We start from the raw sequence: 104,486 nt of genomic DNA on the forward strand, positions 1-104,486 counted from the left end.
AGATTCGCCAAGTCTCATTTCGGCATAAAGGCCGAGTAGCTTGATCAACTTGCATATTTCTAGTTGTTTATTATTCAAAAATCTATCCTTGTAAAGCTAACGCCTCGTTAAGAGGCAATAAAATAGTTGACTAAAATTAGCGACGAAGGAGCAAAAGCCAACTGTTTTTGTCCTGCTTTAACGACTTGTTATATTGCTTACTATTTTTTAAATTCAATACTAAATAACTAGAAACTATCTCCAAGATTAGGGTAATTAGTAGTTAGATAAGTATCATCTAAATACTGCCACCGCCAAAATGCACTAAAGGGATGACTAGCGTCTAACATTGCTTCAATCGTTTCTAGAGCTCCCTGCTTATTTGTTCTACCAGTAGATGGATTTTTTAGTAACCTACGTGCATTGATAAATGTGCACATGCAATCAAATATTTGTTCCATTAATGCTTCACGACTAACCCCACGTAATGCTGTTGAAGAATTGTTATAGCATAACTTTAATAGTTCAATTGTATTTAGTGTTTCAATGCTTGGAGCATCTGACGATGCTTCAACCAATATGTCGCTATTAGGGGTCGGAAAAGCTTTCAAGCGTATTTCCCTACAAACATTTATAGAAGAGTCTGTACAATCGAGAAGATTTAAATGGCCATTACTTTTTATCCCATTACATCGACTACATGAATAAAACAAATTATTCCAATCCATTCTGCCGCCACCAGACGCTTGAGGGATAAAGTGTTCAATTTCAACATCATGAATATCACTGCGTTCACATAAGTAACACTTTTCATGAAACACAAATTTCAATGCATTTACAACGGCAGGTTGATTATAGGTAGAGCCACTTGATAAACATGCTGGAGCATTGGCAGGACGAGTTACATTAAACAATTTTTTTATCCTTCTAAATCTTCAATAGCTTGTTTCGCCATAACTAAAGCCAACTTTGATTTAGAATCCAAACTCCCTTCTACAGCAGATAATTTTTCAATTAATGCGCTTACCTTATCTTGGTTATTTTTAATATCAGATGTTAATGATGTCAGTTCATCTGTCACTTGATTTAAATCATCAGATCTTGTGCTTACACCTAGCAGTCCCTTCGTTATAGCTTCATAGGAATATAAAGAAAGATCTTCTAGTTGTTCTAGTTTACTCAGATCAAATATAACGGCGTTATCAACGGACTGAAGAACAAATGGTGAATGTGTGGATACAATGAACTGGATATTAGGGTAGGCGTTATCTAAAAAGGACAAAATTTTCTTTTGAAGAGATACATGCAAATGTGCATCGATTTCATCAATAATTACAATGCCAGTTAGCTCCTTCGAATCAATACCTCTTAATTCAGTTTTCATCAATAAATCTACATAAACATTTAATATAGATGAATAACCCGAAGACAATTGAGAGAATTTATAAGGTTGCTTACCATCTTGTTTAATATAAAATATTTTTTCTTTTTCTCGGTACTCTAACTCTAGGCTCAAATCTTCAAATAGATGTCTAAGATCGGAAGTGATATTTGCTAACCAGCTATCAACTAATTTCTTTTCTTCTTCATCTTGCCTTAAAGCAAATGCCATATATCCAGCATTCAAAAATGTTACTAAGTAAGTCTCGAAGTTGCTAGACATGTCTACTTTCAAGTCCTGCTGTTTAGCAGTATTCTGCATTGACTGAACGGTAGAATTCCCACTTTGCCCATTACTTGCCGATTTATACTGACGAGTAGCTTCAAACATTCTTAACAGTAAGTTTTTTTCCGTATTAATTTTTACTGAGTGCTCAAAATTATCAAAGGTTAAAGCACAGTCGTTTTGCCCACGAAATTTTAATAACTGTATTTTTTGTTGTTCCAAAGCCTCTAAATAGTTATTTCTAGTATGTTCGTCTAAATTAGGCTGTTTAAGAGCGTTTTCAAAGTTAGTAATATTGCGTTCAACATTAATTAGTTGCCTAGATCTATTTGCATCTAAAGAAGAATTTATTGCGGCAAATAACTGTTTTAAAAATTGCGTTTTGCCACAGCCATTACCACCTGTAATAATTAAATTTTTTCCGTCTAGTACAATTTGAACCTTCTTGTTTGTGAACTGAAGGGTTGCATCTATGTTAGTAATGAATTTATGCACTATTAGATCCTATAATTTTAACTTCATGTAAATATTAACACTTAGCTCTCAGTTAACGCCTAGCAATATAACGTCGCAATATGGGGCGTATTAAGCTTAGCTAAAATTAGCGAAGAATGAGCGCTAGCCAAGCTTTAGACGTCCCACGCATAATTGCCTTGTTAGGTGTTACGATGCATGATAGCTGGTTTTTCTCTAGAAAGTACATGAACCCAATCATCGGCAGTTTGAACACAATAATGAACGATTTGATCATCTTGTGGTGTAACGTTAAACAAAAGTGTACTTTCTTTTAGGTAATTAAGTAAAGAAGAGTTTTTAAAAGTAATAATATTACCGTTTTCAGCGATTTCATCTTTGCTAAAATCATTAGCGCTCTCGCCTATGACTTGATAATAAAGTGCATCGTCAAATTGGATAAAATAGCCGAGAGATTTATCTTGAACTTCGATAGCTCGTAAATTTGAGATTTTACTTCCTTCAACGATCTCTAAATCTTCTTTTTGAGTCGAAAGCGCAGCTTGACTTAAAGTTATAGTCAATTGTCCATCATGTGATTCAACAGAATCTAAGAATAAATAATAAAACGGGATTTCGTCTAACTCGGACTTCACCTTGTAACACCTAACGCCGCAAATAAACGGCAAAAATTAGTTGGCTAAAATTTGTGAGGCACGAACAAAGCCAACTGGTTTTTGTCCGCCCTTTTTGATTTTCCTTGTTAGGTATACAAATGCCTTACTAAGGCAAATAAAGCTAATAAAATAAGTACTATAAACAGTAATTGGTGGACTAAATAAAAGCTCTTTACGGCTTTTAAACGAACACTTGAAAAATACGCCTGTTTATAAACAAACCCGAAGACAAGCACCACTGAAAACATAGCCAAGATAAGAGCCAAAGCAATCAGCTTGGTAACAAATGGGTTTAGCAAATTTAAAAGGCTAGAGCCTGCTAATGCAATAAACATAGTGAGAATTGCTGCCTCAAAAAAGGCTTTAAATTTTACTTTTGAGTTTTCCAATTGCACAAATGCTCGATGTATACCTAACAATTTAGTATTTATGCGACACGCAGTTTGTGTTGCATAATCACTTGTTGGACTGAGCTGCTACCCGCTCGATGTCTCAGAGTTGGTGTTATTTATGCTAAGGGAATTTGCTTTTTGGAGGCTCTCACTTTCCTAGCTAGTGTATTCAGTTTAGCTAGTGTTATGTAAGCTTTCCCTGCATTGCTCAGCGCTCATTATGTATTCATTACACCTAAATTTACTTTAATAAGCAATTATATTTTTTTAGCGTACAGAGGTCGCTGGCCTGAGCAATTAAGCAGGTTAACTAATTGATTTTGAGCAGCTATCAAGCTGCTAACTCGTTCGGTCTACTTTGGTCGGTGTTGCATCTAACTTGAATACGCCAATTAGCCGCAAGATACCTACCTTACAATGCTGACAAGGCCAATGCGGTATCAATGTCACGTTTTCTCCTGTCTTTGGCCTCTTTACTCTGCATGTGCATGACGCCTGCGACCTTATCAGCGCTAACTTTCGCTTGCGACATGCATTGGCTAAAAAACCGTAATGCCGAATACGCATAAATCCTTTCGGTAGTACATGCTGCAAATAACGCCGTAAGAATTCGTCATTACTCAGTGTCATCACTTTATCACGATTATCATCCGCGTAATCTCGGTATTTGAAGCTCACCGACTGTGCATTCGCTGATACTAAACGTGATTCAGACATCACGCCTTTTCGGGTATACCGTGCTAGGTAACTTACTAGCTTTTCACTGTAAGCTAAACAGGCTTTGCTATACACGCACCACTTTGTTGGCGTGTTTACCTTCATGAGTGAAGTATTACATTCACTAAGCGCCGCTAGCATTTTTCCTCTAAAGACCGTTGATAACGCTTTAACGGGATATAAATAGCCTTTTTCTATCTCATTCCATTGAGTCTTATCGAGCGTACCTGCTGGGATTAAACAGTGTAAATGAATATGCTGACTTAAATTTTGCCCCCAAGTATGCAAGACGCTAGTCATTCCTAATTGGCCATACCCTTTTCGGTTAGCAAATTTACTCAAGGTTTGCCATGCTGCTTTGAATAAACACTGGTATAAGGCACTTGGGTTATAGTGGGCAATGGCATTAAGTTCATGAGGAAGCGTAAAGACAAGGTGGAAATAGCGGCATGGTAATAAGTTCTCTTGCTGCTTTTGTATCCACCTTGCCGTTGCCATTCCTTGACACCGTGGACAATGGCGGTCTCGGCAGCTGCACCCAATCTGCTGTGACTCACCGCAGTTATCGCACTGCCATGTTTGATAACCGAGCTGACCCGTTCTGCATGATTGAAGATGCTGACAGACGCGTTGCTGCTGATAGCTCATTATATGATGTTGCCGATAATGCCCAAGGCTCGAATTTAAAATATCAGCGAGATGTAAAGTGCTCATGGTTTAACCCAACTTGCGAGTAAATCAACACCACCATGCCCCAATTCGGGTAACCAATGTAAGTAGCTTTGCGTGGTTTTAATATCACTGTGTCCAAGCTGATGTTGAAGTTGGTGCAACGGCATGCCTGATTCAAGTTGATGTGTTGCATAAGCATGGCGTAGTGCATGTGGATTACAGTGAGTTAAGCCGCAATGTCGTGCATGTTCACGTAATGGTCTCCTGAAGCTTGATGCTGACATGGGTTTATCCATTAACCATCGTGAGTAAAACATCCAACCCGTTGGGTGATACATTTTCCAGTAACTACGTAATTGGTTAAGTACGCTATCGGAGGCCACCACATAGCGTGACTTATCTCCTTTACCTTGTTCAATTAAAATGGTTTTTCGCTTTCCATCAATGTCTTGCACTTTAATATGCAAAAGCTCACCAATGCGTAAGCCACAACCATAGCAAACCACAATTAACGTTTTTAATCGCATATCCGTACAGTTTTCTATCAACCGCCGAATATCGTCTCGAGATAAATAGGTTGGTGCGCGAGTCTTCGCTTTTGGTAATGCGATATCTAGGTTCAGCGGTCGGTGTAAAATATGTTTAAACAAAAACCAAATACTATTTATTTGTACTTTTTGGCTTGCTCTAGAGAGTTTACGAATAGCCGGATCATTAAAAAAGGTATTCAGTTCATCATCGGTAATTGAATCGAGTGGTTTATTGAAATAGTGACTCAGTTTAAGTAGATGCTCACAGTAACTTTTGCATGTACGTTGCGAATACCCTAGGTAGGCTATTTCTGTTTTGACTTGTTCTATGAGTGGGTTCATGACTTACCTCCAAGTTATGGGATAACCTCAAGGTAAGTGTGGCTCAGTTGGTGAGAGTAGGATCTCCGCGTAGCGGCTTAGTTCAACAATTTAATATCGAGCGATTGGGTCGTTTTTCTACAGCAATCTGTCTCGTTTTTGTCCCATGACTATTGATAGCAAATTTAGGAAGTACTTACCAGCATTGAAGTTACGTTACATTGATCTAAATGTGAACACGACAAAAACGACCCACAGGGTCGTTTTCCTGACTATGGAAGAAACTCAATTACAATGGATGTATATACAGTTATTTAGGTGAAAGGATGAACGTCAGCTTTTCGCTCAAAGCCACCCTTAGAGCATTTACGTTAACTCATTTCGGGGCAGAAACATGTTAGTGCCGCAGTCCGCACCAGACCAATAACTGAAATGTCAGTATTCATAGCGTTCTATATTTGTACTCTGTCAGGTTAAAAATTAGCACTTATTCACTTAATTGAATAAGTCACTTTATTCACTTGGATGATAATGGCGAATACCATTGTCATCCACCATAACGTAACAGCTATCGTGGTTTTGAAACGCTTTGTAAAACACCTCGTCATAAAGCAGCTTTTCGCTTTTCGTTTCGCCGCCAACTCCTTGATAACTAACCAACATGTGACATTCGTGACAAATAAGCGGATTCACCAAGCGCTTATCAGCAGCTTTGACTACTGCGGTTACTTCATACACTTTACCGTGCTCTTTATTTTTGAACCAAGTCATACACTAATTTCGCTCCAATTAAATCACTCAGCGCTGTTCCTACAGACTTAAACAAAGTAATTTCATTCTCGTTACTTCGACCTAGGTTATTTTTAGTCATTTCGCTAAGCTCTGCAACCACCTTATCGGGGCTAAACTTACCTTCACTGATCGGTAACAACAATTCGCCTGCCTCGTTCAATACATTGGCGCGACTATCTACAAAAACGCGGCTCTTAGTTACCGTTGTGGTATCAATTTCTCGACAATCTTTATGGTGATTGCCAATGCAGTCTATATGCGTGCCATCGCTCAACCACTCTCCATTGAACAAAGGCGTATGACTGCCTGTTGCACAGCTGATCACATCTGCCGAAGCAATAACAGATGCGGTTGCCTGCTGATACAATGAAAATTCCACTCCCTGATGCTGCGAGGACAATAGCTCCAGCAACAGGCGTCCTTTTTCAGAATTACGTGCAATTATTGAAATTTTAATATAATTTCTAACACTTAAATGCGCATTAATCATGTAACTAGCTAAATTGCCTGAGCCAAAGAAAACCAAATGTTTGGCATGTTTAGGTGCTAAATACTCCGCGGCTAATGCTGACACAGCAGAGGTTCTCCACAACGTTACTTCGGTGCCGTCCACAAGCGCGAGCGGCTCACCGAACTGCCTAGAAAACAGCATGATTTTCGAGTAAAGGGAGGCTTTATCGTGCTGATTGTTATCTGGGAAATAGGTAAAGGCTTTTACGCCAATCACATCAGCATTCCAAGCAGGTAAAACAGCAAAAGCGTCATGATTGTTGTGACTATTATCTAGCTCAAAAACTTGCCGTGTTGGTGTACCTGCTGGTTGCGCAAAACCCTGTTTAAGCGCCTGAATTAAGCTTGGGTAGTTGAGGCTATCCGCGACCTCTTGGCGAGCAATAATTTGCATCCTAACTCCTTAGTTCGTTAGCTGAAATACTTGTGGCGCGTGGGTTAAGCATTCAAAACCATTTTCAGTCACCAGTACATCTTCTTCCAAGCGCACACCACCATAATTTGGAATGTAAATACCCGGCTCTATGGTAATGATATTGCCAGCTTCTAATTGGTGATCGACCCCAGGTTTAATAAACGGCTGCTCGTGTAGAAATAGCCCCACACCGTGACCAAGTCCCTCACCTGCGTATTGTGAAAAGTCACTATGACTTAACACATCGTGTGATGCGTTATTTAAATCTATGCAGTTAACGCCCGCTTTTATTAGCGCCAACGCAGCTCGCTGCGCATGTTGGACCGTGTCATAAATGGATTGTTGTTGCTTCGTCGGCTCCCCTAACACGTAACTTCGTGTCATATCAGAGCGGTAGCCACTTATCACCGCACCAAAGTCGATAAGTACTAAATCGCCTAGGTTAAGTTTTGTCTGTCCTGGGTTTCCGTGCGGTAAGGAAGAACGCGCACCAAATAATAGGATTGTGTCAAAAGAGAGACCTTCGGAGCCTAGCTTTTGCATCTGATACTCAAGCTCAATTGCCGCGTCTCGCTCAGTGACCCCTACTTTTAACAAAGGCAGTGTATGGGCAAGCGCCGAGTCAGCTATCTCGGCGGCGCGTTTAATACAGTTAATTTCATCACTATCTTTAACTTGTCTTAGTGATTCCACCCAAAGCGGCGCGGCAATAAGTGTGGTATTTTTTGCACTGATGTTTAATGAGACATAATCTGCGTGACTAATTTGATGCGCTTCAAATGCAAGCTGTCGCGGCCCATCCAATAATCTAAAAATACAATCAGGTAGCGTTTCTTTATCACGATTTCTTAAAATGACTTCGACTCCCACCGCTTCATCGCTAGCACGCTCAAAGTAACGATAATCAGTAATGAGTCGGTGTCGCCCATTTGAAGACATCAACAATGTTGCTGCATGACCGGTAAAGCCGGTTAAATATACAATATTCTCGTAGCCATAAATAATGATAGCGTCACTTTGGTGTTGTTGTAATTTATTGACTAAGCGTTGCTGTCTGGCTGCGTAATCTACATTCATCGTAGTAAAAATCCTCTTACTAATGGATCGTGGTCGTCTAAAATAAATTGGTGTCTGCCTGTTATATAGGCCATGCCCGAAACTATTGGGATTAATGATTTACTATCATCACTAAGTTGATAACAAACATCTAAGCCCAAGCCTAATATACCTTCAATAAAGATATGCTGATTTGCGGCGAGCTCATTTCTGGCGGCAAGAATTGCAGCTCTACCACTGACCCCTGTCCCTGTTGGACTGCGATCTAATTCGCCATCGGCAAAAATGCACACATGCTTACTGTGAGCAGAGTCCGATTTTTGAGAATTGGAATAAAAAATCACACCATATAAAAATGCGAGGCGCGCATCGTCATGCACTAAGCTAATCTGTGTTGCAATTTCTTGTTTAAGCGTTAAACCTAACTGCTGAATGTAAGCTGCATTTGCTGACGTAAGAGCTAAATCGATTGTATCAGCGTCAATATAGGCATAAAACGCACCACCAAATGCGATATCCACTGAGATTAAACCAAATTCAGATGTCTTGACTTGCTTATCAAGTGTCACTACCTCTGCTGGTACATTAGCAAATTCAGCTTGGCCGTCTCTTAGCCATGCGGTAATTAGCCCTGCAGGCGTATCTATCAACAACTGTTTCTTTGCAGGATTGTGCTGTAAAAATAGTGTAGCTAAAGCAATAATCGCATGACCACACATTGTTGAGTATCCTTCATTATGAAGAAATAACACGCCAAAATCGCTTTCTGGTAACTGCTTTTCAACGATAAGCGCACCATACATATCAGCATGACCCCTAGGCTCATACATCAGCGCGGTGCGATAGTGATCAAGATTTTCTACGCAGTATTGCCGTCTATCTAAAATAGTGTTGCCTTGAGGTTCAGGGAAGCCATCGACAATCACCCGTAACGGTTCGCCGGCGGTATGCATGTCAACCGTCTCTATTACTTCCGCGTGGCTCAGTATTTGCTCAAAATCTATTGTTAACGTCATCATACTCTCCGTGACATGAAATAAGCCAAACGTTTTGTTTGGCTTAAACCAAGAACTAGGTACATGGCACCTACCCTTGGCTATCACCAGGGAAATTAAAACGTAAACCTTGCAACTAACGACGCGTAACGCTCAGTTTGTCGTAACGTTGTAATGCCGTAGTCAGGGTTAACGATTAAGCCATTTGCACCATCTAAAGATCGCTGTTCATTGATCCCAAGCGCTTTATCACTGTTTAGTAGGTTATAAACGGTGCCCTTGAGTAACAAGTCATGTCCCATAATATCTGTAGAGTAACTGAGTGATAAGTCTATCGTGGTTGCCCAAGGAAGATTACCTACACTACCGCGAGGGGCTGGGTTACCATTTTCGTCGTAATGCGAAACATGGCCATAATCTTTACTTACGCATGCATCCCAAGGGCTTCCTGCGGTACAGCTATCTATACCAACTGGGTGCTTAGAGAAATAGTTAGTCGGGCGACCTGACGACGTTCTTGCAACCAGACCCAAAGTTAACTCATCTGTGATATCGTAAGAACCTGATACTTTTATTGAATGGCGATGGTCATTCGGTAAATTACCATAGCCGTGATCCATCAGATCCGCGTAATCATAAGAAGTTGTCCAACCTGGATCTGCCTGATCGTTATCGGTTTTCACTAAACCTTCTGTATTACCATAGCTGTGTGACCAAGTATAAGAAGAATTAATCCGTAACTTGTCGGTAATATTTCCTTCTAAGGTAAATTCAAGTGCAAGATATTTACGTACTGCTTGTTGCAGGGCAAGCTCTTGTGCACTGAGTGTCACTTCATCGACTTGGCCATCGCCATCGAAGTCATAACTCATGGTGATCGCTTCACCCGGGTTATTTAGCACATAGTAAGAACCCTGACCGACATTGTCTTGGATACCGAGTTCGGCCAATTTCTTCGCAAGCACAGGACCAACATCCGTATCTTCAACACTGCGTCCAAGGTCTCGATAAATCGCTCTAACCCCAAATGCCATATCGTCAAAAACGGTGGTCTGATATCCTAAAGTCAATTCATCAGAATACATCGGCTTAAGGGTGGACGAAGCAATCAAACCGGGCTCTGTAATTCCGCGTTGACGCCAGCGTCTATCTCGAAGCATTTCCCCTCGACTTGGCGAGCCATCACTTAATAAAACAGGATAGCCATCACTGTCTACTTGATCGAGGTCGAAATACTCAAACCACTCTACTGAAGCCGAGCCTTGAGTGATGTTCATGTTGGCAGAAACAGGTTGAAAGTACCGCCCGTAAGTAAAGAAAACTTTGGATTCGCCATCACCGTTTAGGTCATAAATCGCTTGAAATCTAGGCGCAAGTTGGTTATCCATGTCTACAAACGCTCTACCGTCAGTAACGGTATTTTCAAACTGACTATAACGCAGGCCCAGATTTAACACGAGTTGGTCGGTGACTTGCCAAGAATCATTGACGTAGAAAGCAAGCGAGTTAACCTCAGAATCAACCGTCCTTGTTCTTATTCGACGTTCGATATAATCCTGACCGAGCGCAGCACCAGAAATGCTCCCTTCACCAGCGGTTTTGATTGTCCACCAGCCTTCTGCGTCTCCAAGGCCATTTTGACCTTCAAAGTGATCTACCGTAACTTTAGTATAATCAACACCGAACAAAATGGAGTGGTAATCCAAATCGATATTAAAGTCGACTCTCGCTTGATCACGGATAAACTCTTGCTCAGAAACACTGCTGGCTGTATGACTTGATAAAGTAACGAATCCCTCTCTTTCATCCCAAACACCCGGCACTGTTGATGCGACAATATTTTCAACGTTTTCGGTCACTCGGCCCACCACAGCCGACACCGAGAAAAAGTCAGAAAAGTAACCACTATAATTGACACTGTAAACCTTGCCGCCATCTTCACCAGGAGCCGCAACCCCTTGTTTATCACCAATCGCATCGCTTTCCCAGTCATAGGCATAGGTTTGCCGTGTCCATTCTCTTTTGTTATTCATGGCGGAAAAACCGATGGAATGGTCTTCATTGATGAACCAATCAACTTTTGCAAACCAGCGATCTTCATCTCGTTTTCTGTCATTGAAGGTCGTTTGCCCAGCCCAACGATTAACCTCCCGTCGAGGTGCATACAAACCATAGTAAAATAAGCTGTCCTCTATTAGTGCACCACTTGCCCAAACTTGTAGCTCTTTAAAAGAGTCGTATTCTTGCTCAGTATTAAGATTCACTGTGCCATTATCTAGGTAGTTTGAGTCGTGATAACTATGGGTTGAAGCAGGGTCTATTCTCACTTCTGCCCCTAAGTTAAATTCGTTATCCCCAGATTTAGAAATTGCGTTAACGATGCCACCTAGTGCGCCACCAAATTCAGGACTAATTCCCCCCGTTTTGATTTGAGTTTGTGAGATAGCTTCCCAAGGCAAACGAATTGAGCCTAAACCAGTTTGAATACTCGTGACATTTAGACCATTAAAATAGTAGCCATTCTCAGCCGATGAGGACCCACCGAAACTTGAGGCTCTATTAAATGAATCACCACCAGGCTCAGCTGTACCGGGTGCCAATAACGCTATACTTTCAAAGCCGGTATTTACTGGCATGACTTTAAGCTCGGCGTCTGTAAACGTTACTCCAGCAGTTGAAGAGGCCATATCCACACGTCGAATCGCCGTGCCAGTCACCGCTATCCGTTCTATGTCCTGCCCTTGTTGTAATAATTGAGCGTCTAAGATTAGCGCCTGTCCAATATTAAGCTCAACATCCTCTTCAATAACGGACTCGAATCCAGCTTTATTAATTGACACGCTGTAACGGCCAACAGGCAGATTACGCAAAATGTATTCGCCCTTGCCATTAGTTTGTACAGCAAACTTCAGTCCCTTGGATTTGTGTGTAAAGGTCAATTGAGCCTGAGATAACTCAGTACCTTGACCATTTACGATGCTCCCTTTCACAGTACTATTGCCATCTGCAGCAAATGCAGTAGAAGTCCCCAATGCTAGAGCAAGTGCTGATGCAGTGAGTGATTTACACAGTGTTTGCGCTGTTTTTTTGTTATTACGCATATTGTTGTCCTTTTGTTCCCATTGATTTGAGTGTTTTTTGGTAACGAACAAACAATACACAATTGATATATTGTATACAATATTAATTATACAATTTATATTAATAAAAGTGATAACACTATGATTTAGATAAAGATTATTTATATAACTTTTATTTCAGTCTGTTTCCTATACCACTTGTACTCAGCGTAATTATCTGAAAAAGTAGATAGAAAAAAACTTAACCAACTGAAATATAACACATTTAAAACTCAACCTAATTTTATTAGTGCCCATTCCAGTAAAATTGAATCTACTTCAATTCAGCCTTTAACTTACTCGCTTTACGCTTCATATAAATTCGCCATAACCCAATCAAATTACTCACCAAAAAAGTACTTTCTAACACAATCGCCATGGGAGAGCCGATATAACAATTATGTATCAGCCAACACACCGTACCTAACATCATCACACACCGAAATACCACTTGCTTGCGAATAAATGCACCAAATGTCAATAAAATACTACCAATAACAGCATAAAGTTCGTAATTTGCATTTAATTGTACTAAAGGTGGCACTGTATTGAGTAGTAGAAACCCGATAAGCAAGCGCTTTGACTGCAACTTGATAAACACCAGATACCTGAGGCTAGCAACCGCCATAAGCAAAGCACCAGCCATAGCATCAAGTAGATAGAAGTGAATTGCAGTGAGTGCAGTCGACAAGCTTAGTGCCAATAACACCTGCTGGCGTTTCATAAATTGAAATGAGGCGAGATCGAGTAAAACAGCAAGGGTAACCAAAACTTGAGATAATAAGAACATGACAAACTCCTAAAAGAAGCATTGTCACGGGCTGTTAGCTAACTGTAATTCACCTAAGTTAATTTTCGACCGCTATTTTCCTAAACGGTACTTTTATCGTAATTTCGACACCTTGTAATTTCGCCGTTTTACAGCGGATCTCGCCTTTTAAAAGTTGCGTAACCAAATTATAAACAATATGCATGCCTAATCCGCATCCGCCTTGATTACGTTTTGTGGTTACAAATGGCTCAAACAAGGTCTTTTGCATTGCTTCGTCCATGCCGACACCATTATCGCGGTATACAATAGTCCAGTGGCTATCTGTCGCCTCGACTAACACGCTGACTGTGCCAGAGGCACTCCCCTCAAAACCATGGATAACGGAATTGTTAAATAGGTTTGCCATTATTTGATAAACCGCGCCTGGATAGGTGGAGAGATTTACATCAGCATTCCCATCTATAGACAAATATACTTCTTTATTTTTAGCCAATGGTTTGAGTGAATCGAATACATCATTGATATATTCAAGCAGGTTAATATCACGCTCCGTCTCACTGGATTGATCTACTGCAACTTGCTTAAAGTTACTAATAAGGCTTTCTGCTCTTTGCAGATTGCGACTGATCAGCAGATAGCCTTCTTGCTGTGCATCGATGGAGGAAACCAAATCTTTTTGCTTAAGGGTTTTATTCTCAAGCTTTTCTACCAGCTCAGATAAACAATCTTCATTATGCGAAAGTGCGGTGATAGCTATACCTAACGGGGTGTTGATCTCATGCGCAACCCCCGCAACCACAACACCTAAAGAGGCCATTTTCTCGCTTTCAATTAAGTCTTCTTGCGTTTGCTTTAATTCAAACATCGCTTGCTCAAGTTTCTGATTCTTTTTATATAGCTCATCGGTGCGCATCGCAACTTTTATCTCAAGTTGCTCGTTTAACGACTGCAAGGCTTGTTGATGTGCTTTCAAATCAGCAATATCTTTCAGTGCCCCCGCTATCCGCGTTGCTCTACCATTATCATCTCGTGCAACTACCTTTCCTCTATCTAATACCCAGATCCACTCTCCCTGTTGATCTTTAACTCGAATAGACAATTCATATACGTCTTCACGGCCGTCCACACAAGATTGCAGGCGCTCCTCAAGTAACACACAATCTTTAGGGTGTACAAACTGGTCAAGTTCATCGAGGATGAGTTTATCTTGGAGATCACTAAAATCGATCCTTGGATTTACGCTGTAACGATAAATTTTACCCGACTCAACATGCCAATCCCAAAGTTCATCACCACTTGCCCACAATGACAACTCTAACCGCTCTTGTAACGCTGACATTTTCTGATTATCCCGCAGCACTTGCTGATAACGCCGTTGTCTCGCTCGAACAAATGCTGCAATGATAAGCACAATGACTAGGGTATAAAAGGTCTTCGAGTAAGCGTTCCACCAAATTGGTGCAGCGATATAAATGCTAAACTCGTGAACTGGCGACTGCATATTAAAGCGATTAACGGTATAGGTTTCTACTCGATAGGTGCCAGGCTCAAGCTGGAGTAAATTTATTTGCCTTGCTCCATTTGCAAGTTTCAGCCACTTGTCGCTTAGTCCTTTAATACGGTAATAAAAGCTCAGCTTCTCAGAGCCAAAGTCTAGACTTGAATATTGCAACGATATGATATTTTGGTCATAGCGTAATCGTAATGAGCCCGCAAGCTCTGGCGCAACAGAGAGGATCCCATCGAGACTTGGCTGTAAAGGCTCGCCCAGTAATTCGATTGTGGAAACTAAAATAGGCCGCGCGGTATTTGAAATTGATACATTCTGGGGGAAGAACTGATTAAATCCTTTGGCTCCACCCATAAAAATTCGGCCGTCAGGGGCTTTCCATGCGGCATTGTAGTTGAATTCGTGCGCTTGTACGCCGTCAATTGGAAGAAAATTATCAATGGCAAAATCCATTACATTAATGCGCGACAGCCCACCACTGGTGCCAAGCCACATATATTCATAGTCATCATAAACCAGCCCCCACACGGCTTGGTTTCCTAGTCCTTCTTGCTCTCCTATGGTTCGGACAACTTTCATTTGCTTATCAACTAAACTAATGCCCGCTTCACTTGCAACCCAGATACGTTGCCACGGGTCTTCATCTATCATAAAAACTAAATTCGACTTTAAGCCATCCTGCGTAGTCAGATTATGGAGCTGGCCTTTACTAAACTTGAACAACCCCTCACCTATAGTGCCAAACCATAAATCTTGCCCAACAACTTTAAATGAAGATACATGTGAAGGTGCATCTGAACGATTTTCGAAAAACTGCACTAGGGTTTTAGACTCCACGTCGTATCTCATTAGGCCTAGCGTCCTGGAACTTACCAAAATCTGTGATTGGTATTCGATAACATCATTAAAGCTAAGCTCAGGACCATTATTCGAGTTAGGCATCAAATGACTGTATTCCCCTTGGGTTAAAGCATACCTAACAACGCCATCACCTCTTGTTGTTACCCACAAGGTATCATCATAGATCTTTACTTGCGTGATAAAGCTTCCTTTGATTGCAGATAAACTCGGGAAAATTCGATGCGCTTCGATAAAGCTCGATTTTTGATAAATATATAAACCCGATGACGTACCTATCCAAAAGCGCTCGCTACTGTCTAGTGCGAAATTCCTAACATCAGGATGCCCCAAAGGAGCATGCGGAAAGTTTTGTTCACCAACGTGACCAAACGATTCGCTCAGTTGACTAAAAAAGTGCAGCCCCTGTGACTCAGTCCCTATCCATAAATCGCCGTTTCTATCTCGTTGAACACTAAGTACATTGTTATCTTGTAGACCATCATATTGTTCTGCACGGCGATACCAATGCCGCTTGATACTACCTTGCAGATCTAAAATAAACACTCCGGTATTGGAAGCAACGAGTATCTCATTCGCCCTTACTTTAATTTGGTGAATGCTGAGGTTTACTTTCGCACTGACCGACTTTTGCCATTGCACTTTATTGAACTGAGTGTCGAAACTAATGATTTTATCATCCGAATCAACCACGAATATCCTTCCGTGGGAAAGCGACAGTGTTTTAAACTCACCTTCCAACAGAACGTTCGCACCTACTTTGTCTTTTGGCTGACTGACTAGGCCATCTGCATTGAGGTAAACAAATGCATCCCTTGTTTCTTGGACTTCACGAACAAATTTACCAGTTAAATAAAGTTTTTCAGGCATTAAGGTTTGGTAGTTAACTCGGTAAGCATCGCCCTCTTCTGTCGATACTGTCACTGATTCACCATAACAGGCCACTTTTTTAACTCTATCGGAGCTAACCGCCTCATTCTGCGCCGCTAAGATAGAGCGAAAGGTCCCCGCTTCAGTATCGTAAATGCTAAGCCCAGTACTTGTTCCAACCCAGATATATTTGCCACTGTGGCATAGTGAGGTAATAAAGCCGCCAGAGAGATGATGTTTGGAGTTCTGCTTTACTTCAAATTGAACAAAATCATGACCATCAAAACGATTTAGGCCAGACTGTGTGCCAACCCAAATGTACCCGAGTTGATCTTGCGCAATGGCAGTGATAGTGACCTGACTGAGGCCAGAATTATAGTCATAGCGTCGCATAACCTGCGCCGTATCGCTAAATTCGGGAAAACTGGCGGCACAAGGAAAACTCGGTAATAACAACAGCAGCAACACACAAAACCATTTCAGTGTGCTGTATGGTACAACGAACAGAGACATGCGCTTGAGTAGAGTCATATAGTCGAGATGTTAGCCCGCATTATATTAACTATAGCAAAAGCGAAAAAGAGCATGTGTTTTTTGACAAGTTTAGCGCATACATGCGCTACAGAGCTAAGCTACAAATAGCTAAAATCGGTTTATTCAATTCTAAAATCTATTACCAAGGCTTATAACTCAAAATGACTGTGGATCCCCGTACCGTGCAGTAGCTCATACTTCTCTAGCAAGCCGTTTTCAAGCGTTACTAAACTAATCGCAGAGTCTGACACCAAATAGCCATGTTTTTTTAGCGATGAAGGATGCTTACTTACCGATAGCTGCCAGCGTTTCGTAAAGAGATTCAGAGGACTATATTTGGCATACAAAATCGTGTCCATCTTATCTAAAATATTGATAAGCGGCTTTGGAAATTCGTTTTTTATCCCTGATGCGGTTAGCTGCCAAATGCGGTTATCATGACGACCAAAACGAGCCTGAACCGAAAAGCAAAACGAATAATGTACATCGCCGGAGAGTATAATGGTTTCTTTAGGTGTATCTGGACGCTTAAAAATTTCAATTAGCTTTTTCGCGGCCCCTTCATGTGCCATCCAATTTTCCACATCTACCACCAACGGTTCACCACAGGTGTTAAATATGGCTTGTATGGTTTCGATTGCCTTTACCCCAAATACTGGCGCAGGACTGACCATCAATACTGCACTGTGGTCAATAAGCGTGTCTTGCAGCTCCATCAACATTTCCCAGTCGAGTAAACCACTTGGTTCATTGAAATCCTGTTCATTACGCCACCGATGTGTACGAGTATCTAGCACCACCACTTTTGGAAACGTATCTAAACAATAATGCCAGTGTGTGAATCGACGAACTTGTTTGTCAAACGCCGAAAAGTGCCATTCGTTGTCAATCAGGCTTGAATTAAAAGCTGATGTCAGCGCCCCGCTATACTCAAACGCATCATTACCAATGCCTTGAAACAGCCAATAGCTAATGATGCCATTACTGATAATGCGTCGACTCACTTTATGGTTCGCAATTGCCTGTTCCCATTTAGCCGTCAAGTTCCAATCATCGGTCACATCATGGTCGTCAAACATCATTAGTACAGGCACGTTCGCACACAACCGCTCAGCGCTAGGCAACGTTTCAACAAAGCCTTTTAAGGCGTCAAGTTCGGACTCAAATATTCGCCTAACTTTGTCGTTACCACCATCATAATGAAGCGCATCAAAGTTAACCAACTGCCAAGCAAGATGAGAGAAGTTTAACAGGTAACAGGCGACAAACTCTTCGAAGAAAATTAGGTGATTAAAGGCCTTAACACTAGAAAAGTGCGGTTCATCCTTTCGAAACCAGTAACCCGGTGAAAACTTTGAGCGCTCCTGCCATGGCGTCTTTGGTAAATATAAGTGACGATGGTAAAGCTGAGCTTGTTGATCAGCTGGTAGGTGCATTGGCAATTTCGTTTCTTTAAACAAACCCAATCGCGCTATAAGTTGGTGAATAGCCAACAACATGGCGCCGGCAACATCATCTGCATAGATCTGATCGCCAGAAAAAATACACAAGTCAGCGCCTAGCTCACCGAGTTCGCGTTGCTGCTCTTGCCACTGATCTGCAGTATGTAGACTGTCTTTTGCGTGGTGATGCGGGTTACGGCATGAGCCATGTAATATTTGCTTGAGCAAAGCAGGTATCGCAAAGCTAAGCTCTTCTCCATAACGCAGATAATCTGGCTTATACGCGGCACCGTTAATAAGCACTTGATACTCGAGCAGCTGCGCTGTTGGCAGAGCCTTCTCGCTGCATATCATCAAAAAATGCAAAAAGCAGGCTGCACCGAGCTGAAATGTCTCAACCTCACACCGACTTTGATGGGCCAATAGCGAAGCCGAAATGTCCACGGCTTCACAAGTAACAACCTGAATACAAATTTTATTCTGCTCAGCTCGGCGAACCAGCGGGCCCATCAACACCTGAGGTAGCTGATTAAGTTGTGCTACCATCTTGGCGTTTCACCAAATTAAATAAAGAGTAAAAGTTATTCGTGGTTTGCTCTGCAAGCGTTTTGTAGCTCACTCCTTTTAAGTCAGCAATATAATATGCAACGTCTTGTACATAAGCAGGCTGGTTAGTTTTACCACGATGCGGTACCGGTGCAAGATAAGGTGAGTCGGTTTCAATCAGCAATCGGTCCATAGGGATTTGCTTAACGACTTCCTGAAGCGCCGTCGCATTTTTAAACGTCACAATACCTGAGATTGAAATGTAAAAACCAAGGTCTAGTGCCTGCTTTGCCATCGGCCAATCTTCGGTGAAACAGTGCAACACGCCACCGCAATTTTGCGCATTGTGGGCTCGCATGATGTCTATTGTATCCGCTTTTGCATCACGAGTATGGATGATCAGTGGTTTTTGCAGCTGATTAGCCACATCGATGTGTCCGGCAAAGCTTTCTTGCTGTACCTGATGCGTATCTTTTGAATAATAATAATCTAATCCAGTTTCACCAATAGCAACGACTTTATCATTACTCGCCAGTTGCACTAGCCTTTCAACATCCAATTTATCTTTTTGATCCAGTGGATGTACCCCACAAGATGCAGAAACATCATCAAAATGGGCTATTTTTTCTAACATGGATGGAAATTGGTCTAGCGTCACGCTAACGCATAAAAAGTGTTCTACTTGTTTTTGTCTCGCGTTGCTGAGTACTTCTTCAAGGCTTAGGCCTAACTTTTCAAAATCGAGTCTATCTAAATGACAGTGAGAGTCTACAATCATACTGGCTCTACATGGTGTAAGTTGGTTTATCTGAATGCAAAGTCGCACCCAAAAGCTTATTTATTTTATCGTTCAGAGCTGGTGCGTCTACAAACGCAACACCAACACCCGAAGGATTAGAATTTTGTGCACCTTGCGGTGTTAACCAAGCAACCACAGCGTTGACTTCGTCCGCCTCTAGAGCGTCAGGCAAGGTAACTCTGAGCTTTAATTCTTGCCCCATATCAAAATGGGCATTGGACTTGATAAATATGCCACCGGATTTCAGAAATGGCATATAACAACGATATAGCTCATCTAAATCTTCAAAATCCGCAAGTAACTCTTGCATGCGCCACCTCTTTATAGCTGTTTTTGTAAGGCAAAAAGTAAATTAGAAATGCTCAGGTTTTGATTTAACCCTAACACATTTTTCTGTTCGTACATAAACCGATGTACTAAGCTCACTAAGTCTTGATACTGGGTAAAACTCAAACCATTCCCTTGTGTCATCGCCCCTTTTAAACGGTTGAGCAAAAAACGGGCGAATACATCACTCATTGCGCTGTGCTTTAACAAAATTTTTTCAACCGTTTGCGCACTCTCTACTGTTAATTGATTCGCCGCGTGATAAAGCGCAGTCACATCATCAAGCGCACCTTCTTGTTGCCACGCTTCGATAATAAATGGCTGTAGAGAAAATTCACCAAACCAAGGGAAATCACAAGCGACATTTTTAGCTGCCAGCCACTGCGCGGCCTCTGCTTGATTGGGCGAGTGGATAGCCACTTTATTACAACGGCTCAAAATGGTGGCAGGTAACTTACTGTCATCATCGCTGGTAACGACCAAATAACGATTAGCATTTGGCTCTTCAAGTGTTTTTAACAGCGCATTAGCGGCTGAATGGGTCATCAAATGCGCGTGTTCAATCAACGCGACTTTATTGCCACCTTGCTGCGCTGAATGGTTCAAGAAATGCGTAATCTCTCGAATTTCGTCCACCCCGATTGATTTTCCTTCAGGCACTACACTCAGTCTATCAGGATGATTACCAGCTAAGTTCAAGTTACACGGCTTACATTGCCCACAGGCAGTAAGATTTTGTGGATGTAAGCATAACAGTGCTTCTGCCAAGTGCGCCGCAAGCAGAGATTTCCCCACGCCTTTTTTACCCGATAACAGCTGAGCATGGTGCAAACGACCGTTTTGCTGTGCTCGAGCAAGATAACTTAGAGCGCCACTGTGCCAACTTGGAAGCAAATTATTCATTGCCTTCCACTGTAAGGTGTGTGGCTATCAAGCTATCAAGCAGTTCAATACTTTGCTCAAGTACCTGTGCTTTACTTTGACTGGCATCAATCACAGTAAATCGTTCAGGGTCATTTTTCGCTTGAACGAGATAACCCTCACGTGCGCGCTGCAAAAATTGTTGCTTTTCATCCTCGAGTCTATCTAGCCCCTCACCTCGCGATTTGACTCGCTTTAAGCCCTCTTCAGGGTCCAAGTCCAAAATCAAATTCATGTCTGGACGAAAACCGCCAAGCGCAAGCTGATTAATGGTTGTGATGGTGACAAGATCTAGTCCTCTTGCATAATGTTGAAAACTAAATGTTGCAGCGTCAAATCGATCAGAAATAACGACTTTGCCTTGCTCAAGTGCTGGAATAATTTTTTCACGAACGTGCTGAGCACGCGCAGCCCCAAACAACATAAGCTCCGTCATGTCTGCCATTTCGGGAGTTGAGGGATCTAGAATGATTTCTCTTATCTTCTCTGAGATCTCTGTTCCACCAGGTTCACGAGTCATCACAACTTCAATACCGCGTTGTTTTAAATGCGCTTCCAATCCGGTAATAACCGTTGTTTTTCCAGCGCCATTGCTGCCATCGCAGACCAGCATAAACCCTTTTTTCATAGCAAGGACGTACTCATCATTCTTATTTGGCTGTTATTTTATCGTGTTTTAGTGAATTATTCACGACTGAAATAGAATTGAATTGTCTAATAAATTGAATTTGTCATTCTGAAAAGAATTTAAAACAGAAAAATTTGGTCTACAATAACAAGCACATCCGATTAATTTTATATAAGAAACGCCCAATGCTGAGCAACATTAACATGCCTTTTAGGCCCGTAAAGGAAGCGTATTAATATGCCGCGTAAAATGCTCTATTTGGTGTTCATGTTACTTCTTTTGGTTTATAACCCAGTAAATGCCCGTGCAAGTGAACCGCCAGAGATAGATGTCGCGGTAGGACTTGAAAACTTTGATTTTCAGCCATTATTTGAAGAGTTTAGTGCAAAAACGGGTATTAAAGTTAATATTCTTGCTTTTAACAACAATCAGTTGAAAAGCGAGTTATTGTTGTATGCAGATGCCCTACAGTTACCGGATGCCGTGATTATTCCCAGCGATTATATGGGGTTGTCAGAACTGCAATTTTCTCAGGTGCCAGAGTCTTGGTTAAGCAAAAAGCTCACACAAAAAGTCATTGAGAATAGTAAGGTCAATGGTGAGCTTAAGGGCGTACCAATTATGTATGGCAACCATCTTGTACTCTATTACAACCGTGCACTTGTGCCACACCCTATTACCGACTTACAAACCTACGCACAGCAAACTGTTGCAGACAAACCTACGCTCGGCTGGAATTTTTATGAAATGTATTGGTTTGTGACGTTTGCGAACGCCCTTCAGCCTAATCTCATTCAGGCAGGCGTGCCACAGCTTGACACCAAAGCGATGCGCCTCGCAATTTCCAATTATCAATCACTTCTCAACAGCGGCATCATAGACGCTGATTGTGTTTACCAATGCTTAATGAATCGTTTTAAGACCGGCAAGCTCGATTATTTTGTGAATGGAATTTGGGCATATCGTCAACTTAAAGACAAGCTTAAAGACGACCTAGCCATCGCGCCTTTACCGAGATGGGGTAATTATCAGCTGATGTCTCTCGCATCGTCTCATGTACTGGCTTTTCCTGCCAATGGCATAGAATCTAAAAAAAGTCCGCATCTAAAGCAGCTTGTTGACTTTATGCAAAGCCAGAAGGTACAAGATAAACTATGGGATGAGCTCAACGCGCTGCCTGCAAACGGTGACAGCTTAGCTGAACTTATAAAACGCGACGACAAAGCACTGTCTCAACTGATCGCATCTCTGCATGAAACCTATCCACAACCGAATGAACCTATTATGGCCTATATTTGGGAAGCCATGTTAAAGGGGCTAACACGCTATTTAGGTGGTGTGTATAGTGTCGAAGAAACGACGCAATATATGCAATTTATCGTCACAAAGTCGGGACAGAATGAAAGCAAATCGCAGCATCGTTGATGAAATAAAAAGAAAAATTACGGCATTATTCTCTCTCTTCCTGGTTGTACTGGTTGCGATGGTTGGCTTTTCCTTAATGCAACAAAAAGCAACCCTAGAGCAAGAAGACGTTAAACGCACTGGCGCAAGTCTTATCAGCGATTTTAAAGCGCAAATCAATGAGCTTATCTATCAAGTTGCACCATTAAGTGAAGACCATATTTTATCTACCTTACCGAGCGATCTACTGTTTACTCAATACGCGGTTAAGGCGCTAACCAACTTAGTCGACAATACCGACATGGTAAAATCTGCGTTTATCAACGATGGCTCCGTGTTTACCGTAGAAGGATATCCTTTTAATACCCTACGTTGGAACAATTCTGTATTTAGCGAGCATGCTCACAAGGTCCTCGCGCAACAGCGACGCACATTAAAAATCGATAAACTAGTTGTCCCAGTTGAAAGCATTGAAAAAAAACCGTCTGATCAGGCCAAATTGTTTCTCGCCATTCCCCTTAGACAAAAATTATCGTCGTTAATGCGTCCTTATAAATATACGGGTGTACTATTCCTCGAAGTCGATCTTGAACCATTTTTAGGTTCCAATCAGGAAAAAGGCTCTATCTGGATCACCAGTCAAGACCTTGTGCTTGCGGGAACACATCCCTCAGATGCCACTGAAGGTGTATATCACAGTCCTATTTATTCACAAAAAGACGATTTTGTTGAACTTGATTTACAGCTACAACGAGAAGCGGAAGTATACAGTAACGATATTTTAAGCGCGGTGTTATACATTGTACTTATCGGCTTGATGCTAGTGGTATTACTTACCTGGTATTTACGCCGATTAGCAAAACGCTTGACCAATCCGATGCGCGCACTTGAGCGTCATTGCGAACGACTTAAACAGGGACATTATGTTTCTGCAACAAGCGATTTTGAATTTAGAGAGCTAAGAACGCTCCAAGTGACTCTCAACCAACTTGCGAAACAAATTAAGGAGCAGATAGGTTCTCTTGAAAATGAAAAAATAAAGGCGCAAAGCTCAGAGCGGGCAAAAAGTCACTTTTTGGCAAATATGAGCCATGAATTAAGGACGCCACTTATCGGTATTTATGGTGTATTCCAATTAATGAAGCACCATAGAAATGCAGCAGATTCCAAAGAGCTCATTGCACAGGGCATGACGTCCACAGAAACATTACTTAGCTTACTCAATGATTTACTTGATTTCTCTAAAATTGAAGCTGGTGAACTAAAAATGGAATCAGCGACGGTGGATGTCAGAAGTATTGTCAGTGAAGTTAAACAAGAGTTTGTCCATACTGCCAATGCTAAACAAATTGACCTTATTATTCATACTGAGGAGCTTGCAAATCCTTATCGACTCGGTGATTCGCTGCGTTTAAAGCAGATACTAAGAAATTTAATATCCAATGCCGTTAAATTTACCAGTGACGGCTCGGTAACCGTTATACTCCAAGATGGCGGTAAACATCTCTCCATCCGTGTAATAGATACTGGCGCTGGTATTTCCGAAGTCGCGCTAAAGAAGCTATTTAATCGATTTCAACAGGCAGACTCGTCGACTACCAGAAAGTATGGAGGAACCGGTCTTGGACTTGCAATTGTAAAACAACTTGCCGAGTTAATGGACGGCCGTGTTACGGTGACAAGTAAAGAAGGTATTGGCAGTGAGTTTACAGTTAAACTCGTACTCGATATCTGCGACGCACCAGAACAATCTGTCATGCAAGATTTGCAAGCTATACCCGCCTTGAAAGATAAAAACCTGCTACTTGCTGAAGATAATCCACTTAATCAAAAAATATTTAGCGCCATGATAAAACCAACTGAAGCGAATCTTGTCATAGCTCAGGATGGTGAAGAGGCGATTGAGCTTTATCACGAATTGAAACCTGATATCTTTTTTGTAGATATTCAGATGCCAAAAAAAGATGGCCTAAAAGTATGTTCAGAAGTCAGAGAACAGGATAAAACAACCCCACTTATTGCCGTTACAGCCAACGTGATGTCGGGAGATTTAGAAAACTATCAGCAACTTGGATTTGATAATTGCGTCGCAAAACCGATAGATATGAAAAAGCTTTATGAAGTGATAAATACTATTGTGAGTTAACGGTCAATTTCGCCCCATTTTATATGGCTAGATAATTGAATAAAGTTCATTTAAGTTACAATTGAATAACATCGTAGAATTCTTATAATCTTAGCCTGAAAGCAGACATTCACCTCCGGTAAACTTCTTCTCGTGCAACATTCAATTAGCATTCAAGTCTTTATACCATCAGCATTTTTACCTGCACTAGTTGCATGGTTTCATCGAATGTAATTTCATAGGAGTCAAAAGGAATGACAACCATCGTCTATAACGCTAAAACATCAGAAATAGCCTGTGATAGTAGAACCACTACCGATAAGATCATCGTTACCGATAACGCCCAAAAGTGGTTTGATTATCATGGTTGGAGAGTGTTTTGCACCGGCCAGACATGCGATATACACAATTTGCAGCACAATTTTTCAAATAATCAATTTGATACGATTGAGAGTTTGGAATTCATTAAATACCACCCCAAAAAAGGCGTATGGTATGGTTGTGTAAAAAGGGGCACCTGTAAATCTGAACCCTTAGCGCAATCTTATGCCATCGGCTCAGGCCAACAAGCGGCAATGTTTGGTTTACTCAATGGCTATAATACGGTGGAAATCGTTGAGCAAGTTAAACGAATTGATTTTAGAACAGGTGGCGATATTCATTGCTTTAAAATTACCGACTCCTTAGAAAACATATAAGCCAGCGTCAAAATACGCTGGCTCTAACTCACTTGAGTGAGTTAACCTGAGCTTCGGATAATTAATGCCTTTCTAGCAGCCAGTTTTAACGCTAACTGCGTTGAATTCACTTCCAATAGCTAGCTATTGGTACGTAAATTCGCCTTGTTATCCTCAAAACTTTCTGGCTAGGTAAGAAGATAGTTTAAGGTGATTAAAAAACAGTTAGTTCATTCCTTACCCAAACCTCAGGTTAGTTAAATAACTGAAAGCTCAACCGCAATGTTGCCACGAGTAGCATTTGAATATGGGCAAACTTCGTGAGCTTTTTCAACGAGTGACTGCGCCGTGTCTTTGTCTAAGTCACCAACTGATACCGCCAATTTCACCGCTATCCCGAAGCCACCCTCAATTGGCCCTATAGACACTTCAGAGTTAATATGTGTGTCTTCTGGCAACTTGACTTTTGCTTTGCCTGCCACCAATTTTAATGCGCCAATAAAACACGCCGCATAACCTGCTGCAAACAATTGCTCCGGATTAGTCCCTTGCCCATCATCCCCACCTAAGCCTTTTGGTGTCGAAAGCGCAACATCAAGACGACCATCGTCAGACTTTGCCACACCTTCTCGGCCACCTGTGGCAGTGGCTTTCGCCGTATATGCAATACTTTGTAGTTCTTTCATTTCGTTCTCCTAAGTTTGTGCTTGTAGAGTACTCACCTACACCCTAACGCAGCGAGGCTTTACTCTAGATGAAGTAAAATCAATTAAACATTTATTTTGCATGCAAAATAATAGATTCAATTTTTTAGAATTGCAAATACTTTGTGTGCAAATTAAAATATAGCTTAGCTACTTTGTAGGAATATGTGATGAACTACCCACAATTAAAACTAGACGCTCAAATCTGCCACCGCCTCTACATGGCTTCCAATGGTATTGCCCGTGCTTACCGAGCATCTTTACAAAAACTCGACTTAACCTACCCTCAATATGTGGTGATGATGGCACTTTGGGAGAAAGATGAAATCAGCATTGCTGAGTTACTAGAGAAAACCGCCATCGATGGCGGTGCTATGACACAAATATTAAAGAAAATGACTGACAAAGCCCTGCTTTCAATCGTTAAAGACGAAAAAGATAAGCGCAAACGAGTGGTAAAACTACAAAGTAGGGGTCAAGATCTGCAACATCAAGCTGCCACAATTCCTGAGCAGATCCGCTGTAAATTTCCAAGTATCGACGAGCAAAAAGCACAAGCACTTATTGAGTTACTAGATTCGATCAATGGTGATTTGGCCTAAAGTAGAAATCAAAAGATAGTCATTGTAGCGCGCGTTCTAAATGTGCCAAAAACGCTGATATTTTTTTGGCCAGATGTTTACGGCCAGCATAGAACGCATAAAGTACAAGGTCTTCCGGTTGCTGCTCTAATTTAAGTGGTACCAGCGCGCCTGACTCAATTTCTGCTTTACAGGAGTTCAGTGGCAAGATAGCAAATCCAACCCCTGAAAGCGCGGCAGACTTAGCTATAAACCCACTGTTTACCCTAAAGTTTGATTTAACATTCACCGTCGTTAATCTTCTTTCATTGTTAGTAAATATCCAAGGTGTACCGTTTACTGCGGTAAGGGTTGAAATACAAGGTAGAGATTGTAAATCTGCTAATCTATACGGCGAAGTATGCTTTTCTAGCAAGCTGGGTGCTGCCACTACGACGCTTGGTAATCGAGCCAGCTCTTTAACCACCCAGTTGCTATCCTCAAGCTTGCCACGATGAAAGTAAAGCACGACATCAAAGCCATCTAAGAGATTTTCTCTTGGACTCAGGCTGGTATCACAACTTATTGAAATTAATGGATGTGCAGCACAAAAGGTTACCACTGCTTGACCAAGAATGGGGATGTCGGGCATCACTATACGCAAATGCCCCATTGGCGTAGAGGCATGTTTATTTACTTCTTGCAACGCATCCGACAGCGAATCGATTAACGGCTTTGTACTCACATAAAGCTGCTCACCCGCTTCTGTCACTGAGATCCGCCTTGTCGTTCGTTCCAACAATCTTGCATCAAGCTTTTCTTCAAGTAGTGCAATATGACGACTTACGTTGGAGGTTGGTATATCCAGAAACTCTGCCGCTTGTTTGAAGCTTAAGCATTCATAAACACAGTGGAAACTGTTAAGCCACTGAGGGTCAATCTGATCAATCATTTTATTAGCCCAACATATGGGTTTATCAATTCAATAATAGACACTTTATTACCTAATTAAGGCTAATACAATCAAGGCTTCTTTGTTTATATCAATTAAGGATGTCTATGTTTTCAGCTTCAATGACCACCTTAGCAAGCCCAAAAGCAAAATTTGGGTTATGTTTTGTCATCCACTTTTTAGTCGCGTTAGATGCATTAATCATTGTACCCTTTAGCGCGGATATGGCGCTAAGCTCAGGTACCAACCCATCAAATTCGGGACTACTCGTTTCAGCTTATGCAATTGCCGCTGCTTTCACTTGTTTATGTGTGCGCGGTACAGGCAACCTTTCAAAGGAGAAATACAAAGTCTTTATTTTTCTGTCAGCAACCACATTGTTAACCTTGCTTACTTCAGCACTCGAGAGTTTTTATACCCTGCTTTTCGTACGTGCATTGACTGGTATTGGTGGCGGCGCACTGGTAGTACTCAATCTCAACTTGGTGATTCAGCTAAGCCATGAAAACGACAAGAAAAAAGACACCGCGATACTGTTGAGTGCTTTTCCACTCGCCTTGGCAATTGGGATCCCTGCGCTATTATTTATCACAGCAAATCAAGGCTGGCAGTTGGGGTTCATGATACTGGGAAGTGGCTTAGCCATTACAGTGCTATTATTTACATTTATATTTCTCTCAAACATAAAGCAAGCTTCGCAAAGCAGCGATAGCAACCCAATGCCAAGCAACACATTTAACCCGACCAAAACCCTTAAATACGCTCTGTTCATCGCATTTTTTGTGGTGCTAAGTACATTTGCAATTTCAACTCAATTTCCGGTGATGCTAATTACAAACTTAAGCATCTCAAGCCCAATGCTAAGCGCATGCTATTTGTTAAGTGGTGTGTGTTCGTTTATTGCAGTTCAGCTATACGCTCGAAGTAAGCTAAACAATCACACAACCTCATACTTAATTTACTTTCTTAGTGGCTTGATGATATTGGCAGCCTTGTTTGGTTTTACGATAAGTTCAGTTATTTTTGCAGCCGGACTTTTTACCCTGTTTGTGATTGCAAGCGCTACCCGCTCTATGATCTTAGTGACAGAACTTATAACCTCACTTCACGCAGAAGAGCGCAGTACCTTTATCAGTCTGCAAAATGCGATACAGCACTTTGCGATAGCCTCTGGTGGCACTATTGCAAGTTTGCTAGTCACGCCCCGCGAAAACCACACACTTAATTTTAATGTCTTGATTGTAGTTTCAGCTCTATTAATAGTTATAACAGTTGCTATGTGGAGAAACTTTCAAAGAAAGCGCTTTTAATCGCGATTTAGTGATTGAACAATAGGTAATTGGGCAGTTTGATTGTCAATAAGTGACGTAGCTTCCCCAATTGCCGCTCTGATTTGTTTTAATAAGACAATCCGCCATGGTTATGCCTTACTCTAAGCGCGCCTCTATGCGATAATGCGTGCCTATCGTTAATCATATTTGTCGTGATGATATACACAGTTGTCATACCATCACGACAAATATAATTAACCAAAACAAACAAAAACAGTAGAATAACTTTTTGACTTTATGACAAATACAAACCAATCAGATACACCGAATAATGCCCAGAACATCCCAACTATTTTCTGGCACGACTACGAGAGTTGGGGTGCGACGCCGCAAAAAGACAGGCCAAGCCAATTTGCTGGGATCAGAACGGATCTGGACCTCAATATTATTGGTGAGCCACTGATTGAGTATTGTCAACCAGCACCTGACTATCTCCCGCATCCTCAAGCCTGTTTGGTCACTGGGATCACACCACAGTTAGCACTAAAAAAAGGCCTGACCGAGGCTGAGTTTATGGCAAGGATCCACACTGAATTTGCAAAGCCACAAACCTGCGTTGCTGGATATAACAGTATTCGGTTTGACGATGAGCTAACCCGTTATAGCCTTTATCGTAACTTTTATGACCCCTATGAGCGTGAATGGCAAAATGGCAATAGCCGTTGGGACATCATAGATCTGGTAAGAGCCTGTTATGCGCTTCGCCCAGAAGGAATAGAATGGCCAACCAGAGAAGATGGCAATCCGAGTTTTAAACTGGAACACTTAACCGTCGCCAATGGCATTGAGCACGGCGCCGCGCACGATGCATTGAGTGATGTTACCGCAACGATCGCGCTGGCTAAACTGATTAAAACCAAACAGCCAAAACTGTATGAGTTCTACTTTAATCACAGACATAAAAAAGCGGTATCGAGCCTAATCGACGTTTTCAATATGCAGCCTTTGGTGCACGTTTCTTCTATGTTTCCGGCACAACAAGGTTGCACCACTTGGATTGCGCCGATGAGTTTTCACCCGGTCAATAGCAATGCCGTGATCTGCTTTGACTTAACACAGTCGCCAGAGGTATTGAATGACCTTGACGTTGAGGCGCTCAAACAACGGCTTTATACAAAACGCAGCGAATTGGGTGATGATGAGTTACCAGTTGGATTAAAACTAGTACATATCAATAAATGCCCGTTGGTTGCGCCCGCTAAAACCCTCTTGCCCGAAAACGCAGCGAGGCTTGGAATTGACCGCGAGCAATGCCTTGAAAACTTAAAGTACCTTAAAGCACGTCCAGAGCTAAGGGATAAGGTTGCAGAAGTCTTTAGCGATGAAAAGGGATTCGATAAACCAAGCAATCCGGATTATCAACTCTACAACGGTTTCACCAGTAAGGCCGATAAAGCCAAATTTGCAATCATTCGCAATGCATCGCCTGAAGAGTTGGCAACCATTGAACTGGATTTTGAAGACAGTAAATTTAACACGTTGCTGTTTCGCTATCGAGCAAGAAACTGGCCGCAGTCGCTCTCACCTGTAGAGCTTGATAAATGGCGTAAATACTGCCAAAACAAGTTGATGCATAATGAAGATAACCCTTCAATTTCAGCCGAAGATTTTATGCTAGAGCTTGAAAATTTAGTCGCAGAGAATGAAGGTAATGAGCACAATATGCAGATCTTAAAAGCGCTTTATCATTACGCTCAAAGTTTGTAGTTAATGCCGTAATAGCCCGCACCGCTTGGCGCTAATATGAAATGCTGACTTCGTCGATAAACAGCAGTGCGGCTTACTAATATAATTTGCATTGGCAAAATATTCGTTCTGCTTGTGTTGAAATAACCCCTCTAAGAAATGAAGAGTTTATATTGCATTAATACCAATTCGCTTAATTAAGCTACCTATTTTGAGGCGAAAAAATCTTGTCGATAATCAGGAAAAAATCCTATTTAACCTGAGGTTTGGATAAGGAATGAACTGACTCACTGTTTTTTAATCACCTTAAACTATCTTCTTACCTAGCCAGAGAGTTTTGGGGATAACTCCGATCTCGCGTTCTGCTACCGCACTGGTACCTACATCCTTGTAGGCAAGGCAAATTTACGGCCCAATAGCTGGGCTATTGGAAGTGTATTCAACGCAGTTAGCGCTAAAACAGGCTGCTAGAAAGGCATTAATTATCCGAAGCTCAGGTTATTTAGTGTTCTAAATAAGAAAGCTTTAACACCGTTAGCGTCAGGTTTGCTTCTTCAAATTGAGCAAGTATTAAGACCAATTGGTATAATTCTCTCATCTCTTATTGTGTTGGCATGTATTCCACATTAGCTGTAACTCTTCAATAATGGCGGGGTCGTCAATGGTAGATGGCACGATGATGTCTTCACCGTCCACCAGCTGGCGTAGGTTCTTTCTGAGTATTTTACCTGAACGGGTTTCGGGTAAACGCTCAACCACTTTAATGGTTTTAAGACAGGCAATCGCACCGATTTTTTCGCGGTTCAGGCTTCTGATTTCCTCTGCAATGGCTGTTTCTGTGTTGTTTACGCCATCTTTCAGTACCACCATGGCAATAGGCACTTGGCCTTTTAGCTCGTCTTTACCGGCAAACACGGCGCATTCTGCAATTGCATTGTGGCCTGCGACGATCTCTTCCATTTCACCGGTTGACAGTCTATGCCCGGCTACGTTTATTACGTCATCGGTGCGGCCCATAATAAACAAGTAGCCGTCTTCATCAAAATACCCGCCATCGCCAGAGAGGTAATAGCCGGGGTATTGTGATAAGTAACTGCCTTTAAAGCGCGCCGTGTTATTCCAAATAGTGGTTAAACAACCGGGAGGGAGTGGTAATTTCACCGCAACGACACCTTGTTGATTGGCCTCGCAAGGACTGCCGTCCACATCAAGGATCTCAACTTGATAGCCCGGTGTGGGAACAGTGGCACTGCCCGCCTTTGTTGGCATCAATTCAATTCCAACTTGGTTAGATGCAATTGCCCAACCCGTTTCGGTTTGCCACCAGTGGTCAATTACCGGCAGCTTTGTGGTGGACTGTAGCCAATCGTAGGTAGCAGGGTCAAGTCGTTCACCAGCTAAAAATAGCGCTTTTAGACTGCTTGTGTTGTAGTTAGCCAAGAGCGCAGCGCTCGGATCTTCTTTTTTAATGGCACGAAATGCCGTAGGTGCACTAAAAAGTGCAGCCACTTGGTATTCTTCTACCACTCGCCAAAACGCACCTGGATCTGGGGTTTTAATCGGTTTACCTTCGTATAATACGCTAGTGCAACCATAAATCAGTGGGCCATAAACAATATAAGAATGGCCCACAACCCAACCAATGTCAGATGCTGCCCAAAATACTTCGCCGGGCGCCATGCCGTAAACGGTTTTCATACTGTAGTTTAATGCCACAGCATGACCGCCCTGCTCTCGCACTACTCCTTTGGGTGTACCTGTGGTGCCAGAGGTATACAAAATATAAAGCGGATGCGTACTTGGTAACGGCACGGCATCAAAGGATTCTGGCGTGTTTGCCACCACCGCCCAGTCTAAGTCTCTTGGCGATGACATCTGCGCTTGGTATGCTTCACGCTGTAACACAACGCAATGTTCAACTTGATGCTTTGCCAGCGACAAAGCCTCATCCAGCATAGGCTTGTATTCAATAGTGCGGCCTATTTCAATTCCGCAAGAAGCACTGATCACTAGCTTTGGTTGAGCATCATCTATTCTCACCGCAAGCTCATGAGGTGCAAAACCGCCAAACACCACTGAATGAATAGCACCCACGCGCGCGCAAGCAAGCATAGCAACGACCGCCTCAGGCACCATGGGCATATAAATTACGACTCTATCCCCTACGCTTACACCAAGCTGATTTAAGCCTGCCGCAAAATGGCTCACTTGAGAGAGCAACTCGCGATAGCTAATTTTGCGTTTGGTATTCGTCACCGGCGAGTCATAAATTAGTGCTGTTTGCTCCCCTCTCCCTTGGTGTACATGATGGTCGAGTGCCACATAACTGGTATTCATCAAGCCATCGCTAAACCAATGACTCAACCCCTCTTGGTCTTGGCTATGTCCGATTTTTGGTGGCGTGTGCCAATCAAGCCGTGTCGCTTCTTTAAGCCAAAACGCCTCTGGGTCTTGGGTAAATGTGTGGTACGCCTGTTGATAGGTTGTTGTTGTCATATTAAGTTACTCAGTTTCGCTGGAACTTAGTAAAGATAGATAAAAAACTGCCAAGTTTTGATGAGACTTTAGTCTTGCGAGGATGATATAGATCAAGGTTGGGGGCGTTAGATACGATTATGGTTTGTATGGGGGATACAATAGCTTAGCTAATGTACATTTCCAAAGTTAAGCTTACTTTCTTTTAGAGTTAAGAAAGTGCCTTTGGGAGTCATCTACTCGCTACGAATAAATTGCCCTACTTTTTAACAAAGAAAGTTGGTGGATGTTTGATTAATCTGGTACTAATATAAAGCAGAATGAGGCGATTGCAGGTGTTACTGTTTACTGTTAGTTTGCTCTGCACGCTCAAAGTTATTTAAAAAATAAAGGATTATTTCTATGTCTCCCCCTAAAAAGCTAAACAATCAGTTTCTTGGAAAAAGTATTGCAGTTGGCGCAGTTATTGGAACTACAATAGGTGTTATGGTTGGCGTAGCGTTTAACATACTAGCCTTTAGTGTGGCAATAGGTGCGGCTTTTGGGTGTAGCCTTGGAGTTGCAGTATGTGCCGCCTTTACTCAAAAGAGTTAGCATAAGTTAAAAGATAACCTTAAATGAGCACTTGCTCTTGCAAGCAAATATAATCACAGCCCCCTGAACAATCGAGCCGCCATTGGAATATACGTGACGATTGTTCAGATATCCGCCGAAGCCTACCCCACCAAGTTTACCTACTGCTCGCTTTCAAGCTTAAGCAGCAATGCTTTGATATCATCTTTTGCGCCAGTAATATGTTTTTTCAAAAAGTCACATGCCCCTTTGGTATTTTTATCGCGGCACAATTCCAATAGCTGGCGGTGTTCATCTGGTGCGGTTTTAATGCCACCTGCAAGTAGGATATGCATGCGCACATAACGCTCGGAATTTTTACTGTACACATCCACCAGCTCACGAGTCTGTGGGCGCTGTGCTTTGCTGTAGAGTTTGCTGTGAAATTCGGCGTTAAGCTTGCCAGTTGCCAGTTGTGTATCGCCAGCAGCCATTGCTTCTTCAAGCTCGGCTAAGATGGCTTCAGCTTCTAGCAAGTCGCGCGCCGTTAACTTATCGATTGAATGGCATAAAAGCTCGGCTTCCAACAATGCGCGTAGGTCAAAAATTTCGTCGATTTGCTCAGCGCTTAAACGTGTGACCGTCGCGCCTTTGTGCGCTTCAAAGTTAACTAAGCCTTCGGCTTCTAGTTGCAGCAGTGCTTCTCTAACGGGAATACGACTTACATTTAACTCATCTGCCAGCGCGGCTTGCCTCAGCGGCTCGCCCGCTTTGATTTCGCCTGTGAGGATTTTTTCACGAATTGCTTCAGCAACTAATTGAGTTCGAGTTTTATGTACAATCGCCATAGTATTTAGTAATTATTGTTTTATGAACTCATTATAAACGCATCTGAGTTCAAATTGCATGTTTGTCGAGTATATAAGTTTGATGTGCGAATTATGTCTGAATAAAAAAGCCCATAGCAATACTATGGGCTTGGTTTGCTTAACTTTGTATACAAATTGGTCTTACGAATCGTTTTAGCGCTTCTAACCCTACCGACGTTGAACGTACATCAGTTGATGACGGGAACGGCCCGCCATGGTTCATGGTGGCACACACTTCAACGCCCGTTGGCATTTGCCCATAAATCAATCGACCTACGCGGTATTGTAACGCCTCTATGATGTCTTCGGCTTGATGTAAGTCAGAATCAGTGCCATGAATACTGGCGGTGAGCTGCCCATCTAAGTCTGCGATTAAGTCCTCAAGCTGCGCTAAGTCGTCATAGCTCACCACTAAAGCACTTGGCCCAAAGACTTCTTCTTTAAGCCTCTCGTCAGATACAAAACTTTTGCTATCCGTTGAAAACAAGTGCGCGTTGGCGTGAAACGGCTGTGCTTGCTCACCAGCGCTCAACAACGTTACTTGAGGGTGTGCTTTTAGCGCCGCAGTGCTGTTTTGATAAGCTTTTAAAATGCCAGGGGTTAATAGGGTATCGGAAGGTGCTGCGCTAATGTTTTGCTTAGCTGTCTCGATAAATGTTTGTGAATGATTGCTTGGCACCAACCAAATACCGGGGCTAGTACAAAATTGACCATTGCCCATAAGTAAAGACTGGACAAATTGTGCACCAAGCTCTGCGCCTTGCGACTGTATTTTTTCAGGTAAGACAATTTGCGGGTTTACGCTGCCAAGCTCACCGTAAAGCGGGATAGGTTCATGGCGCTTCGCTATAGTGCCCTGCAATGCTTTTGCGACGCCAAAGGAGCCCGTAAATCCAACCGCTTTGATAGGCTCAGCTTTAACCAGCCAATGCGCGACATCGTACGCTTTCGCTTGCAGCATTGAAAACACCCCGCTTGGCATATCACATTTGCTTATTGCTGCAGCAATGGCCTTGGTCATTAGCTCACACGTTGCCGGATGTGCTGGGTGACCTTTATACACCACGGGGCAACCAGCGGCTAACGCAGCTGCGGTATCGCCTCCAAGCGTTGAGAAAGCGTAAGGGAAGTTTGATGCACCAAACACCGCAACAACGCCAATAGGAATATGCTTAAGCTGTGTTTTTGGCTTAGGCAGCGGCGTGCGATTTGGGTCCGCTTGCTCTTCCTTAGCATGGCAAAGCTCAGCTAGGTTACCTCTCAGCGCTGCAGCAAATGCGTTTAATTGGTTTACCGTGCGGCCACGCTCGCCCTCGAGTCTTGCCCTTGGCAGGTTAGTTTCTGCCATTGTTGTGGTTATTAGCCCATCACCTAAGGCAAGAATTTCTTGGGCTATGGTTTCTAAAAACTCTGCTCGAGCAGTCATCGACGTTTTACGATAAGCCTTAAAAGCCTGCTCTGCCGCATTAACAGCTTCCTCTACTTGTGCTTCACTAGCGTTAAAAAATGCTTGCGTCAGCGGCTCATTGGTTGCTGGGCAAAACGCGTAAAACGTTGTTGCCGTTTGTGCGGCTTGCCACGCACCGTTAATGTAGCTCTTTCCTGATAAATTCATTGTTAGCTCCTGTTTTCTTTCAATCTTAATGGCTAGGGCCTGTTGATCTTTCAAGTTTGTTTTTGCAGCAAAGGTCAACAGGCCCTAGAGCACCTGAAAACCAAATGCATACGGATCTTCGTCATCTACAGTGATACAATTACTCCCCGTTTGACGTGCCCAACCTTGAATACTTGGCAGAATTGCGGCTTTTCCCGCGACTTCAGTTGTGCCTTCGACCTTACCGATAAATTGGCTGCCTATGATGCTCTCGTGAACAAAAGTGTCGCCATCTTTTAGCAGTCCTTTTGCAAACAGCTGTGCCATGCGTGCACTTGTGCCGGTGCCACAAGGCGATCTATCAATCGCTTTATCGCCATAAAATACCGCGTTTGCAGCATGACTATCTGGATGTTGTGGCTTGCCTGTCCATAACACATGGGAGGTGCCACATACAGAAGAATCTTCGGGATGAATTGGATTTATTTGCGCGTTAACTGCCGCGCGCACTTTGGGGCTCCATGCCAATAATTTAGCAGCGCAGCTTTGATCCACACCAGCAAATAGACTTTGAGGCTCAACAATAATGTAAAAGTTACCGCCGTAGGCAATATCAACGATGAGCTCCCCTAGCCCATCAACATGGACAGGCACCGCTTGGTACGCCAAAAATGCCGGCACATTGTAGAGCTTTACCCAAGTCACTTTATCTGCCTTCATCTCATAATAGGCATTCACGCGCCCCGCAGGGGTGTCAAGCTTGAGTACACCATGTTCCTTTGGAGTTATAAGACCGCTTTCAAGGCCAAAAGTGACTGTCCCGATAGTGCCGTGCCCACACATCGGCAAGCACCCAGAAGTTTCGATAAATAGGATTGCCACATCCCCATCAGCAGTGGTCGGTGGATATAAAAAGGCACCCGACATCATGTCATGGCCCCTGGGCTCAAACATCAGTGCGCGCCTTATCCAATCGTAGTCGCGTAAAAAATGTTGGCGCTTTTCACTCATGCTCTCGCCCAAAAGCGGTGGATGACCACTCGTGACCAAGCGCACGGGATTGCCACAGGTGTGGCCATCTATACAATAGTAGGTGCCTAAAATCATACGCTTAGTCCAAGTTATATTGGCTTAAGTCAATTCGATTTGCCATCGCTTCATCGTACAAACGACTCACGTAAGCCTTTTGCTCTTGGGTGAGTGGCAATCTTGGAGAACGAGTCACTTCACTACCGCGTCCAGCCAAATGTTCTGCATATTTGATGCACTGCACCAGTGTCGGAATAGTATCTAAGCGTAGCAAAGGTAAAAACCAACGCCACAGCGCGCGCGCTTCTTCATAGCGACCTTGTTCAGCAAGTTTATAAATAGCCACTGACTCGCGTGGGAATACATTGGTCAATCCCGAGATCCAACCCGTCGCGCCAAGCATCAGGCTTTCCAGTGCGATATCATCAACACCACCAAATACAACGTAACGATCGCCAAATGCGCTAAACAGTTCGCTAATACGACGGGTATCTTCCGTTGCTTCTTTTACTGAAACAATATTGGACTCTTCAGCTAAGGTTTTCATGCCTTCAATAGACACATCGACACCGTAGGTCACCGGATTATTATAAATCATAATAGGTAATGCCGTGCTTCGCGCTACCTGTTGGTAATGATGAATAGCTTCACGCTCGGTTGAGCGGTAGACCATCCCCGGCAACACCATCAGTCCATCTATGCCGAGCGCTTCTGCATCTTTGGCAAACTCGACAGCCAGTGCAGTTGTGGTCTCAGCCACACCACTAAGTAGTGGCACTCTATCACCTACCACTTCTGTTGCCGCTTTTAAAACTTGGCGTTTCTCGTCAGCCGTGAGTGAGCAGTTTTCACCGACGGTGCCTAATACTATGATGCCATGAACCCCTTCGTTAATCAGGTTATCTATCATCTCTTTGGTGGTATCAAAGTTGATGCTTTCGTCATCATGGAATTGAGTGGTTACTGCTGGATATACACCCTGCCAATTTACGTTCATGGTTCTCGCCTTTCATTAGGTTGTTTAGTTATTGTGCTTGCCATAATAGGTATATTGTATACAATAATCAATATTCAAAAGGGAGATTTTTTAACCATTAGCTCAAATGACTGACTTAAACGTCTGTAATCTTATGATTTGTAAGTGGTAAATTTTTTCTTTTTGGTATTTAAACGAGACCTGATTGATGTCTATGTGGAAATACAATTTAGGATGGAGAGGTAAATTGTGGAAAGTAATAATAAAATTGCAGTGATCGGTGCAGGGATCATTGGGATAACCACCGCGCTGCAATTAGCTAGACGAGGCCACGCTGTTACCTTGCTCGATAAAAATCAGCCCGCAGAGGGATGCTCCAAGGGTAATGCTGGGCATTTTGCCACGGAACAGGTATTTCCAATGGCAGACGCAGCTTTACTAACAAAGGTGCCTGGCATGTTAGTCAATCCGGTGGGGCCTTTGCGAATTGAGACCACCTCTTTGCTCAAAAATATTCCTTGGTTTGTACGATTCTTAAAGCAAATGAAAAGTAGCTGTTTCCACGAAGGTACAATCGCACTTAGAAATTTAAATGAGCGCGCACTACCCGCATATCAGCGTTTACTTGGTGATAAGTATCATACACTTATATCTAGCAACGGCAGTTTACTGGTATTTGAAGGTGACGAAAGCTCTGCCCGTAAAAGCTATAACAAATACACCGAACAAGACATCTCAGTGAGCTTAATTACAGGTGATCAAGCCCAAGAAATGGAGTCGAGCCTATCAAGTACCATTACCTCAGCACTGTATTTTGATAAAGTCGCGCATAGCACAGATCCCTACGCCCTTTGTTTGACTTTATATGAGCAGTTTATGCAGCTAGGGGGAGCATTCAAACAAGCCTCAATCGACAATATTATCCACACAGAGCATGGCTATACACTTCACTCCAAAAGCCACAAGATGACCTTTAACAAAGTAGTTGTAGCAACAGGAGCGGCAAGTAAAACACTCTGTGCGTCTTTAGGTTACTCACTGCCCATGATTGCCGAGCGTGGTTATCACAACATGTTGGCAGTGAAGAATACGCTTACACGACCTGTTGCATCAAGTGAGCGAGGGTTTATCATGACGCCCATGTCACAAGGTTTACGACTGGCCGGCACGGTAGAATTTGCCACACTGGATAGTAAACCCAACTACAGCCGTGCTCGTGCATTATTACATCACGCAAGCATTCTATTAAGGCAAACTCTGCCACAACACAGTGAGGCGCTTTGGGTTGGCTGCCGCCCCTCACTCCCAGATTATTTACCTGTCATCGGACAAGCGCCAAATCATCACAACCTATATTTTGCACTGGGTCATCAGCACTTAGGACTGACCCAAGCCGCAATTTCAAGTGAATGTATCGCAGATCTTATTGACAACAAGCCCAACGACATCGATCTTACTCCCTTTAGTATTGCTCGATTTAATTAGCTAAGGATCACAATAAATGAAAGGTATTGCATACCAGAGCGCGCAGCAAGCGCTAGATAACTTAGAAAATATGACCAAAGGTGTAGCGCCAATTGCCGAAAGCGAGTATTTAGCAAGAATAGAAAAAGCTCAACAATATATGCAGCAAAACAACATTGATGCACTCTATTTAAATGCTGGTACAAATTTAAAATACTTTACTGGTTTGCAATGGTACGCCAGTGAGCGTTTGGTCGGTGCTATTTTACCCGCCAATGGACAAGTTCAGTTTATCGTCCCGTTTTTTGAAATTGGCTCTATTAAGGATTATTGGCTGATTGAAGGCCCTATTCATGCTTGGCAAGAAGAAGAATCTCCTTACGAGGTCGTTGCAAACGTACTTAACACACTCAATATTGATAGCACAGGCACACTCGCCATTGACGAAAGCACTGCGTTTTTTGTTGCTGATGGGATCAGACTCGCGGCACCTGAGCTTTCGCTTATCAATGCAAAGGCAGTAACCGCGCATTGTAGAATGCATAAATCGGCCAATGAAATTGCCCTTATTCAACGTGCAATGGACATGACACTTGCCGTACATAAAGCAACGGCATCTATGCTGTATGAAGGGATCACCACAACCGAAGTTGAAGCCTTTATTAATGAAGCGCACAAAAAAGTGGGGGCACCGGGCAATTATTTTTGTATTGTGCTATTTGGTGTGGCGTCGTCATTCCCACATGGTGTAAAAAATCCACAAACGCTGAAAAAAGGCGATGTGGTTCTCGTCGACACTGGTTGTAAGTTACACGGCTATCTTAGCGATATCACCCGTACTTATGTTTTTGGCGACCCCAGTGAAAAGCAAAAGTCCGTTTGGCAAATTGAGAAGCAAGCGCAAATTGCAGCATTTAATGTAGCCAAAATTGGTGCGCCCTGTGGCGCTGTTGATAAAGCCGCGAGAGAGTATATTGCCAGCAATGGGCTCGGTCCTGATTATCAACTACCAGGTTGCCCACATCGCACTGGGCACGGTATCGGCTTAGATATCCACGAATGGCCTTATTTAGTCAAAGACAACCTAGAACCGCTTGCAGCTGGAATGTGTTTTTCAAATGAACCGATGCTGGTTATTCCTGATGAATTTGGCATTCGCTTGGAAGACCATTTCTATATGACCGACGATGGTCCACATTGGTTTACTGAGCCTGCGCACAGCATAGACAATCCTTTTGGGGTTAAGTGATATTAGAAATAAATGATGAGTTGCTCTGATGAGGAACTCATCATTTATCGTGATTGATTAGGGCACAGGTTAATTGGTATAAACATAGCATCTACAATTTACTGCGCTACAACTTATGATTGCAACTACTCCACCACCACCCTATTACGCCGTAATTTTTACCAATATAAAAAATGAAGACGACGAGGGCTACGCCCAAACCGCGTCGAGAATGGTCGAGCTTGCACAGCTTCAACCCGGTTTTTTAGGATTAGAATCTGCGCGTGAGGAGGTTGGGATCACCGTTTCTTATTGGCGAGACCTTGAGTCAATCAAAGCATGGAAAGCCAATACTGAGCATATAGAGGCGCAAAAAAACGGCAATAAAAAATGGTATCAAAGCTATACAACTCGTATCGCCAAGGTAGAGCGTGAATATAGTCTTTGAGCTAACGCTTAGTTGTTGTCGCTTGCGCTTTGTTTACTCGCGACTTTAACCGTGATAGCCCTTGAGGTGTAACGCCCAAATAATTAGCCAGATCATAATTTGCTAAACGATTAACCCAATGCGGACGTTTGTCACGCAAAAAACAATATCTTTGCTCCAGCGTATTTAGTAGTAGAAAAGCTTCTTTTGCTTCTTTAAATAGCAACTGCTGTTCTAATAATTTTAATTTAAGTGCGCGAAGAGTATCTTGTTCTAATTCGGCTAGCGGAACGAGTACCAACTCCACATCATCCAGCGCAGAGATTTGATAGAAGCTAGGAGATTTTTGGATCCATTCAGCAAATAGAATACAAAGTTCACCAGCAAAATAGAACTCCTTATGTCTTAGCTCCCCTGTTTCATTTACAACCGATGATACAAGCTTACCTGAGCGGATAAAAAAGCCATGACGCTGCACTTGCCCTTGTTGCAATAATATTTCATTGCGGCTGCAGCACTTAGTGTCGAACGTTGGGTTTTGCTGAGTAAGTGTTAATAATTCATTTTTTGTGACTTCACAGAGCTCACCGAGTTTATGAAAAGGCATAATCCCCTCATGCAATTGGTATAGCGAGATCAAAAAAGGCTCCTTGAGGAGCCTTTTTAACGTGTGGTATTAACTTACCAACCCGCTTTCTCTTTTAGTGCAGAACCGATTTCTGCAAGAGAGCGAACTGTTTTAACACCCGCAGCTTCAAGCGCTGCGAATTTCTCGTCAGCTGTACCTTTACCACCTGCGATAATTGCACCAGCGTGACCCATACGCTTACCTGGAGGAGCTGTAACACCTGCGATGTAAGAAACAACAGGCTTAGTTACGTTATGCTTGATGTACTCAGCCGCTTCTTCTTCAGCTGTACCGCCGATCTCACCGATCATTACGATAGCTTCAGTTTGCGGATCGTTTTGGAACATCTCTAGTACGTCGATGAAGTTAGTGCCTGGGATTGGGTCACCACCGATACCAACACAAGTAGATTGACCGAAGCCAGCGTCAGTTGTTTGCTTAACTGCTTCATAAGTCAAAGTACCAGAACGTGACACGATACCTACTTTACCAGGCAAGTGGATGTGACCTGGCATGATACCGATCTTAGTTTCACCTGGAGTGATAACACCTGGACAGTTAGGACCAATCATGCGAACGCCAGTTTCTTCTAGCTTCACTTTAACATCAACCATATCTAGTGTAGGGATGCCTTCAGTGATACATACGATTAGTTCGATACCTGCGCTGATCGCTTCAAGGATAGCGTCTTTACAGAATGCAGCTGGTACGTAGATAACAGATGCAGTTGCACCAGTTGACTCTACCGCTTCACGTACTGTGTTAAATACAGGTAGACCTAGGTGAGTTGTGCCGCCTTTACCAGGAGAAACACCACCAACCATTTGCGTACCGTACTGGATAGCTTGCTCAGAGTGGAAAGTACCCTGACCACCAGTGAAACCTTGACAGATTACTTTAGTATCTTTGTTAATTAGTACAGACATTATTTGCCCTCCGCAGCAGCAACTACTTTCTCAGCAGCGTCAGTTAGTGACTCAGCTGCAATGATGTCAAGGCCTGAGTTAGCTAGTACTTCACGACCAGCTTCAGCGTTAGTACCTTCAAGACGTACAACTACTGGTACGTTTACGCCAACTTCTTTAACCGCACCGATAATACCTTCAGCGATCATGTCACAACGTACGATACCACCGAAGATGTTAACTAGTACTGCTTTAACATTGTCGTCAGAAAGGATGATCTTGAATGCTTCAGATACACGCTCTTTAGTCGCGCCGCCACCAACGTCTAGGAAGTTAGCTGGCTTGCCGCCGTGTAGGTTTACGATGTCCATAGTACCCATCGCAAGGCCTGCACCGTTAACCATACAACCAACGTTACCGTCTAGTGCTACGTAGTTAAGCTCAAAGCTTGCTGCGTGTGCTTCACGTGCGTCTTCTTGTGAAGGATCGTGGAATTCGCGGATCTTAGGCTGGCGGAACAATGCGTTGCCGTCTACACCGATTTTGCCGTCTAGGCAGTGTAGGTTACCAGCGTCTGTGATCACTAGAGGGTTGATTTCTAGTAGAGCAAAGTCGTGGTTGATAAACATTTGCGCTAGACCCATGAAGATCTTAGTGAATTGCTTAACTTGAGTTGGGTTCAAACCTAGTTTGAACGCTAGCTCACGACCTTGGTAAGCTTGAGGACCTACTAGTGGGTCGATCTCAGCTTTATGAATTAGTTCAGGCGTTTCTTCTGCAACTTGTTCAATTTCTACACCACCTTCAGTTGATGCCATGAACACGATTTTACGTGAACCACGGTCAACAACAGCACCTAGGTATAGTTCATTTGCAATATCAGTGCAGCTTTCTACTAAGATTTTAGCAACAGGCTGACCTTTCTCGTCTGTTTGGTAAGTAACTAGGTTTTTACCTAACCAGTTTTCAGCGAATGCGCGGATTTCGTCTTTGCTGTCTGCAAGTTTAACACCGCCAGCTTTACCACGGCCGCCAGCGTGTACTTGACACTTAACAACCCACTTGTCTCCACCGATTTTACCAGCAGCTTCAACTGCTTCTTGAGGTGTATCACAAGCAAAGCCTTCTGATACAGGTAAACCATATTCGGCAAAAAGTTGTTTTGCCTGATACTCATGCAAATTCATGATGCTTTATCCAATTTTTTATACTAAAAAAGCTGAATATTTATGCAAATAGTCAGCTATCCCAAATTGCGCACATAGTATAGATCCCAAGGCTTCTGATGAAAACCCCACTTAGACCAAAGGCGCAAAAAAAAAGCTGTATGCGAGCATACAGCTTATTCTTTAAACAAATATTATACGTCTAGTAGTAGACGTGTTGGATCTTCGAGTAACTCTTTAATTGTTACTAGGAAACCAACTGACTCTTTACCATCGATTTGACGGTGGTCATAAGATAGTGCTAGGTACATCATAGGTAAAATTTCAACTTTACCGTTTACTGCCATAGGGCGCTCTTGGATTTTGTGCATGCCCAAGATTGAAGACTGTGGCAAGTTGATGATAGGCGTAGATAGTAGTGAACCGAATACACCACCATTGGTAATAGTGAAGTTACCGCCAGTCATATCGTCAACAGTTAGTTTGCCATCACGACCTTTAATAGCCAGTTCACGAATATTCTTCTCGATTTCAGCAACAGAAAGCTTATCACAATCACGTAGTACTGGAGTCACTAGACCACGAGGTGTTGATACCGCGATGCTGATGTCAAAGTAGTTGTGGTAAACGATATCGTCACCGTCAATTGACGCGTTAACTTCAGGGAAACGCTTAAGTGCTTCAGTTACCGCTTTCACGTAGAAAGACATGAAACCTAAACGAATACCGTGGCGCTTCTCAAATACCTCTTGGTACTGCTTACGAAGATCCATGATTGGCTTCATGTTTACTTCGTTGAACGTTGTCAGCATTGCTGTTGAGTTCTTCGCTTCCAATAAGCGGTTAGCGATTGTCTTACGTAGACGAGTCATTGGTACACGTTTTTGAGTGCGCTCACCTACCGGGGCAGCTGGTGCAGAAGCTGCAGGCTTAGACTCTGATTTTGCTGGTGCTTTAAGGAAAGCATCCACGTCTTCTTTAGTAATGCGACCGCCTTTACCAGACCCTTTGATCTTAGCAGCATCAAGGCCTTTCTCTGCGATAAGACGACGAACAGATGGTGTTAGTACATCTGAGTTTTCGTCAGAAGCAGCAGCTGGTGCTTCTTCTTTCTTCGCACTTGATGATTCAGCTGGTGCGCCACCGGCAACGATTTTACCGATAACTTGATCACCTAGTACTGTCTCACCTTCAGCGTGGATGTGCTCACCCATCACACCGTCTTCAGGTGCAACAACTTCAAGAACCACTTTATCTGTTTCAATATCAACTAGATTCTGGTCGCGGCTAACCGCTTCACCTGGTTGAACGTGCCAAGTTGCGATAGTAGCGTCTGCTACTGACTCAGGAAGTACAGGTACTTTAATGTCCACTTCTTTACCTTCTGCTGCTGGCGCCGATTCTGACGCTGCTGGTTTTTCATTTGATTGAGCAGGCGCTGCTGCTTCATCAGCAGCACCTAGTTGTGCAATAACTTGTTCGCCAAGAACGGTTGCGCCTTCCTCTTCAGAAATTGCAACGATAACACCATCTTCTGGCGCTACAACTTCTAAAACGACCTTATCCGTTTCGATGTCAACTAAGTTTTGATCACGAGTCACTTTATCGCCAACGCTTACATGCCATGTAGCAACCGTTGCATCGGCAACAGACTCAGGAAGAACAGGAACCTTAATTTCGGTTGTCATCTCTTATTCCTTATTTCTTAATTGTTAAAGCGTCAGCAATTAACGCGTTTTGTTCTTTAGTATGTGTAGACATGTATCCACATGCTGGTGCAGCTGAAGCCTTACGGCCTGCATAAGTCAGATTTGCGCCAGCTGGGATAGCTTCCCAGAAATGATGCTGTGAACAGTACCAAGCACCTTGGTTTTGTGGCTCTTCTTGACACCAAACAAAATCTTTTACGTGCTGGTAGCGAGCCATGATCTCATCCATCTCTTTGTGAGGGAATGGATATAGCTGTTCAACACGAACGATGGCCACGTTGTTAAGCTCTTGCTTACGACGTTCTTGCAGTAGTTCGTAATAAACCTTACCGCTACAGAACACAACACGCTCAACGTTTTCAGGATTGATATCATCAATCTCATCGATCATGTTATTGAATACGCCTTCGGATAGCTCTTCTAGGCTAGAAACAGCTAATGGATGACGTAATAGCGACTTAGGCGTCATTACAATCAGAGGACGACGTAGTGGACGAACCGATTGACGACGTAGCATTGCGTATACTTGCGCTGGTGTTGACGGCACACATACTTGCATATTGTGGTCAGCACAAAGCTGTAAATAACGCTCTAAACGCGAAGAACTGTGCTCTGGACCTTGACCTTCATAGCCATGAGGAAGTAGTAGTGTTAGACCACATAAACGACCCCACTTCTGCTCACCTGAACTTAGGAATTGGTCGAATACGACTTGAGCACCGTTGGCGAAGTCACCAAATTGCGCTTCCCATAGTACCAATGACGTTGGCTCTGCTGTCGCGTAACCATATTCGAATGCAAGTACCGCTTCTTCCGATAGTACTGAATCGTACACTTCGAACAGGCCTTGGCCTTCACGAATGTTTTGTAGCGGAAGATAAGTCGACGCATCTTTTTGGTTATGTACTACGGCATGACGGTGGAAGAAAGTGCCACGACCAGAATCCTGACCAGTAAGACGAATATCAGTACCTTCATCAACCAAGGTCGCGTAAGCCAATGTCTCAGCCATACCCCAATCAAGCATTTTCTCGCCTTGCGCCATAAGTTTACGATCATCGTAAATCTTTTTAACGCGTGATTGTGCTTTATGAGCCTCTGGGTAGCTCGCAATCTTTTCGCCAAGCGCTTTGAGTTTATCTAGCGCAACCTTTGGCTCATACGGCGTATCCCAATCGTGACCAACATACTTAGACCAATCTGATGAGTGTTTGGTTTCTTTTTGAATTTCTTCAACGACACAAACGCCTTTATCAAGACCATTTCGGTACTCGTCAGCAATTTGTTTCGCATCGTCTTCAGAAATCACACCTTCGCGTACAAGTTGATCAGCATACAATTGGCGAGGTACTGGGTGCTTTTTGATCTTCTGATACATCAGCGGTTGCGTCGCATTTGGCTCATCCGCTTCGTTGTGGCCGTGACGACGGTAACATACTAAGTCAATTACCACATCGCGTTTAAACTTGTTACGGAAATCAAGTGCAACTTGTGTAACAAAAGCAACAGCTTCAGGATCGTCTGCGTTCACGTGGAAGATAGGTGCCTGAACCATTTTAGCGATATCAGTACAGTATTCAGTCGAACGAGTATCTTCGCGTTTTGACGTAGTGAAACCAACTTGGTTATTAACTACGATACGGATCGAACCGCCAACGCCGTATGCACGTGTTTGCGATAAGTTAAACGTTTCTTGAACGACACCTTGACCTGCGATTGCAGAGTCACCGTGAATTGTGATTGGTAATGCTTTAGAACCACTTTGGCAATTCAAACGGTCAAGACGAGCACGTACCGAACCCATTACTACTGGGTTTACGATTTCAAGGTGAGATGGGTTAAATGCCAATGCCATATGAACATTGCCGCCCTTCGTACCGAAGTCAGAAGAGAAACCCATGTGGTATTTAACATCACCAGAACCTGCGTGCTCGCCATATTTACCTGCGAACTCGTCAAATAGTTCTTGAGGGTTTTTACCCAATACATTCACTAGTACATTTAGACGACCTCGGTGGGCCATACCAATTACGGCTTCTTGCTGACCGCTTTCACCAGCACGGTGAATAAGCTCTTTCAGCATAGGCACAAGTGAGTCACCGCCTTCTAGAGAGAAACGCTTAGCGCCTGGGAATTTTGCGCCCAAGTACTTTTCTAAGCCGTCTGCAGCAGTTAGACCTTTGTAGATTCTTAGTTTGGTTTCTTTGTCGAATTGTGGCTTCGAGAAGGACGATTCCAAACGCTGTTGTAACCAACGTTTTTCTTCGGTAGAGGTGATGTGCATGTACTCAGCACCGATAGAGCCACAGTATGTCGCTTTAAGCGCAGCGTACAAGTCTTTGAGTTTCATTGTCTCTTTGCCACAAGCAAAAGAGCCAACGTTAAATTCTTTATCTAAGTCTGCATCAGTTAAATCATGAAAAGCAGGGTCAAGATCGCGAACACGTTCTCTATCCCAAATTCCTAAAGGATCTAGGTTTGCGTTCTGATGACCTCTGAAACGGAATGCATTAATTAACTGCAGAACTTTAACTTGCTTGGCATCAGCAGAACCCTCTGCGGAAACCACGACTTCTCTGTGTTTGTTTTTAGCAAGCTCCGCAAATTGCGCTCTTACTTCTGAATGTTTAGTGTCAACATCCACTCCATCAACTTTAGGTAGTTGATCAAACACCTCTCGCCACTCTTCTGGCACTGAAGCTGCATCATCTAGATACGCCTCATATAGATCTTCTACGTACGCAACGTTACCGCCGTACAAATGCGAAGATTCTAGCCATGCCTTCATCACACCTTCGTGCATCTATTAGCCCTTTTATCTAGCGCAGAAACTCAAACGAAAACAAGATGGCAAGCTTTTGCTTGCCATCTTAGCTAGTAGTATGTGTTATACCGAACGGTTTAACAACATTGATTTAATTTGTCCAATTGCCTTAGTTGGATTAAGGCCTTTTGGACATACGCTAACACAGTTCATAATACTGTGACAGCGGAATACGCTGAACGCGTCATCAAGACCAGCAAGACGTTCTTCTGTAGCTGTATCGCGGCTATCAGCCAAGAAACGATAAGCATGTAGAAGACCCGCAGGACCGATGAACTTATCTGGGTTCCACCAGAAAGAAGGACAAGACGTTGAACAACATGCACAAAGAATACATTCATACAGGCCATCTAGCTTTTCACGTTCTTCAATAGACTGAAGACGTTCTTCACCACCAGTTGGCTTGTCGTTGATCAAGAATGGCTTAACCTTCTCGTATTGCGTATAGAACTGGCTCATGTCGATTACTAAGTCACGGATCACCGGAAGACCTGGTAATGGACGAATGACGACCTTGCCTTTACCACCGTTCTGCAAAGCAGAAATTGGAGTAATACATGCAAGACCATTCTTACCATTCATATTAATACCGTCAGAACCACATACCCCTTCACGGCATGAACGACGGAAAGATAAAGATGGGTCTTGCTCTTTTAACTGCATAAGAGCATCTAACACCATCATGTCACGACCTTCCTCTACTTCTAGAGAATAGTCTTGCATGCGTGGCGCCGCATCTTCATCAGGATTATAACGATAAACAGATAATTCTAAAGTTGCCATCGCTTAGCTCCTAGTATGTACGTGCTTTCGGTGGGAATGCTTCACGAGTCTTAGGCGCGTAGTTAACTTCACGCTTACTCATAGACTCAGACTCTGGGTTGTAAATCGAGTGACACAACCAGTTTTCATCATCACGCTCTGGGTAATCGAAGCGAGAGTGTGCACCACGACTTTCCGTACGGAAGTTCGCAGCAACCGCTGTCGAGTACGCTGTTTCCATCAAGTTATCTAACTCTAGACACTCAATACGTTGCGTGTTGAATTCAGCAGACTTATCGTCAAGACGTGCGTACTGTAGACGCTCACGAATCTCTTTAAGTTCTTTAAGACCTTCAGCCATTGCGTCGCCTTCACGGAATACCGAGAAGTTAAGCTGCATACAACGTTGTAGATCTTTCTTGATTTGTACAGGATCTTCACCCTGACCTTTCGCAGAAGTTTCCCAACGGTTAGTACGCGCAAGTGCTGCGTCTACGTTATCGTTGTTTGCTTCTTTGGCGATTTCAGCATCTTTCAAGTAAGTACCAAGGAAGTTACCCGCCGCACGACCGAATACGACAAGGTCAAGCAGTGAGTTACCACCTAGACGGTTTGCACCGTGTACAGATACACACGCAATCTCACCTACTGCAAATAGACCTTCAACGATCTTTTCATTACCTTGACCGTCTACGTTCAGTACTTGACCGTTTACGTTAGTAGGTACACCACCCATCATGTAGTGACAAGTCGGGATTACTGGAATTGGCTCTTCCGCTGGGTCTACGTGTGCGAATGTCTTCGCTAGATCACAAACACCAGGAAGACGTAAGTTAAGTGTCTCAGCACCTAAGTGGTCAAGCTTCAGCTTGATGTGCGGACCCCAAGGACCATCACAACCACGACCTTCACGGATCTCAGTCATCATTGAACGTGCAACAACGTCACGTGATGCTAGGTCTTTCGCGTTTGGCGCATAACGCTCCATGAAGCGTTCGCCATCTTTATTTAGAAGGTAACCACCTTCACCACGACAACCTTCTGTTACTAGTACACCCGCACCTGCGATACCTGTCGGGTGGAACTGCCACATTTCCATGTCCTGCATTGAAATGCCAGCACGAACCGCCATACCAACACCGTCACCTGTGTTGATGTGCGCATTCGTTGTCGATGCGAAAATACGACCCGCACCACCAGTTGCAAGAACAACTGCTTTTGATTTGAAATAGGTGATTTCACCTGACTCGATGTCGATTGCGGTGACACCCACTACATCGCCATTGTCATTTTTTACTAGGTCTAGTGCATACCACTCAGAGAAAACGTTTGTTTTGTTTTTAACGTTTTGCTGGTATAGGCAGTGTAGCAACGCGTGACCAGTACGGTCCGCTGCGGCTGCTGTACGTGCAGCTTGCTCGCCACCAAAGTTTTTTGACTGCCCACCGAAAGGACGCTGATATACGCGACCATTCTCAAAACGAGAAAACGGTAGACCCATGTTCTCAAGTTCAGTGATAGCTTCTGGACCTGTTTTACACATGTACTCGATAGCGTCTTGGTCACCGATGTAATCAGAACCTTTAACCGTATCATACATGTGCCATTCCCAGTTGTCCTCGTGAGAGTTACCTAGCGCAACGGTGATACCACCCTGTGCTGATACTGTATGAGAACGAGTTGGGAAAACTTTTGAAATAAGAGCACAAGTTTTGCCTGATTCCGAGATAGCAAGTGCCGCGCGCATACCCGCACCGCCTGCACCGACTACAACTGCGTCAAATTCACGTACGTTATATTTCACTTAAACACCCCACAGAACAAACAGACCAATAGCTACGTAAGCTAAAGCCATAAGGTTTAATACAAAGCCAAGAATAGTGCGAGTTGTTGAGTTCTTAACGTAGTCAGTTAGAACCTGCCACAAACCGATGCGTGTATGTACCATGATACATACTAGTGTGATCATCGTTGCTGCTTTAACAGCTAAATTTGAGAACAACCCTGACCAAGCTTCATAAGTTAGTTCAGGAGTAATTAGAAGATAGCCTACGATGAATACCGCGTAAGCTAGGATAATTAACGCAGTTGTACGTAGTGACACGTAGTCTTGTACGCCATCACGCTTTAGAGTCGCTTGATTTAAGACCATATCCATACTCCAGCCAAAATTGCTACGATAACCCAAAGTGCTAGTGCAATCTTCGCGCTATTGTTGCCTGATTCTAATTCTTCCCAATGTCCCATATCCTGGATCATGTGACGGATACCACCGATGATGTGGTAAGACAATACAGTTAGGGTGCCCCACGCGATGAATTTCGCGATAAAGCCAGACATCAGTTCTTTTACAAACTCGAAGCCTTCAGGAGAAGAAAGGGATTCAGACCAAGCCCAAATCACAAAGGTCAAAGCGAAGAAGAAAGCAACACCGGTGACACGGTGAAGAATCGACGCTTTAGCCGTTGGCGGCATAGATATAGTCGTAAGATCTAGATTTACAGGTCTTTGCTTTTTCACAGTTACTTGCCCATCTTTGCCCACAAAGGAGCTCATCTACTTGTTTTTATGAAACCCACCTACATATTGCAAATGTAGGTGGCACACTCTAGATAAACCAATTAGGACACCAAAAAGTTCACTCGAGTGTAAAAATTGATGTAAAAATAGGTTTACCCACAGACGATACGGTATAAAACCGTTGACAGTATATAAGGCTATGCGCCCTTTTACAATTCTTGTTTAGATAGAGACGCTTGCGAATTAGCGAATGGTCTAATATTTAATCGTCGTAGAATATTTATTATACATTTATGCATAAATCACAGAAAAATTGACTTTTAACCTAGGTTATAAGTTAGAATGATCTGAATTTGCTTAACATTAGTATCACAACATAACAATCAGAATATTGTTATTAAATAGGAGACAAATAGATGGCAGATAAAAAAGCCACAGTCCATATTGATGGTCACGATCCGATTGAGTTACCAATTTACGAAGGTACAGCTGGTCAAGACGTAGTTGACGTTCGTTCTTTAGGTGCTCACGGCCTATTTACGTATGACCCAGGATTTATGTCGACTGCCTCTTGTGACTCGTCTATCACTTACATTGACGGTGCCAAAGGTGTACTGCTTCATCGCGGTTATCCAATTGAGCAACTTGCTGAAAATTCTAACTATATTGAACTTTGCTACCTACTATTAAACGGTGAATTACCAAGCGAAGAACAACTAGCTGAGTTCTCAGATGAGATCACTCGCAACACAATGATGCACGAGAAGATAGCTGCGTTTTTCCAAGGCTTCCGTGTAGATGCACACCCTATGGCAATGCTATGTGGTGTAGTTGGTGCGTTATCTTCGTTCTACCACTCAGATTTGGATATTTCTGACGAAGATCAACGTATGCGTTGTGCAATCAAGTTAGTAGCTAAGCTACCAACAATTGCTGCAATGGCGTACAAATATAACGTTGGCCAACCGTTCGTATACCCACGTAACGACTTGAGCTACGCAGAAAACTTCCTCCACATGATGTTCTCTGTGCCAGCTGAAGACTACAACGTCAGCCCTGTACTTGCTAAAGCAATGGATCGTATTTTCATGCTTCACGCAGATCACGAGCAAAACGCGTCAACTTCAACAGTTCGTCTTGCTGGCTCTTCAGGTGCAAACCCTTACGCGTGTATCGCGGCAGGTATTGCATCACTTTGGGGTCCTGCACACGGTGGCGCAAACGAAGCATGTTTAACTATGCTTGAAGAAATCGGCTCTGTTGATCGTATTGACGAGTACGTTGCAAAAGCAAAAGACAAGAACGATCCGTTCCGTCTAATGGGCTTTGGTCACCGCGTTTATAAAAACTTTGACCCACGTGCGACGGTAATGCGTCAAACGTGTCACGAAGTGCTTAAAGAGCTAAACATTCAAGATCCACTGCTTGACGTAGCAATGAAACTTGAACAGATTGCCCTAGAAGACCCTTACTTCATTGAGAAGAAGCTATACCCGAATGTAGACTTCTATTCAGGTATCATTCTTAAAGCAATCGGTATCCCAACAAGCATGTTTACAGTTATCTTCGCGATGTCTCGTACTGTGGGTTGGATTTCACACTGGAACGAAATGCTTTCTCAGCCAGGACACAAAATTGGTCGTCCGCGTCAGCTTTACAAAGGCTACACGTCTCGCGACTACAAAACACAAAACGACAGATAATCTCGTTATTGTGTTTGAAAAGGCCGCTTAATGCGGCCTTTTTTGTTTTAATATCGCCGCGTATTCGTTAGAATCGCGCTGCTCAATTAACTCAGGTACGTTATGACTGACATCCAATCTCTGCGCAACGACTTTCCAATTTTGAACAAACAACTCGATGGGCAGCCGCTTTGCTATCTTGACTCTGCTGCAACTGCGCAAAAACCGAACAAAGTCATCGATGTCATAAAAACTTTTTATCAAAATGAGAATTCAAACGTACATAGAGGTTTACACACGCTTAGTGAAAACGCCACCGTTCGCTATGAAAGTGCCCGAGAAACAATTGCCAATTTTTTAAATGTTGAAACACGAGAAATAGTATGGACCGGCGGCGCAACTGAATCACTAAACTTGTTGGCTCATGGCCTGAGTGCACGTTTCACTTCAGACAGTGTAATTGCCATCAGTCCCTTTGAACATCACGCTAACATAGTGCCTTGGCAAGAAGCTTGTCAGCGTACCGGCGCAACTTTACTGGTGTTACCTATGTTAGACGGCATCCTCGATGAGCAAGGCGCAATTGCGATGTTAAAGCAGCATAAACCTGATGTGTTAGCGATGGGCCATGTTTCAAACGCACTTGGGAATATTCATCCAATTGAGTCGCTCATTTCGGTTTGCAAGGCCTTAGGTACCATCACGGTTATCGACGGCGCACAGTCTTTACTGCATTTAAGACCTGATCTAAAAGCACTGGATTGCGACTTTTATGTTTTTTCAGCTCATAAAGCACTTGGACCAACAGGTGTCGGCGGACTTTATGGTAAATACCAGCAACTAAATGCGCTCCCCGTATACAAAACCGGCGGTGAAATGATAAGAGAAGTGAGCTTCGAGCGATCCAGCTATCGAGATGCACCTGGCAAGTTTGAGCCCGGCACTCCCAATATTTCTGGCGTTATCGGTTTTGCCGCAGCGATAGATTATGTAAACGAGATTGATCCCTGTGCACTTCAACGCTATGAGCAAGCGCTCTATCACTCCCTTCTAGAAAAGCTAAAACAGATTGAAGGCATCACGGTTTATGGCGATACACAAAACAATGTTGGCGTCGTCAGTTTTAACTATAAAAACGAGCACCACTACGATCTTGCCACACTACTCAATACATACGGCGTAGCAGTCAGAAGCGGACACCATTGTACTCAGCCGCTAATGAAAATGCTCAAGGTTAATGGGACTGTACGTGCAAGTTTGGCTTTTTATAATAACCAAGATGATATTGAGCATTTTATTAATGCATTAGATGCCACAATAGAATTATTAGATTAAACTTATGAATATTGAACATATCACAACAAAATTATCTGAAAGTCATGGCTGGCAAGCCAAGTACCGTGAAATTATGCTGCTAGGTAAACAACTTCCTGAGCTTCCTGATGCGCTGAAAGTTGACTCAGCGTTAGTGTCGGGCTGTGATAGTAAAGTTTGGCTCTATGTGGACTTAGATGAAAGTGCGCAGCAACTCGTACTTATTGCCGACTCAGATACGCGTATTGTTAAAGGCTTACTTGCAATCATCATTGCAGCGTACGCAGGTAAAACGCCAGAACAAGCAAGCCAGTTTAATGCTTATGAACTGTTTGAGTCGCTTGGATTAATTACTCACCTAAGTCCATCTAGAGGTAATGGTATCCGTGCGATTGTTGAACAGATCCAAGTGCAGGCAGAGATATTAAAATAACGTGATATAAGGTGCTCAAACGAGCACACTTATTCGCTGCTTTTGCTTTGTTTATCGAGGTACTTACGTATTGCTTTGGACGCCGCAAAAAAACCAAAACTCCCGGTTACCATAGTGGCAGAGCCAAACCCGGTGGCGCAGTCCATGTTTTTCCCACCTTCAGCTTGTTGCTTTGCTTTGCACACGGTGCCATCAGTACTTGGGTAAACGAGTTGCTCTGTGGAATACACGCAATCTACGCCAAATTTACGTTTTGGATTATCGCTAAAATTATATTGTTTTCTGAGAATATAGCGTACTTTTGCCAGCAGCGGATCATGGGTCGTCTTTGCCACATCCCCATATTGGATCTGGCTCGGATCGGTTTGACCGCCTGCACCACCTGTGGTGATCACCGGTATTTTATTTCGCTTACAATGCGCGATTAGCGCCGCTTTCTCTTTAACCGCGTCGATACAGTCGATAACATAATCAAAGCCTTGAATGTAGTTTCTAATGTTATCTAACATCAGAAAATCATCGATCAGGGTAACTTCACAATCTGGGTTAATCGCAAGACAGCGATCTTGCATTGCTTCAATCTTTTGCATCCCGATACTTTCGCTATGAGCATGTAACTGACGGTTGATGTTGGTTACGCAAATATCGTCCATATCGATAAGCGTTATTTTACCTATACCCGTTCTCACTAGCGCTTCTACAGCCCAACTGCCAACGCCACCAATACCAATGACACAAAAGTGTGCTTTACTTAATGCTTCCAACTCGGCGTTACCGTATAACCGACCAATGCCGCCAAATCTTAGTTCTCTATTCGAATCCGTCATGTTACCACTCTAATTGACTTGGATTTTGCCAACTTGCAAAGATTTCATGTGCCAATAAATGGCCAAATGCACCATCACCTTCAGGCGCAGCTTGATAGCGTTGATGTATACCTTGCCATTCAAATTCAAGACAAAATGCATGAAGATACGTTCTATCCGCAGGCTCTCCGCTATAGGCTAAATCACCTAAAATTGGTGCACCGATGCTTTTTAATGCTACGCGAATTTGGTGTGTTTTACCGCTAAACGGTTTGACAATACAAGCGCGTAGGTTGGTCGCAACAGAGCATGAATAAAATCGAGTCACCGCAGGATTTAGCTTAGTTTTAATCAGTTTATAGGTGCCTCTGCGCGACTTAGCCATATCGCCTTTTATCCAACCTTGCTTTTTCTTAGGTTTCACACTAACTAACGCCAGGTAAAATTTGTCTATTTTTCGGGCGGAAAACAGGCTCGTCAGCTGCTTTGCAGCCTCGCTAGACTTCGCTAAAAGGATGAGTCCCGACGTGACTTTATCGAGGCGGTGAACCGCAAATAAGGGATAGCCTAGTTGCTCCGTCAGTAAGGCAACAAAACCTGCACCGTCCTCACTATGGAAGCTCAAACCTTGTGGTTTGTATGCAACCACATAGTCTATCTCGTCCGCAATGAGCTTAAACTTTTCCATTCAGTATCTCTTGAACCCGTGCCAAATCTTCGGGGGTATCCACTCCAGCATGCACCGGCTTAACCGCTTTAGCGACCTTAATTTTGTATCCATGATACAGCACACGTAGCTGCTCTAGTGACTCTTGCACCTCTAGCGGTGAAACACTTAGCGATAAATAGGTTTGAATAAAGCCCGCACGATAGGCATATATGCCAACATGACGTTTAAAATGGCTCACTGGAATGCTATTTTTGTCGAGCGTTAACATGCTGTTACGCTGAAACGGAATAGACGAGCGAGAGAAATACAGTGCGTTGTCTTGAATATCAGACACCACTTTCACCGCATTCGGATTCAACACCTCTTCCACATCTTCCACATCAACGCACAAAGTCGCCATCGGTGCATCAGAATGGTGCAGTAGTGCTGCCACTTGTGCGATGTTATCAGGCTCTAGCAGTGGCTCATCACCTTGTACATTGACCACCAAGGTTTGTTCGTTCAGCCCCAGTTGTTCAACAACTTCGGCGAGTCGCTCAGTTCCAGATTGGTGATCTTCACGCGTCATGAGCACGTTATCAGTGAAGTTTTGCGCTGCCTCAAATACCGCACTGTGATCGGTTGCGATATAAACCGCTGCCGCGCCAGATTGAATTGCCTGTTCGTAAACACGCTGGATCATTGGTTTACCGCCGATATCAGCAAGTGGTTTACCAGGCAGCCTGCTTGAAGCATAACGCGCCGGAATAACGACTACGAATTCCACTGCTCAACCTCATCGCTGCTCAGCTCGCGCGCTTCGTTTTCCAATAACACAGGAATATCATCTTTAATTGGATAAGCAAGCTTCGCTGCTGTGCTGATCAACTCTTTGTTTTCTTTGTCATATCTTAATTTGCCTTTACATACTGGGCAGGCAATTATTTCTAGTAATTTGGTATCAAAGGCCATGATAAATCTCTTTCTTTTTAAGTAAATTTAATACCGCTTTTTCAAGCGCTGATGTAGGTTTGGCATCTACTTTGAGGTAATACCAATTATCTTTTGCAAAAGTGCGACACTTTACCGCATCTTTCTCTGTCATAAAAATAGCGCCGTTATCGATTTGCGCGAAGTCGGACGCTTGATATGGATGATGATCCGCAAAATGTAGGCTTTCACTCAGAACAATCCCCTTATCTCGTAGCGTATTTTCAAATCGCGCGGGATTGCCGATAGCACAGACTGAAGCGCCAGCCATTTCAATATTGGATGCTGGACTATCATCTGTAACACGAAAAAAACCAACGGTCTCTAACGTGTAGGAATAACTTTCGCATCCACCATTATATACGGCAAGATCAACACTCTGAATACGCTTAGGTAATTCCCTAAGCGGCCCTGCTGGCATCCATAAGCCATTACCAAAGCGTCGCACAGCATCAACAATACAGAACTCAATATCTCGTGCCAATTTATAGTGCTGTAGCCCATCGTCGCTGACGATGATGTTTACATCGCTATTACCCAATAATTTTTCAATACTGGCTTGTCTATCAGCACCAATCATCACTGGGCATTTCAATCGTTTGGCGAGCAAACAAGGTTCATCACCGCCCTCTTCCGTTGAGGTCGCTTCAGTGACCAAAAATGGGGTTGAACTGGGTTTTGCACCGTAGCCTCGACTGATCACCCCAACCTTAAAACCAAGATTTTCAAGAAAAGGGACTAACCAAAGTACAAATGGCGTTTTGCCGTTACCGCCCACACTGATGTTACCGACAATAATAACCGGAACAGGCGAGCGGTACGCAGGGCAAAAGCCGAGTTGATAAAGCCCCTTTCTCACCGAGCTAATAAGTCCAAATAACAGGCTTAGCGGAAGCAATAATAGTGTTAGTAGTCCCGGTTTTTTATACCAACTTTGCTCTATTTTGGATGCCATTTATTGCTCACCAAACTGCATTTTGCAAAGTGCATGATAAACCCCTTCCTGCGCGACCAATTCAGCATGCTTGCCTTGTTCGATGATCTTACCTTTATCTAGCACATAGATGCAGTCGCAACGCTCGATTGTCGATAACCGATGGGCAATTACTATGGTTGTTTTGTCGGCCATCAGCTCTTCTAACGCTTGTTGGATCAAACGCTCAGATTCTGTGTCTAATGCTGATGTTGCTTCATCTAAAATAAGGATAGGTGCATCTTTCACAATAGCACGCGCGATAGCGATACGTTGTCGTTGTCCGCCAGAAAGCATCACGCCATTTTCACCAACAACGGTATTTAGACCCTCAGGAAGATCTTTAACAAATTCCCAGACGTGGGCTTGTTTTACTACTTTTTCTAGGGCTTCTTGCGATAAGGGTTGCTTTAACGAGTACATAATATTGTTTGCAATGGTGTCATTAAACAACACCACTTGCTGCGACACGATGGAAAACTGCGCGCGTAGATCCGCAAGCTGGTAATCATTTATGTTCGTGCCATCTAACTCAATACTGCCCACTTCAATATCATAGTAACGTGGTAATAGATTAGAGATAGTTGACTTGCCTGAGCCACTTCTACCTACCAACGCAATACTCTGCCCAGCTTTGATTTCAAGGTTTAATGACTCAATCACCGGATCGTTTTTAGATGGATAAGTAAAGGTTAAGTCTTTGACTTGTAGGTTACCTTGAGCACGAGATAAAGACTGAGTGCCAGTGTCCTTTTCTTGTTCAAGATCAATCACCGCAAACACACTTTTCGCCGCAGAGATCCCGCGTTGCAGGTCGCTATTCACATTGGCAAGTTGTTTTAAAGGACGCAGCATCATCATCATAGAGGTGATCAAAGTGACAAAAGTGCCCGATGAAATTTTGTCTACCATAGTAGGCATCGCGACAATCGCGAGTATCACCGCCATTGCGCTCGCCGCTATGATTTGGATGATAGATACGCTCAGCGCTTTAGTCGCATCCATTTTTACGCGTTGCTGACGGTTATGATTATTAACTTTAGCAAAGTGAGAGATGGTTTTTTCTTGGCCACCAAAGCCATGAATGACTTTATGACCCGCCATCATTTGCTCAGAGCTTTTCGTCACTTCTCCCATCGCATCTTGAATATTCTTGGAGATTTTCTTGAAGCGCTTAGACACCACAGTAACGATCACCGCCACGATCGGTACCACAACTAAGAAAATGAGCGATAGCTGCCAACTTGCATAAAACATCGTGATAAGTAAGAAAAAAACAAATGCGCCTTCACGGATCAGCACTTGAAGTGCCTTAGTGACGGCTTGCTGTACCTGCTCCGTATCAAAAGTGATTTTTGATATCATTTCACCATTAGAATGTTGATCATGAAACGACACTGGTAGATACAACATGTGTTCAAATAGTTGCTGTCGCAAAGCACGCACAACCTGCGACCCGACATAAGACAAGCAATACGATGCCATATAATTAAAGATGCCGCGTCCAATAACTAACGCGATGACAACAAAGGGAGCCAATTTTAGTACATCGCGATTGCCTGCAGTGAGACCCTCATCGATAAACGGATCCATTAAGGCAACGAACGAAGCGTCCATCGCAGCGTACCCTATCATGCCAATTACTGAAAATATGGCAGCGAGTTTAAAGTCTTTTACATAGCTAAATAATCTAGCGTAAATCTGCTTGTCGGTTGGTTGCATTGCCAGCCTCTACTTTTCTATATGGCATTATTGTAACTTTCAAATCATTAAAACTGAATGGATTATCTGAGAAACCAGTAATTTTCCACTTCCCGAGCTCGTTCAACTGTAATTTCTTGAGCAAAAATTGAGATCTTTATATGGCCATCTAAGGCGGTATCCAATAGTGTGCTTCCTACTCTTTGGTATCTTTCAATCACTTTCTCATTGGGAATTTTCCACGGCGAATAAAAGGCACGAGAAAATATCGCTATATCAGGGTCAATCGCTTGAATAAACTGCTCGCTTGAAGAGCTGCCACTACCATGATGCGGAACCAGTAATATATCGGCCTTGAGTGCTTCTTTTTCAATGTTAAGCAGCTTAGTTTCAGTTATTTTCTCAATATCTCCTGGTAATAAAAGCGTAAAACGCCCATCAGAGATACGAACCACACAAGAATTATTATTGTCATTGTTCGACACTTCTTGAGGCCAGATCACAGATACGTCTAGCCCTTGAAATTGATGTGTTCCTAGCACACAACTATCAGCTGGACTTGCAGGGTGAAAACGCTGTAACGATTTTCCGCCATCATAGGCAATGAGGTCATCAACGCCACCATTATGGTCGCCATCATTATGACTAATGATGGTATCTTGCAGCGTAATTCGATTATTCAAAAGATAAGGTTTGATCACAAACTCGAACATCGAAAAATAACCAAAATACTTGGCCCCCACATCATAGAGCAGCCCTTTGTTATTGCGAGAAACTAACACTGCCGTTCCGTGACCCACGTCAAAGATATCGATTTGCCATAGCGGAGAGGCTCGAAATTGATACTGAACGAGGAAAAACAATATGGGTAATAAACCAAGATAATTTCTGAATAAATACAGCAGCAAAGCACTTAAGTAGCTGGTTATTAGAAACATGGACGAAACGCCGGGTATATCTACCCAACTAAGTGGAGACTTTTGCAACAGCTCAAAAAGAACCACTAACACATTATCAACTAAATGAAGTGGAAGTTGCCAACCAATAGCGTGCAGCGCAGTAACATGAAGCAGTAGTAGCGGAAATACCACGATGGAAACCAACGGGATCACAATGATGTTCGCAACCAATGAGATAATACTCGCACCGGAAAAGAAATACAGGTTGAGTGGCAACAGACAGATAAATAACGCAAGCTGCAACTTAATTAAGGCAAGTAGCTTTGCACCTAAACCTCTGCCAACTTTTGTCACTAACGTTACGATGATAGCAACCGCAAAAAAGGAATAATATAAACCAGGATTAAGTAGTGAAAACGGGTCTACTATCAAGACGATGGTCAACGCTACTGTTAGCACCTGAAGCGCTTTAAGGCGCACAGCAAAGAGGTAACAAGCAACCCACACCATTGCCATGATTAAAGCTCGAGTCGCCGATACGCTGTAACCGCAGAGAATGACGTAACCAAAACACAACAGTAACGCAAAAACCAAACACCATTGATGTAAGTTAGCTGCTTGGGAAATTATTACCGGGATACAATACAGCACGACTTTTATCAGCAAAAACGCGATGGCAAATACCATTCCGATATGCAGCCCTGAAATCGCTAACAGATGGCTCAAGCCAAGACTTCTAAATTGTGTTTTGTTTTCGAAGTCGACTTTGCTTGTATCGCCAGTTAACAAAATATAGTACAGCCAAGCATAGCTTCGCCCATCAAGCGTTTTATCTATGAATAAGCGGTAGTTATCTCGCCACGTAGTGTCCTTCACTACCGACTTGATTGTTTTGATGCTGCCCTTAAAATATATATGCTTCCTAAACGCATGCAATTCAGCATTAAAGAGTCCGATATTAATTCGGCTACGATAACGCTTAAGTTTTACCGTAAATTCAATGTGGTCACCGACACGCAACATAGGCGTGGATGAGTTACGATAGAGTTTTGCGTTTACTGTACGCCAACGGGCAAATTGGTAGCCATCAACTTGCTCAAGCTTTACCTTTAACGCTTCACCAATCACAGAATTATCAACCTCAATAACTTTACCCGAAGCAGTAACAAGCTGCGATTGCCACATTTCTGGTATTTTTAGCTGATAAAAAACAAAGTAATGACCAATAGCAATGGAAATCCCTAAAATAAATCCTGCCAATATAGGACAAAAAAGCTTAGAATAGCGGCCCATGAAGTAGAGGAATATGCTTATTGCGGCTGATCGCCAATTGTCGAGAAGAAATACCGCACTGAAGCAACCCAGAATTATTCCAAAACATATCAGAATCCAAGTAGATGGCAGCTGCAAATGGCGAAAAAAACGATTCAACGCTTTTTACCTGATCATAATAAAATCAAACAACAGAAATCATTAAAAATCTTTGGTAAGTTACTGCATGATGCCAACCTGTGGCATTTAAACCGACGCTCAGCACGCGGCGCATTCTCGGTGGGGCTATTTTTCGCATTCATCCCTGTTCCTTTTCAAATGGTACTGGCGGCAGCACTAGCGATTCCATTTCGCGTTAACTTGCCTTTGTCTATTGCACTCGTGTGGATCACCAATCCACTTACGATGCCACCTATATTTTACTGCTCATACCTAGTCGGTGTATTTGCTCTTGGTCAAGAGCAGCAACCATTCCATTTTGAGGCAAGTTGGGAATGGCTTGCACAAAGCCTAACAACGATTGGGCCTGCATTTATCGTCGGCTCTTTGATCTGCGCAACACTTGCCGCCATTATTGGCTTTTTCGGTATCGACTACCTGTGGCGACGCTCAGTGAATAAAGCGTGGCAAAGTCGCGGCCAAGGCTAATACCAGTATAGTTAAGATTTTTATCGCTTGAATTAAATATCGAATTGAATTTGCGAATATTTCTTTTCAAACACAAAAAAAGCCCTTCCGGGCTTTTTTATCGTATAAATTGTACTTTAGGCTTTACGACGTCTTCTCAGCGCCACTAGTGGTAGCGCGAGTAAACTAAGCCAAGACCAACTTGCAGATTGACGCTCATATGTCTCTGCTTCAGGTGGTGTACAGCTTTCAGGTTCACCAGAAATTGGCGTAAGTAGAACCGGTAAGCTTACCGACTCATACTCAGTCTCACCTTTGCTGTCCTTTTCAATTTCACCAAGTGTATTGCGTCTTTCAACCGTTTTGGTGGCAATCGCATAGATCTTGTTATCGTCAGTAATTTTTACTGCTTCCGCAATCGTGTAAGGGAAGGTATCGCTCTTACAGGGAAGAAGAGAATTAATGTTTACTAGCTTTTCCGCCCCGATTTCATATAAGAAGGCTTCACGACGACGGTTTGAACCACTCTTTTCAATCACACCTTGACCAACAACAAAGCCATTATTGTTAATGTCATTTATTGCTGTTGCTGAACCTTCAAAGTATGTGGGCATCTCCTTAAACTCAGCACTTGTAGTATTAAAGTAGAAGCCAGTTGCGTCATAGTCTCTAGAGCCTCCACTGAAACGTCCAAATACACCAACTATGGTACCGTTGTCATTCACATCGACTGCTTGGCTATATTCAATAAAGCTCTCAACTTCTCTAACTCGTTTGATTTCACCGTCTTCGAAATAAACAGCTTGTTCATATGGCAGTAGTCTATCATCTCTTTGTCTACGTACTCGAGAGTAACCAACGGTTAACCCATCCGAGTTAGTCGCAACAGCAATACTAGAGTATGCAATTTCACTATCTTCATCAGGCGTAAAACCGAGCCCTAAATCTGTTGCATCAACTAAATTAAAGTTGTTATCAAAAGTCCATTTATATGCCCTAGTGTGATATGGAGTGCTGATACTCTGGATGCAAACATCCACAGGCTCATCTACACCATCACAATCATCCGCTATATTTTCGATTGCTCTTTGAGATAATGACGTAGAGCTTTGCCCGACGACAATATAACCACCTTCGTTAGTTTGCTTGATGTCTGTCGCGATAGAAATACCGCCATGCTCAGTAAATGCGGGCTCCAGCCTAACTTTCTCACCAGCAGGAGTTACCAAAATTCCTTTATTTCGCCAATCGCGTACAAAATAAGTTTCTTCTTCTGTTTCACCCTCAGGAGTAAAAGTTATCTTTTTAAAAGGTGCAGAGCCCCAGCCCACTATTGTACCGTCTTCTGCGATGCTTGTAAGATAGTTAGTGACCGAGCGAGTTAGCCCTTCGTAATCAGGAGATTGTTCATCATATACTACAAATTCTTCAGCAGTATTGTTGTTGTACGTAAGAGAGATTGCTTGAACAACAGTTTGAAATTGATTAGCCCCTCTTCGACTTAAGTGATAAAGCATAAATGCATGAGCTTGTGCGTTGGTATTTGCAGCATCGTTATTTTGAATATCATCTAAGGTGAAGGTAATTTCTTCTTCTATCTGCTCATATTGCTTCTTTACACTGTCATAATCGCTTTTCAGTGTTGAATCATCGAAGTCGATATATGACACATCAATCTTAACACCAAATAAATTGGAAGCATGACCAATCACGTCTCCAGCTTCATTTGCGTCCGACACGTAGCTATATTTACTATTATCATGTCTTGGTAATTCAGTTAACTGATAGGTGGCAGCGGCCGCTTGTTGTGAAAGGGCTACGGCGACACTCGCGGCTAAAAGTTTAAATTTCATTTTAATCCTTACTGCTGATTCTGTAATGCTTCTAGTTCTTCCCAGCGTTCAAACGCGGCTTCCAGCTTCGACTCTAGCTCAGTCAAATGGTTCAATGCCTTGTGGGTCGTTTCTTGATCTTGTTTAAAGAAGTCTGGATCGCTGACCAGTGCTTGTTGTTTATTCACAGCCTCTTCAAGTTCCTCTACTTTACTGGGCAGCGACTCTAATTCAAGTTTTAATTTGTAACTCAGCTTATTTGAACGAGCTGGTGCAGCTGCTTTTTTAGTCTCGGCTTGTTGCTGTTTTTCTTGATGAACCTTTTGTGCCTCTTTCTTCTGCTGCTCTCGTCTTTGCTGGTACAGTTCAAAATCACTATAACCGCCAACAATTTCTGTCACCAAGCCCTCGCCTTCGAACGCCCAGACACTGCCGCAGGTATTATCGATAAACTCTCGGTCGTGGCTGACGACTAACACCGTGCCTTGGTATTGGTTTAAGATTTCTTCAAGTAACTCAAGCGTCTCAATATCCAAGTCATTGGTCGGCTCGTCCAGCACAATAATATTTGAAGGCTTAAGGAAGAGCTTTGCAAGCAATAAGCGGTTTTTTTCACCGCCTGATAATGCCTTTACAGGGGTTCGAGCTCTCGCAGGCGGAAATAAAAAGTCCTGCAGATAGCCAAGCACATGACGTGAACGGCCGCCCATCATTACTTCTTGCTTACCTTCTGCGACATTATCCTGCACAGTTGCTTCTTCATCCAATTTTTCACGGTATTGGTCGAAGTACGCAACTTCCAGGTTCACGCCTTGTTTTACGCTGCCTGCGTCAGGTTTAATGTCACCAAAAAGCATTTTTAACAGCGTAGTTTTACCTGCTCCATTAGGACCGACCAAGCCAATACGATCGCCACGCATCACCAGCGTTGAAAAGTCCTTTACAATGCATTTTTCTTGGAATGCTTTGTCTAAATGTTTCGCTTCAAAGACCAGCTTACCGGAACGATCCGCCGTCTCGATGTTGAAATCTGTCTTACCTTGTTGCTCGATGCGTTGCTTGCGCTCAACACGAAGCGCTTTTAGTGCTCGCACACGCCCTTCGTTACGGGTTCGGCGGGCCTTGATCCCTTGCCTTATCCAGGTTTCTTCTTCGGCAAGCTTTTTATCAAACAAGGCATTCTGTTGCTCTTCCACTTTTAAATCATGAGCTTTTTGTTCTAGATATTGCGCATAATCTCCAGGGTATGAAACCAACTTGCCACGGTCTAAATCTAAAATTCGGGTCGCCATTGCGCGAATAAAGGCACGGTCGTGAGAGATAAACACGATCCCCCCTTTAAACTCTTTCAGGAATTGCTCAAGCCAGATGACACTTTGCATATCAAGGTGGTTAGTCGGCTCGTCGAGTAACAGTAAATCTGGGTCACTCACCAAGGCTTTGGCCAGTGCAACTTTGCGTAGCCAGCCACCTGAGAGTTCTTCTAGGCGCATATTCGCATCTAATTGCAACTGGCTAAGCACTTGCTTGATCCGTGACTCAAAACGCCACGCATCTTCGCTTTCCAATCGCTGAGTCAGGCGCTCAAGCGAGGCCATCAGTTTATCTGACTGGCTGGTTTGTAGTTTTTCACTGACTTCATGAAATTCAATGAGTAGCTCAGCAACATCAGGTAAACCGTTTGCAACATAATCAAAGACCGACCCATTTGCGCCCTTTGGTGGGTCTTGTTCTAGCCTTGAAACTTTTAATCCACCAACACGGTTGATTTCACCATCATCAAGTTGAACTTGATCATCAAGTACTTTCAGTAACGTTGATTTACCGGCACCATTTCGGCCCACAATACAAACGCGCTCGCCTGATTCAATAACGGCATCAGCTTGGTCAAGTATAGGGTGTGAACCAAAAGCTAGTTGGGCTTTAGCAATTCGAATGAGATCCATATTATTCTATAAATTCTTGTAGTTGTTGTTGAGTAAAAGGCCAGCCAAGTTCCTGACCTGTCTCGCCTTTTTTAATCACTGGAATTCTATATTGATATTCCGTCATCGTCTCTTCACTATCGACGATATCGACTAGTTCAATTTCGGCTTCAGGCAAAAATTGAATTAACATCGCCAATGCTTCTTCACAAAGATGACAACCATCGGTGTGAAATAAAGTACATTTAATCATGACGGATCAACCAGCTGTTGTGAATTTGTTTGTTACGCTTAAAATCCAAAGACAAGGTTTGCGATGAGTATTCCTCAGCGGTTAGGCCAAGTGCCGCAAGTCCCATTTCATCGATTTTAAATCCGCGTTTGTTGTTAGAAAACAGTAGTACACCGTTCGGTGCTAATATCTTCTTTACCCAACCAAATAGTTTTAAATGATCTCTTTGTACATCAAATGCGTCAGACATACGTTTAGAGTTAGAGAATGTTGGTGGGTCTAAGAATATCAAATCATATTGACCAACTGCTCTTTCAAGCCATTTTAAGCAATCCGCTTGCTCAAATCTGAAACGTGGATTCTTCAAACCATTTAGCTCAAAGTTTTCCTCAGCCCATTTTAGATAGGTCTTTGACATATCTACTGTGGTAACAGACTTAGCACCGCCAACTGCAGCGTGCACAGAAGCACTACCTGTGTATGCAAATAGATTCAACACGCGTTTATCTTTCGAATGTTGCTGAATAAACTTGCGGGCTAAACGGTGGTCAAGGAATAGACCAGTATCGAGATAATCAAATAGGTTAACCTTAAACTTAGCACCGTACTCTTCTACTACCTCAGTACGGTTTTGCTTGTCTAGGGCTTTGTATTGTTCTTGACCTTTTTGGCGCTTTCTTACTTTTACCGCGATGTTTAGCGGGTCGATATTAAGCTGCTCGGCGGTCAGTGTGATCACGTCTTGCAAACGTTTTTGTGCAACGCTATCGTCAATTTCTTTTGGCGCTTTGTATTCAAAGATGACTGCGTTGTCGTTATATACATCAACCGCAACATTGTACTCAGGGATATCCGCGTCATAAACACGATATGCATTAACGTCTTCTTTTTTCAGCCAAGATTTTAAGCCTTGTAGATTTTTCTTCAAGCGGTTGCCAAACGCAGTCGAGCCTTCAAAATTAAGCCCACTGCTCTGTTTATTTTGCTGTACCTGCATTTCATTCATTTCATACAAGTTAAGCAGCACATCGAGCGGGCCATTTTTGAATTTATAAGACTTTTTACGCGCTAGTTTTAGCACTTTTAATAGGCTTTCTTCACTCGCAAGTAACGCCAAATTCCAGTCTTTATAGTGCTTTTTAAAGGCGATACCCATATTGCGATATAGCGTAATAATTTCAGCCATACCACCTAGACGTTCGCCATAAGGCAAGTTACTCAGCACAGTGCCAGGACGTTTAGCAGCAAGGCTAAGGTGATTGGCATCTTCAAACTTAAACTTAATATGTGACTCAACGCCTGCGCGCTTGGCATTACGCTCAGCAATTGACAGCACACGTTCATCGATATCACTACCGATCAGCCATAAGCTCTTGTGCTCTGGTTGTACCTTTAATTGTGCTTTAAGCTCGGTGAACTTACTTTCACGAAAACTCGGCAAGCGTTTAAAGGCAAAATCTTTATTAAGGTTAGTAGGTAAGCCAAGCGCCATAGATGCCGCTTCAATTAATAACGTGCCAGAACCACAGCAGGGGTCAAAAAGCGGCTTATTAGTATCTTCAAGCCAGCCGCTACGTTTAACCAGCGCTGCCGCTAAATGTTCACGAATTGGCGCTTTACCTTGTTTGTCACGATAACCTCTATCAGATAAGCGAGGTCCCGAGAAATCGATATATAGCACACAGCCTTGCTTAGATAATTTCGCTATGATGCGAATATCCGGTGTCTGTTTGTCAACATCTGGACGTTGCTCAAACAGATCATTGAAGTAGTCAACGATCCCATCCTTAACCACCAAGCCAGAGAATTGCGTATTTTTAAGCGCATTATTCGTACCATTAAACTCTACTGCAAAGGTCTGCTTTGGGCTAAACCAATCTTGCCATGCCTGAAAACGAACAAACTTGTAGAGAGAATCTTTGTCATTCACTTCTGGTTTGTCATCAATAAGCAACATCACGCGCGTTGCAAATCGTGTCATCATACAGAACTTTTGTACGTCTAGATTAGCACCTGTGAACTTAACTGAACCAACGGTTTGCTTATTTATTTCAAAACCAAACTCGGTTAATTCTTCAACCAGTAACTGCTCTACACCAATAGATGTCAATGCGATAAATTGCAATTTGAATACCCTTAAATTTCAACTGGGCGCAGTATAACACACAAGTTATCGTTAGTTATTAGTTGAGCTTGGTTGTATGGGGATAAATTACGTTAAAAATTTAGCAAGTTCAGAAAATTTAACTTATCTAGCGCGCTTATGTTCGAGTTCCTGCTTTGGTAATTTTGCAGTAAGTTATGGAGCTCCCCTTTTTCAAACCACACGCCACCACAGCACCCGCACTCACTAAAACTAGCTTCAAAGAGCGTATAGTCTTTAAGTGTATGACCATCATAAGGGCATAATTGTAAAACGTCACGCTCAACCAACGACCGCTTTGCAATAAAATCGGTATAACTAAAGTGATAAGTATGTTTAATGGAATCAATAAATTTGCGCGGCAACCAAATGGCACCGCATGACTGACATTGATAACCGCAATGTCCTTCAGCGTCGGCATAAGTTAGTTTTAATGTTTTATCGCAGAGGCAGCGCATTCTGTTTCCTAGATCAACAAACAACTCAAATTAGGTACAGATTAATACAGGAAATAATTGCTGGTCAATAAACGATGAGATGAAATTGGCTATGCGCTTTGATGAACTCGGTGTGTTAACACAAGAGGCGCTAACCGATCGTTCAGTACTTTTATCGCTTGAAATTGTTCAAGCTCTATTCCCTCATCAAGAATAAATTGCTCGTTCAAGCTTAAACAAAGACTTGACTGACCATCATGCTCGATAATTAGAAACTCGCCGCGGCTTAACTTGGAATTTAAACACACAACCGCCTCACTCACAGGTTCACCACCAAAATATGGCTTAAAAAACCAGCTTTTTGCTTGCATCGGTTGCAGATGAAACTTTGCCGCAGTTGCATTTAAAGCGATTTGGCAGCATCTGGGCTCATTCCAAACACCAAACCCGCAAAGGTAGGAAAATACACTCTGATAAAATTCAGCTTCGCTGAGACTAAAATTGGGATTAGCGGTTGAGTCCTCAGTAAGGTGGCGCAAACGAAAAGGCGTGCAAAGCTGAAGCTCGTCACCCAAATCAATTAACAACCTGTTCCTTTCTGTGCAACGGATCCATTGCCACTCTTTTGAAGCTTGCAAAACTTCTCTCCCACCAACCAATTAGCTCAACTAGTAAGTGGGAGTATAACGCGAAAAACGCAATGATGAAATTTTTTATAATAACGTTTTGTTTTGGATCATTTAGTTATATGACCGATCCTTATAAGGACGAAACGATCTTTTTAACAAGCGCTGGACCTTCATATATAAAGCCTGTGTAGACTTGTACTAAATCTGCACCAGCTGAAAATTTCTCTTTTGCAGATTCCGCACTGTCAATACCACCTACACCGATGATTGGTAGCTTACCGTCGGTAATACGCTTCAATTCGCTGACAACATGCGTCGATTTTTCACGAACAGGTCTACCAGACAAACCGCCTGCTTCATTACCGTGCTCTAGGTTTTCTACCGCATCACGGGCTAATGTTGTATTAGTTGCAATAACACCATCGATACGATTATTAACTAATGATTCTGCTATCTGAGTTAATTGAACGCCATCAACATCTGGTGCGATCTTTACCAACATAGGCACCGACTTGTTATGCTTGGCGATCAGATCCATCTGTTCATTTTTCAGGCTTTGCAATAGATCGTCCAGCGCCTCGCCATATTGTAGATCTCTAAGACCCGGTGTATTTGGTGAAGAGATATTCACAGTGATATATGAGGCTTGCTCAAATACTTTTCTCATACAGTGAATGTAGTCATCTTTACCTTGCTCATTCGGTGTATCTTTATTTTTACCAATGTTGATCCCAAGGATCCCATCGTATTTTGCTGCTTTTACATTGTTGACTAGGTAATCAACGCCCTTGTTATTGAATCCCATGCGGTTAATAATCGCATTTGCTTCGGGTAGACGAAAGATCCGAGGCTTGTCGTTGCCCGCTTGTGGTCTCGGCGTGACAGTCCCTACTTCAATGAAACCAAAACCCATTTGCGCAAATGCTTCGATACACTCAGCATTTTTATCAAGACCGGCGGCCAACCCGACTGGATTTTTAAACTCTAACCCAAGAAAATTAACAGGTTTGTCTTGAACTGATTGAGACCATGCAAGGCTCATTGGCGTATTCGCAAAGCGGCGCAGGTTGCTTAGGGCAAAATCGTGTGCCCACTCCGCATCTTTATTAAACATAAAACGACGCGCAAGATCGTAAAACATGGTAGCTCCTCAGTATTGGTAACGTAATCAACTTAGCTAAAATTACCCAAGCGTAACTTTAGCTAAATGGATTATGCCAATGGCATTAGACAAAAAAATACCCCAGTCAAAGCTGGGGTATTGTAGCGATTTCTAGATTATTTGGAAGTATCGCAGTTGTGGCTTAGTAACATTAGCTCACGAAGTGCAACTGAGAACTTAGCAAAGTCATGGCTTTGCGACGTCTTAAACTCAGTTAGCATTTGCTGCCAACGGTGTAGTAAGCCAGCTTGCTTATCCATCCACTGTTCAATCTGTTCATTGATATCACTGTCATCACCAGCAAAGCTGTTTAACACAACCTCTGACAATGAACGCTGTTGCCAATCAAGCTCTTCACGATATGAAGCTCGAGCAAGCGCCTGCCAATGGTTTGCAACAGGTTGAGCCGTGATTTGGTCAAGGAACCAATGTAGACCCATGTTTGCACCGAGCGTGAAGTAGGTATTAGACACAACACCGATCTTACGACCTGAGCTATGTGCAACTTCCGCTAAGTCCATGACCGAGAACAAGCTTGAAAGCGATACGATACGCAGTGCAATTTCAGCTGGTACACCTTGAGATTCAAGGTCACGTGCTTTATCAACGATCTGCTCGCTTTCATTTGCAACCATGTAGTTGTGTAGATTTGCACTTAAATCTTTAAATGTTGGTGCAAAGAACGCGATGGTTTGCTCGATAGTTTGAGACTTGTCACGGTGACGCAAGAACCAACGCGTTGCACGGCGAACTGTACGACGTAATTGATATAGCATTTCCGTTTGAACTGCCGCTGGGATCTTATTATCTAGCGCAGAAATCGCTGACCACGTTTCCTTCATTTCAAAGATTGCACTTGCAATTGAGTAGCAAACCGCAATTTCTGCATCCGTTGCACCTGTCTCTTCGTGCATACGAACCATGAAGTTTAGACCCATATCGTTAACGATATTGTTTGCAAGTTTCGTTGCAATGATCTCTTTACGTAGCGGGTGATTATCCATCGCAGCATTGAAGCGCTCGCGCAGCGGTGCTGGGAACGAGTTCACTAGCAACTGACGGTAGTATGGATTTTCTGAGATCTCATCAACAACTAATGTCTCTTTTAATACCATCTTAGAGTAAGAAACCAGTACAGATAGCTCAGGACGTGTTAGGTCTTTACCTGCCGCCGCACGCTCTGCTAGCTCTTCATCAGTTGGTAAGAATTCGATTGCACGATTTAACTTGCCTTCTTTTTCAAGTGCATGGATAAAGCGTACTTTCTCTTTCAGCGTCGCTGGACCTTTAGACTTAGTAACCGAAAGCGTGTGCGTTTGACGGTAACAATCTTTCAGTACCAATTCTGATACTTCATCTGTCATTGAATACAGTAATTCGTTACGCTGCTTATTCGTCAATTCACCTTCAGCAACTAGGCCGTTAAGTAGGATCTTGATATTAACTTCATTATCCGAACAGGCAACACCACCTACGTTGTCGATAAAGTCAGTGTTGATACGACCGCCGTTTGAAGCAAATTCGATACGACCCAGCTGAGTAGCACCTAAGTTACCACCTTCACCAAATATCTTCGCACCAAGCTCACCACCGTTGATACGTAGCGCGTCGTTTGCACGGTCGCCTACTTCAGCGTCAGTTTCAGATTTAGACTTGATGTAAGTACCAATACCACCATTCCACAGTAAATCAACTGGCATCTTCAATAATGCTTTGATCAACTCGTTTGGTGTCATGCTCGACTTCTTAGTGCCTATCATTTTCTTCATTTCAGCGCTTAGCGTAATTGCTTTCGCTGCACGAGAGAAAATACCACCGCCCTCAGAGATCAGATCCTTATTATAATCTTCCCAGCTTGAGCGTGGCAGATTAAATAGACGCTCACGCTCTACATACGAGCTTGCTGCATCTGGGTTTGGATCGATAAAGATGTGCATGTGGTTGAATGCCGCTTGTAAGCGAATGTGCTTAGATAGCAGCATCCCGTTACCAAATACGTCACCACCCATGTCACCAATACCAACTGCAGTAAAATCAGTTGTCTGACAGTCAATGTCCATTTCACGGAAGTGACGCTTAACCGATTCCCAAGCGCCCTTAGCAGTAATACCCATCTTCTTGTGGTCGTAACCAATTGAACCACCTGACGCGAAAGCGTCACCAAGCCAGAAGTTATATGATTCAGCGATACCATTTGCGATATCAGAGAAAGTCGCAGTCCCTTTGTCCGCTGCAACAACTAGGTATGGGTCGTCTTCGTCGTGACGTACAACATCCACTGGCGGCACAATGTCACCATGTACGATGTTATCTGTGATGTCTAATAGACCACGGATGAAGATCTTGTAACACTCTTGGCCTTCTTTGAAAAACGCTTCACGTTCAGTTGGAAGTTGTTTACAAACAAAACCGCCTTTAGAGCCCACAGGTACGATAACTGTATTCTTAACCTGCTGTGCTTTAACCAGGCCAAGTACTTCTGTGCGGAAATCTTCACGACGGTCTGACCAACGTAGACCACCACGAGCCACTTTACCGCCACGTAGGTGAACACCTTCTACGCGTGGAGAGTATACGAAGATTTCAAACGCTGGTAATGGCAATGGCATATCTGGCACTGCGCTTGGCTGGATCTTGAATGACGTATACGACTTATTCGTGCCATCAGCTTCTTTTTGATAGAAGTTAGTACGCAGCGTTGCATTGATCATATCAACGTACAAACGAATGATACGGTCATCATCTAGATTCGCTACGTTTTCAAGCTCAAGGTAGATTGCATCAACAACCTTCTGAAGCGCCTTTTCAGTGGCAACTTTCTTCGGTGCGAACTTCTTCACGAATAGATCAACGATCATCGCTGCAATGTGCGGGTAACGGTCAAATGTATTTTCGATGTAAGATTGCGAGAACGTCACACCAATTTGGCGCATGTATTTTGCATATGCGCGTAAGATAGATGCTTCACGACCAGTTAGACCACCTAATAACACTAAACGGTTGAAACCATCGTTTTCTAGGCGGTTATTCCACACATTGGTCAATGCCGCACGGAAACGTGCTGATACTTTGTCAAAATCTGTGATCCCTTTGCTGTCGATAAGCATAGAGAAATCCATGATCCAGTTTACTTGACCATCAGTCGTCTTCACAGCATATGGTGTTTCACCAATAACACGTAGGCCAAAGTTCTCAAGCATTGGCATCACGTCTGATAGGTGAATTGGCTCTGCTTTATGGAACAGACTCAAACGAACAAGCTGCGATGTTGCTTCTTCTTGAGGTCTGTAGAACAGCATCTCAAGTTTGTTATCTTCGTTTAGTTGCTCTAGCTTTTCGATGTCTACTACTGCTGCACTCGGCAACACTTGGTCTTTATAAGCAGACTGGAAGGCATTCGTATATTTACGGTTTAACTCGTTACCACGAGACTCACCCGTTCTTTCAAGAAGTGCAGATTGTAGCTTGTCTTCCCAAGTACGAGCGGCTTCTACCAAGTTATTTTCGATTTCTTTCACGTTGTAATCTATGTTGTTGTCATCAACACGCACGATGTAATGCGTACGCGCTAGTGTTGATTCAGAGAAAAAGGTGGTGAACTCTACTTTGTCGCTAGACTTAAATGCACGGCCTAGCAGTTGTTGAGTTTCACGGCGTAACGCTGTGTTGTATCTCTCTCTTGGCACATAAACCATACAAGAGAAGAAACGACCATACACATCCTTACGCACAAATAAGCGACACATGTCACGCTCTTGAGTTTGTAAAACGCCCATTGCCACTTCAAGTAGCTCGCTTTCGCGTGCCTGTACTAACTCATCACGAGGATAGGTTTCAAGAATATTGAGTACCGCCTTGTATGCATGTGTGCCTTTAGCAAAGTCACATTGCTCCATGATACGGTTAATTTTACTCTTAAGTACCGGAACATCTACCGCACTGTTGTTGTAGAAGCTAGAAGAGAACAAGCCAATGAAACGGTCTTCACCAATCACGTTACCTTCATCATCAAAACGCTTGATCCCAACATAGTCGATATACGCTGGTCTATGAACGCGTGAAAGTGAATTTGTCTTGGTTAAGATCAACAAGTTGTTACTGCGTGCCTCTTTGCGCGCAACTTCAGGCAGTTCAGACAATAAACGGCTGTGATCGTCACCAGAGTTCTTCATCAGGCCGAGACTTGTGCCTTCAACTGGCTTCAGCTCATAGTCACCTTGAACTGGAGTCAAATCATATTGGCGATAGCCCATAAAGGTAAAGTTGTCGCTAACCAGCCAGTCTAAAAACTCGACGGCTTCAGCAACTTCTTCTTTTGAACAACTATAATGACGGGTCGGCAGCTCTTTACTTACGCTCACCAATTTATCGCGAATTGGTAGCCAATCAGCAACCGCAACAGAAACATCATTTAAGACAGATTCAAGCTCAGCTGTAAAATCAGCGATCACCGAATCATCTGTTTGCCTGTCGATTTCGATAAAGAATACGGTCTTAGTAGACGTAGATTCTTGTTCTGCTTTTAAGTTAGAAACTGCGGTGATTGCACCTGCATCATTTCTTTGTAACTTAAGTGGAGAATGAAGTAATAGGTGAGAGACTATGTTTTTGCGATTCATCGCCATGCGCACTGAATCAACCAAAAACGGCATATCTTTAGCGATTATCTCGACAATCGTATGCGATGATTGCCATCCATCCTTTGCAACCTCAGGATTAAAAACGCGAATGACGGCATCGTCAGACTTGTTTTTATCAAGGGCATTCCAAAGGCTCAATGCTGCGCCGTATAAGTCACTGTCGTTACGATGTGCCAAATCCTCTTTAGACATGTTGCTGTACAAGGTTTTGGCAAACGTTTCGACAAGTGACACTTTGTCAGCATGGACTTTTTTATGGATAAGCTTGCAGACGTTATCTAGGATAACAGAAGCTGTGCCTTCATTTTGTGTCATTATGTGTTCCTTAATCTATACCACCTTTGAACGGTAGATTATTTGTACAGCCATTTATTAGCGTGGAGTCAGGTAAATTCTAACCTTTCTGACGCTAATAAACAGCCTTTTTGACGAAAACATTTCAAGCTTTTCAGCTGTTTGCTCATCTATTCACAAAAAATAGATATAAATCGCCAATACCAAATAAAAAGGAGCACAATTATTCACATTATTTTTTCTGGTCAGACCAGATGAGCGTTCCAATTGCCGGTAAAAGCAGCACAGCACCCAGCATATTTACCAAGAACATGAAGGTTAAAAGGATACCCATATCAACCTGGAACTTAAGCGCAGAGAAAATCCATGTGCTTACGCCAATCGCCAATGTGATACCCGTAAACAGTACCGCACTGCCTCGTTCAGCAAGTGCATTTCGATAGGCGACCGACAACGGCATACCTTGCTTAAGCTGTCCCATCATAGAGGATAGAATATAAATGCCATAATCGACACCTATTCCCACACCCAAAGCAATTACTGGTAACGTCGATACTGTTAACCCGATTTCAAGCTGCACCATAAGCGCCTGAGCCAACGTTGATACCACATATAAAGGTAGTACCACTGCGATAGTCGCTCGCACGCTCCTAAAGCTCGCTAGGCACAACAGGATCACCGCGCCGTACACATAGATCATCATAGGGACCTGCGCCTCGGAAACGGATTCATTTGTTGCCGCCATCACGCCGATTGGACCTGATGCTAATTTAAAGGCAACGTCATCAGTTCCCTCTTCTTCTGAGAACGCTTTTATCTTCGCAATCACATGGTCGATAGATTCAGCCTTATGATCTGCCATAAAGATGATAATAGGCATCACCGAACAATCACCGTTAAGTAGCCCTGAGCTTGTCTCCACTCGAGAAGTAGCTTGAACTAGAGAAGCGGTATTTCTTGGTAACGTCTGCCACTTTAAGTTACCTTCGTTGTACCCAGCATTAACCGCTTGTGCAACGGAGCTTAAAGAAACAGCCGATTGTACACTCGGTAAGTTTTCTACTCGCCATTGGAAACGACTAATACGCTCCATTGTATCGTGCTCGGTACAAGCCGCAGGTGTCGCTTCGACAATGACCTTTAAGATATCAGAAGAAATTGCATAACGGTCTGAGATAAGGAAAGTGTCTTGGTTGTATCTGGCATCTTCATGTAGCGCCGGTGCACCAGCATGTAAATCACCAATACGCATTTTTTCAGATTGCCAGTAGCCAAACGCGAATAGTACTGCACTGATAAGTAAAATCACTCTGGCCACTTTTTTGTCTGTGGTTTTCACCAAGGCCTCTCGCATTGTCTCAAACATACCATGGCTGGCGTTTTTACCATCACCAAGTCGCTTAATATTTGCAGACTCAAAGAACGATGCCATTACAGGAAGCAGTACCAAGTTGGTAAAGATAATAACTGCAACCCCTAAACTGGCAGTAATAGCAAGTTCGCGAATAATGCCGATGTCGATTGCCAGTAAGGTTAAGAAGCCAACGGTGTCTGAAAGTAGAGCAATGCCACCAGGGATAAGTAATGCTTTAAAGCTCGCTTCAGCAGCCACTTTGCAGCTTACCCCTTCCGCTACTTTTTTACCTATCGCGTTGATCATTTGCACACCGTGACTCACGCCAATAGCGAAGACTAAGAAAGGCACCAAAATAGACATAGGGTCAACACCAAAACCCAAAGTACTGAGTAAGCCCATCTGCCAAATCACAGCAATAAATGAACAAACAATCGGAAGCAGCGTAAGCTTAAAGCTCTTACAGAACATCCAGACCATAATAAAAGTAAAAGCAATTGCTAACGCAAAGAAAAGCACTACACCTTTCGCACCATCAGCAATGTCACCGGCCATTTTCGCAAAGCCAATAATATGTATGCTCACTTTGTCAGTGCTAAGAGGCGCTCGGATCTCAGACTCTAATTTTTGCGCAAAGGCTAAGGTATCAAGCTTTTCTTGAGTTTGCGGGTCGGTTTCCATTAGCTGAGCGGTTACCATGGCACACGAATAATCGCTCGCAACCATACGACCCACAACTTTTGCTTTTTCAATGTTCTGCTTTACAACCGCTAGGCCTTGTTCAGTAGGTTGAAAATTAGCGGGAATAATAGGTCCACCGGCAAAGCCGTCCTCTACCACCTCAACGAATCTCGCACTGGGTGCAAAGATTGAATTCACCAGTGGACGATTAACACCTGGGATAAAATAGAGCTGATCATGCACCGCTTTTAGCTGAGTGAAAAATGGCTCATTAAAGATGTCACCATCTTTATCACAAACAGAAATAAGAATACTATTTGCACCACCAAACTGTTTTTCGTGCTTCAAGTAAACTTTCATGTATTCATGATTTAGTGGAATATTTTTGTTAAATGAAGCATCGAGCTGAATTTGCGTGGCTTTGAAGCCCAAAAATATCGTCGTCAGTACGAAAAAAGACACGACGGTAATACGATGCCTAAAGATGGCGTATACCAATTGATTTAAAAACGCTTGCATTAGTTGTTCACCTCTACCTCAGCAATCCCCTGCTCCGTAGCTAGAATTAGCTGATTCTTTTTAACCACACCTGCTAAAATAGAGTGGCCGGTTTTTAGTTGTTTTGAGGTTAGCTTACCTGCTTTCAACGTGAATATTACGCCGCTGTTAGCAAACATATAGGTCACATTATCTTTGTGGGCAATACTATTTATTGTCGCCGTTTTTTGAGTATCAAGTTGAACTACTTGCTGTGCATTGCCAATAAATGCGTTACCCCTAAGGCCCGCAACAATAAGTTGCTTATCTGAGGTTTGATCAACAGCAAAAAATGAACCGCGATAAAAAGGCTCAAATTTTTGCCATGTTTTTCCTAAGTCATCACTTTGTGCCACAAGTCCCATTTCACCGACAAGGTACATCATGCCTTCGGCGATCAACAGGCGATTAAAATGGGGAAGAATAAACGCCGTTTCTTGTTCGTATGCCGCGGGGTCTTGCTCTTTTAAATCGGCTAAGTAGTCGACATCATCGGGGTGAACAAATTCACTGATAAAACGTTTTGTCCAAGACTCACCACCATCAGTGGTTTCAAAAAACATGCCATAAGCGCCCACAGCAAAGCCGTGTTGTTGGTCAATAAACTCAATATCAAGACAAGGCTTTTCCAATGTTGGTAGATATTGTTTTAGCGCCCATGTTTTACCACCGTCTGTGGTTTTGATTATGCTAGCGTCGTGGCCACAAGCCCAACCAATATCTTTGCCTTTGAATGTCACAGAGGTCAACAGTGATTGAATTGGCACCTCTGCCTGCGTCCAGTTTTGCCCTTCTTGTTTAATAATTATTGTGCCGTGTTTACCTACCGCAATTAACGCATCACCGTTATCTGTAATATCCGTGAAAAGCGTTTGTTCTGGGTGAGCGACCATCAGGGCTGATTTTGCTAAAATCTGATCACTACTTTCGGCTACTGCTACATGCGCCATAGTTAAAATCGAGGCTGCTACTAACTTCTTCATCATGAGAAAACACTCGAGTTGTGAGAGGAAAGGAGGAAGAAGGCTGAAGCGAGGTTGCTTCAGCCTGATAATATTTGATTAACGGCGACCCTCACGGCGCAGCGCACCCTGAGTAAACTCGTTATCGTTGAAAGACTGACTGAAGTCATACATGTCTTCTTCGTTATCTAACCCAATCGCAAGGTAGCGACGAGAGTTTAGATCATGATAGACATCCAACGTACTCCAATGCGTCGGCACTTCGTAGTAATTAAGACCATGTGCCATCGCGACGCGATACATCTGATCACGGTTATCATAGATATCCGTTACGTGGATTTGCCAGCTATCTTCATCAATATAGAACACACGCTTTTTGTAAATATGGCGAGTACCTTCTTTCAGGTTAGCTTCGACTACCCATACGCGGTGCTTTTCATATCGTACATGCTCAGGGTTGATATGACCGGCCATCAAGATATCATCATACTTCAACTTGTCGCTATGTAGTTTGTAACTGTTGTAAGGGATATACATCTCTTTTTTGCCAACAAGTTTCCAATCATAACGGTTTGGAGAGCCGTTAAACATATCAAAGTCATCTGTTGTACGTAAGCTATCTGACGCAGTTCCTGGTGCATCATATGCAACGTTTGGCGCACGTCTTACACGACGCTGGCCTGCGTTATAGGTCCAAGCCTGACGAGGTGTCAAAATTTGGTCCATGGTTTCATGTACAAGCAATGCAGTTCCAGCGAGACGTGCAGGTTCTGTCACTTGCTGCTTAAACTTAAACAGGATATTTGACTCTTGCAACGCTTCAGGGGTTGCGTCTGTTGCAGAGTACTTAACCAATAGTTGCTCATCGAAACCGATAATGTTGTAAGCACCTGACTCCGTTGGCATCGCTTGACCGCCGAAACGTGCAATCGACAAGCCACGGAAACGCAATAGGTGGTTCCAGATAGCTTCTAAGCCATCTTTTGGCACCGGAAATGGAATACCGATAGCGGTATTTTTAATGCCGTTACCACCTTCTATCAGCTCTGCTGTAGATGCGTATTTCTTTGTTGCATCATATACAAACTGCGGATAAGACGCGCTGCGTCTAGTTGGGTAAATGTTCATTTTGAACGTTTCTGGATACGTTTCAAATAGCGCAATTTGACCAGGGCTTAACAATGACTTGTATTTATCTAAATTCGATTTATCAATTGTGAACAATACTTTGTCATCAGCAAACGGATCTGGATGGTGCATGCCCACTTCATAACCAGCTGGAGGCGCGGTGATCCCACCATTCCAAGCAGGAATACTGCCATCAGCATTACCCGCTTTCTCTGCACCGATAGGCGTCAGGTCTTTACCTAAACGTGCAACTTCGTCAGCGCTCATCTTAGCCATAGCGCTGCTGGCAGACAGCATTGTAATTATTGTTGCTGCGATAAATGTAGGTTTTCTAAACATATCGAAAGCCCTTAAATTGAATACTTAATGTTGAATGAGATGAAATCACGGTCCGCAAAGGTATTCGTCTTACCACCACCCCAAAACGTGTTATAGCCAAAATCAAATGACCACGAATTTAGGTAGTTAAAGTTAAGATTAATGCCCAGCGATTTACGATCCTCAATGAACAAGAACATAGGATCAGGGGTGATACCGTTAACATCATGTGAGAACACTACGCGTGGAGAAAAATTCACACCACTGAATAGGTTGTTATACTCACCCTTTGCAATAAGGCGATAGCCCCATGCAGAAGCCGATGGGAATGGATTGGTCTCTGGACCATTTGAAACCGCTTGGTGGATAAGATTGTAATCTCGGCCAGAAAGCCCCTCAATCGTGCCACTTCGGCCAGTACCAGAAACATTCAAACGAAGCTCATCGTACTCTGGCATGTCTTTAATAGTAACTGCGCCTACTTCACCAACCACAGCCCAACTATCTGCACCGAGCGATGGGCCGAACAAATGTGTTGCTGTAAACTGTGCTTGAATAGTGTCTCGCAAGATATAACCTTGCGCCACTTCACCAGGACCCACAAAAGCGATATCGTCCCCTTGACTAAGCTGAGATAAACCAGCCAAATCATCACGCAGACCCGCAGCGGCTAACTGCTCAACCATACCTGCGTAAAGTAGTTCAACGTCATCTATCTGTAGTGGCTCATCTTGTCTATATGCCACTTCACCAGCAAATGCGGTTTCACCGATCGCGGTATTAAAACTTAAACCATACAGTTTGATGTCTTCTGGGTAGGTAATTTGCGCTTGAGTAAAGGCATTTAAGTTAGTGACATTGTCTGCGGTAATTTGATTTTGTGCGATGTAAGCTAAATCAGCCATGATCGCTTGCTCTGTAAAGTTAGAAGCTTTACCAGAAATCAGAGGTCTACGGCTGTGGTAATTAATGTAATACAAACCAAATTCAGTGTCGTTTAGCTCTGGAGAGAAAATACCTAAGCGTAAACCGTACTGACCACCATCATCAGGTTCGCTCTTACCGTTATTCCCTTTTCCTTTAAGCGCCACTTTAGTCGGATAAGCCATATACATGGACGCTGCAGCGCTGCCAACTGCTTGTGCTGTTGGTACTACACCTTGAGCAACCAATGCGGCCGTTGCATCAGCATATAAGCTGTTTAATGCATCCGTTAGGTGATACAGATCAATATCAGGGTTTGAGGTAAAACCAAGCTGAACGTTTTGCATATAACCGTTTTCAGATGCAAAATCATTGGTTGAGAAGTAACTACCTGTTGCTGGCAATCTGGTTTCATGCCATTGATACTGATAAAAGCCTTCGAGGTTAACGTTTTCAGACAAACCAATCGACGCCCAAAGCATACCGACAGGGATAAAGGCTTCTTTTACTTCCGAGCCAGGCGCTTTCAAACGGTCAATATCCACTGGGTTGACGTTAATGCCGTGGGAAATAAGCGTACTTTCACCCCAGTTAACGACTTGCTGACCTAAACGCACGGAGAGCGGGTTTTTGCCATCATTGAGGTCAAAATCCGCCCAAACAAATGCATCTAGCAAGCGTAAATCCGAACAGACTTGTTTTCTGGTATCGTCGTCTTCACACGGGTCAACTTTTTTGCCTGAAACAGGGTTGCTATACGCAAAATCCCCATCTTCCATCGCAAAGTCGTAGAAATACATGAAACGAGTGAACAAACCATAGTTATCTTTGGTAATTGCTAAATCATGGGTACCTTTTAACAACTGAGAGAAAGTATCTCCAGAGTCAAAATTTAGGTTACCAGCATCACCATTATTTGAATAGGCACCCTGTTGTGACCAGATCTGTGACGAAGAATAGATGGTATTGCCAGTGGTTGCTTTATAACCATCCCAGTTAAACTGTGGATGATTACTTTTACCGATGAAATCAAAGTTACGATCTTCAACGCGAATGCTTTGACCATAAGAAAAAGTCGAGTCGAAGGTAATTTCGAAATCACCAACCTCAAAACTGGCCGCGTGTACTGACGTGGCGGCAGCTCCCATTACTGCCGCACTAAGACCGAGCATGATTTTGTTTTTCACAAAGAGCGATCTTTTTATCATTATTTCTCCCCCTTTTGGCGGGTCATGTCTAGAGCTTAAGCTCTTAGAGTTATTGTTTTTTGTTGTCTAAACGATAGAAGCGAAACCGCGAAAATACAAATACTGCTCCACTAAATCAACGCTTTTTCGCCTCTAGGGGCGTATTTTACTCTTGGTAAGACGTCCTACCAGATAATTTATAACACGTATTTCAAGCTTATAACAAACTCATTTAACAAAAATAAAATATGTTTTGCAGTTCTACTTCGATTAAGTGACTTTTTCTAACGATAGAAACTTATTGCTATCATCCAAGATGAGACGGAATCTCCCCCTGATCCCAATTGATGAAATAAAGGGGCGAATACGCTCTGCGGGGAAGCGAATACTCTTGCCCCCATCTTCAATCACTTGCACTGAAGTATAGTGCCCGTAGTAGTAACCGAGGCACTTGTCATAACTCAAATCCATGTAAAAGAAGTACTCTTTCATCTACTGCGCTAGCGCCTTCTCTACCTTCTCATATAAGTCGTCGCTTAAGCCTTCTAAGTTAGCCAAACGACTCAACTGTGCCCGCATCAGCTGTTGCCGCGTTTCATCATAACGCTTCCATGACATGAACGGCGTGATCATACGAGACGCATTTTGTGGATTGATACTGTTTAGCTCCACTAATAGGTCTCCCAATAACGCATAGCCCTTACCATCTGTACGATGGAATTGCGCAGGGTTAGTTCTTGCGAAGCTTCCTATCAATGCGCGAACACGGTTAGGATTGCCTTTGTCAAAACAAGGATGCGCATAAAGCGTATTTATATTCGATATCACCTCGTCGTTGGATAAGCTTGCACTTAATGCAAACCATTTGTCCATGACTAGACTATCGTGACGCCATTGACTATCAAATTGACTGAACAAGCTTTCCATCTTTGTGTGCTGCGCGGCGACGGCTGCTTTTAATGATGCCAACTTAGTGGTCATATTGCTTGAAGAAAATTGATTATCTAGCGCGCTGTCAACACTATCGGAATCTGTTTTCGCTAAGTAATAAAGCGCTTTATTTTTAAAGGCTCTGATCGCGACATCCTTTGCTTCTAATGAGCCTGAGTCTTGCAAAGATAAATAAGCGTGTTCAAACACCGATTGCAGTGATTGCGCAATTTGCATTTCAAATGCATCAGAAATTGAAACGAGTTTGTCTACTGGGATAATTTCAAATTGACTGGCTAACGTATCAAACGTTGGTAAAGTCAATAACTCAGCCAGTAGCGCAAGGTCTCCATCTAACGCTTCCACCAATGAGGACAATGCACCGAGGACTTTTGAATCCAGTGCGAAGTCGTCTGACGTAACCGCTCGTTTAACTTCAATCATAAAGATTTGCTGCACTGCTTCCCAACGAGCGTAATCACTACGTGCAAAACGCAATATGTGTAGTAACTCATCAATAGTATAGCTGTACTCCATAAGCACAGGTGCTGAGAAATCTTCTAGTAATACAGGAACTGGTTTACTTACAACTTGCTCAAACTCAAACCGCTGTTCAAATTCAGTAATATCTAACGCTCGTTGTATTTCTCCGTGCTTTGTTAGCAACGGAATGCTTTCACCTTGCTCATCCAAAAGCTCTAGCTTAAAAGGAATATGCAGTGGCGCTTTTACGGGGTCGCAATCAGCATGGCTTTGGCTCACCGTAATTGCATATGTTTGTGCCTGTTTGTCATACTCGGTAGCCACTTTTACTCTTGGCGTGCCGAATTGCTCGTACCATAGTTTAAATTGCGTTAAATCAACACCAGAAGCATCCATCATTGCATTAACGAAATCATCGCACGTCACAGCTTGTCCGTCATGACGCTCAAAGTAGAGCTTCATCCCTTTTTGGAAGTTTGCTTCCCCCAATAAGGTGTGCATCATACGGATCACTTCAGCACCTTTGTTATAAACAGTTACGGTATAGAAGTTATTCATTTCAATAACTTGCTGTGGCCTTATCGGATGTGCCATTGGCCCCGCGTCTTCTGCAAACTGATGCGTACGCATCGCCATTACCGCGTCAATACGGTTTAGGCCTCGAGAACCTAGATCGCTGCTAAACTCCTGATCTCTAAATACGGTTAAGCCTTCTTTTAAACTAAGCTGAAACCAATCACGGCAAGTAACCCGATTCCCAGTCCAGTTATGGAAGTATTCATGTCCAACTATCGATTCAATGGTGTGAAAGTCTCGGTCTGTCGCAGTCTCTTGGCTTGCCAACACACAGGCACTGTTAAAAACATTCAGACCTTTATTTTCCATTGCCCCCATATTGAAAAAATCAACCGCGACAATCATGTATATATCGAGATCGTATTCCAAATCAAACCTTGACTCATCCCACTCCATGGCCTTTTTTAGTGACGTCATAGCATGGGGAGCTTTATGTAAATTGCCTTTATCGACAAATAACGCCAACTTCACCTCTCTACCCGACTTAGTGCTGTAGTTGTCTTCTAATACATCAAAATCGCCAGCAACCAAGGCAAACAAGTAGCTTGGCTTTTTGTGCGGATCGTGCCATTTTGCAAAATGTCTGCCGTCACTTAAGCTTCCTTCTTCAACTTTATTGCCATTTGATAATAAGTAACGATACTTTGACTCACCGATGATCGTCACCGTATATGTCGTCAGTACATCAGGTCTATCCATAAAGTAGGTGATTTTTCTAAAACCTTCCGCTTCACATTGCGTACAATAAGCGCCATCAGAGAGGTATAAGCCTTCAAGTGAGGTGTTTGTTTGCGGCGAAATTTTAGTGACAATTTTAAGCTCAAAGGCCTTTGGCAAGTTAGAAAGAATCAATTCTGAGTCAGATTTTTCAAGGCTTTGCCACTCTTCACCATTTACCTGACAAGATACTAACTCTAAGTCGACACCATCCAAAATTAATTGTGTCGCATCGCTCACAGCGACAAACTGACTTACAGCAGTCACTAAGGTATTTCTTGGGCTTAACTCAAAGGTCAAGCAAAGCGTATCAACGGTATGGCTTGGTGCAAGGTAATCTTTAAGAAATTTGGCTTGTGGTTTTTGAGTCATATATAGTCCTTACAAAAACGCCCCAAAAAGGGGCGAGTGATAAAACAAATTTGATATCGCCAATTCTAAGGATAGGCGTTTAATTTCTACTTGACCTGTTGGAAAAGGCCTGATCAAGATTGCAAATGCGCTATTTTACGCTTGCCCTGCTTTCTCATTTGGTTCTTCCGCGTTTACTGTTGGTGGCGTAATCTTAAGGATCTTGATACCAAGATACGCGTAGATGACCGCCAGCACAGGATTGATCAAGTTAAAAAATGCGTACATGGCATAATCAAACGGATTGATCAGTAGTACACTCTGCATATATGCGCCGCAGGTGTTCCAAGGGATCAGTGGACTGGTGATTGTGCCACCATCTTCCAGCGTACGTGAGAGGTTTACACTCTTCAAACCGCGCTTTTTGTATTCTTCTTTGAACATACGACCAGGAACAACAATCGCGATGTACTGATCCGCGGCAACTAGATTTGTACCAATACAAGTTGCAATAGTCGAGGCAATTAGTGAGCCTGTGCTTTTTGCAATTTTAAGAATGCTGCGTACGAAGACATCAAGTAAGCCAGTTTTTTCCATAATGGCACCAAACATCAATGCCGTCATCACCAGCCAAGTTGTCGTTAGCATTGATGACATGCCACCGCCACTTAGCAAATCGTCCATTTTTGCATCGCCTGTTTGCAACGCAAAACCGTCAAAGAAAGTTGCCCACACCAATTTCACATAGCCCACTAACTCACCTTGGCTAGCATCAATTTGACTTGCAATAAGGTCTCCTTGGAATAGCACTGCCCATATCGCCCCCATCACCGCGCCGATTGAAATCGCCGGAAAAGCTGGCATCTTCTTGATAGCAAGCCCAAGCAGCACCAGCAAAGGAACTAGCATTAGCAGGTTAATGTTGAAGTTAGTTTGTAGTATCGACACAATTTCATCTATTCGTCCCGCTTCACTTGACGCTTCAGCATTAAAGCCCATGACAATAAATATAATAAGTGCGATTACAAAGCTAGGTACTGTGGTCCAAAGCATATGCTGAATATGATCAAATAAATCACTACCGGCAACTGCAGGCGCTAAGTTTGTGGTTTCAGATAATGGGCTTAACTTATCGCCAAAATAAGCACCTGAAATGACTGCACCCGCGGTTACGACCTGATCTAAGCCAAGCCCCGTCGCGACACCTAGTAGCGCTACACCTATGGTTGCGGCCGTCGTCCATGAGCTGCCTATACTCATCGCCACAATTCCACAAATCAAACAACTCGCGGCATAAAACCAACTTGGATTGATAATTTGTAGTCCGTAATATATCAGTGTTGGGACTGTTCCAGACAGCAACCAAGTACCGATTAAGGCACCTACCATCAATAAAATGATAATAGCACCAAGAGAGATAGTTATCCCTTTTATCATCGCTTCTTCAAGCGTCTTCCACGTAAAACCGTTTTTTAGACCGACAAGCGCCGCAGTGAATGTTGCAAAAAGTAGGGCTATTTGATTTGGACCTGATGATGAGCTGTCACCATAGAGGTACACCGCAGCACCGAGCAAAGCGACCAACAATGTGATCGGAATAAGGGCGTCAATAAATGACGGCTGTTTTTGTTGTTTCAAAAGGAATACTCCTACGCACGACGACCCATGCTTATAATTATTTTATTTGCAGTATACCGTTTTGAGCCGTTTTGAGTAGCTAGGTTGCCAGTGGTCGAGCCACGCACCATTCTCAAAAAGCCTCAAAAGAGTATCAGCTTAGAAAATCTGGCAGATGATAACAAAATTAGTTAAGTAAAAGTAAGTGTAAAAGGCATAATAAAAGGCGCTTGAAGCGCCTTTTATTTATTTTTTAACTTCGTTTTTGGCTACCCGCCCGTATGAAATTAGGTCCTGCGTGATAAGCGCAGCCTCTTCAAGGTAAGGGTCTAATTCTGAAATAACCTCTGGTGCATCGTCCAAATCTTTAACTGGCTCTAAACCGAGACGTTTCAGCCTTTCATTCGTGCGTTTTAATACCAGATCATCGCGGTCTTCACGCTCTTTGATACGCTCAGCTTCAACTAATGAAATCGCCTTATCGTCCTTGCGCGCTTTGTATTCTTCAATATCTTTATAAATATATTCGAATTCTGGCTCTGCTTTTACTCGCTCATCATGGCGCTTACTCAAGTATTGGATAGTTGGCGACAAATTATCGAGGCTCGCATATTTTGCACGAACGATACTATCCCAAGGCAACGCATTATCCTCTTGGCTCTCTCCCCACTCTTCAGGATTGATTGCCGATGGTAGCAAGATATCAGGGATCACGCCTTTATGCTGTGTACTGCCACCGTCGATACGATAAAACTTCGCAATCGTGTAGGTTACACTTCCCAAAGGATTTTCGAATAAATCGTAATTTTTACCGAGGCCACGATGTTGTTGCACGGTGCCTTTACCAAAGGTTTGCTCACCAATCACTACTGCTCGGCCATAGTCTTGCATCGCAGCAGCAAAAATCTCGGATGCCGATGCACTGTAGCGATCAACTAAAACAGTCAAAGGCCCATCGTAGAAGGTAATGCCATCCCTATCTTGTTGACTTTCGACACGATTGTAAGCGGTATGGATCTGAACAACTGGACCTTGGTCAAAGAATAAACCGGATAGCTGGGTCGCTTCGTAAAGCGACCCACCACCATTTTGACGAAGGTCAATGATAACCCCATCTACTTTGGCTTCTTTAAGTTTAGCGATTTCAGTTTTTACATCTTGAGAAAGATTATTGTAGAAACTTGGGATTTCTATCACGCCTATTTTGCTTTGTAGCTCAGAATACTTGGCTTCAAAGACTGAAGACTTAACTGCGCGGTCTTCTAATTTTACTTTGTCACGAACAATTTCAACGACTTTTGGCGTACCGTGACTATCAGTACCTTTAAGGTATTGAAGTCTAACCTTGGTCCCCTTAGGGCCTTTGATGAGATCGACCACATCATCTAAACGCCAGCCGATAACATCTACAAATTCTTTATTATCTTGTGCTACACCGATGATTTTGTCGTCCGGCTTAAGCTTTTCGGTTTTGTCCGCAGGGCCTCCGGGGACTAAACTACGGATCACAGTATAATCTTCATCGTAACTTAATACCGCACCAATACCTTCCAGCTCTAAGTCCATATCCATTTTGAACTGTTCGGCACGGCGTGGCGAAAGATAAGATGTGTGCGCTTCAATGCTGCGTGCAAACGCATTCATGATTACTTGGAATGCATCTTCACTATTCGTTTGGACTAGACGTTTTTGCGCATTCTTGTAGCGCTTGGTAAGGACTTCTTTGATCTCTTCCCAATTTTTCCCAGTCAATTTTAAGCGCAGCGCATCAGATTTAACGCGCTGGCGCCAATATTCGTCAAGCTCGCTTGTCGCGGTTGCGTAATTTTGCTCTTCTCTATCAAAAATGAACTCATCTTTTTTGTCAAAGTTCATTTCTTTGTCGAGTAAGCCAATGGCAAAATCATAGCGCTCAAAGCGACGCTTCATGCTTAGGTTAAACATATCATAAGCAAAACCCAGTTTTCCTGAGATCAATGCATCATCAAATTGCTTACGATACTGTTGAAAACTATCGATATCCGACTGCAAAAGCAAAGACTTGTTAAAGTCGATGGCTTCTACGTAACGATCGAAAATTTTATCCGATAAGCTGTCATCAAAGCTGAAGCGTTTGTAGTGTTGCCGAGTAAATAGGTTAGTCACTCGTTTACTAGCCGTGGTGTGTTGCGCTTCGGGTTTAAGAACTGGCAAGTCCTTAATAGTGACTGTGCTTGTTGAGGCTAAAGTAACACTCGATACGAACGCGGCGACTAGGGAAATGAGTGGTAACTTTTTACTCATATACAACTCCTTACTGAATATATAGGCTATCTGCTTTAGTTTTAACTTGCATTCCTGTTACAAGCTCTACGTGCACTTCATCATTTTTGACTTCAGTGATAGTAGCGTTAACAAGCGCTTGACCAAGTTTAACTTTAACTTTGTTATTAACCTTGACCTGTTCAGCCGGTAAAGGTTCAACTTTACCACTGCGCTTAGGTTTAACTTCAGCAGGTTTATTACTCATTTTAGGGCGTTTTTGGTCTTGACGATCCCTTGAGTGAGGTTTCTTTTTGTAAGATTTTGTTTCGCCATCGCGATTGTTTGGACGCTGCGGCTTTTTACGCTTAGCCATTTTGGCACGGCTCTCGGCCAATGCTTTTTCTGCGTGTTCAACGTGCTCTTGTTCAACCTTTTCAGCCTGATTGCCGTCTAGGTCTACACGAAACTCGTTCTTAGTGACTGCTTCGAGATAACGCCAGTTTGAAGTGTATTTACGAAGCGCTTGACGTACTTGGGTTTTACTGACTTTGTCAGAACCCTCAATACGCTCAGCGATATCTTTGAAAATACCAACCTTTAATGGCTTAATCCCTTCCTTTTGCTTGAAGCAGTTAGGAAATTCTGAAAATAAGAAGTCTAATACTTCATTTGTGTCTTTTAGCTTGTTTGTGGTTTCCATTTTTAAACCTATTAATTACATCTGCTCATCGAGCGACGAGTTTATATAGTGTGTAACCCAGTCAATTAGCTCTTCTATCTCTGCTTCAAGAAGCGCTAAATCACCGCGAAGATGTTCCCAAATACCTTCTATGAGCCTATCTATTGTGTCACAGTCTAAATCTTCGGGAAGTAAATCCCATGCGTGATGAATAAGTTCATTTAAGCGTTCTGCAACAACTTCTTCTTCGCCTTCCCAATCACCAACATCGGCGTAAGAAAACAAATAATCTTGTACCTGAAGCATATCTTTCATTAAAGCGTTTCCTCAAACACTTTAACTAACGCTTCTAATCCGATCTTATCCTGCTCGTCAAATCTTGCCAGACTAGGACTGTCAATGTCTAGCACGGCAATCACTTTATTATCTTTAAAAACAGGGATCACGATTTCTGAATTTGATGCTGCGTCGCAAGCAATATGGCCTGCAAACGCATGAACATCCTCAACCAATTGCGTTTCACAAGTTGCAGCTGCTGTGCCACATACCCCTTTACCAACAGGAATTCGGATGCAGGCTGGGTTGCCTTGGAATGGCCCAAGAACCAACTCTTCAGCGCTATCCATAAGATAAAAGCCTGCCCAGTTGATATCTTCAAGAGTTGTAAATAAAAGCGCACTCAAGTTTGCCATATTGGCAATCACATTGTGTTCACCACTGATTAGCCCTTGAGCCTGTTTAACTAAAGTCTGATAAAAGTCTTGCTTTTGCATTACCATCAAATTCACGAATTGAACGACAAAAGCTAAAGGTACTCTTTCGGAGAAATAATTAAAACCTTTTCGACTGAAAAAGTATTAATTATCTGTAAAACTGAGACTGCTCGGTTAATTATCACTCAGTTTTACGATGACCTGCCCGCAAACCAAACAAGAATAGCCCCGCTGCGAGCATTGACATTAAGGCGTTAACAATAAAACCGACACCCGATTGTGCAGCGAAAAGATAGCTAAATACCGCACCACCAAGTAAGCCCAGTGTTAACAGACCACCATATTGCACCTTGTTGTACCTAAACATAAGGATATATCCGGGAACAACGAATAGGCACATAGCAAGACCAACGATGTATGCGTTAGAAATTGCACTGAGTAGTAAGTTAAAGAACATCTCACTGCGACCGAGTGTAAAGCTGTAGTAAATCCCAAGCACACCACCCACGATTAACGGTGATAATAAAGAGAACCCTACTCCTTTGCCAACTTGTTTCATATTCAACACTCTCTACACTAATTATTCATTCAACACTACTGAGTATTGTGCAAGCAGTGCCTCTGCACTAGCCGACTTTGGTCTAATAGGTATTTTTATCGAGAGTATATTGGTGACCGGAGATTTCTGTTATCAGAAACAAAAAAGCCCTCAAATATGAGGGCTTTAAATGTGGCGGAGAGATAGGGATTTGAACCCTAGATACGCTATTAACGTATGCCGGTTTTCAAGACCGGTGCTTTCAACCACTCAGCCATCTCTCCAAAACCTATGATCCACGCTTAATAGCACGAATCTAAAATAAGTGGCGGAGAGATAGGGATTTGAACCCTAGATACGCTATTAACGTATGCCGGTTTTCAAGACCGGTGCTTTCAACCACTCAGCCATCTCTCCGCAGCGGGGCGAATAATAGAGAATCCCTATGCGCTTGTGAAGCTTTTTTTTCAATTATTTGATCATTTGCGTAAAATTTGGCTCAATCGTCTAAGAACCAGTCAAAATTATGCGTATTTTAGATATTTCAGCGAACTTTTGAAAATATTCAAAGTCTTACGTATTGAGTAAATATTACTGTAGAGACCCAATTAACGACAGATATTGATCCAGAAATCATTGCCCCAACATATAACAATTGATACTCTTATCTTAGTTATTTTTGGGATCAGCATGTTTTATTAAGGAGCTTGAATCATGGCATTCAATCATTCATACAACACTGCAAAACCTGTCATGTCGACAATGGAAACAAACAAAGTGTTGAAAAACACTTACTTCCTGTTGGCAATGACATTAGCGTTTAGTGCAGTAACAGCCGCAATTTCAATGACAATGGCATTACCAGCATTTACCGGTATTGTTTGTTCATTAGTTGCATTTGGTTTGCTTTTTGTTATCGGTAAAAAAGCAAACTCATCTTCTGCTATCGGTCTTGTATTCTTATTTACTGGTATTTTAGGCTTCGGCCTTGGGCCTATGCTTAATCACTATGCTGCACTACCAAATGGTGGCATGTTGATAGCACAAGCACTTGGCACAACAGCGTTAATTTTCTTCGGTTTATCAGCTTATGCACTAACTACGAAAAAAGACTTCTCATTTATGGGTGGCTTTTTAACGGTTGGTTTAATCGTGGTTATTATCTCAAGCCTAGTAAACTTGTTCATTGGATCTAGCATCGCGTTTATGGCAATTAACGCGGCAGTCGTGTTATTAATGTCTGGCTTTATCCTTTATGATACAAGCCGAATTATCAACGGCGGCGAGACAAACTACGTGCTTGCAACTGTGAGCTTGTATTTAAGTATTTATAACTTATTTACCAGTATCCTTGCCCTTTTAGGCGCGTCGGATGACTAACTCAGAATTTCTGATAAAATAAGCCCCATTACGGGGCTTTTTTTATGAGTAAAATTTGAGTCAAATAGCCATATCAGTTCACTTTGGCGTAGCTGCACAGTCAAAGTTAACTTTACTAGAACGGTATGTCGATGCCGCTATTAAAAGTGACCATCAAATCGCGTGTATCTTTTTATACCAAGATGGTGTTTATCACGCCAGTCAAAATATCGTACACGCTTCCGACGAATTGCAAGTCAACGCACTTTGGCAACGCATCAAAGATAAAGGGATCCCCCTGTTGCTGTGTGTCACAGCTGCGGAAAAACGCGGCGTTAGCATCGAAGACGTTAGCCCTTTCACCGTTGCTGGCCTTGCGGAGTTTGCCATGATCTCGAGTAAGTCTGATAAGTGGATGCAGTTTAAATGAGTAAAAACGTGTTAATCATTTCTCAAACCAGTCCATTTGACCAAAATAGCCTGAAAGAAGCGCTGGATGTCGCACTAATCTATGCAGCGATTGATCAACAAGTAAGTTGGCTTTTTACCGGTCCCGCTGTGCTATCGCTCCAGAAAACCCTCAATGCGCCAATACTGGGTTTAAAAGACATGTTTAAGCAATTAAAAACTCTGGAAATTTATGATGTCGAGCGGGTTTATGTCTGTCAGTCAGCGATGGAGGAGTTTAACGTATCGGTACACTCCCTTGCTGTTGCTACTGAAATCAAAAATCAACATGAAATCCTTGCGTTAATCAAACAACATGACTTTGTGGTGACACTATGAGTACGCTACATATTATTTCTAGTATAGAAGCATGCGATCAGCTGCAGTTTGTATCCCATCAAGACACAATTTTATTATGTAATGATGGCTGCTTTGGGCAAACGCGTATCTCAGCTGGAGATGCAAATGTGGTGATGCTGCAAACTTGCGCCAGTGCCAGAGGTATTGTCCCAGAAGCCGGAGTAAAGCTTATTTCTGACAAAGATTGGGTTGAGCTGACCATGACTATGAACAATTCAATTACTTGGTAATCATCATGCTAGAATTTAACAACCAAACTATCGAGACAGATAAACAAGGCTATTTGCTAGACCATACTCAATGGACTAAAGATTTAGCACCACTTCTAGCCGCAGAAGAAAATATTGAGCTTTCAGATGCACATTGGGAAGTCATTGAGTTTGTGAGAAATTTTTATCTCGAATACAATACCAGCCCCGCGATCCGTATGCTGGTAAAGGCAATGGCTAAAGCACTAGGCGAGGATAAAGGCAATAGCATCTATTTGTATAAGTTATTTCCAAAAGGTCCAGCCAAACAAGCGACAAAAATAGCGGGGTTGCCAAAACCCGCCAAGTGTATTTAGGACGGGACAACCGAATTAAAAAAGGCCTCAAATGAGGCCCTGTATAAAAACATTACTTCGTATACGCTCTTGGCATATCAGAATCTGTCGTATATCTGTCTCTTAGTTTATCGTGGCGTGACTCAGTAGACACTTCCTCACCATTGATCCAGATTTTATCGATTGTGGTGCTGAATTCGAAAGGATCCGCACTCCACATTACGATGTCTGCACGTTTACCTGCTTCAATCACACCGCCATCAATGCCCAGTGCTTTCGCAGGGTTAGCGGTAACCGCCTTAAGTGCGCCTTCATGACTCATGCCATTTGCTACAGCAATACCTGCATCAAAACGTAGCTGGTAGACGTTATGACTACCATCACCACCAATTGACAGGATGACATTGACACCTGCTTTCTCAAGCTTACCTGCGTTATCTAGACTTGCATGCATTGAGTCAAAGCTAGCTGGTAGGTTTGATACCGCACTCAAAATAACTGGTACTTTCGCCTCAGCTAATTGCTCAGCGACCACTACCGCATCATCTGCCCCCTGAATAATCAGATCTAAACCAAACTTTTCTTTTAGCTTAATCGCTTCAAGAATATCCGACGCTCTTGAAAGCGTCGCAATCACAGGCATATCACCCGCAAGCACTTGAGTTAACACCTGTTCTTCTGAACTCGGTTTTCCCTCGTCTTTTTTGTCTTTCTTAGCAAGCTTTTCTTGCTGTGCTTCAAACTTTTTAACAACGTTATCTAACGCTTTTGCACGAGACCCTTTGCTTTTGGCACCCAGATGAATAATTAACGCTGTTTGCTTGTCGGTCACACTGTTAAATTCACCAGATAAGTCAACAACAAAACCAAGCCCTGCAAACTCACTTTTACCACCCCAAGGCGCGACAAAGTTTTGCGTTACACCGCCTTTCCTTGCATAGGCAATTAAGCTACTACGTGGATTAAATGCGGTGCTTGCGTCAAAGTCTGCGCCGGCATCGTCATCACCAGCATCACGAGAAGCAGCAACAGCACCAACTTCAACTAAACCAAGTTGGTTCATTGAGCCGATAAAACCTGGAGTCACAACCTTACCGCTGGCATCAATCGTTACATCAGCAGTCACGTTATCTGGGTTAATCGCTTTTATTTTACCGTTTTCGATAACTAAGGTCGCACCTTCAAGTACGCCAGCATCTGTCGCGGTATGGATCGTTGCATTAGTAATTGCGGTAACATTGGCAAAAGCAACAGAGTGAGCTAGCAATGCGCTAGTGATCATGGTTAGTTTCATGGTTTTCATCTCATCAACTCCTTACTTTTGACCTAACATAAAATCACTAACCGCTTGATATTTTTCATCGTGACGATCATAGACTTTACCACCATCCACAAAGACCTGCTCTGCACGAGAGTACACGCTAAACGGGTTGGTGTTCCAAATTACTACATCGGCTTGTTTGCCTTGCTCAAGCGATCCTGTTTTATCCTGAATGCCTAACGATTTAGCAGCGTTCGAGGTGATCCATTTAATTGCATGCTGTTCGTTGATGTTAAAGCCAGACTGGTTAGCCGTGTTCATCACTTTTGCGGCTTCATGATTCAAGCGTTGAATTGTGGTATCTGAATCCGAGTGAACAATTGCACATGAGTTTTTCACTGCATCAACAATTGCAACGTTTTCCTGAACCATATCATAGGCTTCCATCTTAAAGCCCCACCAATCTGGCCACAGCGCTGCACAGTTACCGTTTTCACCTAACAAATCAGCAATCTTGTATGCTTCAATACCGTGGTGGAAGGTTCCTGCGTGATAACCAAACTCTTTAGACAAGTCAATCATCATTGCCATTTCTTCCGCTTTGTAACAATGGTTATGGATCAAGATTTCACCATCTAACACACCACGAAGCGTATCGAACTTGATATCACGTTTTGGTGCATCCGGATTCAAGCCAGCAGCATATTCGGCTTCGTACTGTTCCCAAGCGCGCTTATATTCACCAGCTTCAATCCAAGCTTCACGGTATCCTGCCATGTTACCCATGCGAGTATAAGGGGCAACACCTTTGGAGCCATATACACGCTTTGGATTCTCACCACATGCCATCTTTAATCCATATGGCGCATCTGGGAATTTCATTGCTTGCATTGTTGGTGCTGGCACATTCTTTAAGGTAACACCACGACCACCAAATAGGTTTGCAGAGCCAGGTAAGATTTGTAGCGTGGTGATCCCCCCTTCTCTAGCTCGGTTAAAGCCAGGATCTTGCGGCCATACAGAATGCTCAACCCATACTTGTGAAGTATTAGGATTAATCATTTCATTACCATCACTGTGCGATTCTACGCTTGGGCTGGGGTAAGCCCCTAAATGAGAGTGTACATCGATGATGCCAGGTGTTACCCATTTACCTTCAGCATCAATGGTAATATCTGCCGTGACAGATAGGTCTTTACCAACTTGCTTGATTTTACCGTCAACAATAAATACATCACCTTGTTCTATCTTTTCACCGGTTCCGGTCAGAACGGTTGCATTAGTGATTAGGGTTGATTGAGAAGGTACAGGCTTGTAAGTACTTGGGTATGGGTTTTTCTCTATGGTAACTTTTTCTTTTTGTGGGCCATTATCCTGACAGCCCATCAAAGCTGCGGCAATGCCAGCTACGACTATGGAGGGAGCAAATTTATACATTTTTTGTCATCTCTATTGTTTTTTTGTGACTTTAACTCATGCCATCGCACTTTACGCAATTATGAGCTTCAGTCACAAGTAATTACGACGAACGTCCGGATATTATAACGCATGTTGTCATCAGTGAGTAATTTGAAAAGGCTTAGCTGCCATTACAAAATGTAAATTAGCATCTATATTGACACGTTTTGACACACAAGTAGCAGATAAGAGGTAAATGTAAGAATGAGGTGTTAAATTATCGATAATAGTATTTTATAGCAAAAAAAGTTTCAACTATCTGTATCTTCAGAAATAAAATAATCCAATATTTTACATGCAGTTAGAATTCTGGTACACATTTGACATACTCTATTACATTCAGAATTACTTGGTTTACAGCATTACATGGAAACTTTCGCAATACTAATAACGTGTCCTAGAGATAGCCAAGGAGCTAATCATGAAACTGTTAAATTTAGTATGTGCAACCTCGCTTTTAGTAGTAGGTACAACTTCTGCAGCAGATTTTGTTGCTGCGGATGATAGCAGAGCCACCAAAGTTTGTATGTCGGTTGTCAAAGACAATAGAATCCACCTGTTCCACACCATTAAAGATAACCACCTCAAAAAACGAGTTGTCGAGGAAAAACTACACTGTAATGATATGCCAATCGGTAAATTTGCAGCCACCTATGGATTCAACAAAGCCGCTGATTTCCTCGGTGTAGACAGCAGTACACGGACCAGCATCAAAGACATCGCTCAAATAGACCAAAAGACTATTTTTGTCTCAGGTTCAAAGTAGGCATGTCGACATGTTTGTAAACAAAAAAGCAAGGCGTAGCAATCCCTGACTACGCCTTTTTCTACTATACGATTGCAGCCAACAACCCAAATAGACCACCGAAAACCCCACCCCACACAACTAACCAACCTAAGTGAGTCTTAATCATGGTTTGTACAATTTCCTTTACCATTTGCGGCGTTAGCTCATTAAGTCGCTCATCTACCGCTTTTTCAATGGTTTGATGTAAATCATCGCCAAGTAGGCCATTACTGAGTGACTCACCAATTGCAGCATCAAACTCTGGCTGTTCACCAAGCTCAACTATTGCTAATCGCATTTTCTCTATAAATGGTTCTCGCAACGGTTGTACAGCTTCAGTCCCACCAAACATCTGTAACATCGCGCCAAATTGAGACGCCTCAATCACACTTAACAAACGGTCGAACGCAGGATTTAAATCGACTTTATTAGCGATAGGTGCCAAGTCAAACTTTGGGTGCTCCTTGCCGAGAAACTTTTCTAGTTTTTCTTTACTAAAGAACTCGCTCAAGATGAGCTCTCGAATCGACGTTTTAAACGACTCGAATTTAAGCGTGATAACCCCTGAACCGTAGAGGAAAGGCACTTTCTCAAATAACATATGTACCGCTAACCAATTCGTCATTGCACCAGATAGTGCAAACAATCCAACCGAAAACAACACATCGTTTTCCAGTGCGAAGCCAGTACCGGTTAGCAGTATCGCCAGTAGATTGGTGATGATATTTTTATTCAATGTACTTCCCTTGGATAAAATGACAGACATGATATTTTATTTTTTTTAGAAAAAGGCCTCAAGTATTTGTGATCTTGAGAATTTCAACCATATTTTAGAGTAAGTGAATATGTTGGATCTAACTTATGTGGAACAAAGTCAACCAACAAATCTCTGAATCTCTCCATGACGCTTTTGAGTTTTCTTCGAAGCAAACCTTAAAAAGTTATGGGTCTAAAAAACTTTATAAGATTGCAGACGATACCCATCAATTTTTGGTCAAAGTAGCTCCTATTCAAGCTTTAGAGCGATTTGAGTGTGAAGCATCTAATCGTGAAAAGCTTATTCGCGACTCTGATTTCCTCGTGGCCGATACAATAACACTGGGTACGAGTGTTGAATTTTGTTTTATTGTACTGGAATGGTTAGAACTAGATCATCGCAATGAAAACTGGCTTGAGTGCGGTCAAAGCCTTGCTAAAATGCACCAACGTCATGAACAGGAAATGTACGGCCTAGAAGAAGACAATTACATTCATGAGCTGCCGCAACCAAATCAATGGCACAAAAAATGGGAAGTTTTTTTTGCTGAGGAAAGAATTGGTTGGCAACTACAACTGCTCGCTGAAAAAGGGATTATCCTCACTGATATCGACACATTTGTGGAGCAGCTTAAGCCACTTCTTCCGCACCAAGTTCAACCGTCTCTGGTTCACGGTAATTTTTGGCATGGTAACATTGGCTTTAGCCATCAAAAACCCGTGCTATTTTCCCCTGCTTGCTATTATGGTGATAGAGAAGTTGATATTGCGATGGCTTCGTTATTCGCTCCACTACCAGATGACTTCTATCGTGGTTACGAGTCTATCTATCCACTCGCAGAAAATTCATCTGAGCGTTTAGACATTTATCGCTTATATCCTCTTCTGGTGCAAGCAAACTTGTTTGCTGGCAAGTACATACGGGATGCGGCAGAACAAGTGCAAGCCCTGCTCAAATAACTGCCATATTTTCGTCACAATGCGCTATAGTTAAAAGGTATTTAGTTTGGCCAATTCAGGTGGAGGGCCAATGAAAAACCTATATCAACAACGTATTGAATGTCCGCATTGTGGACATCATATTTTTGTCAATCTTGATACAAGTGAAGGCGATCAGGACTACTACGAAGACTGTGCTGCTTGTTGCAATCCAATACACCTAAATATGCACTTAGACCAACTGCACAATAAGCTTGAACTTAGGGTTGATAGCGACGACGAACAAGTGTTTTAATCAAAGCAGAAACGCTATAGATTACGGGCAGCCCATTTGCGAGCTGCTTATCAAGTTGACACAACCTTAGCTAATGCTTTTGGTACCTGCAAATAGAGGTAAAGGGCGTTACTCGGGCAAGGTACTAGTTGTGCTTCAATAGAGTTTGCTTCTTCATGTAGTTTTCAACGGTATTAATAATCGTATAGGTTTGTTGGTCAACCTCTATATTCACAGTATCTCCCACACGCATCGTACCCAAATTGGTAAGCGCCAGCGTTTCAGGTATTAGGTGTAACCAAAAGCCGGTGTGATCAAGCTCCCCCACAGTCAAACTCGCACCATTTACCGCAATAAAGCCTTTGTACATAACATACTTATGCCACGTTTCTGACAATGCTACATGCATCCTACAGTTGCCTTCGTTGCGATGTATTTCACTGATATTCGCGCTTGTTTGAATATGCCCTGAAATTATATGACCGCCGAGTTCTGTACCAAATGTCATCGAGCGCTCAAAGTTTACCTGTGACCCTCTTAGTACTTCACCTAGATTAGTGAGTCTCAATGTTTCATCAATCACATCAAAGCAAACTTGCCCTACCACGTCATTTTCTGGCTGTTCGAAGTGCACCACCGTTAGGCAGCATCCGTTAATTGCTATGCTCGCACCCAAGGTCAGCTTATCGAGGTATTCAGCACCAACAGAAATAACTAATTTTAAAATATTATCGACCTGCTTCGCCGACACCACCGTCGCTTTTGTTTGAACAATTCCTGTAAACATATCTACCCTCTTAATTTATCCTTGAGATTGTAGCGAAATCGCACTAAGAGATGTACTTAATTTGTATTGAATATCCGACTAGATAAAAATAGTTGCGACTGCTAGCCGCAAAATTTTGCTAAAAACAAAGCACTAAAATAAACTAACGTTTTTACGCCTTAAGTAGTATCTCACCATGAATTTTTCAACTTGGGAAGCCAGGCGCTTGCTTCAACTTGCGATCCCCGTTTTTCTCGCTCAAGTTACTTTAGTCTTAATGACCGTCGTTGATACGATGATGGCAGGTCAAGTCAGTGCTGAAGACTTAGCTGCTCTTTCTATTGCTACGGGTGTTTGGAACCCTTTGATTTTTAGTTTACAAGGGATCTTACTTGCACTTACGAGTATTGTTGCGCATTGCCATGGTGCTAATGACCCCGCAGGGATCAAACGATTTTTCCAGCAAAGCTTGTATCTCGCTTTAGCGCTTTTTACCGTCGGTTTGGTTTTAGCGAACTTTACTTCTATTGTTTTTTCAAATATTGGGGCAAGTGAGAATGTTCAGGCCCTCGCTCAAGGCTATATTGATTTTGTGAAATGGGGCCTCTTGGGCTTTTTGATCTTTACGGTATACCGCAATGTCACCGAAGGGGTTGGCCAAACAAAGCCTGCTTTTTACATCAGTATTGTTGGTCTTTGTATCAATGTCGTTGCTAACTATATTTTCATCTATGGTAAATTTGGCGCGCCAGCGCTTGGTAGTGCGGGCTGTGGCCTCGCTACATCCATCGTGCTTTGGTCAATGGCAATTGCACAGTGGGTGTATAGCTTGAACAGTAAACACATAGATGGAAAGGCCCTCATTAGCGGTTTTACCAAACCGAGTTTAACTATGATGAAATATGTTGCAGCACTTGGTTTCCCAATTGCACTGGCTACCTTCTTTGAGGTCACGCTATTTGCGTGCATTCCATTATTTATTGCAGATCTAGGTCCTATTTCCGTATCCGGTCACCAAATTGCAGCCAGCGTCACTACAATGCTGTTTATGATGCCATTAAGTTTGTCGATGGCTATTGCCATCCGGATCGGTAACCTAACTGGACAAGGAGCCTTAGACCAACTTAAGCTTTCGGTGAATACCGCGTTTCTTTTGGCCACCTTAATTGCTCTATTTGTCGCACTCATTACGTATATAGGAAGAGATCAGATTGTTTGGCTCTATACCAACAATACTGAAGTAGCCGCTCTTGCAACCAGCATTATGGTGCTGGCTTGTTTGTATCAGTTGCCCGATGCATTACAAGTCTCGGCAAATGGTGTGTTAAGGGGGCTAAAATATACTAAGCCAATATCTTGGGTTACCTTTGTATCATATTGGCTAATTGGCTTTTCATTAGGCTATGTATTAGCAAAGACCGATTTAATAACGCCTGCAATGGGTCCTCAAGGCTTCTGGATTGGTATTATTATTGGCTTGAGTACGGCGGCAGTATTATTGGTGACATGCGTAAACAAACGGGTGAAATTTGAGATTAGTCAAGCGAATAGCTAGTACGCTATTACTTTTTACTTTGGCCGGTTGCAGCAAGCAGCCGACCGATATTGCCGTTGAATATCAACAACGTTTGGCGAGCGCAACTGACATAGAGGTGGTACTCCCAGCGCCACTTTACAATCCGGAGGTCGAAAAAGTGCCATTGCCGACAAGTGAGCTAACTATCTCTATGTTAGACATCGCGACCGCTGGACACTGCAAAGTCACAAATCTCATCGCTGCGCACAATAATCAATTAGGGAAAGTAAGTTACCCAAGTGAACGCTTGAAATACACCATCTTATTTATTCAGCAAGCTCCTCACTGCATTCAGCATCCAAACACGAGCGACGAGCTGAAACAAACATTAACTCAAGCAGTACAGGATAAGAAACAACAGCTTCCACGCCACTTTCTTCATATGATGACATTTGAAAGAGAGTTGGCAAGTTTGAGTTTGTTAATCGCTGAAGAAGTACCACTAGAGTTGCCAGCAGCCCACAGCAACATGCTAGAGGCCGTTAACGAGCTCGCAGAGCTGGTAATAAACATGGATACGCCAGAAAATCTCAGCCCAGACACGCTCACACCCGCTTTAAAAGTGCTTTCTCAGCGATTTGTCTCATCTTTGGTTACAAGCGTCCGTAAACAGACTCAGCTGAATAATGCGACTACACGCCAATTACAACAACTTAGGCTAAAAGATGGCATTTGCAAAAGCGGCGGAAATAAAAACCAGGCACAGATCATAAACAATATCTTTAACAAGTATTATTTATCCATTCTTCAGCCGTATCAGGCAATGCTATCTCTTTCTACGGAAGAGTTGATCGCTGCCTGGCAGCCTATTCACCTATTGTATCAAAATAATAACCTTGCCGATCCGCTCACGCTTCAACAACACTTGGATAACCTTAAAGATTCTGCGAAAGCACATGTAAAATGGTGGAAAAAATTTTACGAGCTGTGTGAAATCCCTCCAGTATGAACAAAAAAAAGGCAAACAATCAAAAAATTACTGAAAGCCGCTTGATCCGTTAGCTGAGTCACTATATATTACAACGCGTTGACAGGCACAGACCTGAAAACAATTAATAAACGAATGTTATTGTACGACCGTAGCTCAGTTGGTTAGAGCACTACCTTGACATGGTAGGGGTCGGTGGTTCGAATCCACTCGGTCGTACCAAATCTTATAATACAACCGTAGCTCAGTTGGTTAGAGCACTACCTTGACATGGTAGGGGTCGGTGGTTCGAATCCACTCGGTTGTACCAATCCTAAATATTCAGTCTTATCTAATAAGAATCCATTCGATTGTACCAACCTTAGATTTAATTCAAATAAAGAA

Annotated in this window: 90 protein-coding genes and 4 tRNA genes (1 of these 94 cut by a window edge); 26 read left to right on the forward strand and 68 right to left on the reverse strand. The window is 42.9% G+C overall.

Annotated features, from left to right (window positions below; all coding sequences use genetic code 11):
* The 19 genes from L3V43_RS05640 to tmk all read right to left on the reverse strand — a co-directional run.
* Positions 1-78, reverse strand: partial view of a hypothetical protein gene (locus L3V43_RS05640; protein WP_237116126.1) — the beginning only. 1,452 nt of this gene lie to the left of the window's left edge; the window shows 78 of its 1,530 coding nt (coding positions 1-78); its start codon is at positions 76-78; its stop codon lies beyond the left edge, outside the window.
* A 149-nt stretch (positions 79-227) separates the two neighbouring features.
* The gene (locus L3V43_RS05645; RefSeq protein WP_237116127.1) at positions 228-893 is read right to left on the reverse strand and encodes an HNH endonuclease; all 666 of its coding nucleotides are present in this window, start codon (positions 891-893) and stop codon (positions 228-230) included.
* Positions 894-898: 5 nt separating this feature from the next.
* Positions 899-2,140 carry an AAA family ATPase gene (locus tag L3V43_RS05650; protein ID WP_237116128.1) on the reverse strand — a complete coding sequence of 414 codons (1,242 nt, stop codon included), beginning with the start codon at positions 2,138-2,140 and terminating at the stop codon, positions 899-901.
* A gap of 161 nt (positions 2,141-2,301) precedes the next feature.
* The gene (locus L3V43_RS05655; protein WP_237116129.1) at positions 2,302-2,754 is read right to left on the reverse strand and encodes a hypothetical protein; all 453 of its coding nucleotides are present in this window, start codon (positions 2,752-2,754) and stop codon (positions 2,302-2,304) included.
* Positions 2,755-2,861: 107 nt separating this feature from the next.
* Positions 2,862-3,170, reverse strand: coding sequence for a hypothetical protein (locus L3V43_RS05660; protein WP_237116130.1), 309 nt, complete (start codon positions 3,168-3,170; stop codon positions 2,862-2,864).
* A 336-nt stretch (positions 3,171-3,506) separates the two neighbouring features.
* Positions 3,507-4,598, reverse strand: a complete 1,092-nt coding sequence (locus tag L3V43_RS05665; protein ID WP_237116131.1) for an IS91 family transposase — start codon at positions 4,596-4,598, stop codon at positions 3,507-3,509.
* Positions 4,595-5,428 carry a tyrosine-type recombinase/integrase gene (locus L3V43_RS05670; protein WP_235369044.1) on the reverse strand — a complete coding sequence of 278 codons (834 nt, stop codon included), beginning with the start codon at positions 5,426-5,428 and terminating at the stop codon, positions 4,595-4,597. Before L3V43_RS05670 ends, L3V43_RS05665 begins: the two co-directional genes overlap by 4 nt.
* Positions 5,429-5,920: 492 nt before the next feature.
* On the reverse strand, positions 5,921-6,178 hold the full coding sequence (locus tag L3V43_RS05675) for a hypothetical protein (RefSeq protein WP_017217477.1): 258 nt from the start codon (positions 6,176-6,178) through the stop codon (positions 5,921-5,923).
* Complete coding sequence (locus L3V43_RS05680) at positions 6,159-7,103, reverse strand: ornithine cyclodeaminase family protein (RefSeq protein ID WP_235367467.1); 945 nt, start codon at positions 7,101-7,103, stop codon at positions 6,159-6,161. The genes L3V43_RS05675 and L3V43_RS05680 overlap by 20 nt, the downstream gene beginning before the upstream one ends.
* Positions 7,104-7,112: 9 nt before the next feature.
* Positions 7,113-8,201 carry a Xaa-Pro peptidase family protein gene (locus L3V43_RS05685; RefSeq protein ID WP_237116132.1) on the reverse strand — a complete coding sequence of 363 codons (1,089 nt, stop codon included), beginning with the start codon at positions 8,199-8,201 and terminating at the stop codon, positions 7,113-7,115.
* Positions 8,198-9,196, reverse strand: coding sequence for a proline racemase family protein (locus tag L3V43_RS05690; protein ID WP_237116202.1), 999 nt, complete (start codon positions 9,194-9,196; stop codon positions 8,198-8,200). Before L3V43_RS05690 ends, L3V43_RS05685 begins: the two co-directional genes overlap by 4 nt.
* 95 nt (positions 9,197-9,291) lie before the next feature.
* Complete coding sequence (locus L3V43_RS05695) at positions 9,292-12,276, reverse strand: TonB-dependent receptor (RefSeq protein ID WP_237116133.1); 2,985 nt, start codon at positions 12,274-12,276, stop codon at positions 9,292-9,294.
* Positions 12,277-12,568: 292 nt separating this feature from the next.
* On the reverse strand, positions 12,569-13,084 hold the full coding sequence (locus L3V43_RS05700) for a YgjV family protein (protein ID WP_237116134.1): 516 nt from the start codon (positions 13,082-13,084) through the stop codon (positions 12,569-12,571).
* A gap of 58 nt (positions 13,085-13,142) precedes the next feature.
* Positions 13,143-16,835: an ATP-binding protein gene (locus L3V43_RS05705; RefSeq protein ID WP_237116135.1), complete on the reverse strand. Its 3,693-nt coding sequence runs from the start codon at positions 16,833-16,835 to the stop codon at positions 13,143-13,145.
* Positions 16,836-16,987: 152 nt separating this feature from the next.
* Complete coding sequence (locus L3V43_RS05710; RefSeq protein ID WP_237116136.1) at positions 16,988-18,826, reverse strand: alkaline phosphatase D family protein; 1,839 nt, start codon at positions 18,824-18,826, stop codon at positions 16,988-16,990.
* Positions 18,810-19,604, reverse strand: a complete 795-nt coding sequence (locus L3V43_RS05715; protein WP_102056738.1) for a YchF/TatD family DNA exonuclease — start codon at positions 19,602-19,604, stop codon at positions 18,810-18,812. The genes L3V43_RS05710 and L3V43_RS05715 overlap by 17 nt, the downstream gene beginning before the upstream one ends.
* 7 nt (positions 19,605-19,611) lie before the next feature.
* Positions 19,612-19,935 carry a PilZ domain-containing protein gene (locus L3V43_RS05720; protein WP_010604673.1) on the reverse strand — a complete coding sequence of 108 codons (324 nt, stop codon included), beginning with the start codon at positions 19,933-19,935 and terminating at the stop codon, positions 19,612-19,614.
* Between the two features lie 11 nt (positions 19,936-19,946).
* Positions 19,947-20,855: a DNA polymerase III subunit delta' gene (gene holB / locus L3V43_RS05725; RefSeq protein WP_237116137.1), complete on the reverse strand. Its 909-nt coding sequence runs from the start codon at positions 20,853-20,855 to the stop codon at positions 19,947-19,949.
* Positions 20,848-21,501 carry a dTMP kinase gene (tmk, locus tag L3V43_RS05730; protein WP_237116138.1) on the reverse strand — a complete coding sequence of 218 codons (654 nt, stop codon included), beginning with the start codon at positions 21,499-21,501 and terminating at the stop codon, positions 20,848-20,850. Before tmk ends, holB begins: the two co-directional genes overlap by 8 nt.
* 237 nt (positions 21,502-21,738) lie before the next feature.
* Here tmk and L3V43_RS05735 point away from each other — a divergent pair, with 237 nt between their 5' ends.
* From L3V43_RS05735 to L3V43_RS05745, 3 genes are all read left to right on the forward strand, one after another.
* A complete protein-coding gene (locus L3V43_RS05735) occupies positions 21,739-22,926 on the forward strand; it encodes an extracellular solute-binding protein (protein ID WP_010604670.1) in 1,188 nt (395 codons plus the stop codon).
* Positions 22,901-25,051, forward strand: a complete 2,151-nt coding sequence (locus L3V43_RS05740; protein WP_237116139.1) for an ATP-binding protein — start codon at positions 22,901-22,903, stop codon at positions 25,049-25,051. Before L3V43_RS05735 ends, L3V43_RS05740 begins: the two co-directional genes overlap by 26 nt.
* Before the next feature lie 233 nt (positions 25,052-25,284).
* On the forward strand, positions 25,285-25,728 hold the full coding sequence (locus L3V43_RS05745; protein ID WP_174168932.1) for a hypothetical protein: 444 nt from the start codon (positions 25,285-25,287) through the stop codon (positions 25,726-25,728).
* A gap of 236 nt (positions 25,729-25,964) precedes the next feature.
* Here the strand turns inward: L3V43_RS05745 and L3V43_RS05750 are convergent, their stop codons facing one another.
* Complete coding sequence (locus L3V43_RS05750) at positions 25,965-26,393, reverse strand: organic hydroperoxide resistance protein (RefSeq protein WP_010604667.1); 429 nt, start codon at positions 26,391-26,393, stop codon at positions 25,965-25,967.
* 188 nt (positions 26,394-26,581) lie between these two features.
* Here L3V43_RS05750 and L3V43_RS05755 point away from each other — a divergent pair, with 188 nt between their 5' ends.
* Positions 26,582-27,013, forward strand: coding sequence for a MarR family transcriptional regulator (locus tag L3V43_RS05755; RefSeq protein ID WP_102056734.1), 432 nt, complete (start codon positions 26,582-26,584; stop codon positions 27,011-27,013).
* A gap of 19 nt (positions 27,014-27,032) precedes the next feature.
* On the opposite strand, the gene L3V43_RS05760 is transcribed toward L3V43_RS05755, so the two are convergent.
* Positions 27,033-27,923, reverse strand: coding sequence for a LysR family transcriptional regulator (locus tag L3V43_RS05760; protein WP_010604665.1), 891 nt, complete (start codon positions 27,921-27,923; stop codon positions 27,033-27,035).
* A gap of 107 nt (positions 27,924-28,030) precedes the next feature.
* On the opposite strand from L3V43_RS05760, the gene L3V43_RS05765 reads away from it, so the two are divergent.
* Both L3V43_RS05765 and sbcB read left to right on the forward strand, forming a co-directional pair.
* Positions 28,031-29,233, forward strand: a complete 1,203-nt coding sequence (locus L3V43_RS05765; protein ID WP_237116140.1) for an MFS transporter — start codon at positions 28,031-28,033, stop codon at positions 29,231-29,233.
* Between the two features lie 258 nt (positions 29,234-29,491).
* Positions 29,492-30,961 (forward strand): exodeoxyribonuclease I, encoded by a 1,470-nt coding sequence (gene sbcB, locus L3V43_RS05770; protein WP_102056732.1) that lies wholly within the window; start codon positions 29,492-29,494, stop codon positions 30,959-30,961.
* A 573-nt stretch (positions 30,962-31,534) separates the two neighbouring features.
* Here the strand turns inward: sbcB and L3V43_RS05775 are convergent.
* Positions 31,535-33,436 carry a propionyl-CoA synthetase gene (locus L3V43_RS05775; protein ID WP_237116141.1) on the reverse strand — a complete coding sequence of 634 codons (1,902 nt, stop codon included), beginning with the start codon at positions 33,434-33,436 and terminating at the stop codon, positions 31,535-31,537.
* A gap of 381 nt (positions 33,437-33,817) precedes the next feature.
* Here L3V43_RS05775 and L3V43_RS05780 point away from each other — a divergent pair, with 381 nt between their 5' ends.
* Positions 33,818-34,009 carry a hypothetical protein gene (locus L3V43_RS05780; RefSeq protein WP_235367478.1) on the forward strand — a complete coding sequence of 64 codons (192 nt, stop codon included), beginning with the start codon at positions 33,818-33,820 and terminating at the stop codon, positions 34,007-34,009.
* 140 nt (positions 34,010-34,149) lie between these two features.
* On the opposite strand, the gene L3V43_RS05785 is transcribed toward L3V43_RS05780, so the two are convergent.
* The 4 genes from L3V43_RS05785 to L3V43_RS05800 all read right to left on the reverse strand — a co-directional run bounded on the left by L3V43_RS05785 (position 34,150) and on the right by L3V43_RS05800 (position 38,456).
* On the reverse strand, positions 34,150-34,815 hold the full coding sequence (locus tag L3V43_RS05785) for a GntR family transcriptional regulator (protein ID WP_010604660.1): 666 nt from the start codon (positions 34,813-34,815) through the stop codon (positions 34,150-34,152).
* A 139-nt stretch (positions 34,816-34,954) separates the two neighbouring features.
* A complete protein-coding gene (locus L3V43_RS05790; protein WP_237116142.1) occupies positions 34,955-36,451 on the reverse strand; it encodes an aldehyde dehydrogenase (NADP(+)) in 1,497 nt (498 codons plus the stop codon).
* A gap of 84 nt (positions 36,452-36,535) precedes the next feature.
* Complete coding sequence (locus L3V43_RS05795) at positions 36,536-37,537, reverse strand: 4-hydroxyproline epimerase (protein WP_237116143.1); 1,002 nt, start codon at positions 37,535-37,537, stop codon at positions 36,536-36,538.
* A 4-nt stretch (positions 37,538-37,541) separates the two neighbouring features.
* Positions 37,542-38,456, reverse strand: coding sequence for a dihydrodipicolinate synthase family protein (locus L3V43_RS05800; protein WP_069019092.1), 915 nt, complete (start codon positions 38,454-38,456; stop codon positions 37,542-37,544).
* A 228-nt stretch (positions 38,457-38,684) separates the two neighbouring features.
* Between L3V43_RS05800 and L3V43_RS05805 the strand changes: the two genes are divergently transcribed.
* The 3 genes from L3V43_RS05805 to L3V43_RS05815 all read left to right on the forward strand — a co-directional run bounded on the left by L3V43_RS05805 (position 38,685) and on the right by L3V43_RS05815 (position 41,575).
* Positions 38,685-39,920 carry an FAD-dependent oxidoreductase gene (locus L3V43_RS05805; RefSeq protein ID WP_237116144.1) on the forward strand — a complete coding sequence of 412 codons (1,236 nt, stop codon included), beginning with the start codon at positions 38,685-38,687 and terminating at the stop codon, positions 39,918-39,920.
* Positions 39,921-39,936: 16 nt separating this feature from the next.
* A complete protein-coding gene (locus L3V43_RS05810; protein WP_237116145.1) occupies positions 39,937-41,148 on the forward strand; it encodes a Xaa-Pro peptidase family protein in 1,212 nt (403 codons plus the stop codon).
* A gap of 115 nt (positions 41,149-41,263) precedes the next feature.
* Positions 41,264-41,575 carry an antibiotic biosynthesis monooxygenase gene (locus tag L3V43_RS05815; RefSeq protein ID WP_237116146.1) on the forward strand — a complete coding sequence of 104 codons (312 nt, stop codon included), beginning with the start codon at positions 41,264-41,266 and terminating at the stop codon, positions 41,573-41,575.
* A gap of 1 nt (position 41,576) precedes the next feature.
* On the opposite strand, the gene L3V43_RS05820 is transcribed toward L3V43_RS05815, so the two are convergent.
* The 9 genes from L3V43_RS05820 to sdhC form a co-directional block, all read right to left on the reverse strand.
* Entirely contained in the window at positions 41,577-42,194 is a 618-nt protein-coding gene (locus tag L3V43_RS05820; RefSeq protein ID WP_237116147.1) for a cyclic nucleotide-binding domain-containing protein, read from the reverse strand.
* A gap of 41 nt (positions 42,195-42,235) precedes the next feature.
* Entirely contained in the window at positions 42,236-43,108 is an 873-nt protein-coding gene (gene sucD / locus L3V43_RS05825; protein WP_010371451.1) for a succinate--CoA ligase subunit alpha, read from the reverse strand.
* The gene (gene sucC / locus L3V43_RS05830) at positions 43,108-44,274 is read right to left on the reverse strand and encodes an ADP-forming succinate--CoA ligase subunit beta (protein ID WP_010371452.1); all 1,167 of its coding nucleotides are present in this window, start codon (positions 44,272-44,274) and stop codon (positions 43,108-43,110) included. The genes sucD and sucC overlap by 1 nt, the downstream gene beginning before the upstream one ends.
* 173 nt (positions 44,275-44,447) lie before the next feature.
* On the reverse strand, positions 44,448-45,941 hold the full coding sequence (gene odhB / locus L3V43_RS05835) for a 2-oxoglutarate dehydrogenase complex dihydrolipoyllysine-residue succinyltransferase (RefSeq protein WP_102056726.1): 1,494 nt from the start codon (positions 45,939-45,941) through the stop codon (positions 44,448-44,450).
* A 10-nt stretch (positions 45,942-45,951) separates the two neighbouring features.
* Positions 45,952-48,765, reverse strand: a complete 2,814-nt coding sequence (sucA, locus tag L3V43_RS05840) for a 2-oxoglutarate dehydrogenase E1 component (RefSeq protein ID WP_102056725.1) — start codon at positions 48,763-48,765, stop codon at positions 45,952-45,954.
* 84 nt (positions 48,766-48,849) lie between these two features.
* Positions 48,850-49,569, reverse strand: coding sequence for a succinate dehydrogenase iron-sulfur subunit (locus tag L3V43_RS05845; RefSeq protein ID WP_102056724.1), 720 nt, complete (start codon positions 49,567-49,569; stop codon positions 48,850-48,852).
* 10 nt (positions 49,570-49,579) lie between these two features.
* Positions 49,580-51,352 carry a succinate dehydrogenase flavoprotein subunit gene (gene sdhA, locus L3V43_RS05850; protein WP_237116148.1) on the reverse strand — a complete coding sequence of 591 codons (1,773 nt, stop codon included), beginning with the start codon at positions 51,350-51,352 and terminating at the stop codon, positions 49,580-49,582.
* Positions 51,353-51,700: a succinate dehydrogenase, hydrophobic membrane anchor protein gene (gene sdhD, locus L3V43_RS05855; RefSeq protein ID WP_010371467.1), complete on the reverse strand. Its 348-nt coding sequence runs from the start codon at positions 51,698-51,700 to the stop codon at positions 51,353-51,355.
* The gene (gene sdhC / locus L3V43_RS05860) at positions 51,691-52,068 is read right to left on the reverse strand and encodes a succinate dehydrogenase, cytochrome b556 subunit (RefSeq protein WP_125252744.1); all 378 of its coding nucleotides are present in this window, start codon (positions 52,066-52,068) and stop codon (positions 51,691-51,693) included. Before sdhC ends, sdhD begins: the two co-directional genes overlap by 10 nt.
* 416 nt (positions 52,069-52,484) lie before the next feature.
* Between sdhC and L3V43_RS05865 the strand changes: the two genes are divergently transcribed.
* The 3 genes from L3V43_RS05865 (at position 52,485) to L3V43_RS05875 (ending at position 55,497) form a co-directional block, all read left to right on the forward strand.
* Positions 52,485-53,771, forward strand: a complete 1,287-nt coding sequence (locus L3V43_RS05865) for a citrate synthase (RefSeq protein WP_010371472.1) — start codon at positions 52,485-52,487, stop codon at positions 53,769-53,771.
* A 102-nt stretch (positions 53,772-53,873) separates the two neighbouring features.
* Complete coding sequence (locus L3V43_RS05870) at positions 53,874-55,085, forward strand: cysteine desulfurase (RefSeq protein WP_102056723.1); 1,212 nt, start codon at positions 53,874-53,876, stop codon at positions 55,083-55,085.
* A gap of 4 nt (positions 55,086-55,089) precedes the next feature.
* Entirely contained in the window at positions 55,090-55,497 is a 408-nt protein-coding gene (locus tag L3V43_RS05875; protein ID WP_102056722.1) for a SufE family protein, read from the forward strand.
* A gap of 29 nt (positions 55,498-55,526) precedes the next feature.
* Here the strand turns inward: L3V43_RS05875 and tcdA are convergent, their stop codons facing one another.
* From tcdA to L3V43_RS05910, 7 genes are all read right to left on the reverse strand, one after another.
* Positions 55,527-56,324, reverse strand: a complete 798-nt coding sequence (gene tcdA, locus L3V43_RS05880) for a tRNA cyclic N6-threonylcarbamoyladenosine(37) synthase TcdA (protein ID WP_211868835.1) — start codon at positions 56,322-56,324, stop codon at positions 55,527-55,529.
* A gap of 1 nt (position 56,325) precedes the next feature.
* Positions 56,326-56,991 carry a TIGR01621 family pseudouridine synthase gene (locus L3V43_RS05885; protein WP_237116149.1) on the reverse strand — a complete coding sequence of 222 codons (666 nt, stop codon included), beginning with the start codon at positions 56,989-56,991 and terminating at the stop codon, positions 56,326-56,328.
* Positions 56,978-57,739: a 3-deoxy-manno-octulosonate cytidylyltransferase gene (gene kdsB / locus L3V43_RS05890; RefSeq protein ID WP_174168950.1), complete on the reverse strand. Its 762-nt coding sequence runs from the start codon at positions 57,737-57,739 to the stop codon at positions 56,978-56,980. The genes L3V43_RS05885 and kdsB overlap by 14 nt, the downstream gene beginning before the upstream one ends.
* Positions 57,727-57,924: a Trm112 family protein gene (locus L3V43_RS05895; protein ID WP_010371492.1), complete on the reverse strand. Its 198-nt coding sequence runs from the start codon at positions 57,922-57,924 to the stop codon at positions 57,727-57,729. Before L3V43_RS05895 ends, kdsB begins: the two co-directional genes overlap by 13 nt.
* On the reverse strand, positions 57,914-58,897 hold the full coding sequence (lpxK, locus tag L3V43_RS05900) for a tetraacyldisaccharide 4'-kinase (protein WP_174168951.1): 984 nt from the start codon (positions 58,895-58,897) through the stop codon (positions 57,914-57,916). The genes L3V43_RS05895 and lpxK overlap by 11 nt, the downstream gene beginning before the upstream one ends.
* Positions 58,898-60,637 carry a lipid A export permease/ATP-binding protein MsbA gene (gene msbA, locus L3V43_RS05905; protein ID WP_237116150.1) on the reverse strand — a complete coding sequence of 580 codons (1,740 nt, stop codon included), beginning with the start codon at positions 60,635-60,637 and terminating at the stop codon, positions 58,898-58,900.
* A gap of 62 nt (positions 60,638-60,699) precedes the next feature.
* Entirely contained in the window at positions 60,700-62,946 is a 2,247-nt protein-coding gene (locus tag L3V43_RS05910) for a DNA internalization-related competence protein ComEC/Rec2 (protein ID WP_323054419.1), read from the reverse strand.
* On the opposite strand from L3V43_RS05910, the gene L3V43_RS05915 reads away from it, so the two are divergent.
* On the forward strand, positions 62,926-63,435 hold the full coding sequence (locus tag L3V43_RS05915; protein ID WP_010371507.1) for a DUF2062 domain-containing protein: 510 nt from the start codon (positions 62,926-62,928) through the stop codon (positions 63,433-63,435). The genes L3V43_RS05910 and L3V43_RS05915 overlap by 21 nt on opposite strands.
* 116 nt (positions 63,436-63,551) lie before the next feature.
* Here L3V43_RS05915 and L3V43_RS05920 read toward each other — a convergent pair whose 3' ends face one another.
* The 22 genes from L3V43_RS05920 to L3V43_RS06020 all read right to left on the reverse strand — a co-directional run bounded on the left by L3V43_RS05920 (position 63,552) and on the right by L3V43_RS06020 (position 93,064).
* Positions 63,552-65,267: a DUF3466 family protein gene (locus L3V43_RS05920; protein WP_102056717.1), complete on the reverse strand. Its 1,716-nt coding sequence runs from the start codon at positions 65,265-65,267 to the stop codon at positions 63,552-63,554.
* An 8-nt stretch (positions 65,268-65,275) separates the two neighbouring features.
* The gene (locus tag L3V43_RS05925) at positions 65,276-67,192 is read right to left on the reverse strand and encodes an ABC transporter ATP-binding protein (RefSeq protein ID WP_237116151.1); all 1,917 of its coding nucleotides are present in this window, start codon (positions 67,190-67,192) and stop codon (positions 65,276-65,278) included.
* A gap of 1 nt (position 67,193) precedes the next feature.
* Positions 67,194-67,424, reverse strand: coding sequence for a glutaredoxin family protein (locus tag L3V43_RS05930; RefSeq protein WP_010371514.1), 231 nt, complete (start codon positions 67,422-67,424; stop codon positions 67,194-67,196).
* Positions 67,417-69,528 carry a bifunctional 23S rRNA (guanine(2069)-N(7))-methyltransferase RlmK/23S rRNA (guanine(2445)-N(2))-methyltransferase RlmL gene (rlmKL, locus tag L3V43_RS05935; protein WP_010604638.1) on the reverse strand — a complete coding sequence of 704 codons (2,112 nt, stop codon included), beginning with the start codon at positions 69,526-69,528 and terminating at the stop codon, positions 67,417-67,419. Before rlmKL ends, L3V43_RS05930 begins: the two co-directional genes overlap by 8 nt.
* A 92-nt stretch (positions 69,529-69,620) precedes the next feature.
* Positions 69,621-70,004 (reverse strand): zf-TFIIB domain-containing protein, encoded by a 384-nt coding sequence (locus L3V43_RS23680; RefSeq protein ID WP_266068315.1) that lies wholly within the window; start codon positions 70,002-70,004, stop codon positions 69,621-69,623.
* A gap of 89 nt (positions 70,005-70,093) precedes the next feature.
* A complete protein-coding gene (locus L3V43_RS05940; protein WP_081489945.1) occupies positions 70,094-70,621 on the reverse strand; it encodes a cell division protein ZapC domain-containing protein in 528 nt (175 codons plus the stop codon).
* Between the two features lie 121 nt (positions 70,622-70,742).
* Positions 70,743-71,753 (reverse strand): quinone-dependent dihydroorotate dehydrogenase, encoded by a 1,011-nt coding sequence (gene pyrD, locus L3V43_RS05945; RefSeq protein ID WP_235367487.1) that lies wholly within the window; start codon positions 71,751-71,753, stop codon positions 70,743-70,745.
* A 137-nt stretch (positions 71,754-71,890) separates the two neighbouring features.
* Positions 71,891-76,729 (reverse strand): NAD-glutamate dehydrogenase, encoded by a 4,839-nt coding sequence (locus tag L3V43_RS05950; RefSeq protein ID WP_235367488.1) that lies wholly within the window; start codon positions 76,727-76,729, stop codon positions 71,891-71,893.
* A gap of 211 nt (positions 76,730-76,940) precedes the next feature.
* Entirely contained in the window at positions 76,941-79,262 is a 2,322-nt protein-coding gene (locus L3V43_RS05955; RefSeq protein WP_237116152.1) for an MMPL family transporter, read from the reverse strand.
* Complete coding sequence (locus tag L3V43_RS05960; protein ID WP_237116203.1) at positions 79,262-80,263, reverse strand: YCF48-related protein; 1,002 nt, start codon at positions 80,261-80,263, stop codon at positions 79,262-79,264. The genes L3V43_RS05955 and L3V43_RS05960 overlap by 1 nt, the downstream gene beginning before the upstream one ends.
* 78 nt (positions 80,264-80,341) lie before the next feature.
* Positions 80,342-81,709: a DUF1329 domain-containing protein gene (locus L3V43_RS05965; RefSeq protein WP_017218691.1), complete on the reverse strand. Its 1,368-nt coding sequence runs from the start codon at positions 81,707-81,709 to the stop codon at positions 80,342-80,344.
* Between the two features lie 11 nt (positions 81,710-81,720).
* Entirely contained in the window at positions 81,721-83,820 is a 2,100-nt protein-coding gene (locus L3V43_RS05970; RefSeq protein ID WP_010604629.1) for a DUF1302 domain-containing protein, read from the reverse strand.
* A 249-nt stretch (positions 83,821-84,069) separates the two neighbouring features.
* Positions 84,070-84,291 carry a DUF2835 domain-containing protein gene (locus L3V43_RS05975; RefSeq protein ID WP_010604628.1) on the reverse strand — a complete coding sequence of 74 codons (222 nt, stop codon included), beginning with the start codon at positions 84,289-84,291 and terminating at the stop codon, positions 84,070-84,072.
* A complete protein-coding gene (pepN, locus tag L3V43_RS05980; RefSeq protein WP_235367490.1) occupies positions 84,292-86,877 on the reverse strand; it encodes an aminopeptidase N in 2,586 nt (861 codons plus the stop codon). It abuts the gene before it with no gap.
* A gap of 135 nt (positions 86,878-87,012) precedes the next feature.
* Positions 87,013-88,494, reverse strand: a complete 1,482-nt coding sequence (nhaC, locus tag L3V43_RS05985; RefSeq protein WP_010371552.1) for a Na+/H+ antiporter NhaC — start codon at positions 88,492-88,494, stop codon at positions 87,013-87,015.
* Between the two features lie 225 nt (positions 88,495-88,719).
* Positions 88,720-90,756 (reverse strand): carboxy terminal-processing peptidase, encoded by a 2,037-nt coding sequence (gene prc / locus L3V43_RS05990; RefSeq protein ID WP_102056710.1) that lies wholly within the window; start codon positions 90,754-90,756, stop codon positions 88,720-88,722.
* A gap of 10 nt (positions 90,757-90,766) precedes the next feature.
* Entirely contained in the window at positions 90,767-91,417 is a 651-nt protein-coding gene (gene proQ / locus L3V43_RS05995) for an RNA chaperone ProQ (RefSeq protein WP_010604625.1), read from the reverse strand.
* A 15-nt stretch (positions 91,418-91,432) separates the two neighbouring features.
* Positions 91,433-91,711, reverse strand: a complete 279-nt coding sequence (locus tag L3V43_RS06000; RefSeq protein ID WP_102056709.1) for a hypothetical protein — start codon at positions 91,709-91,711, stop codon at positions 91,433-91,435.
* Positions 91,711-92,169 carry a GAF domain-containing protein gene (locus L3V43_RS06005; protein ID WP_010604624.1) on the reverse strand — a complete coding sequence of 153 codons (459 nt, stop codon included), beginning with the start codon at positions 92,167-92,169 and terminating at the stop codon, positions 91,711-91,713. The genes L3V43_RS06000 and L3V43_RS06005 overlap by 1 nt, the downstream gene beginning before the upstream one ends.
* 121 nt (positions 92,170-92,290) lie before the next feature.
* The gene (locus tag L3V43_RS06010) at positions 92,291-92,668 is read right to left on the reverse strand and encodes a hypothetical protein (RefSeq protein WP_010371562.1); all 378 of its coding nucleotides are present in this window, start codon (positions 92,666-92,668) and stop codon (positions 92,291-92,293) included.
* A gap of 172 nt (positions 92,669-92,840) precedes the next feature.
* Positions 92,841-92,931, reverse strand: a tRNA-Ser gene (locus L3V43_RS06015).
* A 42-nt stretch (positions 92,932-92,973) separates the two neighbouring features.
* Positions 92,974-93,064, reverse strand: a tRNA-Ser gene (locus L3V43_RS06020).
* A gap of 297 nt (positions 93,065-93,361) precedes the next feature.
* Between L3V43_RS06020 and L3V43_RS06025 the strand changes: the two genes are divergently transcribed.
* Genes L3V43_RS06025 through L3V43_RS06045 form a run of 5 tightly spaced genes read left to right on the forward strand, consistent with a single transcriptional unit; the run spans position 93,362 to position 95,378 of the window.
* A complete protein-coding gene (locus L3V43_RS06025; RefSeq protein WP_010604622.1) occupies positions 93,362-94,027 on the forward strand; it encodes a Bax inhibitor-1/YccA family protein in 666 nt (221 codons plus the stop codon).
* 55 nt (positions 94,028-94,082) lie between these two features.
* On the forward strand, positions 94,083-94,436 hold the full coding sequence (gene tusD / locus L3V43_RS06030) for a sulfurtransferase complex subunit TusD (protein WP_010604621.1): 354 nt from the start codon (positions 94,083-94,085) through the stop codon (positions 94,434-94,436).
* Positions 94,433-94,792 (forward strand): DsrE family protein, encoded by a 360-nt coding sequence (locus L3V43_RS06035; RefSeq protein ID WP_237116153.1) that lies wholly within the window; start codon positions 94,433-94,435, stop codon positions 94,790-94,792. The genes tusD and L3V43_RS06035 overlap by 4 nt, the downstream gene beginning before the upstream one ends.
* Positions 94,789-95,043 (forward strand): DsrH/TusB family sulfur metabolism protein, encoded by a 255-nt coding sequence (locus L3V43_RS06040; RefSeq protein WP_102056707.1) that lies wholly within the window; start codon positions 94,789-94,791, stop codon positions 95,041-95,043. The genes L3V43_RS06035 and L3V43_RS06040 overlap by 4 nt, the downstream gene beginning before the upstream one ends.
* Before the next feature lie 5 nt (positions 95,044-95,048).
* The gene (locus L3V43_RS06045; protein WP_045989037.1) at positions 95,049-95,378 is read left to right on the forward strand and encodes a TusE/DsrC/DsvC family sulfur relay protein; all 330 of its coding nucleotides are present in this window, start codon (positions 95,049-95,051) and stop codon (positions 95,376-95,378) included.
* Between the two features lie 52 nt (positions 95,379-95,430).
* On the opposite strand, the gene L3V43_RS06050 is transcribed toward L3V43_RS06045, so the two are convergent.
* Positions 95,431-96,660 carry an amidohydrolase family protein gene (locus tag L3V43_RS06050; protein WP_235367492.1) on the reverse strand — a complete coding sequence of 410 codons (1,230 nt, stop codon included), beginning with the start codon at positions 96,658-96,660 and terminating at the stop codon, positions 95,431-95,433.
* A 12-nt stretch (positions 96,661-96,672) separates the two neighbouring features.
* Positions 96,673-98,055: an amidohydrolase gene (locus tag L3V43_RS06055; RefSeq protein ID WP_010604616.1), complete on the reverse strand. Its 1,383-nt coding sequence runs from the start codon at positions 98,053-98,055 to the stop codon at positions 96,673-96,675.
* A 442-nt stretch (positions 98,056-98,497) separates the two neighbouring features.
* Between L3V43_RS06055 and L3V43_RS06060 the strand changes: the two genes are divergently transcribed.
* Positions 98,498-98,842, forward strand: a complete 345-nt coding sequence (locus L3V43_RS06060) for a DUF3718 domain-containing protein (RefSeq protein WP_102056705.1) — start codon at positions 98,498-98,500, stop codon at positions 98,840-98,842.
* Between the two features lie 64 nt (positions 98,843-98,906).
* Here the strand turns inward: L3V43_RS06060 and L3V43_RS06065 are convergent, their stop codons facing one another.
* Positions 98,907-99,599, reverse strand: coding sequence for a hypothetical protein (locus tag L3V43_RS06065; protein WP_010604614.1), 693 nt, complete (start codon positions 99,597-99,599; stop codon positions 98,907-98,909).
* A gap of 125 nt (positions 99,600-99,724) precedes the next feature.
* On the opposite strand from L3V43_RS06065, the gene L3V43_RS06070 reads away from it, so the two are divergent.
* Both L3V43_RS06070 and L3V43_RS06075 read left to right on the forward strand, forming a co-directional pair.
* Positions 99,725-100,579, forward strand: a complete 855-nt coding sequence (locus L3V43_RS06070; RefSeq protein ID WP_237116154.1) for a fructosamine kinase family protein — start codon at positions 99,725-99,727, stop codon at positions 100,577-100,579.
* 70 nt (positions 100,580-100,649) lie between these two features.
* On the forward strand, positions 100,650-100,853 hold the full coding sequence (locus L3V43_RS06075) for a CPXCG motif-containing cysteine-rich protein (protein WP_010604612.1): 204 nt from the start codon (positions 100,650-100,652) through the stop codon (positions 100,851-100,853).
* A gap of 124 nt (positions 100,854-100,977) precedes the next feature.
* On the opposite strand, the gene L3V43_RS06080 is transcribed toward L3V43_RS06075, so the two are convergent.
* Entirely contained in the window at positions 100,978-101,619 is a 642-nt protein-coding gene (locus L3V43_RS06080) for a riboflavin synthase subunit alpha (protein WP_237116155.1), read from the reverse strand.
* A gap of 175 nt (positions 101,620-101,794) precedes the next feature.
* Between L3V43_RS06080 and L3V43_RS06085 the strand changes: the two genes are divergently transcribed.
* The 4 genes from L3V43_RS06085 to L3V43_RS06100 all read left to right on the forward strand — a co-directional run bounded on the left by L3V43_RS06085 (position 101,795) and on the right by L3V43_RS06100 (position 104,412).
* Positions 101,795-103,153, forward strand: coding sequence for an MATE family efflux transporter (locus L3V43_RS06085; RefSeq protein WP_102056702.1), 1,359 nt, complete (start codon positions 101,795-101,797; stop codon positions 103,151-103,153).
* Positions 103,128-104,123 (forward strand): DUF3080 family protein, encoded by a 996-nt coding sequence (locus tag L3V43_RS06090; protein ID WP_102056701.1) that lies wholly within the window; start codon positions 103,128-103,130, stop codon positions 104,121-104,123. The genes L3V43_RS06085 and L3V43_RS06090 overlap by 26 nt, the downstream gene beginning before the upstream one ends.
* A 124-nt stretch (positions 104,124-104,247) precedes the next feature.
* Positions 104,248-104,324, forward strand: a tRNA-Val gene (locus L3V43_RS06095).
* A gap of 11 nt (positions 104,325-104,335) precedes the next feature.
* Positions 104,336-104,412 (forward strand) — tRNA-Val (locus tag L3V43_RS06100).
* Positions 104,413-104,486 lie beyond the last annotated feature (74 nt).

It is taken from the genome of Pseudoalteromonas sp. L23 (genome assembly GCF_021728455.1).
Classification (GTDB): Bacteria; Pseudomonadota; Gammaproteobacteria; order Enterobacterales; family Alteromonadaceae; genus Pseudoalteromonas.

Excerpts from the sequence above, each read along its gene's own strand:
- L3V43_RS05665 (WP_237116131.1), bottom strand. The coding sequence starts at position 4,598 with ATGAGCACTTTACATCTCGCTGATATTTTAAATTCGAGCCTTGGGCAT.
- L3V43_RS05670 (WP_235369044.1), bottom strand. The coding sequence starts at position 5,428 with ATGAACCCACTCATAGAACAAGTCAAAACAGAAATAGCCTACCTAGGG.
- L3V43_RS05675 (WP_017217477.1), bottom strand. The coding sequence starts at position 6,178 with ATGACTTGGTTCAAAAATAAAGAGCACGGTAAAGTGTATGAAGTAACC.
- L3V43_RS05680 (WP_235367467.1), bottom strand. The coding sequence starts at position 7,103 with ATGCAAATTATTGCTCGCCAAGAGGTCGCGGATAGCCTCAACTACCCA.
- L3V43_RS05685 (WP_237116132.1), bottom strand. The coding sequence starts at position 8,201 with ATGAATGTAGATTACGCAGCCAGACAGCAACGCTTAGTCAATAAATTA.
- L3V43_RS05690 (WP_237116202.1), bottom strand. The coding sequence starts at position 9,196 with ATGACGTTAACAATAGATTTTGAGCAAATACTGAGCCACGCGGAAGTA.
- L3V43_RS05695 (WP_237116133.1), bottom strand. The coding sequence starts at position 12,276 with ATGCGTAATAACAAAAAAACAGCGCAAACACTGTGTAAATCACTCACT.
- L3V43_RS05700 (WP_237116134.1), bottom strand. The coding sequence starts at position 13,084 with ATGTTCTTATTATCTCAAGTTTTGGTTACCCTTGCTGTTTTACTCGAT.
- L3V43_RS05705 (WP_237116135.1), bottom strand. The coding sequence starts at position 16,835 with ATGACTCTACTCAAGCGCATGTCTCTGTTCGTTGTACCATACAGCACA.
- L3V43_RS05710 (WP_237116136.1), bottom strand. The coding sequence starts at position 18,826 with ATGGTAGCACAACTTAATCAGCTACCTCAGGTGTTGATGGGCCCGCTG.
- L3V43_RS05715 (WP_102056738.1), bottom strand. The coding sequence starts at position 19,604 with ATGATTGTAGACTCTCACTGTCATTTAGATAGACTCGATTTTGAAAAG.
- L3V43_RS05720 (WP_010604673.1), bottom strand. The coding sequence starts at position 19,935 with ATGCAAGAGTTACTTGCGGATTTTGAAGATTTAGATGAGCTATATCGT.
- holB (WP_237116137.1), bottom strand. The coding sequence starts at position 20,855 with ATGAATAATTTGCTTCCAAGTTGGCACAGTGGCGCTCTAAGTTATCTT.
- tmk (WP_237116138.1), bottom strand. The coding sequence starts at position 21,501 with ATGAAAAAAGGGTTTATGCTGGTCTGCGATGGCAGCAATGGCGCTGGA.
- L3V43_RS05735 (WP_010604670.1), top strand. The coding sequence starts at position 21,739 with ATGCCGCGTAAAATGCTCTATTTGGTGTTCATGTTACTTCTTTTGGTT.
- L3V43_RS05740 (WP_237116139.1), top strand. The coding sequence starts at position 22,901 with ATGAAAGCAAATCGCAGCATCGTTGATGAAATAAAAAGAAAAATTACG.
- L3V43_RS05745 (WP_174168932.1), top strand. The coding sequence starts at position 25,285 with ATGACAACCATCGTCTATAACGCTAAAACATCAGAAATAGCCTGTGAT.
- L3V43_RS05750 (WP_010604667.1), bottom strand. The coding sequence starts at position 26,393 with ATGAAAGAACTACAAAGTATTGCATATACGGCGAAAGCCACTGCCACA.
- L3V43_RS05755 (WP_102056734.1), top strand. The coding sequence starts at position 26,582 with ATGAACTACCCACAATTAAAACTAGACGCTCAAATCTGCCACCGCCTC.
- L3V43_RS05760 (WP_010604665.1), bottom strand. The coding sequence starts at position 27,923 with ATGATTGATCAGATTGACCCTCAGTGGCTTAACAGTTTCCACTGTGTT.
- L3V43_RS05765 (WP_237116140.1), top strand. The coding sequence starts at position 28,031 with ATGTTTTCAGCTTCAATGACCACCTTAGCAAGCCCAAAAGCAAAATTT.
- sbcB (WP_102056732.1), top strand. The coding sequence starts at position 29,492 with ATGACAAATACAAACCAATCAGATACACCGAATAATGCCCAGAACATC.
- L3V43_RS05775 (WP_237116141.1), bottom strand. The coding sequence starts at position 33,436 with ATGACAACAACAACCTATCAACAGGCGTACCACACATTTACCCAAGAC.
- L3V43_RS05780 (WP_235367478.1), top strand. The coding sequence starts at position 33,818 with ATGTCTCCCCCTAAAAAGCTAAACAATCAGTTTCTTGGAAAAAGTATT.
- L3V43_RS05785 (WP_010604660.1), bottom strand. The coding sequence starts at position 34,815 with ATGGCGATTGTACATAAAACTCGAACTCAATTAGTTGCTGAAGCAATT.
- L3V43_RS05790 (WP_237116142.1), bottom strand. The coding sequence starts at position 36,451 with ATGAATTTATCAGGAAAGAGCTACATTAACGGTGCGTGGCAAGCCGCA.
- L3V43_RS05795 (WP_237116143.1), bottom strand. The coding sequence starts at position 37,537 with ATGATTTTAGGCACCTACTATTGTATAGATGGCCACACCTGTGGCAAT.
- L3V43_RS05800 (WP_069019092.1), bottom strand. The coding sequence starts at position 38,456 with ATGAACGTAAATTGGCAGGGTGTATATCCAGCAGTAACCACTCAATTC.
- L3V43_RS05810 (WP_237116145.1), top strand. The coding sequence starts at position 39,937 with ATGAAAGGTATTGCATACCAGAGCGCGCAGCAAGCGCTAGATAACTTA.
- L3V43_RS05815 (WP_237116146.1), top strand. The coding sequence starts at position 41,264 with ATGATTGCAACTACTCCACCACCACCCTATTACGCCGTAATTTTTACC.
- sucD (WP_010371451.1), bottom strand. The coding sequence starts at position 43,108 with ATGTCTGTACTAATTAACAAAGATACTAAAGTAATCTGTCAAGGTTTC.
- sucC (WP_010371452.1), bottom strand. The coding sequence starts at position 44,274 with ATGAATTTGCATGAGTATCAGGCAAAACAACTTTTTGCCGAATATGGT.
- odhB (WP_102056726.1), bottom strand. The coding sequence starts at position 45,941 with ATGACAACCGAAATTAAGGTTCCTGTTCTTCCTGAGTCTGTTGCCGAT.
- sucA (WP_102056725.1), bottom strand. The coding sequence starts at position 48,765 with ATGCACGAAGGTGTGATGAAGGCATGGCTAGAATCTTCGCATTTGTAC.
- L3V43_RS05845 (WP_102056724.1), bottom strand. The coding sequence starts at position 49,569 with ATGGCAACTTTAGAATTATCTGTTTATCGTTATAATCCTGATGAAGAT.
- sdhD (WP_010371467.1), bottom strand. The coding sequence starts at position 51,700 with ATGGTCTTAAATCAAGCGACTCTAAAGCGTGATGGCGTACAAGACTAC.
- L3V43_RS05865 (WP_010371472.1), top strand. The coding sequence starts at position 52,485 with ATGGCAGATAAAAAAGCCACAGTCCATATTGATGGTCACGATCCGATT.
- L3V43_RS05870 (WP_102056723.1), top strand. The coding sequence starts at position 53,874 with ATGACTGACATCCAATCTCTGCGCAACGACTTTCCAATTTTGAACAAA.
- L3V43_RS05875 (WP_102056722.1), top strand. The coding sequence starts at position 55,090 with ATGAATATTGAACATATCACAACAAAATTATCTGAAAGTCATGGCTGG.
- tcdA (WP_211868835.1), bottom strand. The coding sequence starts at position 56,324 with ATGACGGATTCGAATAGAGAACTAAGATTTGGCGGCATTGGTCGGTTA.
- L3V43_RS05885 (WP_237116149.1), bottom strand. The coding sequence starts at position 56,991 with ATGGAAAAGTTTAAGCTCATTGCGGACGAGATAGACTATGTGGTTGCA.
- L3V43_RS05895 (WP_010371492.1), bottom strand. The coding sequence starts at position 57,924 with ATGGCCTTTGATACCAAATTACTAGAAATAATTGCCTGCCCAGTATGT.
- lpxK (WP_174168951.1), bottom strand. The coding sequence starts at position 58,897 with ATGGCATCCAAAATAGAGCAAAGTTGGTATAAAAAACCGGGACTACTA.
- msbA (WP_237116150.1), bottom strand. The coding sequence starts at position 60,637 with ATGCAACCAACCGACAAGCAGATTTACGCTAGATTATTTAGCTATGTA.
- L3V43_RS05915 (WP_010371507.1), top strand. The coding sequence starts at position 62,926 with ATGGCGAAAAAAACGATTCAACGCTTTTTACCTGATCATAATAAAATC.
- L3V43_RS05920 (WP_102056717.1), bottom strand. The coding sequence starts at position 65,267 with ATGAAATTTAAACTTTTAGCCGCGAGTGTCGCCGTAGCCCTTTCACAA.
- L3V43_RS05925 (WP_237116151.1), bottom strand. The coding sequence starts at position 67,192 with ATGGATCTCATTCGAATTGCTAAAGCCCAACTAGCTTTTGGTTCACAC.
- L3V43_RS05930 (WP_010371514.1), bottom strand. The coding sequence starts at position 67,424 with ATGATTAAATGTACTTTATTTCACACCGATGGTTGTCATCTTTGTGAA.
- L3V43_RS23680 (WP_266068315.1), bottom strand. The coding sequence starts at position 70,004 with ATGCGCTGCCTCTGCGATAAAACATTAAAACTAACTTATGCCGACGCT.
- pyrD (WP_235367487.1), bottom strand. The coding sequence starts at position 71,753 with ATGTTTTACGATCTTGCGCGTCGTTTTATGTTTAATAAAGATGCGGAG.
- L3V43_RS05950 (WP_235367488.1), bottom strand. The coding sequence starts at position 76,729 with ATGACACAAAATGAAGGCACAGCTTCTGTTATCCTAGATAACGTCTGC.
- L3V43_RS05955 (WP_237116152.1), bottom strand. The coding sequence starts at position 79,262 with ATGCAAGCGTTTTTAAATCAATTGGTATACGCCATCTTTAGGCATCGT.
- L3V43_RS05960 (WP_237116203.1), bottom strand. The coding sequence starts at position 80,263 with ATGAAGAAGTTAGTAGCAGCCTCGATTTTAACTATGGCGCATGTAGCA.
- L3V43_RS05965 (WP_017218691.1), bottom strand. The coding sequence starts at position 81,709 with ATGTTTAGAAAACCTACATTTATCGCAGCAACAATAATTACAATGCTG.
- L3V43_RS05970 (WP_010604629.1), bottom strand. The coding sequence starts at position 83,820 with ATGATAAAAAGATCGCTCTTTGTGAAAAACAAAATCATGCTCGGTCTT.
- L3V43_RS05975 (WP_010604628.1), bottom strand. The coding sequence starts at position 84,291 with ATGAAAGAGTACTTCTTTTACATGGATTTGAGTTATGACAAGTGCCTC.
- pepN (WP_235367490.1), bottom strand. The coding sequence starts at position 86,877 with ATGACTCAAAAACCACAAGCCAAATTTCTTAAAGATTACCTTGCACCA.
- prc (WP_102056710.1), bottom strand. The coding sequence starts at position 90,756 with ATGAGTAAAAAGTTACCACTCATTTCCCTAGTCGCCGCGTTCGTATCG.
- proQ (WP_010604625.1), bottom strand. The coding sequence starts at position 91,417 with ATGGAAACCACAAACAAGCTAAAAGACACAAATGAAGTATTAGACTTC.
- L3V43_RS06000 (WP_102056709.1), bottom strand. The coding sequence starts at position 91,711 with ATGAAAGATATGCTTCAGGTACAAGATTATTTGTTTTCTTACGCCGAT.
- L3V43_RS06005 (WP_010604624.1), bottom strand. The coding sequence starts at position 92,169 with ATGCAAAAGCAAGACTTTTATCAGACTTTAGTTAAACAGGCTCAAGGG.
- L3V43_RS06010 (WP_010371562.1), bottom strand. The coding sequence starts at position 92,668 with ATGAAACAAGTTGGCAAAGGAGTAGGGTTCTCTTTATTATCACCGTTA.
- L3V43_RS06025 (WP_010604622.1), top strand. The coding sequence starts at position 93,362 with ATGGCATTCAATCATTCATACAACACTGCAAAACCTGTCATGTCGACA.
- L3V43_RS06035 (WP_237116153.1), top strand. The coding sequence starts at position 94,433 with ATGAGTAAAAACGTGTTAATCATTTCTCAAACCAGTCCATTTGACCAA.
- L3V43_RS06040 (WP_102056707.1), top strand. The coding sequence starts at position 94,789 with ATGAGTACGCTACATATTATTTCTAGTATAGAAGCATGCGATCAGCTG.
- L3V43_RS06045 (WP_045989037.1), top strand. The coding sequence starts at position 95,049 with ATGCTAGAATTTAACAACCAAACTATCGAGACAGATAAACAAGGCTAT.
- L3V43_RS06050 (WP_235367492.1), bottom strand. The coding sequence starts at position 96,660 with ATGAAAACCATGAAACTAACCATGATCACTAGCGCATTGCTAGCTCAC.
- L3V43_RS06055 (WP_010604616.1), bottom strand. The coding sequence starts at position 98,055 with ATGTATAAATTTGCTCCCTCCATAGTCGTAGCTGGCATTGCCGCAGCT.
- L3V43_RS06060 (WP_102056705.1), top strand. The coding sequence starts at position 98,498 with ATGAAACTGTTAAATTTAGTATGTGCAACCTCGCTTTTAGTAGTAGGT.
- L3V43_RS06070 (WP_237116154.1), top strand. The coding sequence starts at position 99,725 with ATGTGGAACAAAGTCAACCAACAAATCTCTGAATCTCTCCATGACGCT.
- L3V43_RS06075 (WP_010604612.1), top strand. The coding sequence starts at position 100,650 with ATGAAAAACCTATATCAACAACGTATTGAATGTCCGCATTGTGGACAT.
- L3V43_RS06080 (WP_237116155.1), bottom strand. The coding sequence starts at position 101,619 with ATGTTTACAGGAATTGTTCAAACAAAAGCGACGGTGGTGTCGGCGAAG.
- L3V43_RS06085 (WP_102056702.1), top strand. The coding sequence starts at position 101,795 with ATGAATTTTTCAACTTGGGAAGCCAGGCGCTTGCTTCAACTTGCGATC.